Source organism: Xanthomonas sp. A1809, from assembly GCF_017746015.1.
Taxonomy (GTDB): domain Bacteria; phylum Pseudomonadota; class Gammaproteobacteria; order Xanthomonadales; family Xanthomonadaceae; genus Xanthomonas; species Xanthomonas euvesicatoria.
Genome location: NZ_JAGHWZ010000004.1, coordinates 340,152 through 453,289 on the forward strand (window position 1 = coordinate 340,152; position 113,138 = coordinate 453,289).

The window sequence follows — 113,138 nt, forward strand, 5'->3', positions numbered from 1 at the left end:
CGGTGAAACAGACGGGCGCTCGGAATCCACCGCGGCGCACTACCTAACCGTAAGCCAAACGGCATCCAGTCCCGCTAACGCCGCCTATACGCATCAGCGCACAGACTGCAGGTCACGTACTCAGAAAGGAAACGCCTCCGATGAGCAAGCTGACTGTGATCACCGAACGCGCCCTGGAGCGTGCCCTGGAACTGGCCGGCACTGCGGGCGACCAGCTGCGTCATGCCGCGTCCAATGCGGGCGACCAGGCACGCCACGCCGGCAGCAGCCTGCGTCATTTCGGACCGAGCGCAAGCGAATGGCTCAAGACCGGCGCCGCACTCGGCGCAGTGCGCACCGGCGGCAAGGCCGCCAGCAAACTGGTCAAGCGCAACCCGGCCGTGACGGTTGCCGCCGCGGTCGCAGGCCTGGGCCTGATCGGCTATGCGGTGTACCGCAAGCGTCAGCGTGACCAGCAGGTGCTCGGCGGCAATGTGCATCGTCTGGATCGCGAACATGCCAGCAATGCCAACGCACGCCGTGCGGCCTACCAGCGCCGCGGTGCAGTGACCCCGAGCGACGGCATCGAATAAGCCATCGCGCGAAGTCATGCAAAAACGCCACGGCACCAAGCCGTGGCGTTTTTCGTTTGTGGCATGCATGTCTGCGTGCAGCGCAATGCACCGATGTCAGCGATTGAGGGGCCCACGCTGCGTGCCGTCTGCGTCATATGATGGGACGACCATCGAACCCATCGAATAACGGTCGGCCATGCGTGGCTCAGGCGAAGCGGGAGACAAGAACAGGATCTGCCCGCTCACACGCTCCGGTCGTTGCGCCCGCTGGCGATGCGAACGTCCTGTCAGCGGCTACACGCGTTAACGCAATGCCACGCGTACCGCGCCCGCCACAGATGCCACACCTCAGCGCGGGCTCCGGCGCGGGCGCGCGCTGGCCGTGTCTTCAGCGCGCCACTGCCCAGGTGCAAGCGCGTCCAGCCGCCAATCGCCGATCGCCACGCGCACCAGGCGCAAGGTCGGCAAGCCCACCGCCGCGGTCATGCGCCGCACCTGACGGTTGCGGCCTTCGGTGATCTGCAGCTCCAGCCAGGCATCGGGCACGGTCTTGCGCACGCGCACCGGAGGATCGCGCGGCCACAGCTGCGGTGCCTGGTCGAGCATGCGCACCTGTGCCGGCCGGGTGGGTCCATCGTTGAGCACCACCCCGTCGCGCAACGCCTGGAGTTGTTCGGGCTGCGGCGCGCCCTCCACCTGGACCCAGTACGTCTTGGGCTGTTTGTGGCGCGGGTCGGTCAGCCGATGCGCCAATGCACCGTCATCGGTCAGCAACAGCAAGCCTTCGCTGTCGTGGTCCAGACGGCCTGCGGCATACACATCGGGCGGCAAGCCGAACTCGGCCAGCGTGCGCTTGGGCGGCTGCGAGCGGTCGCTGAATTGCGAGAGCACACCGTAGGGTTTGTTCAACAACACCAACATTGCCAATCCTGTTGCGCGACGCGCTGCACATGCCCTGATGACGTCAAACATCTGCATGCCGACACGCGCAACGCGCCGGCATGCAGCCGGGCGTCAGCGCTTGACGAACTTCAAGGTCATGCGGTCGCTCTCGCCGATGGCCTGGTACTTGGCATCGTCGGCCTTGTCATGGCTGTTGCTGGGCGGCAGCGTCCACACACCGCCCGGGTAGTCCTTGGTGTCGCGCGGGTTGGCGTTGACCTCGCTCTTGCCAACCAGGGTGAAACCGGCGGCTTCGGCCATTGCAATCACCTGTGCCTGGCCAACGTAGCCGCTCTTGTCGTCGGCCGGCACATCGGCCTTGGCGCGATGTTCGACCACGCCAAGCACGCCGCCGGGCTTGAGCACCTTGTAGAAGCCGGCGAACATCGCCTCGGCAGTGCCGGCCATGCGCCAGTTGTGCACGTTGCGAAAGGTCAGCACCAGGTCGGCGGAGTTGTCCACGCCAAAGGACGGCGACTTGGGCACATACGACACGAGCGAGGGCTTGCCATACACCTCCGGCTTGGCATGGAACTTCTTCTCCAGCTCGTCGCGCGCACGCTGCGCATATTCGCGGCTGCGGCCTTCCGGTGCCGACGCCGGGTCGACCACCGCGGCCACGTACTTGCCCTTCTCGCGCAGGTACGGCGCCAGGATTTCCGAATACCAGCCGCCGCCGGGAGTAATTTCGATGACGGTCTGGGTCGGCTTGATGCCGAAGAACGCCAACGTCTGACCGGGATGGCGATACTGATCGCGCTGCACGTACACGCGGTCGCGCCAGTTGCCGTTGATGGCTGCCTGCAATGCGGCGTCGGGCGCGGGCAAGCTCGCGCTATCGGCAGGCTTCACCGCCATCGCCAGCGGCGCGCTCATCGCCACCACCACACCCATCACACATGCACAGGCCAGCTTGTTGCCGATCATCGCAGCACCCTCATCCGGGAAAAAGTAGCGCGAGCCTAGCATGCGCTCCAGGGCCTGCCATGTGCCCGTCGTGCATTCGCACAAGGCCTGTTGCCGCGTCCCCCGTCGCCGACATGTTCAGATCCTGTGAGCTGCTGAGGACGATCGGCGGAACGCTGAATCCACGCAGATGTCACACGCAACATCGGTGTGCGTGACTATCCTGTTGCCAGTTCGAATCAGGAGCATCCACGATGACCCAACCCCGCGCACTCGGCCGCTCCGGCCTGCAGGTTCAACCGATCGTCTTCGGCGGCAATGTGTTCGGCTGGAGCGCGGACGAGGCGACCTCGTTCGCCTTGCTCGATGCATTCGTGGATGCCGGCTTCAATCTCATCGATACGGCCGATGCTTACTCCGGCTGGGTACCGGGCAATCGCGGCGGCGAATCGGAAACCATCATCGGGCGCTGGCTTGCGCGCAGCGGCAAGCGCGACAAGGTGCTGATCGCCACCAAGGTCGCCAAGTGGAGCGAGCATCCCGGCCTGTCGCCGGACAACATCGCAGCAGCAGTGGAAGATTCGCTGACGCGTCTGCAGACCGATGTGATCGATCTGTACCAGGCGCACGAAGACGACGAATCGATTCCGCTGGAAGCCACGCTGGCGGCATTCGGCCGACTGATCGAGCAAGGCAAGGTGCGTGCGATCGGCGCGTCCAACTACAGCGCTGCGCGCCTGCGCGATGCGCTGGATATTTCCGAGCAGTACAAGCTGCCGCGCTACGAAAGCCTGCAGCCGGAATACAACCTGTACGACCGCGCCGGTTACGAAGCCGAACTGGAGCCCCTCGTGCGCGAACGCGAGCTGGGCGTGATCAGCTATTACTCGCTGGCCAGCGGCTTTCTCACCGGCAAATATCGCAGCGCCGACGACGCTGGCAAGAGCAGCGCACGCGGTGCATCGGTGGTCAAGCAGTACGTCAACCCGCGTGGACTGCGCATCCTGCAGGCGCTGGACGATCTGGCCGTGACGCACAACGCCACGCCTGCGCAGATTGCGCTGGCCTGGCTGATCGCACGCCCCGGCCTGACCGCGCCGATCGTCAGCGCCACCAGCGTGACCCAGTTGCACGATGTGCTGGCAGCCGCACGCGTGGCGCTCAGTGCCGATCAGATCGCGCAACTGGACAGCGCCAGCGCGCCGGAGTCATCGGCACCGCGCTAGTGCATCAGGGGGCATGTCGCGTTGTGTGCCGACCATGCACCCTGCTGCGCCTGTGACAGCACTCTCCCGCGCAGCCGCACAGCGGCTGTGCTCACCCGACCGCCCACGCGCGGACTGCCTACGAGCCATTCCCCATGACGTCCATCATCAACCGCCGCATCGTGCTGGCATCGCGCCCGCACGGAGAACCCAGCGCCGACAATTTCCGCATCGAAGAGGTCGCCGTCGCACCGACCGGCCACGACCAGATTCTGGTCCGCAATCGCTTCCTGTCGCTGGACCCGTATATGCGTGGCCGCATGGACGAAGGTCCCTCTTACGCCGCGCCAGTGGCCATCGATGCCGTGATGGAAGGCGGCACCGTCGGCGAAGTCATTGCGTCCAATCACGCCGACTATCAGCCTGGCGATCTGCTGGTGCTGCCCGGCGGCTGGCAGACGCATAGCCTGTTGACCCCCACAACACCCCTGCGCAAGCTGCCCAAGGACGACAGCCTGCCACTGAGCACCGCGCTCGGCGTCTATGGCATGCCCGGCTTTACCGCGTATGCGGGCCTGCATGAAATCGGCAAGCCACAGCCCGGCGAAACGCTGGTGGTCGCTGCCGCCAGCGGCCCGGTCGGCGCCACGGTGGCGCAGCTGGCACGCCTGCAGGGCCTGCGCGTGGTCGCCATTGCCGGTGGCGAAGAAAAAGTACGTTACCTGCGTGACACGCTGCAGGTGGAGGTGGCGCTGGACCACCGCGCCGACGACTTTGCAGAGCAGTTGCGCGCCGCAACGCCGGACGGCATCGACATCTATTTCGAAAACGTTGGCGGCAAGGTGTTCGATGCGGTGCTGCCGCAGCTCAACGACTTTGCACGCATCCCGGTCTGCGGCGTGATCGCGACCTACAACAGCCGCGGGCAAGCCCACCCCGGCCCGGATCGCCTGCCCGACTTCATGGGCCAGGTGCTGCGCAAACGCCTGACGGTGCGCGGCTTCATCCAGCACGATTTCATCCGCCTGATGCCTGCCTTCCTGCGCGAAATGGGTCAGTGGCTGCGCGAAGACAAAATTCAGTACCGCGAGCACGTGTTGCACGGCCTGGACAGCGCCCCGCAGGGCCTGATCGACGTGTTGCGCGGCAAGAACTTCGGCAAGGCCGTGGTCGCTCTGGACTAACGGCATTCGTCGTGCCTCTCTACACCCTTCGCGCTTGCGATTTTCCATTCCCAAGCAACCCAATGCGCGGCGGCGCCAGCGCCAATCATTCGTGATCCCACACACGACTTCGGCGAACCAGCAACGTTCGCCGAGCACCTTGCCACACTGGGTGCGGGGTTCATGATCGGAGAGCGACATGGGACTATGCATTTCAAAGCCGGCGATGTCTGGGTCGAGCGTGGCAGCGTCACCTGAGCATCCCGAAAGCTCTGCCTCAGAGCAGGTCACCGCCCCCGCGCCTTTACCCGAGCCATCGGTGCCGCCTAGCCTGCAGGGCTTGGCGAGACTCGGCGCTGCCCGTGCGAGGCGGAGGCGCTCCGGGAAACCGACCCTGCAGCCGCACGAAGTCCAGCAGGCCGCCTACCAACTCGGAATGCGCCTCAGCGGCAGGCCCATTGAAGACGTTCGCGACCGTCAACGCCTGGCCGACGCTACGGCAACGGTGCACGAGACACGGCTGGCCTTGCATCATGGACGAGGCAATATGGAGAGCGATTTTCGGCTCAGCAATGGGCGCAGCTCCACCTGTAGTTACCTGTCTTACAGTTTCCTGTCTTACTGGCCCGGGAAACATGACATCAATTTGATGGCAGGTTGCGCGCTGGCTGTCAGCGCAGGCAATTGTGACCAAAACGCAGCGATCAACACGCGCCGGCATGCGGCCCGCATGGAGGGTGGCGGGCAGATAACCAACGTCTGTGACCAAGCGTGCGCCCACATGTACGCGCTGTACCAGCCTCCAGGCTCGGCAGAGGCCCAAGACTCGGCCGTCGTTCTCGACTCGTGGTCCGATGGTCCGGCGGTTCTACTCAGGGATTCGCGCTGGGCCGGAACATACCACCGCACATCCACCTATCCGATTGAGCGCTTCGACAAGCCGGGTGCAATCGATGCGCTGGCCAGGACCCGCGCATTGCAAGCCGAAATCGAGGATCCGCAAACCGAGTTCCATGCACATCTGCGCGGCGTGGAGAGCGTCGTTCGCACCCCGCCCGTACCTCGCAAGATCTATGCCTCAACTCCGGTCATCGCCCCCGACCTGGTCCAAAGTACGCGCCAGAGGCTGCAAGAGTTATCGCCGCGGACGCGTAAGGCGCTGGCCGCCGATGCGGCGCGGCAAGCCTACGGACTGGATGACGCACAGCCCATCTCGCCGCGCACGACGACAGCGATCCTGAAAGATGCAGCGCGCCTGGATGCCTTGGGTCGCCCGCCCTTGAGTTGGGCGCCAACTTCTCACACACGGCTGAAGCGTTTTGTCACCAATGCCCGAACCAATGCAAGGCAGGCTTTCTGGTATCGACGCGGGTGGCGCCCGCCTGTCACGGTGGCGAGATGAACGCCCCTTCGATCAGGCCAACAGCTGCCTGATCGTTTAGCGGTACCCCGTCATCGGCCTGATGGGCTGGTGGCGGCCTGCCGAACACCTTTGCTGCGCAATACGTTGTTGGTAGACGGTGGAATTCAGCTGCGCGGCACCAGCAGCCTGCGCGCAAGACCGTGTCGTGATGCGCGGCCCGTGCAGAAACCTCGGGTTGAAGATGATCCGGTAATGCTGCCGGGTGAGATGCGCCTTTGAACGGACGCGCAAGCGTCAGCTGCTAGCCACGTGCAAGACACATAACCGCGAGGTGCGGCCCGATCGCCGCTAGTTCAACGGCCCGATCGCCATCGCCTGGCGGTCGATGCGGTGCTTTTCGGCAAGCGCCTGCATGCCTTGCAGGGTCGAGGCGATCAGGCTCGCGTAACGCAATCGCCACAGGGTGGCGCGGTCGTTGTCGTCGCGCGTGCTGCCCAGGCCGTCGAGCACCTGCGGCAGACGGCGGTCGGCAAGCGCCGACGCGGCCAGGTAGGGCTTTGCGGGAGCGATGACATCCACCGGCTCGCGCCAGTCGTTGGCCACCTGCCGGGCGATGCCGGCCAGATGCGAAAGCTGGTGCATGCCGATCAGCGTCTCGTGCAGCATCTCGCGGCATGCCCATTGCCACAGCGCCACCTTTTCCGACGGGTCCTGGGCAATCTCGGTAAGCGCCAGGTCTACCTTTTCGATGCGTGGGTCGAGCATTGCGTGGCTCCGATGCTGCTGTGCAACATAATTCACACCATCAGCCGTGAGAATCAAGTGAGCGCGTCGTTTGAATGCCGTCAGTGCGCCGATGCTCGACCGGGTTCACGCTTCGCTGCAACCGCCTGTCGACGCGCACCGGCGGCACCCTGACTTCCTTCCCATGGCGGCGCCCTGCACCGTGCGCAATGCTGAAGGCCCGATTCCCAAGGCCACCGCATGCGCAGCACCGTGTTCTTCGCACCGTTGTGGCTGCTGGTGGCCTGCGCCGCACAGGCCCAGACCGCAACGCCGCGGCTGTCCTCGCAGCAATGCACGGTCAGCACCTCCTACGACGTGCTCGCAGATAACGGCGGTATCTGGCTGCGCCGCAAACAGGGCCTGCCGCGCGAGATCTTTTTCCACGGTGGCGAGCTCAACGTGGACCGCCAACCACAGCCGGTCAGCGCCGCCGACGCGCAACGCCTGCGCGAGCTGGAGCAAGGCACGCGCGCGTTGATGCCGGCGGTGGCGTCGCTTGCCCAGTCGGTGGTCGACATCACGTTCGATGCGCTCAATGGCGTGGTGCACGTGCTGTCCGGCAGCGCGCGCCAGCGGCGCAAGGTGGAGCAATTGCGCACGGCAGCACGGGCGCAGGTCGATGGCAGCCTCGGGCGTGGACGGTGGGAGCAAGCGTTGTTCGACGAACGCTTTGAAGCCAACGTCGAACATGCCGCCGAGGAGCTGGCCGGCAGCCTCACCCGCAGCATGATGTGGAGGGTGATGAGCGGACGCGCTGCGGAGTTGGAGCGCCGCGGCGAGCAATTGGATGCGCAGATGCAGCAGCAGATGCAGGGCCGCAGCGACGCGCTCCAAGCGCAGGCCCGCACCCTGTGCGTGCGGGCGCAAGCGCTCTACGCCGTGCAGCAAGCGCTGGAGTACCGCTTCAACGGCGAGCGCTTGCAGATGCTGGAACTCAACGCGCACCCGCAGCCGGCGGATGTCGTGGCCTCCACTGGCGTGGCGGCTACGGCGAGGCGCTAAGCAGCGTGTCGCCTTGCGCGCGTCTGCTCGATGCGCTTGCCGTGCGTCACGGTGCGTACGCCGCGCGGCGCATGCCATGACAGGCGACGCCGAAGTGCCCGCTGGCGCGTCATCGCCGGGCAATGCGTGCGCTAACCTGCAATCTTCTCAAGCCACAACGCACAACGGCCCGACGCATGCGCCGGGCCGTCGTTGAAACCGTGACACGCACTGCGCATCGCGGCCTGGCCTGCATTACGCCAGGGTCAGGGTGACGTCGATATTGCCGCGGGTCGCATTGGAGTACGGGCAGACCTGATGGGCCTTGTCGACCAGCGTCTGCAGTTCGGCCTTGTCCATGCCCGGCACGGCGATACGCAGTTCCACGACGATGCCGAAGCCGCCCGGGATCTGGCCGATGCCCACGCTGCTGTCGATGCTCACTTCGCCCGGCAGCTTGAGCTTGTCCTGTGCGGCGACGGCCTTCATCGCACCGATGAAACAGGCAGCGTAACCGGCTGCGAACAGCTGCTCCGGATTGGTACCGTCGCCGCCGGCGCCGCCGAGCTCGCGCGGGGTGGACAACTTGGCGTCCAGCGCCTTGTCCGAGGACACGGCACGGCCTTCGCGGCCGCCGGTGGCAGTGGCGTGGGCGGTGTAGAGGACTTTTTCAGGTGAGGCCATGGTGGTTCTCCAGGGTGAGCGCGAGGGGCGCATGAGGGTTCAATAGGTTCAATAGGTTCAATAGGTTCAATAGGTTCAATAGTTGACGATTGAATCGTGTACGACGCGTTGCAAAACAGTGCACATGCCGGAAGCTCACCCGGCGCCAAGGCTGGAGCGTAGCTTCTCCAGTTCCTGCTTGAGTTGACGCAGTTCGTCCAACGAACAGGCCGACGCACAAAACACCTGCTCCGGTACCGCGCCCGCCTTGCTGCGCAACGCACGGCCGGTCTCGGTCAACGCGATGATGACCTGGCGCTCGTCGTTGGCCGCACGCGTGCGGGTCACCAACCCGGCCGCCTGCAGGCGCTTGAGCAACGGCGTCAGCGTGGCCGAATCCAGGTACAGGCGCTCGCCGATCTCCGACACGCTACGTTCGTCGGTCTCCCACAGCACCAGCATGACCAGGTACTGCGGGTAGGTCAGGTCCAGCGCCTTCAGCAAGCCGCGGTAGAGCTTGTGCATCGCCAGGTTGGCCGAATACAACGCAAAGCACAGCTGGTTGTCGAGCTGCAGCAGCGCATCGGTGCGGGCAGTGGTGGCCGTGGCAGTGTCCATGGGGCGCAATTTACATAGTGTACGATCTAATTGCAAGCGATTTTTTGGGATGTTCTCTGCGGCTTGGCTCCGTAGGGGACCATCGGCCATTGCGCAGAACTTCGGACGCTGGCTGGGAGCTGGGGCCTTCGCAGTAGCGCTGCAGGATCAGGCGCTGTGGCAGGGATGCCACAGCCGCGCGTGACATGGCGGCGGCACGTATCACGATCGCCGGATGCGCACGGCATCACCTGGGGCGCCTCATAGGCTCCACGAAGGAATTGAAGGACGTACCAGCAACAACCCGACTATCGTCGTCAACCGCAGTTGAGCGGTCACGCTGCCGGCAGTGCAGTGCCACCACCGCACATGCACGGCAGTGGCAATCGCACAGGTCATCGCCTATCCGATGACCGACTCACGCGCGATGCGCCGTTGCCAGATACTCCGCGCTCTGCATTTCGATCAGGCGCGAAGCGGTGCGCTCGAATGCACCGGCCAGGCGCTGGCCGCTGTATAGGGCCGGCGGTGCGTCTTGCGCGGTGCAGACCAGATTGACATGGCGGTCGTACAGCTCGTCGATCAGGTTGACGAAGCGGCGCGCGGCGTCTTCGTTCATGCGGTCGAAGTGCGGAATACCGCCCAGCAACACGGTGGTGAACTCGCGCGCAATCTCGATGTAGTCGCTGGGTCCGCGCGGGCCTTCGCACAGCGCAGCAAAATCGAACCAGGCGATGCTCTTGCCGCGTGCGCGCACCGGAATCTTGCGCGCCTCGATTTCGATATTGCCGGCACGCGCCTCGGCGTTGCCGCTCAACTCGGCCCACCGCTGCGCAAGCCAATCGTCGGCCTGCGCATCCAACGGCGCGCGATACACCGGCGAACGCGTCAGCGCGCGCATGCGGTAATCCTCGGTGCCTTCGGCGTAGAGCTCCACGCAGAACTTCTGCAGCAACCCGATCGCCGGCATGAAACTGTCGCGCTGCAAGCCGTTGGCATAGAGGTTTTCCGGCGCGGTGTTGGACGTGGTCACCAGCGTCACGCCTTCGGCGAACAGGCGTTCGAGCAAACGTGCCAGCAGCATCGCATCGCCGATATCGGTAACGAAGAATTCGTCCAGCACCAGCACGCGCAGGTTCTCGCGCCACTGCTGGGCGATGCGTGCCAGCGGATCGCTTTGCCCGGCGTGCTCGCGCAACTGCTCGTGCACGCCGCGCATGAAGCGGTGGAAGTGGGTGCGGTATTTCTGCTTGATCGGCAGGCCGTCGTAGAACAGATCGACCAGAAAGGTCTTGCCGCGCCCGACACCGCCCCAGAAGTACAAGCCGCGTACCGGCTCGGGCTTTTTCCAGAACGCCGACAGCCGGTCCAGCCAACCATCTTGCGCGCTGTCCACCAGCGCCTCGTGGATGCGGTCCAGCTCGGCCAAGGCCGCCTGCTGCGCAGGGTCGGCGCGCCAGTCGCCGCGTTGTACGCCTGCGGCGTAGCGCTGCGACGGGGTCATCTCACTCATTGCATTCTCCGCGGGCCGCCGGCTGTTGCGCGGACCGCTCAACAGCGCATCGCCTGGCGATACGCGTGGGCCGTGCCGCGGTCAGGCTGCGGCCGGCAACCAGCGCCGGACACCATGCTGGATCGCACCGCGCAGGTCGATCAATTTGCGGTGGAAGAAATGGCTGGTGTCGGGCATGCGCACCAGCTCGGGTTGCTGCTCCAGCGTTTCCAACCAGTCGTAGACCGCCTGCGGGTCGACGATCTCGTCGGCATCGCCCTGGATCACCAACCATTGCGCCGGCGGCTGGATGTCGCTGAAATCCCAGCGCCCGGCCGGCGGCGCGATCGAGATCAGCACCTGCGGTTCGAGCGAGCCGGCGGCGCGCAACGAGACATACGCGCCGAAGCTGAAACCGCCCAACCACAACGTGTGGCCTGGCCGCTGCGCACGCACCCACTCGGCAACCGCACGCAGGTCGTCCTGCTCGCCATCGCCATGGTCGAACGCGCCGGCCGAATTGCCGACGCTGCGGAAATTGAAGCGCACCACGGTGATGCCCAGCTCGCGCAGCGCGCGCGCGGCCATGGTGACGACCTTGTTGTGCATGCTGCCGCCCTCGGTGGAGAGCGGATGACAGAAGATGGCGGTGACCGCGTGTGCGGCAACATCCGGCTCGGGCAGATCGACCGCGACATCCAGCGGGCCGACCGGCCCGTCCAAGGTCAACGCAGCCGATTCGGTGGGGAATGAGGGATTGGACATGCCTGCATAATAGCCGCCCCGCCGGCCGCGTTCATCGCCCTGCCTGCACACTTCGTTGCGTTGCCCATGCATTTTCTGCTGTTTGCCGTTGTCTGCAGTGTCCTGGTGTCGGTGCTGTTGAAGCTTGCGCCACGCCACCGGATCGACGTGTTTCAGGCCATTACCTGGAACTACGCCACCGCTGCACTCCTGGCCTGGCTGATCCTGCATCCGGCGCTGGACACGCTACGCGTCACGACTACTCCCTGGTTGGCGTTGCTGCTGTTGGCCGTGGCGCTGCCTTCCATCTTCCTGGTGCTGGCGCGGTCGGTCGCGGTGGCCGGCGTCGTGCGCACCGATGTCGCGCAACGCTTGTCGCTGGTGCTCTCGTTGGCCGCCGCCTTCACCGTGTTCGGCGAACCGGTCAATGGCTGGAAACTGGCAGGGCTTGCGCTGGGCATGGCGGCCATCGTGTGCATCGTGCGACGCCCCCGTCAGCACCTAGCGACCGATCCGCTGCCGAGCACAACCGGCCTGCCCTGGCTGATTGGCGTCTGGATGGGCTTTGCGCTCATCGACCTGCTGCTCAAGCACATCGCGCAGGCCGGGACACCATCGCTGACCTCGTTGACCTTGTGCTTTGCGCTGGCCTTCTTGCTGATGCTTGGCGTGCAGAGCGTGCGTTGGGCACGTGGCGCACGCCTGAGCACCCGCAGCATGCTTGCCGGCGTGCTGTTGGGTGCGCTCAATTTCGGCAACATCCTGTGTTACGTACGTGCCCACCAGCTGCTGCCGCACAGCCCGGCGACCGTGTTTGCCAGCATGAATCTGGGTGTGGTCGTGCTGGGGGCACTGGTGGGCACATTGGGATTTGCCGAACGCCTGGGCCTGCGCGGCTGGTTGGGGCTGGCACTGGCCGCACCGGCCATCGCGGCGATCGCCTGGGGAATACGTCTGGGTTGACGCCCGCTTTCGGCCTGCGCGACGTCGGTTCGCCATCCGTCTTCCGCGCCGGTTGGCGGTCGCTAGCATGAGCGTGCATTCCCGCGGGAGTTTGTGATGCGCCTGACTTCGTTCTTTCGCAGCACTCATCCGGTTGCCCCGGAGCCGTTCAATCCGGCAGCCACCGATACGGCAGCGACAGCAGGTGCGACGCCGTCGCCGCACCTGCTGTCTCACGCGCCCAAGGCCGGCACCGCGCAGGGCGCGGCCAAATCGCGGCAAGGCATGCTGGCTTCGGCACGCAAGTCGCTGGCCATGCTACGCAAACAGCTGCCGTCGATGTGCATGGGAGCGCCAGCCACGAAAACGGCGCAGAGCCAGCCTGCGCTGGCCACATCGGCACCGAACGCTGCCAGGCAAGGCACGCACCCGCGCCCACCGGCACTGCAGGCTGGCGTCGATGCGCGATGGAAGGCGCCCGAGGCGATGCCTCAGCCGCGCAATCGTGCGCCGATATACACAGCAGCGCCACCGCAGCAACCGCCGTCGCCGCCACGCGCGACAGAACGCTTTCAGCAACGTCAACGCGCTCCCGAGCAACAGCGGCAGCAGCAGGTTCCAAACGTGGCCAGGCGCGAACCGCTACGGTCGCCGCAGCAGCCGACGTTCCCCGTGCGGCCGGCACCGGCTGCTTCCCCGAAAGCGGCGACACCGGCTCCGCCCTCGCCGTCCAGGCGGCTACGCCCGGTGCGCAACATGAATCTGGAATTGGCCGCGCTCAACGAGCAGTGCCATCACATCGGCCGGCGCCTCTACAAAGAGCGCCGGGCGCCTAGCCCGCAGGAAAGGTCGGTGTTCGAGATGCGTGCGGCCCTGATCGCCGAGCGCGACGCCGTGCGCGATCGGCAGCTCGATGGGATGTTGGCGGCGCTGGCGCCATTGGAGAAGATCGCTGCGCCGAGGACCACCAGCAGTCGGCTGGCCATGGTCCAATATGACGTGATGCAGTCCAATCGCCGTGCGTTGCTTGCGGTCCGCGAAAATATCGACATGACCAAGATGGCACGGTATTACACGCGCGCGCAGCGGCGCCTGCAATCCTTGAAGGAGAGCGATGCTCCGCCCGACAAGATCCGACGCCTGGAACGCATGATGCAGGGCTATACCAACGTGCTGGCACTGGAAGACATGGTCAAGCGCACCGACGACCAGTTGCATCGGATGGGTGCGCCACGCTTGATGGACAGCATCCCCACCACGCCGCAGGAGCGTGCGCTGTCCGAGCAGAACGAACGCGACGACCATCAGGAGGCGATCAACAACGGCTATTGAGCGCGTCGTCGTTGCGCGCAAGGCGTCCGCGGACCGCCAGCATCCACGCACGCCCTGGCGTCAGCCACGACACGGCGTGCCGTTGACCAAAACTGCGATCTCGCCAGTGCGATGAGACTGGCGATGGCCGCGGCTCGCCTGTCGGGCGGCAGCAGTGCTGCCTTCAACGCGCCCAGTGCGGGAATGGGTCATCCAGCAGTTGCCATTGCGCCGGCCCCTGCCGTAGTTCCTGGTCGCTGAGCAGGCACGCGTCCAGCGCGGCGCGTGTACGCGGTGCATCCATGTCCACGCCGATCACCGCCAGTTCCTGGCGGCGGTCGCCCCAGAGCGGATGCCACAACCGCTGCATCGCGGCGTATTCGTTGGCATCGCCCACCTCGTGCGGTTGCGGCAGTGGCGCGGTCCAGCACTGCGTCTGTTGCCGCTGCCAGCCGATATCGGTGTATGGCAGTGGCGTGACGCTGGTCTGCAGCGGCTGGCCGACCGACTGCGCATCCACACGGTGGCGCGCAGCGAACCAGAACCCGGCCGCGCTGGTCTGGGTGGCACCGCCCACGCTGGACAGTTCGCCCACCCAATCCATGCGACTGGCCAGCCAGAAGAAGCCCTTGCTGCGGATCACCTGCGGCAAGCCGCTGTGCACCATGCGCGCGAAGCGCTGCGGATGGAATGGCCGGCGTGCGCGGTACACGAAGCTGCTGATGCCGTATTCCTCGGTCTCGGGCGTGTGCTGGCCGCGCAGTTCCTGCATCCAGCCCGGCGCCAGCTGCGCACGGGTGAAATCGAAACGCCCGGTGTCCAGCAGCTGCTGCAGCGGCACTTCGCCGTGCGCGGCATCCACAATTGCCGCGTCGCGGTTGAGCGCGCGCAACACGGCGCGAAGGCGTTGCAGCTGCTGCGCGTCGATGCGGTCGCACTTGCTGATCACCAGCACATCGGCGAACTCCACCTGTTCGCCCAGCAACTGCACCAGCCCGCGCGTGTCGTCCGGGCCGGCTTGCTGGCCCAGGTCGGCCAGCGTGGCAGCCGAGCCGAAGTCTTCCAGGAAATGGCTGCCGTCCACCACCGTCACCATGGTGTCCAGCCGGGCGATGTCCGACAGGCTGAAACCATCGGCATCGCGCACTGCGAAGGTGGCTGCCACCGGCATCGGCTCGGCAATACCGGTCGATTCGATCAGCAGATAGTCGTAGCGGCCCTGCTCGGCCAGCCGCCGCATTTCCTGCAGCAGATCGTCGCGCAGCGTGCAGCAGATGCAGCCATTACTGAATTCCACCAGCGTCTCTTCGGTGCGCCGCAACGCCGCGCCGCCCTCGCGAACCAGCTGCGCGTCGATGTTGACCTCGCTCATGTCGTTGACGATGACCGCCACCCGCAAGCCGTCGCGGTTGTGCAGGATGCGGTTGAGCAAGGTGGTCTTGCCCGCACCCAGAAAGCCGGACAACACGGTGACGGGAAGGCGCGCATCGCGCTGGGGGGACAGAGACATCCTGAGAACCTGGCGGGAAAGAAGTGTTACTATATAACACTTACTGGACCGGATGCTTCTGATGCGCGCCACCGCCTCCCTGCTGGACAGCTCGGCCATCGCCTTGTCCGGGTTATGCCTGTTGCATTGCCTCGCCCTGCCGCTGCTGGCCGCCACGCTCCCGCTACTGGGCGCCTGGAGCCGGGCCGAGTGGATACATGTGATGTTCGCCACGGCGGCGGTGCCGCTGAGCGGCTACGCGCTATGGAGCACGCATCGCCGGCACGCCCTGCCGGCGCCGGTCTGGGTGCTGGCGCTGTGCGGACTGGCCGGGCTGGTGATTGGAGCGAGCGGTCTGGTCGGCGATGCGCTGGAAACACCGGTCACGGTCGCCGGCAGCCTGCTGCTGGCCAGCACGCATCTGCTCAATCTGCGGCTGCGTCGCCGCACACACTGCTAGACCTAGCGGTCAAATCTAACTAGGTGCACAACGTCTGCATCAGGAAGACTCAAGAATCAGATTCGGCTCGAGTGAATTCTTGGCTAATCCTCAATTGCCCAAGAGCTTCTTCTTCTCGGCGTCGTACTCGCCAAGCGTAATTGCACCAGCATCAAGTAGTGCTTTGAGTTTTGCGAGATTCTCATACTTGGCCGCGCTGTCTGAAGCTGACGCTACGGGCTCAGGTGCACCACACTGAAAGTAGATGGTTCCCGTTGCTCCGCGAGCGGCCTGCCTTAGATGGCCGCTGTTGTTAATCGTGCCTGGAATAGCTTCCGAGCCATCTCTTTGAAGCAAAAAGGCCTCTTTCCCGTTTTTGGCCTGACAGAACTTACCAGCCTGCTGCATAAGCTTTGCAACGATCTTGTCTGAACTTCCAAAGATCGTGATGTTCTGCTCGACGAGCATGTACTTGCCTTCTCCGATCAGAGTTGGCTCCTTTGCAAGAGCAGTGACGCTGACAGAAAGCAGCGCCGCTACACACAGAAACTTCATTATTCCTCCGATCAGATGATGATGAAAACTAGTAAACATGACCCACCAGATCGCGCTACAACGAAAAACCCAGCAACACCGGGTCGTGATCGGAGCTGCGCCACGGCCCGGGCAGGTTGCGCTTGGCGTAGCCGGCGTCGTCCATGACATCGGCATTGATATGCCATTCGGCCGCGCCACGCAGCTGCTTGGCCATCGCCGGGCTGAGCAACGCATGGTCCAGGCGCCCGCTCAGGCCGTCGTAAACGTAGCTGTAGGGCTGCTTCACACCGGCCACTGCAAACGCGTCCTGCCAGCCGCTGGCGCGCAGGCTGCGCATCGGCATTTCCATCGCATAGGCATTGAAGTCGCCCAGCAGCACGGCGAGCTTGGTCTGCGCGCCAGTGGGGTCGGTCTGCAGCCACTGGTGCAACCGCTTGGCCGATTCGGTCCGGGTGGCATTCCAGCAGGCCTGGCCGTCCTGCTGATCGGCGTCGGCACCGCTGGCGTTGCCGCAGCCTTTGGACTTGAAGTGATTGGCGACCACCACGAAGGTGGCTCCGCGCGCACTGCGAAACGCCTGCGCCAGCGGCACGCGACTGTGGTTCTCGAACGGCCCGCCGGTCAGCGTGGCCGGCTTGCCGACCGGGGTGACCTGCGAGCTGCGATAGAGGATGCCGACCCGGATCGCATCGTCGCCCGGGCCGCTGCCGGTATCGACGAACTGCCAATCCTTGTCCTTGCCGGCAGCGTTGAGCGCGGCCACCAGTTGCGATACCGCCGCATCGGCGCCGTTGCCGTCGTTTTCCACTTCCATCAACGCAGCCACGTCGGCGTCCAATGGCACGATGGTGGCGACCAGCTTGGCCAGCTGCGCCTGGAACTGTTCGTGCGTGCGTGCGCCACGCTTGGTCGGGAAGCCACCGCCACGGCCATTGCCGTTGAAGAAATTCTCCAGGTTGAACGAGGCAATACGCAGATCGCCGCCCACCTGCGGCGCAACGGCTGTGGGCATCGCCGGCAAGGTCAGTGGGCTCAGCACCTGGATGCGATAGTTGCCGTCGTAGCGTTGATCGACGATGCCATCGACCGATTTGAGCAGGCTGCCGCTGCGCAACACCGGATCGGCCGGCAGATACGACACCGTCTTGGGGCTGCGGCCGTTGCGCGCATCGTCCAGCAACACGCGACGACGTGCGTTATCGGCCTGCACCTGCGCGAACGCCGGCGTGCCGGCAGCGGCGACCTCGCTCGGCTGCCACAGGCGTCCGCCGAACGCGGCGACCAGCTCGCCGTACGTATCCAGGCGGTCGCTGCCATTGAGCGTGAGCGAGGCGATGCGCACGTGCTCGCCTTCCAGCGCTTCCCAGTTGGCCGGCGGGCCGCTGAGCATGCGCACCGGCACCGGCTGGCCACTGGCAAGCCGCTCGATGCTGCTGGCGTCCACGGTGGTCAGGCTCGCCTCGCCACCTGCCGAAACCTCGCGCACGGTGCCGACGATGCGCACGCGGTCGCCCACCGCCAGCTCGGCATTGCCGGCCCCGGTGACGAACAGGCCATGCGAGCGCCGCGGTTCGAACCCGGGCTGCTGCACGAACAGGCCGGCCAGCCCCGCGCGCGTATCGGCGGTGACGATTGCTTCCACCTCCACCACGCGACCGTCGTACGGGCTGCGGCTGTCTTCGCCCTGCACGTCGGCAATCGAGAGCCGCTGCGCGGCACCATCGGCGGCGCTGCACAGCAACGGGGCCAACAGACCAACCAAACCGAGCACAACCAGCGGGCGAGGCGACATCGAACGACTCCAGTGAGTGGATCAAACGCAAACGCCGCCCGGAAAGGCGGCGCGTGATAACGAAAAAGCGCGGAAACAGGCTAGCAAACGATGGTCAATGACCGCCAGGCACATACGCTGCGCAACCGTGATGCGGCTAACGCGTGCACTGATGCAGTGCTGCAGCGCCTAGGTCACCTCTGCACGCGAGGCGTTCGATCGGGCGCGCAACACAGCCAATGCGCGGTACCAGGCGGGAATCGCAGACCCATCCTCCTCCGCCGACTTGCCGAGCCCTTACTTGAGGTTGCCCAGCATCCAATCGACAGTGGCGCGCACCTGCTCTTCGGTCAGCGCCGGGTTGCCGCCCTTGGGAGGCATGATGCCGCCATCCGGACCGGTGTAGCCCTCGATCGCGTGCTTGTACAAGGTGTCCTTGCCCTGTGCGATGCGTGCATCCCAATGCGAATGGTCCAGCGTGGGCGCCTTGCCGACACCGGTGGTGTGGCAGGCGGTGCACAGGTTGTTGAAGATGGTCTTGCCGTCGGTCGTACCGCCGTAAGCAGACTGCGAGGCGGCCTTGGCCAGCGCCGCGGCCTGGGCTGCGGCCTGCGCGGACGCGCCCGTGGCGCCGGCATACACCGCACCGGCAGGCGCAATGCGTTGCTGCACACGTTTTGCGGCGGTGGGCGAGACTTCGTCGGGGATAGCGCGTTGCAAATACGCTGCCAGGGCGATCAGGCCAAGGGTGATCACCACGAGTAAACCGATCACCATCGAGAATTTTTTCAGGAACTCGAGGTCGTAATTCCGCACGCGCTCACCCCTGGCTGTTGGTCGAAGACCTCTGCTAGCGCCGGAGTATAGAGCACACTTTGCGCCAGTCTGACCAGCCTGTATGACAGTTTTCGCAGCGATGGGCGCTGCGCGCCCGGTGGGCGGATGCTTCTGTCCGCGGGCACGCTCGCCTCGGCTGGCCAATTGCCGCAGCGCCGCATGCCGCGCATTGGTCTCCGTTGTGGGAATTGCGTATCATTCCCAACAACCACGGTGGCGCGGTTCTCGCCTCGCCGGTCCCGTCCTTGAGGAGTCGCCGCGATGAAGTCCTTCCTGCTGTCCTGCCTGGCCTTGGCCAGCATCAGTCTGTCTGCCCAGGCCCACGAAATCTGGATCGAGCGCGACGGCAGCGGCCCGGTGCGCATCTTCTTCGGCGAACCGGCGCAGGACGCGCTGGACCACGGCGAAGACGAGATCAAGCGCGTGGTCAAGCCGAACGTGTTCGGCACTGCCGGCAAGGCCGGCCCGCTGCAGCGCGGGACCGAGTTCCTGACCGCGCCGCTGGCCGGCAGCGGCGATGCGTGGTTGAGCGACGACAGCGTGTTCGAGCCGTGGAAGGGGGAAGCCGGCGGCTTCGAGACGGTGAGCTATTACGCACGCGCCGGCCGTGCCACACCGGCTGCAAAGCTCGATTTCGAGCTGGTCCCCACCGCTGCCAATCGCAATACGCTGACCGTGCTTTATCGCAACAAGCCGCTGCCCAAGGTGGAAGTGACGGTGATCGACCCGCAAAAGTGGCAGAAGACGCTGACCTCCGATGCCAAGGGCCAGGTGACGCTGCCCACACTGCGCGCCGGCCGTCACATCCTGGTGGCCACCCACAAGGAACCGGTGAAGCGCGAGATCGCTGGCAAGCAGGTGTCGATGGTGCATCACATCAGCACGCTGACGTTCCTGGCCGAGTAGCGTGGTCGGCACATCTCCCGCGCACTCATGGAACGGGCGCTGCCGCTGCGCGGCCGCGACGCCGGGCTTGCGCGTCCGATGCCACACGCGGGAACCACTTGCGGTTGCCGGCCCACCCGGCTGGGCAACGGTGTGCTGCGGTATGGCGGTTGCCTCACGTCCATCGCGCGCGGTGGCGTGATGTCCAGCGCCTCGCCCCTGCCGCTTGCCTGGTTCAGGCGCCCCTGGCTGGGCGTGCTTGCGCGCACGCTGGCAGCCATCTTCGGTGGCTACGCGCTGGCTAGCGCCACCAATCTGTTGCTGGCGCTGGTGCTGCCGATGCCGCGCAGTGAAGCGGTATTGACCAGCATGCTGATCGGAATCGTGGTATGCGCGTGTGCGCCGTTGTGGGCCTTCGCCACCGCCAGCGTGTGGCGTGCCTGGGCCGGCATCGCGGTGCCGGCGGCGTTGATGTTTGCGTTGGCCACGTGGCTGCAACGGAGCGCGGCATGAAGCAGGGCTTTCGCCAATCGATGGCGTGGCTGCACACCTGGACCGGGCTGCTGGTCGGCTGGGTCTTGCTGCTGATCTTCATGGGCGGCACGGCCAGTTATTACCGCGACGAAATCAGCCGCTGGATGCGCCCGGAACTGCCCACCACCACCGTGAGCACCGCCACCGCGCTGCGCAGTGCCGAGCAGTATCTGCAGACACACGCAGCCGATGCAGTGAGCTGGAACATCACCTTGCCGGATCCGCGCACTCCGGTGGTGAGCATGTACTGGCAGAATCCCGCGCCCGCCGACGGTAAACCGGCAGAGCGCCGGCAGATGTACGGCACCGCCATCATCGACCCGGCCACCGGCAAGGACATCGCCGCACGCGACACGCTGGGCGGCGAGTTCTTCTACCGGCTGCATTTCGACCTGCATTACGTGCCGGTGATGTGGGCGCGCTACATCGTGGGGTTCTGCGCGATGTTCATGTTGGTGGCGATCATCAGCGGGGTGATCACGCACAAGAAAATCTTCAAGGATTTCTTCACCTTCCGCCCCGGCAAGGGGCTACGGTCGTGGCTGGATTTCCACAACCTCAGCGCGGTGACCGCGCTGCCGTACCACGCGATGATTACCTACACCGGCATCGTGACCTTGATGTTCATGTACCTGCCGTGGGGCATCAAGGCGCGCTATGCCGGCGATGAGATGCGCTTCTACGACGAGGCGGCCAACCGGGTGGCCGATACGCGCAAGGCCGCCGGTGTACCGGCGCACATGCTGCCGCTGGAGCAGTTCGTGGCACGTGCGCGCAGCGACTGGCGTGGTGGCCAGGTGAGCAATGTGGCGGTGTCACTGCCCAACGATGCGCACGCTGCCGTCGGGGTGAGCCAGTTGGCCGACAACCTTTCCACCGACGTGCCCTCCATCCTGTTCGATGCAGTGAGCGGCGAGCGCCTGCAACGCAGCGGGCCGCCGGGCGGTGCCAGCCAAACGCGCGGGGTGATGGTGGGCCTGCATCTGGCCCATTTCGCCGGGCCATGGCTGCGCGCGCTGTTTTTCGGCTCCGGCTTGCTGGGCTGCCTGATGGTGGCCAGCGGCGTGGTGATGTGGGCAGTGAAAGAACGCCCCAAGCATCTGAAAGCCGGGCGAATCGGTTTCGGACTGCGCCTGGTGGATGCACTCAATATCGGCACCGTGGCCGGTTTGCCGATCGCCTTTGCCAGCTTCTTCTGGGCCAACCGCGTGTTGCCGGTCGGCCTGGATGCGCGTGCAGCGATGGAGGCCAATGTGTTTTTTGCTGCGTGGGCCACGGCATTGCTGGCCGCATTCGTGTGGCCGCGGCGTGCGATGTGGAGCTGGCAGCTCTATCTGGGCGCGGCGTTGTTCGCGCTGGTGCCGGTGCTCAACGCGATCACCACCGATGCGCATCTGGGCGTGACGCTGCCGGCCGGGCAATGGGCACTGGCCGGTGTGGATCTGGTGTGCCTGTTCCTGGGCCTTAGCCTAGGCATTGCCGCCTTTCGCCTGCAGCGTTGGAAAGCGCCGCAGCCGGCTTCGGCACGACGCGCGCGCGCTGCGGCTGCCGCAACGCCCGTGCCGCACACCGCGCCGATCCAGGAAAGCGCATGAGCGTGTTGCTGTTGCTGGCGCTGAATTTTTCCGGCTTTGCTGCGCTATGCCTGGCGATGGACAAGCATCAACTGGAACTTCGCGGCCGCCTGCTGGGCACTGCACGGTCGCGCCAACTGCGTGTGCTGGGTTGGTTGCTGCTGTGTGTCACCTTCGCGTTGGCGGTGCATGCGCAGGGCTGGGGCATCGGCGCAGTGCTGTGGCTGGGCACGTTGACCGCCAGTGCAGCGGTGTTGTCGCTGTGGCTGCTGCCGTACCGGCGCGGCGCGATCGTACCGGCCGCAGTGGCTGCGCCGGTGCTGGCGGGTGTGATGCAGGTGCTGATTGGTTGAAGGTGGTTCGCGGCTGATCAGAGGTCTACTGCGTGCGTTTGCATGCCGACCCGGCGGCAACGAGCAGCATGAAGCACACGCGTGACCGGCCGACGGAATCGCCGAGCTAAACTGTCAGCGGGTCGCCCCAACTGCGGCCATCGCGCGGCAGGCGGCCATCGTCAAGCACCTGCAGCACGCGCTCGGGCTGCAGCATGTCCAGAAACAGCACCATGTTGACGCCTTCCGGCCGCGCCATGCTGGGGAAGATCGCGCCGGGAATCTCTGCTTCGCGCAACAGGTCGCCGAGCACCCAGCTCACCGGTTCGATCTTGTTGACCAGCGCCTTGCGCCAGTCGTCGGCCCAGTCGGCCCACACCGCATCCCAGCTGGCATCGAGCAAACGCAGATCGGCCAGCGCCGGAAGATCGGCGGCGTAGCTGACCAGCGTCAACGGTGGCAGGAACGGGGCAGCCTGGGCATATTCGGCCGCGGCGGTTTCCAGTTGCAGCGACAGATAGAGCGCCGGCTGGCCGAAGCGATTGAAGCGCCCACCCGAGCGCGCCGCACCGGCACCGCTCAGCGGTTCGGCGGCCCAGCGCGGGGTAAAGGCGCGATAGAGCGTGCAGTGCGCCGGGGCGCTCAGCTTCAACCGGCGGCCCCTGCGGCGACCGTGCGCAGATAGGTCAGCGCATCGTCGGTGCGCCCCTGCTTGACCACTTCCAGCAAGGTGGCGAACTCGAACGCGGGGATCGGCGTGTTCTTGAGGTGGAACACCACCTGGCGCTCGTCCGGTTGCACCTGCGCCATCGCCACCAGCAGCCGCGACAGATTGCGCAGCAGGTCCTGCACGCGCGGGCTTTCAGGGTGCACGCGCAGGCTGTTGCGATGCACGCCGGCCAGGTCGGCCAGTTCCTGTTGCGAAAGATCCAGCAGACCGGCCATGGCCGACGGCGACAGGATGGTTCGGTCCGGCACGCGCAGGCGTTCGGTCAAGGCCAGGGGATTGAGAACGGCGACCATCGCACGGCTCCGGCAAGGTAGGTGCACAGTATATGCACAGTCAGCTGCATCTGGGAGGCACATCCATGCGCTCGGTCAGTGCACTGTCAGCTGCGCGCTTGCGCTGCCCCCACCGCGCGCAGACAGAAGCCGCAGATCGCTTCGACCAGTTGCTCGCCCTGTTGCGGGTCACCACGGCTGGGGGCGATCGGTCCCACCAGGGCCTCGGTAAACGCGCCAACGATGCAGGCAGCCGCGGCATCCAGCGACTGCTGCGGAAACTCCCCGGCCGCCACGCCTTCGGCAAGCAGCTGGCGAAACACCTCACCGAACAGGCGGCGGCCGCGGATGCGCTCGGCGTCGACCTCGCTCTCCACCGGCTCGGCGATGAAGGCGTACGCCAATGCCGGGCCGGCCAGCGCCCGCCGTACGAAGGTGGCGATCGCGCTACGCAGGCGCTCGGCTGCGCTGGCCTGGGTGGCCGCAATGGCACGCAGGATGACCATCTCGCGCTGTACCGCTTCGTTTAGAACTTCTACGAAAAGTTCAGCTTTCGACGGAAAATGTCGATAAATCTGCCCGGTTGATACGCCCGCCGCCGCGGCCACCGCGGTGACCGGTGCATTGCGGTAACCGCCTTCGGCGATCAGAACGCGGGCGGCGTGCAGGATCCGTTCGCGATTGCCGGCCAGGCGTTCTTCCATCAGGGCGGAGCGTCGATAAGCCATGGTGTGATTCTTGGTTCAATAGTTGAATTTTAGTTCACTTTTTTGTTGCGGACCGCTAGTCTGGCCGCATCCGCCGCGCGGCCCGCCCGCTCCCACCCGGCACATCCCGATCCCTGTGGAGTTGTTGCATGCATGTGCCGTCCTTGAACTTCGAGCTTGGCGAAGAGATCGACCTGCTGCGCGAAAGCGTGGCCGCCTTCGCCAGCCACCATATCGCTCCGCTGGCCGCGGCAGCCGACCACGATAACGTGTTCCCCGCCCAGCTATGGCGCCTGCTCGGCGAACAAGGGCTGCTCGGTCTGACCGTAGAAGACGCGTACGGCGGCAGCGGCATGGGCTATCTGGCGCACGTGGTGGCGATGGAAGAAATCTCCCGCGCTGGCGGTGCGATCGGGCTGTCGTATGGCGCGCATTCCAATCTGTGCCTGAACCAGCTGCGCAAGAACGCCAGCCACGAGCAGAAGCAACGCTACCTGCCCAAGCTGTGCAGTGGCGAGCATGTGGGCGCGCTGGCGATGAGCGAAGCCGGCTCCGGTTCGGACGTGGTGTCGATGAAGCTGCGCGCCGATGCGCGCGGCGACCGCTTTGTGCTCAACGGCAGCAAGATGTGGATCACCAACGGCCCGGATGCCGACGTGCTGGTGGTGTACGCCAAGACCGACCCGGACGCCGGCGCGCGCGGCATCACCGCCTTTATCGTGGAGAAGGGCATGCCGGGCTTTTCCACGGCGCAGAAGCTCGACAAGCTGGGCATGCGCGGCTCTAACACCTGCGAGCTGGTGTTCACCGATTGCGAAGTACCGGCGGAAAACGTGCTGGGCACGCTCAACGGCGGCGTGCGTGTGCTGATGTCCGGGCTGGATTACGAACGCGTGGTGCTGGCCGGCGGGCCGCTCGGGCTGATGGCCGCAGCAATGGACGTGGTGCTGCCGTACGTGCACGAGCGCAAGCAGTTCGGCGAGCCGATCGGCACCTTCCAGTTGATGCAGGCCAAGCTGGCCGACATGTATGTGGGACTCAATGCCTGCCGCGCGTATGTGTATGCAGTGGCGCGCGCCTGCGATGCCGGGCGTACCACCCGCCAGGACGCAGCCGGCGCCATCCTGTATGCCGCCGAGAAGGCAACCTGGCTGACCGGCCAGGCCATCCAGGTGCTGGGTGGCAATGGCTACATCAACGAGTACCCCACCGGACGCCTGTGGCGCGATGCCAAGTTGTACGAGATTGGCGCGGGCACCTCGGAAATCCGGCGCATGCTGATCGGCCGCGAGTTGTTCGAACGCACCGCCTGACGGAGCCACCATGAGCGTGATCGATAGCCAGCTGCAGGTCAGCGGCGAGAGTTTCCAACACAACGCCGCCGCGATGCGCGCGGTGATCGACGACCTGCGCCACACCCTCGCCCGGACCGCGCGTGGCGGCAGCGACGCCGCACGCGCCAAGCACACCGCACGCGGCAAGCTGCTGGCGCGCGAGCGCATCGATGCCTTGCTGGATCCGGGCAGCCCATTGCTGGAGATCGCCCCCCTGGCCGCCCATGGCATGTACGACGACCAGGTCCCGTGCGCGGGCGTGGTGGCCGGCATTGGCCGCGTGTCCGGCGTGGAATGCGTGATCGTGGCCAACGACGCCACCGTCAAGGGCGGCACCTATTACCCGATGACGGTGAAAAAGCACTTGCGTGCGCAGGAGATCGCGCAGCAAAACCGGTTGCCGTGCATCTATCTGGTCGATTCCGGCGGCGCATTCCTGCCGTTGCAGGACGAAGTGTTTCCGGACCGCGACCACTTCGGGCGCATCTTCTACAACCAGGCCAACCTGTCGGCCAACGGCATCCCGCAGATTGCCTGCGTAATGGGCTCGTGCACCGCTGGCGGCGCCTATGTGCCGGCAATGAGCGATGAAACGGTGATCGTGCGCGAGCAAGGCACCATCTTCCTGGGTGGCCCGCCGCTGGTGAAGGCCGCCACCGGCGAAGAAGTCAGTGCCGAAGACCTGGGCGGCGCCGATGTGCATACGCGCATCTCCGGCGTGGCCGATCACTTTGCCGACAACGATCTGCAGGCGCTGGCGCGCGTGCGCGCCATCATCGCGCAGCTCAACTGGCGCAAACCTGCCGCATCGCTGGCGCTGCAGGCACCGTTGCCGCCACGCTATGCCGCCGACGAACTATATGGCGTGATTCCTGCAGATACGCGCAAGCCGTTCGATGTGCGCGAAGTGATCGCGCGCATCGTCGACGATTCGCGCCTGGATGAATTCAAACCGCGCTATGGCAGCACGCTGGTGACAGGGTTTGCGCATCTGCATGGCTACCCGGTCGGCATCATTGCCAACAACGGCATCCTGTTTTCCGAGTCCGCGCTCAAGGGCGCGCACTTCATCGAGCTGTGCACGCAGCGCGGCATTCCGCTGGTCTTCCTGCAGAACATCACCGGCTTCATGGTCGGGCGCAAATACGAACATGGCGGCATCGCCAAGGACGGCGCCAAGCTGGTGATGGCGGTGGCCTGCGCCAAGGTGCCCAAGTTCACCGTGGTGATCGGCGGCTCGTTCGGTGCGGGCAACTATGGCATGTGTGGGCGCGCGTATTCGCCGAACTTCCTGTGGATGTGGCCGAATGCGCGCATCGGCGTGATGGGTGGCGAGCAGGCGGCCAGCGTGCTGGCCACGGTGCGTCGCGACGGTATCGAGGCCAAGGGCGGTGCATGGTCGGGCGAAGACGAGGATGCGTTCAAGGCGCCGATCCGCGCCCAGTTCGAGCAGCAAGGCCATCCGTATTACGCCAGTGCTCGGCTCTGGGACGATGGCATCATCGATCCGGCCGATACGCGCCGCGTGCTGGGCCTGGGATTGTCGGCGGCCTTGAACGCGCCGATCGAACCCACGCGCTTTGGCGTGTTTCGCATGTGAGTGAGGGGGAGCATGGCAGCCGCGGTTCTGCGTGCTGCGGCACCCGATGCTGGTGTGCAGGCTGGGAGTGAGGTTGTGTGTATGCGTGCCGGCAATCGTCGACGTTTGCGCAGGTGGCTTGCAGCAACACGCGCCGTGTGACAACAAACCTGCTTGCGCTCGATGTCGGTGTGCAACAGGCAAGCCGTTTATCTTCGTAAGACGACCCGCCGCTACGGCGACGTGCAGAGACTGATCCGATGACCCAGCGCGACCCTATCGCCGCAGCAACGCAAGCGCCCTTCGACAAGATCCTGATCGCCAATCGCGGCGAGATCGCCTGCCGGGTCATCGCCACCTGCCGCACCCTGGGCATTGCGACGGTGGCGGTGTATTCGGATGCAGACCGCAATGCACGACATGTGCGCATGGCGGACGAAGCGGTGCACATCGGCGCCGCGCCCGCGCAGCAGAGCTATCTGCGGGGCGAAGCGATCCTGCAAGCGGCACGCGCCACCGGTGCGCAGGCGATCCATCCCGGTTATGGGTTCCTGTCGGAAAACGCGGCATTTGCCGAGGCTTGCGCACACGCTGGCATCGTCTTCATCGGCCCACCGGCAGCGGCGATCCGCGCGATGGGCGACAAGAGTGCGGCCAAGGCACTGATGCAACGGGCCGGCGTGCCGCTGACACCGGGCTACCACGGCGACGAGCAGGCACCGGCATTCCTGCGTGCGCAAGCCGACGCCATCGGCTACCCGGTGTTGATCAAGGCCAGTGCCGGCGGTGGCGGCAAGGGCATGCGTCGGGTGGATGCCAGCGCGGCGTTCGAAGACGCGTTGACGAGCTGCCAGCGTGAAGCGCAGTCGGCATTCGGCAATGCGCACGTGCTGGTGGAGAAATATGTCCAGCGGCCGCGGCATATCGAAATCCAGGTGTTCGGCGATACGCATGGCGAGGTGGTGTACCTGTTCGAACGCGACTGCTCGGTGCAGCGCCGCCACCAGAAGGTACTGGAGGAAGCGCCCGCACCAGGCATGAGCGAGGCCAGGCGCGCGGCGATGGGCAAGGCGGCGGTAGATGCGGCACAGGCGGTGGGCTACGTCGGTGCCGGCACGGTGGAATTCATCGCCGGCCCGGACGGCGACTTCTATTTCATGGAAATGAATACCCGTCTGCAGGTGGAGCACCCGGTGACCGAATTGATCACCGGCACCGACCTGGTCGAGTGGCAATTGCGGGTTGCCGCTGGCGCACGCTTGCCGCGCAGGCAGCACGAGCTGCGCATCCACGGGCATGCGCTGGAAGCGCGCCTGTACGCCGAAGATGCCGAGCGCGGTTTCCTGCCGTCCACCGGCACGCTGCGTCAGTTGCAGATGCCTGCTGCCAGCGCGCATGTGCGCGTCGATGCAGGCGTGGAGCAAGGCGACACCATCAGCCCGTACTACGACCCGATGATCGCCAAGCTGATCGTCTGGGATACCGATCGCACGACTGCATTGGCCCGCATGCGCGCGGCATTGGCGCAATTCCACGCAGTAGGGGTCACCACCAACAGTGCATTTCTGTCGCGCCTGATCGCGACCGATTCGTTCGCATCGGCGAATCTGGACACCGCCTTGATCGAGCGCGAACACGCCGTGCTGTTTCCAGAGGCGCGCAGCCCCGACAACGCCTGGTGGTGCTTGGCAGCGGTGTTGATTGCCGATGCATTGCCGCCAGTGGCCGTTGATCCAGCCGATCCGCATTCGCCGTGGCAGCACGCGGACGGCTGGCGCATCGGTGCGCATGCAGCGCAGCACATCGTCCTGGAAGCAAACGGCGAGCGCCGCCAACTTGCTGTGCGCCCGGATGCCGATGGCTGGCAAGTCACCGACGCAGGCCAGACGCATGCCGTGCGCTACCACCGGCACGAGACGGACGTGCGCGTGGAGATGGACGGCCGGCAATGGCGTGCACAGGTGTTGCGCGACGGCGCCACGCTGACCCTGATCGGGGCCACGCAGCGGGCCGCCTTCCGTCACCACGATGCACTGGCAGAAGCCGACCAGCCCACCCAGGACACCGGCGGACTGACCGCACCGATGCCCGGCCGCATCGTGTCCCTGCCCGCAGCAGTGGGCCAGCCGGTCGCCCGTGGGCAGGCACTGGTGGTGCTGGAAGCGATGAAAATGGAGCACACCCTGCACGCGCCCAGCGATGGCACCGTGCAGGCGTACCTGGTGGCCGAAGGCGATCTGGTGAACGACGGTGCGGCGCTGGTGGAATTTGTGTCCGCGTCTGCGTAGCGGCGCATGGCAGGGTGACCAACGGCACGTTCGCCTGCACGCACGCTGCCGCTAGCGTGGCAAATCGGCCGGCCCGGCCGCCTTGCCACCGGAGTTCCCATGCAACGCCTGCTTCTTGTTTCCAGCATGCTGCTCGCGCTGTCTGCGTGCAGCGACAAACCTGCGCCCGCTCCCGAGAAAGCGGCAGCACCTGCACCGGCGGCAGCAGCGCCCGCAGCGCCGCCTGCGTTAATCACCCGCGATGCGCTGTTCGGCAATCCCGAGCGGGCCAATGTCAGCATCAGTCCGGACGGCAAGTACCTCAGCTGGGTGGCGCCGCTGGAGGGTGTGCTCAATGTCTGGGTGGCGCCGGTGGATGCGCCCGACCAGGCGCGTGCGATCACCAAGGACACCGCACGCGGCATTCGCAATTACTTCTGGACCTATCAACCCAATACCTTGCTGTATCTGCGCGACAACGGCGGCGATGAAGATTTCCACCTTTTTTCGGTCAATTTGGCTGACGGCAGCAGCAAGGATCTCACTCCGTTCAAGAAGACCAATGCCGAGGTGTATCGGGTCAGCGCACAACATCCCGAATCGATCATGGTCGGCATGAACGACCGCGATGCCAAGTGGCACGACCTGTACCGCGTGGACCTTGCCTCCGGCAAGCGCACGCTGGTGCAGAAGAACACCGACAGCCTGGATGCGTACCTGCTCGATGGCGACTACCAGCTGCGCTACGCCACGCGCGCGACAGACGATGCCGGCAGGGAGTTGCTGGTGCCCGATGGCAACCGCTGGAAGAGCGTGGACCGCATCCCGTTCGAGGACGTCACCAATACCGCGCCGGAGGGCCTGACCGAGGATGGCAAGACGCTGTACATGCAGGATTCGCGCAACCGCGATACTGCAGCGCTGTATGCCATCGACACGGCCAGCAACACACGCACGCTGCTGTTCGAAAACCCGCGCGCCGACGTCGGCGCCACCTTGAACGACCCCAAGACCGGGGCGGTGCAGGCGGTGTCCACCGACTACCTGCGCGAAGAATGGAAGCCGCTGGACAACGGCATTGCCGCGGATCTGCAGAAACTCAAATCCCTTGGCGGCGGCGATGCCAGCGTGGCCGCGCGCACGCTCGACGACCGCATCTGGATCGTGGGCTATTCCGCGGCAGAAACCCCGCTCACGTACTACCGCTACGATCGCGCCGATGGCGGCAAGCTGACCAAGCTGTTCTCCGCACGGCCCGCACTGGAGGGCAAGCCGCTGGTGCCGATGTGGCCACAGGAGCTGACCGCACGCGACGGCCTCAAGCTGATCAGCTACCTCACCCTGCCGGCCGAAGCCGATGCCAACCACGACGGCAAGGCCGACAAGCCGGTGCCGTTGGTGCTGTTCGTGCACGGCGGCCCGTGGGCGCGCGACAGCTACGGCTACGGGCCGTACGAACAATGGTTGGCCAACCGCGGCTATGCGGTGTTGTCGGTGAACTTCCGTGGCTCCACCGGGTTCGGCAAGGCATTCACCAACGCCGGCAATGGCGAGTGGGCCGGCAAGATGCACGAGGACCTGCTCGACGCGGTGCAATGGGCGGTCAAGCAAGGCGTCACCAAACCGGACGAGGTCGCCATCATGGGCGGCAGCTACGGCGGCTATGCCACGCTGGTCGGCATGACGTTTACCCCGGACGCCTTCAAATGCGGCGTGGATATCGTGGGCCCGGCCAATCTCAACACCTTGCTCGGCACCGTGCCGCCCTACTGGGCCAGCTTCTACAAGCAGCTGACCCGGCGCATGGGCGACCCCGCCACCGAAGCCGGCAAGCAGTGGCTGACCGACCGTTCTCCGCTGACCCATGTCGACAAGATCAGCAAGCCGCTGTTGATCGGCCAGGGCGCCAACGACCCGCGCGTCAAGCAGGCCGAAAGCGACCAGATCGTCAACGCAATGAAGGCCAAGAACATTCCGGTCACCTACGTGCTGTTCCCCGACGAAGGCCACGGCTTCCGCCGCCCGGAAAACAGCAAGGCCTTCAACGCCGTGACCGAAAGCTTCCTGAGCCAGTGCCTGGGCGGCCGCGTGCAACCGATCGGTGCAGATCTGGAAGGCTCCAGCATCACCGTCCCGGAAGGCGCCGACAAGATCAACGGCCTGAGCGAGGCCTTGAAGACGCATACGCAGGCGATTCGGAAGTAAAGACCTGCGCCAGCCGCGCACTGTCTGCAAGGCAGTACTCGCTGTTCCGGCGAGTACTGCCGCCCATGATGCGTAAGCACTGAGCAGCTAGCGGTTGCCGCCCCACCGGCCGAAGCCGGTGTCCGAGTCAGCGCAAAAGCAACTCGATGACTCGCTGCTTTTGCTGCTGGCAGCGCAGTAGTTCCATCCGCGCAGGCAGCCGCCTTGCCCTGGCCATGTGTCGCGAGAGCTGGAAGACCCTATCAGGGCTGCTCAAGATCCTTGGATAAGTCCCGATCGCGACTGGACAGCCAAATGGCCCCGTTAGGATCCAGCTCGGTGTTCGTCATCTCTTCGGCACGCCAACCGAATCCGCAGATGGCCAGTGGGCCGTCCTGCAGGCCATCCAGGCCCAGTGCCTGTTCGATGTCGACCTCATTGATGGCCGACGTCACGAACGCCCCTAGCCCCAGGTCGGTGGCACTCAAATAAAGCGTCTGCGCAATATGTCCGACATCGAGAATCATCGCGCGATAGGCCTTGGCGTGGTTCCGATACTTCCAGAAGCTGCGCAAGAACCGTGGCACCAGAATCAACAGCACCGGCGCTTGCGCAAACCAGTGCTGACCGGAGAGCGCTCGACGTGCGAAATCCGACAGCGGCTCAGGCGGCGGCGCCATGGGCTGCAGCGCATGCTCGATCGGACGGTAGTGATACAGCCCGCTTGGCATGCCCTGGACGCGCTGAATCAGCAGATAGGTCTCAGTGGGATGCAAGCTTCCTCCCGAAGGGACCGGCTTTTTCAAAAACGCGGTGTCGTGACCCACCGCAACACGCGCGCTCGCCATGACGCTACGTTGGAGCATGTGGCCCAATAACTCACGCGATAGCGCGCGTTGCTTATCGAAATTGCGGCAGGTCACACGGCGTGACAACAGGTCATCGAAGGCACCGGTGGCCGCACGCGGCAGCGTGATACGTGCGGCAACACCTCCTATCCCACGCTCCACGACTTCGGCAGGCGGCGCGCCCAGGCGATCGACCATTCCCTCTGCGGTTGTCAGGCCTTGCTCTTCCATTGTCGCGACGCTGTCTTCGCCTTTCCAGCGTGCAAAACGATGCCAAAGCGCGGCCAACGGCCACCAACGCTGCTGCTGCACCTGCTCATCATGCTGCCGATGGGTTGCGTGCGCGGCTTGGTCGCTGATCGCCAGACCTTGATCGAGCAACCGCTCCATCCAGGGCAGCAGCGGTTGCACCGGATCGACCGGCTGCCAGCGCGTAGGACTGAGTTGACTTAGCCAATCACGCTCGTGCGCAGCCACTTCCACTTCGGCATCGAGGTGAGGCGCAAGCGCAAGCCAGCGGGTACGGCGACGCAGCCCAACGCCGCCGGCAAGCAGTTGAGCAAAATCGAACGTCGCATCGTCGCGAAGCTCGAAGAACAGCGTGGCACAGCGACGAATCTGCATGGAGACATCTCAAGGACACATGAGCATGGTCGATATTGTCTCAGCTATCCCATCACATCATGCGCCAGCCCCCTCACCTGTGGACAAGACAATGACCGATCCAGCCGACCAGGCACACCTTCCGTTTGATGCATCCATCGCCGACAGGCTGCTGGAGCTGCTCTCCAACGACGACGAGTTTCGCGATTGCTTCCAAGACAACCCGGCACAGGCGCTTGCTCAGCTCGGTGTTGCCGGCGCCAATGCCAACGACGGCGTGCCCAGTGCCGGAGAGCCTTATTACTGCATGACCACCAACCAACTTGCTTCCAAGGAAGACATTGCGTTGGCGCGTGCCGAGTTACAGAGCTATCTGACCGAAAAGACCAATCACACCGTGATTTTCGCTTTCGAATCCGAAAGTATTCGCTCCACCCTGCTGCGCAGGTAAGCAGGCAGACGCGATGCAGGCCAGGCACGCACGAACGCCTGCGCCTGCTCGCGGGCTTCCTGCGTACGCCCCAATGCGTACAGCGACTCGGCGGTCCATAACCGTGCTAACCGCGTGTGCAACACATTGAGCGGCTGTAACGTCTGCGAGGCATTTGCCTCGATGTAGGCGCGCCCACGCTGAAGGGAAAGCCAGCGGGCTTGTTGCAATGCCTCCGCGTGCCGTCCGCTGTCATGCAACAAGGTGTACAAGGTCACACGCGTCTGCAACAGATCGTCGGGACCGGGAGGCAGGCGAGCGATGGCGGCCACCCGATCGCCCGACAGCGCCAGATGCTGGGCTTCGACGATCGCGCGTAATTCGGCAAGCACAGGTGTTTCGTGTGCGAGCGCAGGCTTGATCGCCGAAAGCGCGCGTGCAGTGAACTGATCGTCGCCATTGCGCTGAGCCTGGCTGACCAGGGCCAGCATCATGGCAGCGTCGTCCTGAAGGTTTGGCTCGGCCGGGCCCTTGGCTTTTATTGCGCCCACCAGCGCTTCAAACGTCGAACTCATCCCGGGACCGACGGATGCTGTTTCACCGGTGATGGCTGCGGTGGTAGCCCCAATCACCAGAAACTGCCGATAGCTGAAATCGTCGGTGTGCTTGCTACGCTCCAGGGCCTGTGCCATTGCCGCATTTGCGTCCGCCCAATTGGCCTGATCCAGCGCGATGCTGGTGCGGTCGATCAGTGGTACCACATCGTCGTTGGCGTAGCCGTTTTCTACAATCCGGTCGAGGGTTCGCTGCGCCTCGGCATAACGGCCAAGCACTGCCAAGGCATCGGCTTGGCGTCGCAGCGGCCCTGCCCGATCGCCCTCATTCGAGTTTTCGAAGCGCTGCAACGCAGCCTCGACCTTCCCCTGTGCCATCAGGATGCGGCCGATGCGATCGGATGCAATAGAACGCAGCGGGTCCTGTACGACATCGGCAGCCTGCGCATATGGCAGCGCATCCGCAAAGCGGTTTGCCACAAACAAATGCCATGAAGTGTTGGCGGCACCGGCGAAATTGTCCGGGTACAAGGACGCCAACGTTCGCCACAGTGGGAGCGCGGTGTCCACCGCCCGCAGCTCGGCGATCCAGGCGTCTAGATAGAGCTGATCACGTGCCGGCAAGCGCTGACGGAACCGAACCGCGTTGTCCAGATATGGAAGCGCGCCGTTGCGGTCGGACACCGCAACCTTGATGCGCGCCGCCCCCAGGTAAGCCAACGCAAACGTCGGGTCGATTCCGACCGCGCGATCAAACAGTTCCAGGCCCTCACGCCACCGACCTTTAGCAGTCGCTTCCACGCCCAGTGCATAGGCACGCAACGCGTCCAGACTCGATGTTGTGACGGCCGGCAATGGCACTGAATTCTTGTCGATCGACGCGACCATCTCGCCGAGCCCCTGGCGGAGCTTACGTGTGACGTGATCCACCGAAGACAGCGCAGACGGTAAGCCGTCGCCTTGGACAAACTCCGAATACACGGTCGTTTGCGTGCGCGGATCCACCAGCTCTACGCTGAAACGCAGTTTCCCTCCAACTTCAGCGACGGTCGGAAGAAGAACTGCGCTGGCACCATCACGCAACGCCACCTCCGATGCCACACTGCGGTCCAGAACAGTCGTGTTGGGATCGCGCTTCATTCGCATGACCGTGTCGCGCACCTTCATGTCACTCAGGACATTGACGTACCGCGACTGCTCGAGGCTGATGCGTAGCGCCTGTTCCAGCGCTCCATCCAGCAAGGCATTGCCAGTGAGATTGCGCACATCGCCGACCACGACCCAATCGCGGCTGGCAAAGGCAATCGCAGGCTGCGGCCGAATGAAGAACCACACTGCGATTCCCACCGCCAGCACCACCCCCACCTCAGCCACCAACGCGGCCGGCCTGCGCCACAGCGGCACATCGCGCCAGGCTTTTGCCGAGTTCTTCGGCATGCGCAGGGGAGTCAGGCCGACTTCGCCGACTTCGTAGATCTCCATCGCGGTGGGCATGCCTTTGAAGCGCCAGCGCCCGTGCGATTTCCACAATAACCGGTCGGCCCGGTTGCCGAGTTCGCGTGCGGCGCGATGGGTCAACGACTCGGCTACCGCCGAGAGCAAGATCTGCCCCGGCCGTGCCATCGACATCAGGCGTGCGGCGGTGGGCTTGGCCAGCCCTTCGACTTCCAGCGGCTTGGCGCCGATGCTGATCGCTTCGTCGCTATTGCGCCAGGTCAGCACTTCGCCCACATGCAGGCCCTGGCGTGCGCAGAGCGTGAGCGCATGCGCATCTCCCATCGTCTTGAGCCCGCGCGCGTAATCCAGCGCGAAACCCAGGCCATCGATGGGGCGGTCGAACAGCAGCAGCAGCCCGTCGGAACGATCGATCAGGCGGCCGCGCCAGTGCTGCTGCAGCTTGACCACCAGGCGGTCGTGCTCGCGGAACAAGGCGGCCGCGGCGTTGTCGCCGATACGTTCGACCAGCGCGGTCGAATCGCAGAGATCGGTCAACAGCAAGGTGCGCAGCCGCGGCGCCTGGATCGCTTCCGACGACGCGTCCTTGCGTGCGTGGGTGCGGCTGCTCATCGCTCAGCGGTGACCGGTGGCAGGCGGTTGATCCAGGGCCAGCGTCTCCTGCATGCACAGCACATTGCCGCCCTGCCGCTTGGCCTCGTACAAGGCGCTGTCGGCGAGCGTGTACCAGTCGTTCCAGGCCGCGTCCGCGTCGATCATGCACGAGCCTACGCTGACCGAGCAGCCTTGTTCGCCCTGGCCGTTGCACAGCCGCGCTTCCACCGCGCGCACGATGCATTCGCCGATGTGGTGCACCAGCTCGCTGGTGCCTTGCGCGACGAGCACGCAGAATTCATCGCCGCCGAGACGGCAGGCCAGGTCGCCTTCGGCGATCACCGAACGCAGGGCATGCGCCACGTTCTGCAGCACGCGGTCGCCTGCCAGGTGACCGAACTCGTCGTTGATGCGCTTGAAACGGTCGCAGTCGATCAGGATCAGGCCCACACCCGGCACGTGGCCGGCCCGCCGGCATTCCTGCAGGTGCAACGCCAGCCCGCGCCGGTTGTGCAGGCCGGTGAGCTCGTCGGTCCGGCTCAGTTCTTCGGTGTGGTTGAGCTGGTGCGAGGTGACGTAGAGGTTGTCCAGCGCCGCTTCCAGATCGTGGTTGCGGCGGCGCAGCTGGCGGATCAGCAATTGTTCGTTGTTGACCACCCGCACGATGGAGCGGCGCAGGAAGTGCGCCACCATCGAGGGGTCCTGGTCGACCAGACGCTGGAAATCCTCGTGTGCCAGCTCGATCAGACGGCTGTCGGTGGAGGCGCTGGCGCCGGCGCTGCGCGCGTGATCGCCGATCAGCAGGCCGAGCTCGCCGAAGAATTCTCCCGGGCCCAGATGCTTGAGCATCAGGTCCTCTCCGAAATCCAGGTCGATCTGGCCGCTGACAACGATGTACATCTGCGTGCCCACCGCACCGCGCTCGAACAGCGACTGGCCCGCGGACACCTCGCGCGAACGGCCGAAACGGGCGAAAAACGCCAGTTCCTCGGCAGTCATCAGCGCATGCAGCCCATCGGGGACCGTTTTGGCAACGTTCCCTGTCGGCTCGAGTGCGCCTGCGGTGTTGTGGCACGTCATCGGTTTTCCCTTAGGCCAGCCTGCACCATTAGCCCATGGACAAATCCTACAGGACCCCCTTGTTCAGCACCAGATCACACTGTTTCTCACCAAGAAAGAGACGAATTGACGGGTATCGGACGTAAAAAAAGGGCTCGGTTCTCCGAGCCCTTCCCCCTCCCAGGGTGGCGCAATGTAGCGCCGGTTGAATCTGCCTTGGTCGGCTATTGCTGTAACAACAGCTGCATCAACTCAGCGCCAAGCGCCGCTGCACCGCACTGCACTGCATTGCCTCATGTACAGCCGCTGCCGTCGCGGTGCCGCCAGCCGTCAGGCCGCCTTGTCGCTATGGAATTGCGCTTCTTCGGTGGAGCCACGCAAGGCGGTGGTGGACGATTGCCCCTGCTGGATCGCCTGCGTCACTGCATCGAAATAGCCGGTGCCTACTTCGCGCTGGTGCTTGACTGCGGTAAATCCCCTCTCCGCCGCTTCGAACTCGGCCTGCTGCAATTCGACGAACGCACTCATCTGCCGGCGCGCATAGCCGTGCGCCAGATGGAACATGCCGTAGTTCAAGGCGTGGAAGCCAGCCAGGGTGATGAACTGGAACTTGTAGCCATAGCTCGCCAGTTCGGTCTGGAATTTGGCGATGGTGGCATCGTCCAGATTCTTCTTCCAATTGAAACTCGGCGAGCAGTTGTAGGCCAGCAATTTGCCGGGGAACCTGGCATGGATGGCCTGCGCAAACGCACGCGCAAATTCCAGGTCCGGCTTGCCGGTTTCGCACCAGATCAGGTCGGCGTACGGGGCATAGGCCAAGCCGCGGCTGATCGCCTGGTCCAGGCCATTGCGGGTCTTGAAGAAGCCTTCGACCGTGCGCTGCCCGGTGGTGAACGGTTGGTCGTTGGCATCCACGTCGCTGGTGATCAGGTCGGCGGCTTCGGCGTCGGTGCGTGCAATCAGCACCGTCGGCACGCCCAGCACATCGGCGGCCAGGCGCGCGGCATTCAATTTTTCGATCGCCTCACGCGTGGGCACCAGCACCTTGCCGCCCATGTGGCCGCACTTCTTGACCGAGGCCAGTTGGTCTTCGAAATGCACGCCAGCCGCGCCGGCTTCGATCATCGCCTTCATCAGTTCGAAGGCGTTGAGCACGCCACCGAAACCGGCTTCGGCGTCGGCCACGATCGGCTGCAGGAAGTCGATGGCATCGTTGCCTTCGGCATGGTGCAACTGGTCGGCGCGCAGCAAGGTGTTGTTGATGCGCTTGACCACCGCCGGCACCGAATCGGCCGGGTACAGCGATTGGTCCGGATACATCTGCCCGGCCAGATTGGCGTCGGCGGCAACCTGCCAGCCGCTCAGGTAAATCGCCTTCAAGCCGGCCTTGACCTGCTGCATGGCCTGGTTGCCGGTCAATGCGCCCAGCGCATTGACGAACGGCGTGGCATGCAATGAGGTCCACAATTTTTCCGCGCCCAACCGCGCCAGCGAGTGCTCGACATGCACGGTGCCGCGCAGGCGCACCACATCGGCGGCGCTGTAATTGCGGGTGATGCCGCTCCAGCGCGGGTTGTTGGACCAGTCCTGCTGCAGTTGTTCGGCGCTTTGCAGTGTAGTGCTCATCTTGCGTTCTCCTGAGAGGTACGACGGATGGAACGAGGAAGAATGGTGGGCATGCGGCATGGCAAGGCCGTCGTTGCGCGCGTGTGCGCAACGGGCGTTGGAATGCGTTGAAGTGGAGCCTGCGCGACGCCGGTGGCAGGCGTCGCCGCAGGGTGAAATCAATCGATCAGGCGGTACGCCGGTACGGTAAGGAAGTCCGCCAGTTCGTCGGCGCGGCTCAACTCTTCGAGTAAGGCGATCGCTTCATCGATCCGTGCAGCGCCGGGCAGCGCGGTGGCGGTTCCCAGCCGTGCAGGCAGTGCGCGCAAGGTGGCCTGCAGCAAGTGTTGATCGATGGCGGTGCCATCATCCAGGTGCTGGCCGTGATGCAACCACTGCCACAGCTGCGCGCGGCTGATTTCGGCCGTGGCGGCGTCTTCCATCAGGTGGTGGATCGGCACGCAGCCATTGCCGTCCAGCCAGGCCGCCAGATAGCGCACGCACACTTCGACATTGCCTTCGAACCCGGCGCGGGTGACATTGCCCGGCGAGGGCGCGATCAACATGTCGCGCGTCACCTGCACGTCATTGCGCACTACATGCTGCTGATGCGCGGTGGGCATGTGTTCGTCGAACAGTTTCATCGCCACCGGAATCAGCGCCGGATGCGCCACCCAGGTGCCATCGTGACCGGCGGTCACTTCGCGCAACTTGTCGGCACGCACGCGAGCCATGGCCTGTTCGTTGGCGGCTTCATCGTGATTGATCGGAATCTGCGCGGCCATGCCGCCCATCGCATGCGCACCGCGGCGGTGGCAGGTCTTGATCAGCAGCTCCGAATAGGCCTTCAAAAATGGCTGGGTCATGGTGACCTGGCCGCGTTCGGGCAGCACGCGGTCGCGGTGCGCCCGAAAGGTTTTCAGGTAGGAAAAGATATAGTCCCAACGCCCGCAGTTCAGGCCCACGATGCGCTCGCGCAGCGCGTGGAGAATTTCGTCCATCTCGAACACCGCCGGCAGCGTTTCGATCAGCACGGTGACCTTGATCTGCCCATGCGGCAGGCCCAGCATCGCTTCGATATGCGCCAGCGCGGTGTCCCACAGTGCGGCTTCTTCCATGCTCTGCAGCTTGGGCAGGTACAGGTACGGGCCGCGGTCCTTGGCCAGCAACGCACGGCCATTGTGGAAGGCAAACAGCGCCGCATCGAACAGGCCGCCGGCCAACGGCTGGCCGTCGATCAACACGTGCTTTTCGTCCAGGTGCCAGCCGCGCGGGCGCACGATCAGCACTGCACGTTCGGCCTCCGGGCGCAGGGCGTAGTGCTTGCCGTTGGGCGCATCGAAGCTGAGGTCACCGCGCACCGCCGCAGCCAGGGTGCGCTGGCCGGCCAGCAGGTTGCGCCAGGTCGGCGCGGTGGAATCTTCGAAGTCGGCCATGAACACCTTGGCGCCGGAGTTCAGCGCGTTGATGACCATCTTCGGGTCGGTCGGGCCGGTGATTTCGACACGGCGGTCCTGCAGTGCCGCCGGCAGGGGAGCCACGCGCCAATCGCCGGCGCGGATGGCCTGGGTATCGGTACGGAAGTCCGGCAGCTGACCGGCATCGAAAGCGGCCTGGCGCTGGCGCCGCTGGGCCAGACGCTGCTGGCGGCCGGGCTCGATCGCCCGGTGCAGCGAAACCAGCAGGGCCAGCGCAGCGGCCGGCAGCAGCTCCGCCTGGCCGGCGATCTGGGTGGTCAGCGCAATGCCGGGCGTGGCGTGGTCGGTGGGACGGGGAGCAAACGCGGTGGCAGCCATGTGGGGGTCCTTGTGCATCCGGAACTGCACCGTGCGCCCGATACAACTATTTGACAAAGCAGTTTTATCAATGCTGTAAATAAGCTCGACTTATATTAGACCAGCGCAACGCACGCTCATGGCGCCAACCCCGCGATTTTCCTACAAATCTGATCGCCTCAAACCGTTACGCGCATTCTGCCAGACGGTGCGGCTGGGCTCTGTCTCACGGGCCGCTGAGGCGCTCTATGTCAGCCAGCCGGCCGTGACCCTGCAGTTGCAGGCACTGGAGCGTGATCTGGGCGTGCCGTTGTTCGAACGCTCCGGGCGACGCATGGCACCCAGCCGCGAAGGTCAGTTGCTGTACGACATGGCGCAACCGCTGGTGGAAAGCCTGGATGGGCTGGAAGCGAGCTTTCGCGAAAAGGTGCGCGGGCTGGATGCCGGCGAGCTCAATATCGCCGCCAACAGTTCCACCATCCTGTACCTGCTGCCGCGCATCGTGGCCAACTTCCGGGCGCGCCACCCGGACGTGCGGCTGACCCTGCACAACGCCATCAGCGCCGATGGCACCGACCTGCTGCGCGAAGATGAAGTGGATCTGGCGGTTGGCTCGATGCTGGATGTGCCGGCCGACCTCAACTACGCGCCGGTCTACCGTTTCGAGCAATTGCTGATCACCCCGCCCGATCATCCATTGGCCGGCAAGGCCGAGGTCTCGCTGCAGGATCTGTCGCCATATCCATTGATCCTGCCGCCGCGCCGGCAGGTGACCTACCGCCTGGTCGATCTGGTCTTTCAGCAGGCGCGCGTGCCCTACACCGTGGCACTGGAGGTGGGCGGCTGGGAGGTGATCAAGCAATACGTGGCGATGGGCATGGGTATTTCCATCGTCACTGCGATCTGCCTCACCGACGCCGACCGCGACAAGCTGGCCACGCGCTCGCTGAAGGATTTTTTCCCGACCCGCAGCTACGGCGTGGTGGTGCGCAAGGGCAAGTATCTGTCGCCGCAAGCACGCGCGTTTATCGAGCTGATTCAGCCGGATCTGTTCACGCCGCGTGGCTATGACGAGAGCGGCGATTCGGAGCGTTGAGTCGTTCGCCATAGCCCGACGTCATCGTCTGGCATTGCGGCCATGCGAGCACGCGTCGCGCCATCCATCACGCGCATCCGCCGGAAGACGCTGGATCAAGCGCGCCAAACGTGTGTGCCGTGCAGTAATGCGAGCGAACGCGACAAGATGCCGTGACCTGCATCGGACCATCTACCCCTCACGTCAGGACGCATTGCCTGCGCGCGTTGATCACCAACCTGATCGCAGCGCGTCGCCACGCATACACTAAGCGCCGGCATGCCGCGCATCGCCGTGTCGTCGATTGGGGGAACTTGCCGATGCCCTGCAGGACGCGCGGCTGAGCCGACTCAACCACTGGGATGCTCACGCGATGAATCCGACCACGTTGTTGCTGGTGCAGTTGGCAGTGATCCTGGGCGCTGCGCGCCTGTGCGGTGCGTTGCTGCAACGCATTGGGCAGCCGCCGGTCATCGGCGAAATGGCGGCCGGGTTGTTGCTCGGTCCGATCGCATTCGGTGCCTGGCTGCCCGACCTGCACATGGCGTTGTTCGCCGCCAGAAGCCTGCCGCCGCTGTCCGGCCTGGCCACGATGGGCGTGGTGCTTTTCATGTTCGTGGTCGGTGTCGAATTGCGTGCGCCGGAAGGCACCAAGGCGCAAGTGCGCGCCTCGATCCTGGTGGGCGTGTCCGGCATCGTGTTGCCGCTGCTGCTCGGACTGGCTGCCGCGCCGTGGCTGTTCCCGCGCTTCGCACCGCAAGGCGTCAGCTTCTGGCCATTCGCGCTGTTCATTGCCGCGGCGATGTCGGTAACGGCATTTCCGGTGCTGGCGCGCATCCTCAAGGACCGCAACATGACGCGGACGCCCGCCGGCCGCCTGGCGCTGGGCGCGGCCGTGATCGACGACGCCACGGTATGGATCTTCCTGGCGATCGTGCTGACCTTGACCGGCAACAACGCGCATGGCGGCGTGGCGTTCACGGCCATCGGTGCGTTGGTCTTGATCGCCGCCGTGTTCGGTGTGCTCAAGCCTGCCTATGCGCGCGTGCTGCGCGCACGCGCGCATGACGGCCGGTATGCACCGAGCGCGCTGGTATGGGTCTTGATCGGTCTGCTGGCGTGCGCCGCGCTGGCGGAGTGGATCGGGCTGCATGCGATCTTCGGTGCATTCCTGTTCGGCATTTGCCTGCCGCGCGATGACCGCCTGCTGGAACATCTGGCCGGGCGTATCGAGCCGCTGGCCATCACCCTGCTGATGCCGGTGCTGTTTGCGGTTGCCGGTCAAGCCACCAGCCCTGGCGCATTCGCCGGCGCCGGCCTGAGCGGACTTGTGCTGGTGATCGGGGTGGCGGTGGGCGGCAAGTTGCTCGGCTGCACGCTGGGTGCGCGCCTGAGCGGCCATCACTGGCGCGACAGTCTTACCGTGGGCTCGCTGATGAACGCACGCGGGCTGATGGAGTTGGTGGTGATCAAGATCGGCCTGGATAGCGGCGTGATCGGGCCGGATCTGTTTACGCTGTTGTTCGGCATGACGCTGGTGACCACGGTCATGGCCTCGCCGATGGTGGCCTGGTTCCAGCGCAAACGGCACGCAGCAGCCGATGCGCTGGCCGCAAGCAATTCACCTCACGGATGAGGGCGCGATGGTGCTGCGGTGCCGCGTCAGGCCCGATACCGTGCATGCAACTGGGCTGCCGTGCAGTGCATGCCATTGAATCATGGCGCGCTCCACGTTGCGGCACTGCACACGCCCGCATCCGCTCTCACGCAGAGTGCCGTCATGTCCGACCCAGCTGAGCCATGTTATGCCGAAAGCGCGGCACCGCCTGCGTTACGCGCGCAGCTGCAGTGCAGTTGGCAATTTCGCCAGGGCGGTCCCGCGCCGCAACCGGTGCTGGTGTTGCCCGATGGCAGCGTCGATCTGATCTGGAACGGCAGCGAAGTATTCGTCGCCGGGCCGGATCGCATTGCCAATCCCGCATCGGTGGCGGCAGGCACGACGTTGACTGGTGTCCGTCTGGCAGCGGGCGTGGCAGCCGGTCTGCTGCAGCTGCCGTTACACGCCATTGCCGACCAACGCGTTGCGCTGGAAACGCTGTGGGGCGAGCGGGGCCGCACATGGCAGCATCGCCTGGAAGACGGCGCCGACCCGTTACAGACCTTGCAGGCACTGTGCCAACAGCACGCCGCAGCGCGCGATCCGCAGATGGCTTGGCTGTTCGAACAACTGACCGTCGGCGCGCCGACCCGGCTAAGCGCGTTGACCGACGCGTTGGGAATCAGCGAGCGCTCGCTGCGCCGCCGCTGTCAGGACGCGTTCGGCTATGGCAGCAAGACGCTGGAGCGCGTCTTGCGCCTGCAGCGCTTCCTTCGGATCGTGCGAAGGCACCGCAACTTGACCGAGGCCGCGCTGCATGCAGGCTACGGCGATGCGCCGCATCTGGTGCGCGATGCACGTCAACTCACAGGGCTGAGTCCGCGCGCACTGGTGCAGCAGTATGCACGCTGAGTTGGCCGTTTTCGCCAAGCCACCGGCGTGCGCCATCTGCATGCTGTGCACTCGCTCAGGAGCACGCCATGATCGACACCACGCAGCACCGCATCGATTATCTGGAATTTGCCGTCGACTCGATCGCCGTCGCCAAAGCTTTTTATGGGCAGGCCTTCGGCTGGACATTTCAGGACTACGGCCCTGACTACTGCGAATTCCGCGACGGCCGCCTGAGCGGCGGTTTCTTCCACGGCACGCCGCAACCGGGTGGCGCGCTGGTGGTGCTCGCCTCCGATGATCTGGCGCGCAGCCAGGCGCGTATCGAAGCGGCAGGTGGACGCATCACCCAACCGGTGTTCGCGTTCCCGGGCGGGCGCCGTTTTCACTTTGCCGACCCGCACGGCTATCCCTTGGCAGTGTGGTCGAAAGACTAAGCGCAGCTGCCAAAACGGCTGCGCGCGCCGCCAGGCGGCGCGGCCGGTGCGCGAAATCGGGGCACGTCCCACTCGTCCGCTGCGTCTGTGCGTGCGCCGGCTGCGCTCACCTGACGAATACTCGCTACGCCTTGTTAGCAAATGAACGGGCTGCCCGCGCTTATTTGCGCGCGTACAGCCCCAGGAACATCGCCACCGCCGATTCGGCCACCTGCGTCTGTTGCTGCGGCGACAGCGGCGGCTGGCCCATGGTGATCTGCGGCCAGAACGCAAAGCCCTTCACCAGCGCCTGCAACTGCTGCGCGGCGAATTCAGGCTCTACGCCTGCCAGCCGGCCATCGGCCAGTGCGGCACGCAGCCAGGCGGTGGTGCCCTCTTCCTTGCTGCCCAGCTGCGACAACAATTCGCGCGCACGCGCCGGCGAGTGGATGCCTTCGGCGATGGCCACGCGCGACAGATCGATGAACGCCGGGTCGTCCAACAGCCGCAGTTTCTGTTGCAGCAGGGCGATCAACTGCAGGTGCAGCGGTTGGTCGGGCCGATAGGCCAGGTTCACCGCCTCGGCGCTGCGTTGCCACAGTCCGCGCAAGATCTCGCCAAACAAGGCGTCCTTGCTGGGGAAGTGGTTGTAGACCGTGCGTTTGGAAACGCCGGCGGTGGCGGCCACGCGGTCCATGCTGGTCGCTTCGAAGCCGTGCTGCCGGAATTGGGCAATGGCGGCCTCGACGATGGCGTTGCGCTTGCGGTCGGTCAGGCGCTGGGGCGTGGCCGGAGAGGAAGATGCGGTCGACATCGGGCGATTTTACACCGGGTAGTTTACTTTCACTAAAATAAAACTACACTGTGTAGTGTAATCAGTGCTGGTGCGCTGTGCGGTTGTCACCCCGCCGCCGTTGGTCTGTAGGAAGCTGCCTGTACGCCCGTCCATGCCGATCCTGACGCCAGGTCCACCCAGTGCTTGCTGCATCGCCGTTGCCTGATCGCTCGTCCTTCTGCTCTCCCACGTCTTGCCCGGACTTCCTATGGCTTCCCCACGCCCTTCCCCGTATGTCGATTCGCCGCAGTTTCGCGCTGGCCGCTTCCGTAATGCGATGCCGTTGCCGACCACCGTCATGACCCTGCGCGAGCAGCTCGGCCTGATGTGGGCCATGGTATTCGGCAAGCCCCGCACCACGGTGCCCTCCGCGCCCTTGCCGGTGCAGCCGCTGACACGCGCGCAACTGCTGGCCGCACCGGATCGCAGCCTGTACCGGCTGGGCCATTCCACCCTGCTGATGAAGCTGGCGGGCGGGCTGTGGCTGACCGACCCGGTGTTTTCCAAACGCGCCTCGCCGGTGCCGTTCGCCGGACCCAAGCGCTTCCACGCCCCGCCGATTGCGCTGGACGCGCTGCCGCCGCTGGCTGGGGTGATCCTGTCGCATGACCACTACGACCATCTCGACCGCGCCACCATCGCTGCGCTGGCCGACCGTGTCGGCGTGTTTGTGGCCCCGTTGGGCGTGGGCGACCTGCTGGTGCGCTGGGGCGTGGACCCGGCCAAGGTGCGGCAGCTGGATTGGTGGGAGTCGATCAGCATTGCCGGCCTGCAGCTCACCGCCACCCCGTCGCAACATTTTTCCGGCCGCGGGCTGTTCGACAATGGACGCACGCTGTGGTGTTCCTGGGTGATCCAGTCAGGTGACCTGCGTTTGTTCTTCAGCGGCGACGGCGGCTATGGCCCGCACTTCAAGACCATCGGCGAGCAGCTCGGGCCGTTCGATGTCGCATTGATCGAAAACGGCGCCTACGACCACATGTGGCCGCACGTGCATATGCAGCCGGAGCAGACCTTGCAGGCGTTCATCGACGTCGGCGGCCGTAGCCTGCTGCCGATCCACAACGGCACCTTCGATCTGGCCATGCACGCGTGGCAGGAGCCGCTGGACCGGATCGTGGCGCTGGCCGACTCTGCTGGTGTCGCACTGATCACCCCGTGCATAGGCGAGCGCGTGGACTTGAATGCCCCCGGCAACCGCGTGCGTTGGTGGCGGCAGGACGCTGCGGCCACTGCGTCGGATGGAGTGGTGGCTACGCCGTAAATGGCCGGCTGCGCGGCCGGCGTGGGTGTCGGGTGTGGCTACGCCATGGTGCGTGTGATGCTTGTCGACGCCCTGGTGACCGCGTGCACAGCGCGACGCAAAGATCGGCAAGGTCGGTCTCTTCGACATCGCGAGTGCCACTGCCACGTGTCTCGATCTGCGCGTCTCGCACTGCAGCGGCAGGCATGCGGATACGACCGGCATGACGTGGCACGTACCCGGGCACGGTGCGTTAAAAACTGAATGCTGATCCTGAAAGTGGCAATACCGTCATGTAGCGCGTACATGCGCACAAACAAAAAACGGGATGGCACGTGGCCATCCCGTCTTGATTGCTCAGCACTGGCCAGGCATGCATGCCTTCGCATGCAAACATCGCCTACGCAGCACACGCTTACTCGGTCAATCCACGGTTTTCCAGCAGCGCCTTGACGCTGGGGTCCTTGCCGCGGAAATCGCGATACAGCGTGGCCAGATCGACGGTGTTGCCGCGCGAGAGGATCTTGGCGCGGAAGGTGTCGCCGTTCTTGCGGGTCAGGCCGCCGTTTTCCTTGAACCATTCGAACGCATCGTCGTCGAGCACTTCCGACCAGAAGTACGCGTAGTACCCGGCCGAATAACCGCCGCCCCAGATGTGGTCGAAGTAGCTGCTGCGATAACGCGGCGGCACTTCGGCCAGATCCACCTTGAAGCGCTTCAGGGCGTCGGCTTCGAACTTGCTCACGTCCTGCAGCGGCGCGTCGGCCGGCTGGGTGTGCCAGGCCAGATCCAGCAGCGCTGCCGACAGGTATTCGGTGGTGGCGTAGCCGCTGTTGAAGGTCTTGGCCTTCTTGATCTTTTCCACCAGCTCGGCCGGCATCGGCGCGCCGGTCTGGTAGTGCTTGGCGTAGTGGGCGAAGACCTTCGGATCGGAGGCCCAGTGCTCGTTGAACTGCGAGGGGAATTCCACGAAGTCGCGCGAGGTGCTGGTGCCGGCAATCGAGGGGTACTTCACCTTGGAGAACATGCCGTGCAGCGCATGGCCGAACTCATGGAACAAGGTGGTGACGTCGTCAAAGCTCAGCAACGCCGGCTGGCCGGCGGCCGGCTTGGTGAAGTTGCACACGTTGTAGACCACCGGCTTGGCACCGGTAAGGCCATCCTGCTCGACGAACACGTCCATCCACGCGCCACCGGACTTGCTGTCGCGCTTGAAGTAGTCGGTGTAGAACAGCGCCATGGAAGTGCCGTCGGCATCGAACACCTCATACACCTTCATATCCGCGTGATAGGTCGGGATGTCGGTGCGTTGCTTGAAGGTGATGCCGTACAGCTGCGTGGCGGCGTAGAAGACGCCGTTCTGCAGCACGTTGTCCAGCTCGAAATACGGCTTGATCTGCGCCTCGTCCAGGTCGTACTTGGCCTTGCGCACCTGCTCGGCGTAGAAGTCCCAATCGGACGCGGCGAGCTTGAAATCGCCGGTCTTTGCATCAGCACTCTGCGTGTCGATCACCTTCTGCATCTCGGCCACTTCGCGGCGCGCCTTGGCGGTGGCGGCCGGCACGGTGTCGGTCAGCAGCTTGAGCGCAGCATCCGGCGTCTTGGCCATCTGGTCGCCCAGGCTGTAGGCGGCGTAGTTGTCGAAGCCGAGCAACTTGGCCTTTTGCGCGCGCAGCTGCGCCAGGCGCTGGATGGTCTGGCGGGTGTCGTTGGCATCGCCCTTTTCTGCGCGCGTTTCAGAGGCCTTCAACACCTCGGCACGCAGCTGGCGATCCTTCAGCGAGGCCAGCACCGGCTGCTGGGTGGTGTTCTGCAGGGTGAGCAGATACTTGCCATCGAGCTTGCGGGCCTTGGCGGCATCGGCCGCGGCGGCGATATCGCCTTCGCTCAGGCCATCGAGCTTGGCCTTGTCGTCCACCACTACCGCGCCGGCGGCCGAGGCGGCGACCAGGCGGGTATGGAACTGCGTGGAGAGGGTGGTTTCTTCCACGTTGAGCTTGCGCAGGCTGTCCTTGTCGGCATCGGACAGCTGCGCGCCGGCGCGTACCAGCTCTTCGTAGTCGCGCTCGACCAGACGCTTCTGCTCCGGGTCCAGATTCAGCGTGTCGCGCTGGTCGTAAATGGTTTTGACGCGTGCGAAGAGTTTGGGGTCCAGATTGATCTCGTCCTGATGCGCGGCCAGCTTGGGCGCGATCTCTTCCTGGATTTTCTGGCGTGCGTCGCTGGTATCGGCCTGCACTAGCCCGAAGAAGATGCGCGACACGCGCGTAAGCGTTTCGCCACCACGCTCCATCGCTTCGATGGTGTTGTCGAAGGTGGGCGCTTGGGGGTTATCGGCGATCTTGCGGATGTCGGCCAGATGCTGGCGCATGCCTTCTTCGAACGCCGGCAGGTAATCGGCGTCCTTGATCTTGTCGAACGGCGGCGCCTGGAACGGCAGCGTGCTGGCAGTCAGCAAGGGGTTGGATGCAGCATCCGCGGCCGGGGCCGGGGCGGTTTTCTCGGTCACGGTGGTGGACTCCTGGCCGGACGACTCTTTTCCAGAACAAGCAGCCAGTGCCAAGGTGATGGCAGCGGCCAGAACGACGGTACGCGACATGGCGTGTGATTCCTGAGTGGGTAGTGCAGCCGGCCACGCTAGCGGGTTTCGCGCCCGCTGGCATGTGCCGTTGGATTGGGTCGACGGACGCGGTTGGGGATGGCGGCGCTACAGCGTCTCGTCCTTGAAAATCGCCACATGCGGGGTGCCGTCGGCACCGATCCAGCCGCGGTACATGCCCTCGGTATTGAAGGGAAACGCCAGGTTGCCCTGTGCATCCAGCGCGATGGCGCCGCCGTCGCCGCCGGCCTTTGGGATCTGCTGGTCGATCACGGTCTCGGCCGCCTGCTGCAGCGATTGTCCGGCGTATTTCATGCGCGCGCAGATGTCGTAGGCCGCCACGGCGCGGATGTAGAACTCGCCCCAGCCGGTGCCCGACACCGCGCATTGGCTGTTGGCATAGGTGCCGGCGCCGATGATCGGCGCATCGCCCACGCGGCCATAGCGCTTGTTGGTCATGCCGCCGGTGGAGGTGCCAGCGGCCAGATGGCCGTCGCGGTCCAGCGCCAGCGCACCGACCGTGCCGAAATGCTTGGCGGTTTCCAGGTCCAGCTGCGCCTGCGCCTGGCGGTCGCCGGCCTCGGCCTTGAGCGCCTTCTGCAGCTGCTGCCAGCGCTTGTCGGTGCGGAAATAGCTGGGGTCGACCAGGGCGATGCCTTGCTCGCGCGCGAATTGCTCGGCGCCGTTGCCGACCAGCATGACGTGCCTGGAGTGGTCCATCACGCGGCGTGCCAGCTGGATCGGGTTCTTGACCGTGTGCACGCCGGCAATCGCGCCGGCCTTGCCGCTGGCGCCGTCCATGATGGCCGCGTCCAGTTCGTTCCTGCCGTCGTGGGTAAACACCGCACCACGCCCCGCATTGAACTGCGGTGCGTCCTCCAGCACGATGATGGTGGCGGCCACTGCATCCACCGCACTGCCACCGCGGTTCAACACCGCGTGCCCGGCGCGCAGTGCGCGTTGCATCGCCTCGCGCGCCTGCGCCTGCTCGTCCTTGGAAAGGCTGGATTTCTCCACGCCCGCACCACCATGGATCACCAGCATCGGCGTGGCCGACAGCGCCGGGCCGGCGATGAGCAGCAGAGAAAGCGACAGACACAACGCGCGTGCGTACCTAGCGATCATGAAGTGCCTCGATGGAATGCATATTCGACGACAGGCGCACCGGTTCACCAACCAACGCCGACGATCCTTCAACCGCGCGCCACGCCACTCACAACGTATCGCGATGCTTGCCGCGCCACGGCCGGTACCAGGTGCGGATGGCGGCGATATCGGCGGCCATGTCGTTACCGGTCCAGAACGGCTCGCCGATGCCAACGGTCTTGCTGGGGTAGTCGAAATACACCGGCAGGATCGGCACCTTGGCATCGGAGGCGATCTTCCAGAAGCCGGCCTTCCACTGTTCCACCCGCTTGCGCGTGCCTTCGGGGGTGATCACGTACCACATCTGCTCGGAGTTACGGATCAGCCGCACCGCCTGGCCGATGGTGCCCTGTGGCGAGCTGCGGTCCAGCGGAATGCCGCCGAGCTTGCGCAGCAGCGGGCCCAGCGGCCACCAGAACAGCTGCGCCTTGCCCAGCACGCGCACTTCGAAGCCCAGCGCGAACTTGGCCGCAAAGCCCAAAAAGCCGTCCCAGTTGGACGAATGCGGGGCCACGATCATGACCAGCTTGGGCTCGTCGGGCAGCCGCCCGAGCAGGCGCCAGCCGGTCACGCGCAAGGCGGTACGGCCCAGCCAGCGGATGAAGCGGCCATGGGCACGCGGCATCCGGGGCGGAGATGGCTGCAGCAGGATGTTGGCCTGTGTTACCGGTGGCAACGACGGGTCGGGTTGACTCACGCTTACTCCCAGTGGGACGCAGAGCGTCCACGCTTGATTTGGCTGCGTTCCCGCTTGGCATCCAGCCGCCGCAGCTTGGCACCATGACTCGGTTTGGTGGCGACCCGGCGCTTGGGCACCGACAGGCACGCACTGATGATTTCGACCAGCCGCTCGCGCGCATCGTCGCGGTTGCGGTCTTGGGTGCGGAAGCGCTGCGCGTCGATCACCAGCACGCCGTCGGCCGTCATGCGGCGGTCGCGCCGCGACAGCAGCCGCGCCCGCAGCGGCTCGGGCAGCGACGGCGACCCAGCCACGTCGAAACGCAGCTCCACCGCGGTGGAGACCTTGTTGACGTTCTGCCCGCCGGCGCCGCTGGCACGCACGAAGCGTTCGACGAGTTCGCTCGGCGGAATCGTCAGGCTGGGGGTGATCTGGATCGGGTCGCTGGCCATGTGCGCCGATTGTATCGGCAGCGGCGTGGACGCGCGCGCGAACGCCGGCTCCCGTATGCTGCGGCCGGTCCCCCGTTTGCAGGATGCTCCGATGACACCTACCCATTCGCTCACTGCCACGCGCCACCTTGCGTGCCGGCTGCTGCTGTCGGCCCTGCTGGCCGTGGCTGCCCCGGCGGCATTGGCGCAGGCGCCCAGCGATGCCGACATCAACCGCCTGCTGGCCGCCTCGCGCGCGCAGACCATGCTGGATACGATGCTGCCGCAGATCGAAGCACTGCAGCAGCAGCAATTCGCCCAGCTCACCGCACAGCGCCAGCTCGACCCCGACCAACAGGCACAGCTGCAGCGCATCCAGGAACGCACCCGCCAGACCGTGCGCAAGGCGCTGTCGTGGTCGGAACTGCGCCCGATGTATGTGGATATCTACAAGCGCTCGTTCTCGCGCGAGGACGTGCTGGCCATGGCCGAGTTCTACGAGAGCTCGGCCGGCCAGAGCCTGCTCGACAAGACCCCGGCCCTGACCCAGAACCTGATGGGCGCCATCCAGCAAAGGATGCTGCCGCTGTTTGCCGACCTGCAGAAGGACCTGGAGAAGATCGTCAACGAACCTGCGCCGGCCAAGAAGCCCTGAGAGGCGGGGAATGGGAAATGGGGAATCGTCAGAGCTTGCTTTGCTGGGGCTTTGAGTTAGCGGAGAGTGGCATGCGCGTTGACCAGGCGGGCTGAGCGCGCGCCCTCATCCGCCTCTGTGGCGCCCCTCCCCCGTAGGACGATCAGGGCGCTCCCGCGCGACAGCGGTGGCGCCACCTACAACTGCGCCACGTCCCAACCAAACAACACACACGCCTTGGTGAACTCCGCATCCAGCGGCGCGGTGATGCTGATGCGCCGGCCATCGCCCGGATGCGGAAATTCCAGGCGTTCGGCGTGCAGCAACATGCGGTGGATGCCGAGCATGCGGAAACTGCGGTTGTGGCGGCCGTCGCCGTGGCTGGTGTCGCCGATCATGTGATGGGACAGGTGCTTCATATGCCGGCGAATCTGCCGGAAGCGGCCGGTCTGCGGCTGACAGCGCAGCAGTGCGTAGCGCGAGGTGGTGAACCCGGTGGAAGGGATCTCCAGCTCGCCGGTGGCCAGACGCTGGAAATGCGTCACGGCCGGCTTCTTGACCGGCTTGCCCGGCCCGCCGTCCAGGTCATGGTCGACGATGAAGCGCTCCTCGGCCGGCCAGCCGCGACAGACGGTGAGATAATCTTTCTCCACCTCGCCCGCCATCAAGGCCTTGCCCAGCGCACTGGCGCTGTCGCGATCGAAGGCCAGCAGCAGGCAGCCGCTGGTGGCGCGGTCGAGCCGGTGCACCAGAAAGATCGGCTTGCCCAGCTGCTCGCGCAGACGGTCGGCCAGGAAGTCGTCCTCCCCACGCGCCAGCTTGCTGTCATGGACCATCAGGCCGGCGGGTTTGTCGACGACGGCCAGGACATCGTCCTGGTAGAGAATCTGCAGATGCTTGGGGGATATGCTCACCGGCGGATTATCCGCATCGCCGACACCGCATGCCACTGCATCGCTGCTGCCGAGCGGCGAACACCGCAACTGTTCTGTCACCAGGCCACGCGCACGGCAATGGCTGCGGCCTGGACCGCTCGCACGGTGCAATTGCTGCGCGCTCCACACGCAACTGATGCCTGCCCGCTGCATGGGTGGCTGCTTCACGCCTCACTTGCCCGAACCACGCCAGCGTCAGGGCAGCAGACGGATGCGCGTATCGCGGCGTGTTGCGCCATCGTGCAACGCCAACAGATGGACCACCACCGGCGCGCTCAGTAGGGTGTGCCGTCCTTGTGCCGGTACGCGCGCCGCCCGTCCGCCACGGGGACCAGCATCAGGTCATCGTCCGGATAGGTCACGCAATCGCCGGCACTGCGGTCGCCCACTTCCAGGTACGTCACCACCGTCTGGCTGCGATTGATCAGGCAATGCGCATCGCCCTCACCGGCGCGGAAGCCAACGCACATGCCCGGCTGCAGCAACTGCTCGCCGGCGTTGGTGATCAGGCTGGGCGCGCCGCTGACGATGTAGACGAATTCGTCCTGCTGCGAATGCCCGTGCCGCAGCGCCGAACGTGCACCCGGCGCCAGCGTGGTCAGGTTGACGCCGAAGTTGCGCAGCCCGAACACCTCGCCCAGTGCGCGCTTCTGGCGGCCGCCCATCTGCGCGGCGAACACCGGCGGATAGCTGGATTCTTGCGTGCGCGGTGGCGCATCCAGCGCCGCAATCGCCGCTACGGATGTGCTTGCGTCCAAGGTATCGGTTGCGTCGGGCATGGTCGTCCCCTATCGCCGCAACCAGGCGACCAGCAGCGCGGCCGAACCGGCGCCGCCGCTGATCCAGCTCCACACCGGCACCGTGCCCAGGTACCAACCATCCGGATGCAGTCCATAGAGCACGGCCGCGACCACCAGTAACCCGCTGCCGGTGATGGCGGTCACCACGCGGGTCTGCAGCTTGCGCAGGCTCAGGTCCAGGGCGAGCAGTTCGGGCGAGCGGATGGCGATCTGATGGCGGCCTTCCACCTGCTGCTTCAGCCAGCTGTGCACCAGGCGCGGCATGTCCGGCGCATGGGTCATGATCTCCGGCAACCGCTTGCCCAGTTCGCGCAGCACGCGGCGCGGGCTGTAACGCTCGCGCAGGATGCGTTCGAGCACCGGTCGCGCCACCGCCCAGATATCCAGCTTGGGGTCCAGCTGCCGGCCCACGCCTTCGATATTGAGCAGCGTTTTTTGCAGCAAGATCAGCTGCGGCTGCAGGGTCAACTCATAGCGCTGCGCCACGCGGAACAATTTGATCAGCACCTGCGCCAGCGAAATCTCCGACAACGGCCGGGTGAAATACGGCTCGCATACCGAGCGCGCGGCCGCTTCCAGTTCGTCGATGCGCACGTTGCTGGGCATCCAGCCGGCCTCCACGTGCAACTCGGCCATGCGGCGGTAATCCTTGTGGAAGATCGCCATGAAGTTCTCGGCCAGGTAGTACTGATCTTCCTGCGAGAGCTGGCCCATGATGCCGAAATCCAGCGCAATGAAGCGCGGATTGAGCCGGCGTTCCGGGTCCGAATCGACCCAGATGTTGCCGGCGTGCGCATCGGCATGGAAGAAGTTGTCGCGAAATACCTGGGTGTAGAACACGCGTACGCCCTTGGCCGCGAGCGCCTTGCGATCGATGCCCGCCGCATCGAGCTTGGCGATGTCGTCGGATGGAATGCCGTACACGCGCTCCAGCGTGAGCGCGCGCTCGGCGGTGTGCGACCAGATCACTTCCGGCACGTACAGATCGTCCGAGCCTTCCCAGAACCGGCGCAATACGCTGGCGTTGGCGCCTTCGCGCTGCAGGTCCAGTTCGGCGGCCAGCGTGCCTTCGATCTCGGCCACCACTTCACGCGGACGGATCTTGTCGGCACGCGGGTGGGTGCGCTCGACCAAAGTGGCCAGCGAGTGCAGCAACGCGATATCGGCATCGATCTGGCGTTCGATGTCCGGACGCAGCACCTTGACCACCACTTCGCGGCGCACGCCGTTGGCATCGGGCGGCAACGTGGCCGCATGCACCTGCGCGATCGACGCCGAGGCCAGCGGCACGGTATCGAAGCTGGCAAACGCCACGCTGACCGGCAGGCCGAGTGCGGCTTCGACGATCAGGCGCGCGGCCTGGCCATCGAACGGCTTGACCCGGTCCTGCAGCAAGGTGAGTTCTTCGGCCACGTCGGCCGGAATCAGATCGCGCCGGGTGGACAGAATCTGCCCGAACTTGACGAAGATCGGCCCCAGCTCCTGTAGCGCCAGGCGCAGCCGCGCACCGCGCGATTGCGCGGCGATTTCGGCGCTGGCACGCGGCACGAAGGGCTTGGCCAAACGCAACCAGCGCTCGGCCGGGGTGCCTTCCAGCAAGGCATCCAGGCGATAGCGCAGGATCACCCGGCCGATGCGGCTTGCCCGCAGGATCGCCTTCATGCCGTGCCTCCGCTCGCACGCAGGCGGCGCACGCGCGCGGCCAGCCGTTCGACGTCATCGCGTAGCTCGTCCACGTCGTCATGGAAAGCCTCGAGCTCGGCGCGTGGCACCACATCGCGCGATTCTTCGGTGACGAATTCGGCCGCGCTCTGCGCCAGATTCACCGCACTGCGACGTGCCTGCTGCAGCGCTGCGCGCACCGCGCCGGCGATCTGCACGCCCAGGATGTCGCCGAACACCGTAACGAACGGCAACTGCCAATCCGGGTCGAAGCGGCCGGCCAGTTGCTGCAGCTGGCGCGCCAGTTCGGCGTCGCCGGAAACCTTGAGCCGACCGGCCGGCGCGCCGGTGCGACGTGCGTTGGCCAGCAGCGGCAGTTGCCCGAGCAAGCCGGCCAGGCTGCTGCGCACCGCCAGGTCAGGTTCCTGTGCCTGATCGACCGGGCCGACCAGCAACCGGCGCTCGTGCACGCGGATCTGCAGGGCCAGCGCGGGCGCCTCCAGGGTCAGCGCGATGCGCTGGCCTTCCAGCGGCAGCAGGGCGTCGCGGGTATCCGGGTCCAGCGCCAGCGCACGGTTGAGCGCTGCCTGCAGGGCCTGGCCGGCGAGCGGCTTGAGGGAATTGAAGAGTGATCCGGGCATGCCCGCATTCTACCGCCCCTGCATGTCGCAGCTGCCCGACGGCGGTGTGGCACGTGCGCCGGCTGTCGGTACGGCGGTCGTGCGGTCGTTGCGACGGCAGGTTGCCGGGCACCGCGGCGCATGGTCAGGCGCATCGGGCACGCCGGCGTTGTTCGCCATGGTTGGCTGCAGCACGACTTCCTTCAGCGCATACGCCACAGGCATCCTGTCCACTTCCAATGGCAGGAGCAGGCAATGCGCATGATTCGGGTCGGCCTCATCTTCGGTGGCAAATCGGCCGAGCACGAGGTCTCGTTGCAATCGGCGCGCAATATCCTGGATGCACTAGACCCGCAACGCTTCGAGCCGGTGCTGATCGGTATCGACAAGCAAGGCCAGTGGCACGTCAACGACCCCGACAGCTTCCTGCTGCATGCCGACGACCCGGCGCGCATTGCGCTGCATCGTAGCGGGCGCGGCGTAGCGCTGCTGCCGGGCGCGCAACAGCAGCAGGTGCGGCCGATCCAGCCGGAGCAGGCGCTGGCGCAGATCGATGTGGTGTTCCCTATCGTGCACGGCACCCTGGGCGAGGACGGCTCGCTGCAGGGGCTGCTGCGCATGGCCAACCTGCCCTTCGTGGGCTCCGGCGTACTGGGCTCGGCGGTCGCGATGGACAAGGACATGGCCAAGCGCGTGTTGCGCGATGCCGGGCTGGCGGTGGCGCCGTTCGTCTGCTTCAACCGCCACACCGCCGCGATGGCCGATGTAGAGGCGTTGATCGCGCAGTTTGGCTTGCCGCTGTTCGTCAAACCGGCCAACCAGGGCTCGTCGGTCGGCGTCAGCCAGGTGCGCAGCGCCGATCAGTTCGCCGCTGCACTCGCCTTGGCCTTGGCCTACGACCACAAGGTGTTGGTGGAAGCGGCCATTGCCGGGCGCGAAATCGAATGTGCCGTGTTGGGCAATGCCACACCCCAGGCCAGCGTCTGCGGCGAGGTGGTAGTGCACGACGCGTTCTATTCGTACCAGACCAAATACATCAGCGAACACGGCGCGGAGATCGTGATCCCGGCCGACATCGATGCGCGGACCCAGCAGCGCATCCAGCAAATCGCGGTGCAGGCTTACCAGGCGCTGGACTGTGCAGGCCTGGCACGGGTGGATGTCTTCCTGTGCGCCGATGGACGCATCGTGATCAACGAGGTCAACACGCTGCCGGGCTTCACCCGCATCAGCATGTATCCGAAATTATGGCAGGCAAGCGGGCTGGACTATCGCAGCCTGATCACGCGGTTGATCGAGCTTGCACTAGAACGGCATGCCGGCGACCAATTACTGCGCAGTGCGGTCCAATTGCCTTGATAGCGCTGCCGCCGTTACATCGCATACAAGCGCGCGACCACGACCACGACGCCGCGCTTGTAACCACCATTGCACATTCAAAATGCGCGCATCTCCGGCCACAACGCACAGGGCCCGCATCCTTGCGGAAGCGGGCCCTGTGAGCGCCAACCGGCAGCGCCGCTGCCGTGACGTATCGCAGCTAAGCGTTATACCTTGCCGCGACGGAACATCGAGATCACTGCCAGGATCAGGAACACCACGAACAGGATCCAGGCGATGTTGGTCGCCGCACCGGCGATACCGCTAAAGCCCAGCACAGCAGCGATGATGGCGATGACGAAAAAGATGATGGCGTAATGCAGCATGGCAAGGTATCCAGAAGTTGTCGTGCCGAATCGGCGCAGACGTATCTTGTGGATATGCCGGTCTTTATCCGGTGATGGCGATGTCGTTGGAAGATGAGGATCGCAGCCGTTGCAGGCCTTCTTCGATGCTGATGCGCGGTACATAGCCGAAGTCGCGACGTGCCGGCTCCATGCTGTACCAATGCGGCGTACACAGCTGTTCCACCAGAAAACGCGTCAACGGCACCTCGCCTGGCAGACGCAACAGTGGCCATAGCGTTTCGCACACGGCGCCGATGCGGTAGGCGGTGTTGAATGACAGCGAGCGCGTGACTGCCGGCGCGTCCACCGCAGCCAGCAAACGATTGAGCAACTCGCGCATCGGCAGCGGTTCGCCATTGGAAATGAAGTACGCCTTGCCTGCGCAGGCAGCGCCCACGGCAAGGTGCTCGAACGCATCGAAATGCGCCTGCGCGGCGTTGTCGATGTACGTGCTGTCGACCAGATTGCTGCCATCGCCGACCATGCGCAGCCGCCCGGCACGCGCACGCGCGGCCAGGCGCGGCAACAAGTGATTGTCGCCCGGACCCCAGATCAGGCGCGGTCGCAGCGCCACTGTCGCCAACTGGGCATCGTTGGCGGCCAGCACTGCACGCTCGGCAATGGCCTTGGTTGCCGCGTAGGCGGCGCGCAGATTCTCGCCATACGGCACTTCGTCGGCACCGAGTCCTTCCACCGGGTTGGTGGCGCGATGGGTGACGCTGGGCGTGGAGGTATAGATCAACCGCGGCACGCCATTGGCGCGACAGGCCTCGATCACGTTCTGCGTGCCCACCACATTGGCCTGGTGATAGCTGTCGTAACTGCCCCATGCGCCGGCCTTGGCGGCATTGTGGAACACCGCATCGATACCGGCGAAGGCATGCCGCACCGCCTGCGGGTCGGCCAGGTCGCCGCGGATCTGGCCCACGCCCAGGCGTTGCAGCACCGGGTAATCGCCGCGCTGGAAGCTCACCACCTCGTGCCCACGCGCGCGCAGGCCGCGGCACAACGCCTGGCCAAGAAAGCCGCCACCACCGGTCACCAATACCTTCATCGCACCACACCTCGCCTCTGAGGGACGACACCATAGCCGGCCACACCCGACTTGGCGATCTTGCGTCGACGCGCGGCCGTGCAGGCTGCCGTCGAGGGCCGCAGCGACCAACAGACACTGCGCCTAATCCCTGGCGGGCGGGTGGGTGCGGTGATCGGAATCGACCGCTTGCGCGCTGCAATTTACGAGTGCGCCATCCATACCCGCCTGACTACTAGGCGCTGCCTGTTGTCATCCGTTCTTATGCAGCTGCTGCGCTGCCCACACCGCCAGCGTTTCGCGGCCGATCTTGGCGTTGTGGCGGATGTCGACCGGAAAACCGGAGTGGCGCAGGAAACGCGCGATACCTGCGGTGTGCGGGTGGGCAGCGCCCAGCGCGCGCAGGTCGCTTTCCACCTGTGCGAACGCAGGAGCAGACACCCCCGGCTGCAACTCCACGCACAGCACCGGTTGCTGCTGTCCGGGCGCACCCACGCCCACCAGCGCGGTGCGCCGCACCTGCGGATGCACGTTGAACACCGGCTCCACCTGTTCGGTGTACAGCGGGCCGCTGGCGGTTTCCACGCGCTGGGTCTTGCGCCCACAGAACCACAAGCGTCCTTCGGCGTCGAAATATCCGACATCGCCCATGCGGTGCACGACGCGCTCGCTGCCATCGCTGCGGCGTTCGCGAATTTTGGCGATGCGCGTGGCCGCATCGCGGTTGAAATAGGTGTCGGTGGCGGTGGGGCCGGCAACGGTGATCTCGCCGACCTCACCGGTCGCCAGCACGCGCACGCCACTCCAATCGGCAATGGCCGCATCGTCAATCGCAATAATGCGCACCTCATTCGGCGCGACCACCTGGCCCACACAGGTGCCGGCACCAGCCTCGGTGGCGGCGCGCGTGGCATCCAGGGTGCGCCCTTCGATCGCGGCCACCGGCAGGCATTCGGTGGCGCCGTACGGGGTCCAGAACTGCGCATCGTCCGGCAGCAGCGCGCGGATCTTCGCCACCACATCCGGCGGCACCGGTGCACCGGCCGACGTGGCCAGGCGCACGTTGGGAAGCGGCTGCCCATAATCGGCCAGCACGCGCATCAGGGCCGGCGAACCGAACAACTGGGTGATACCGAAGCGCGCGATCGCATCATGCAACTTGCGCGGGTCGGCACTGCCCGGGCGGGTCGGATCCATGTCCGGAATCACCGAGGTCAGCCCCAGCGCCGGATCGAACAAGGCGAACGGCGGAAACGTCGGCAGATCCACCCCGCCCGGCTGCATGCCGAACGCATTGCGCAGCAATTCGATCTGCCCAACAAAGTGCCGGTGGCGATACACCACGCCCTTAGGCACGCCGGTCGAGCCGCTGGTGAACAGGATCGCCGCCACATCGTCCGGCCCGGTGTGGGCCAGCTGGCTCCCGGCGCCGGCACCATCGCGCTCCACGCGCGCCAGCGTCACCCCGCCCCAGCCATAACGTCCGCCGACGGTAACGATCTGTTTGGCAGAGCGCGCCCAGCGCAGCAAACGGCGCGCCAGCTGCGCCAGCGGAATGCCGATAAATGCCTGCGGCTGCGCTTCGTCCAGGCACTGCTTGAGCGCACGCTTGTCGATCCCCGGATCCACCAGCACCGGCACCGCGCCAGCCTTGAACAAGGCGAACATCAGCAGGAAGAATTCCGGCGACGGCCGCACCATCACCACCGCACGCGCGCCGCGCCCGATGCCGTGGCGTGCCAGCCCGGCGGCGATCGCATCGCTGCGCGCATCCAGCTCGGCATAGCTCAAGGTCAGATCGTAGGCGGCAAACCCGTTGGCGCCGCGAGTGCCCGGGCAACGGATGGCGATCTGGTCGGGGCGCTCGCGCGCCAGTTGCGGAAGGGTGGCCGCGATATTGCAGAGGGTCGTCATCTGCGCATTATCACCCATGCGCCAATGACGCCGGCCGCTGCAGGCTGCCTGAAGGCGACGCGCGGCGCGGGCGCAAGCGCGGCTCATCATCGCCTGACGCCATGACGCATCGATGCGCGGCAGTACCCGACCCAATCGCCGCAACGCGTTCGCAGCGCATGCCTGGGTGCGCGACACGCGTGGAGCGCCGCCCACCCAGGCATGGCGGCGCGCATCTGAATCGCTAACCGGTCACCGCGGCACGCTACTTGTATCGCGGCGCGGTTCGGTCAAAATGCCGCGCTTCCCACGCGATTTCGCCGCGCCAGGCCCGGCACTCCATGGCACACCCCTGCCTTACCTGCGGCGCCTGCTGCGCCTATTTCCGCGTCAGTTTCCATTGGAGCGAAGCCGATCCTGCATTGGGCGGCAGGGTGCCGATCGAGCTGACCGACGCCCTACGCACGCATGAGCGGGTGATGCGCGGCACCTCGCAGTCGCAGCCGCGCTGCATCGCGCTGGACGCGGACATCGGGCGCTACAGCCGCTGCAGCATCCACGACCGCCGCCCCTCGTCCTGCGCGGCCGTGCCGGCCTCGCTGGAATTCGGGCAGCGCAGTGCGCAATGCGATAAATCGCGTTTGGCGCACGGCCTGCACGCACTGACCGATGCCGATTGGGTTGGCGTGGACGACGCACAACGCAACCCGCTGCCGCCGGTGTAATGCCGTAGCGCAGCACCTGGTGTCGTGCTCGCAATCGCGTCGGCAGGCATCTGGCCGAGATGACCGATGCGCTGCATCGGATTTGGATGCAGTCATTCCAGTCATTGCGTGCAGTGAGCTGACGCGTAGCCGCACGCTGCTGCCGGCGCAATGCGCTAGAGCGGATTGCGCTCCAGAAACGCGCGAATCGCCGGCACCAACACCTCATGCTTGTCTTCCAGCACATAGTGATTGGCATCGTCGAATGCTGTCACTTCGGCCTGCGGCAGTGCCTTGCGAAAGCCGGCCAGGAAGTGCTTGTCGAAGCAAATGTCGCGCAGGCCCCAGGCAATGAAGACCGGACGATCGGCGAACGCAGGCAGCGCCTGCGCCGAGCGCTCCAGCAGCGACCACCCCTTGTCGGCCGGCGATAGCGGAATATCCTGCATGAAGCGGATGGTGGAGATGCGATTGCGCCAGTTGTTGTACGGCGCCACATACGCACGGCGTACATCCGACGGCATCGGCCGCGACACGCCCAACCATGAAGCGCCGGACGAGAACGCATTGAACGTGCGGATGAACCACTCGCCCAGCCGCCAGTGCCGGCCCATCGCAATCTGCCACGGCATCGGCTTTTCCGCCGGCAGCGGGAACGCTGCGGTGTTGGTGATGACCAGCCGCTTGACCTGGGCGTGATGCGACAACGCCCAGCCGAACCCGATCATGCCGCCCCAATCGTGCACTGCCAGCGTCACCGGCCCGGTGATGCCCAGATGTCGCAACAACGTATCCAGATCGTCCACGCGCGATTGCAGCGTGTAGTCATAACGCGGCTGCGCGTCGGGCGCATCGTCCGGCTTGTCGGACAGCCCCATGCCGATGTGATCGGGCACGATGCAGCGGTAGCGATCGGACAGGCCGCTCACCAGATGCCGCCACAAATAACTCCACGACGGATTGCCGTGCAGCATGACAACCACCTCGCCATCGCGCGGGCCTTCGTCCAGATACGACATCGCAACGCCGGGGCGCACTTCAAGGCGCTTGGGGGTAAAGGGGTAGCCGGGGTAATTCATGCAAAGACGCGTCCGATTCAGTTCGAGTAATTTCGCGCGGTGCAGGTGCTGCCCTGTACCGCACACAAGTGCAGATTACGTTGATTGTCACGATGCGTCCGGGCCAAGGCACGCCGCCCGTAGCGGAGATTCGCATAGATCCCAAGCGTCACTCGGCTTGCCTCGCATGCCCCCGATACGGCGGCAGTTGATGCTCGTCGCTGGACAGCAGCTGTAGAAATGCCGGATGTAGGAACAGTTTTTCTTTGCCTAAACGCTGCTCTTTCAAGACACCGATATCTACCAGTTCCTTGAGGTGACGTGCAGCGGTTTGCCTGGTCACGCCCAGCACCTCTACAACATTTTGGATGCGGCAATACGGCTGGTTGAAGATCACATCGACAAGCTCGCGGCTGCAGGCCTTCGGTGCGAGGCTGCGGACGTGATCTTGCGCCTGTGCCTCCAAGCCGCGAATCGCCTGGATTTTGGCTGTTGTCCATGCAGCAGTCTCAGCGACGGCAGCGAGCATGTAATGAATCCACTCGGCCCAGTGCCCATGCCGCGTCACGTCCAGCAGCAAGCGGTAGTAGTCGCTGCGATGTCGAATGATGTAGCGCGACAGATACAGCACCGGTACATCGAGTAATCCTTGTTCGATCAGCATCAGCAGATTCAACACCCGCCCTGTGCGACCGTTACCATCGGTAAATGGGTGGATCGCTTCGAATTGATAATGCGCAACCGCCATCCGGATCAATGGATCGACATCGGTGTGTTCGTGGATGAAGCGCTCCCAGTTCGCGAGTTTGTCGCGTAGCAGCGTTTCACCCACTGGCGGGGTATAAGTGATCTGCTGGATCTGATCGTTAGCCAGCGCAGTACCAGGCACGCGACGAACCTGCATCTGCACCGCTTTGATACGACTGCACACGACAATCGCGGTTTCGGTACACAGCGGCCGCTGTCTGAGCGATTGAAAGCCTTCGTACAGCGCACTGCGGTAACGCAGGGCTTCTTTGGTCGCGGGATTTTGGGCGCGCTCTTGGTCGTCTGCGTAGCGAAATAAATCGTCAGTGGTCGTGACGATGTTTTCGATCTCCGAGCTGGCCTGCGCTTCCAGGACCGGAATTGTATTGATCAACACGGCCGGGTTGGGTAACAACGCGGTGGCCTGTTTCAGTTCGGCCAGGGCGGTGCGTGCGACGATGCAAGCCTTGAGCAGGCTGCGGGTTTCTATATCTCCCGCCGGCGGTAGCGGCGGGAGAGCAATGTGGGGTTGACCCGGGTCGAAAGCGGGTGGTTCATCCATGGCACCTGCTCATGTTGCGAGAACGAACATGATGCAAGAACGCGTTCTAAAAATCCATTTTTTTTAACGCGTCTTTCCGTGCATCACCAAACCACTTCCGCCATCGAGCAATTCAAGCCCGAGCCAATGCCCAGCAGCGCGATGCGGTCGCCCTTCTTCAGGCGGCCCAGCTCCTTGAGCTTGCTCAGCACGATCGGCACCGAGGCCGGGCCGATGTTGCCGTGCTCGCCGAAGATGGTCATGACCTTGGCCGGGTCGATGCCGAACGACTTCACGAAGGCGGCGGTGTGCGGGCGGCTGACCTGGTGGATGACGAACTGGTCCAGCTCCTCCACCGCCCAGCCCAGCACCTGCCTGGCGGCCATGAAGGTCTTCTGGGCCAGCTTGATCCCTTCGATCAGCAACAAGCGGGTGTCGGTGACCATGCGGTCCAGGTTGCCCCGGCACAGCTTGTTCCACTCGGTGGCCGAACGGGTCACGCCGCCCTTGTAGCGCGGCGCGTCGGGCACCAGCTCGGTGCGCGCCATCACCATGGCTGCTGCACCGCAGCCCAGGGTCAGCGCGGCAAGTTCGTTGCGGAACTCCTCCTCGGTGACATCCGGCGAGGTCATGCGCTCAAGGGTCTTTTCGTACACCAGGTTGGCAGTCTCGCCATCCACCACCAACGCGTAGTCGATCTCGCCGCGCTCAAGCATGCGTGCGGCGATGTCCATGCCATTGATGAAGGCCAGGCAGGCGTTGGCCACGTCGAAGGTGACGCAGTGGTCGCCCACGCCCAGGTTGCCGGACACGATGGACGCCGTGGACGGCTCCAGGTAATCGCGGCTCACCGAGGTGTTGACCAGCAAGCCGATCTTCTCGATGCCGATACCGGCATCGATCAGCGCCTTGCGCGCGGCCTGGGTGGCGGCGTCCGATGCCTGGACATCCTGGTCCCACAAGCGCCGTGCATGGATACCGGCAACGTCGCCCAACACGTCGGTCTTGATTCCGAGGCGGTCGTAGGTCGGTTGCAGGCGTTCGTTGATTTCCTTGGAAGTCAGCGTGTGCGGCGCATCAACATGCGCCAGTCCCGCGATGGAGACATTCTGGAAGAGCATCGAAGTAGCGCCATGGCGTCAGGCGAGGGGGCGCTAGTCTAGCCGCTGGCTGGTTTTACCGCATCTTTACAATTGAATCGCCTGCGCCCCAGCCCAACGGTTCAGCGCGGGGGGCAGCGGAAGGCGTTGAAACGCTGGCTGCCGTCGGCCGGCTGGCCTTGCGCCTGCACCGCATTGGCGTTGGCGCCGGGGGCCTCGTTGCGCGCCAGCGTTTCCAGCTCTTCCTGCACGCGCAGCGGGTTGCGGTTGTAGAAGCCGACCTTGCTCTTGACCGTCACCACCACTTCGCCCTGCTGCTGACACCCCGCTGGCACAGGGCCTGCGGGCAGCACCCGCACACTTTTGCCGCTTTGTTCGATCGGCACCCAGGTGCACGCCGCAGTGGTGGTGGCAACCAGAACAGACAGCATCAGCACGCGCATAAGTCATCACACCTGTGGGGAAAGCCGGATTGTGCCGCAGTTGCCTGCTGGCGATCCGGCGCGCGGTGGCACCCGCCATCCACCCATTCAGCGCACCGAACCGCCTTGCCTTGAGCGTGCATACCCGTTTAGCCGCGGTGTCCGCCGTCCTGCAGCGCGTCCGGGTGTCCGGACGCGGACACTCTTACGCGGCTGAAATCCCTTTAAAAACAATGGCCTTTTGTTGGCACACCGTTTGCTCCCCTGTATCTCGCAACCGCCGACAGCCGCTGAAACTGACTTTTCGCTGAACAAAATAAAAAGCCACGCGAAAGTTCTTGTGCGCACCAAAACGGTGTACTACCTTACTACCACACCACTGATTAACAACACCAAGAGACCTCGCCATGAAGACCCAGACCCTGCGCATCGCCCTCTCCACCGCCCTGTTCGCTGGCGCCACCCTGGCCGGGTTTGCCCAGGCCGCGAGCCTGACCACCCTGGACACCGTCCAGGTTCGCCCGGCCGCCGACCAGATCGCCCAGCAGACACTGGAGCGCAACAGCGCCATTCGCACCCTGACCGCCGTGCAAGTGCGTCCCTCGGCCGAGCAAGTGGCCGCACTGGCCGCCGAACAGGCCGGCCCGCGCATCGTCACCTTGGCGGCGGTGCAGGTGCACCCTTCGGCTGAACAGCGTGCCGACCTGGTGGTGCGCAGCGCCGCCTCCAGCGCGCAGAGCGCCTCCAGCCAGGCAGCTGGCGCCATCGGTGCACTGATGGGCCAGGTCATCGTGAACCTGCCGACGCCGCAGCTGCAGCCCTCGCCGGCCGAACTGGAAGCGCTGGTCAACGCCGCCATCAGCCTTTAAGCACGCGCGCAGCTACACTTGCGCGCATGCCAGCACCTGTCCTCGACGTCATCCTGTTTCAGCCTGAAATTCCGCCCAATACGGGCAATGTGATTCGCTTGTGCGCCAATACCGGCGCGCGCCTGCACCTGATCGAGCCGCTCGGCTTCGACCTCAGCGACAAGCAGCTCAAGCGCGCCGGCCTGGACTACCACGAATACGCGCCGTTGCAGGTGCACACCGACCTGCCCAGCGCCCTGGCCGCGATCGCGCCCAAGCGCGTCTTCGCGCTGAGCACCCGCAGTACGGTGCGCTACGACACACCGCAGTTCGCCGATGGCGATGCGTTTTTATTTGGTCCGGAAACCCGCGGCCTGCCGGCCGAGGTGCTGGAGTCAATTCCGCCGCAGCACCGGCTCCGTTTGCCGATGCGCCCGGACAACCGCAGCCTCAATCTGTCCAACACCGTTGCGGTGATGGTGTTCGAAGCCTGGCGGCAATGGAATTTCGCTGGCGGCCAGTAACCAGGCGATAGCCGGGACTGTACGCAACGGCATGCGCCTGCGTGCCTGCTGGCAAGACCGCATCGACGGACGCGCGATGAGATGGTGGCTACCGCACCTGATCTCTCACCAGGACGCGGCATCTGTGGTGGTAGCTATCGTTGGACAGCGACAGACACTGCATCGATCCGGACCAACGAGGCGATGATGTGCGCCGCGTCATCTGCGCGACTGCCAGGCCTGCCGGCCGACAGGACACGCCCCTGGTCAGAGCGCACTTGCTCGTCCCTACCAACGCAGTGCGATCGATAGCGCGCAAGTCGCGACGGACAGCGATCGGTCGCTCCGCTTGCGCGCGCCCTGCGCACCGGTCACAGCACTGTCTCGGCCTGCATGGAAGCCGCTGCCTGCAACATGCCGCGACAGCCGGCCCATAACGCCACTGCCAGCAGCGCGATCGCACCCAAGGTCAGAAACGCGATGCGGTAGCCGAAGGCATGCGCCAACCAGCCACCAAACGCCGGACTCAGTGCCGCACCGACGCCCTGCACGGTCATCACCGCGCCCTGGCCGACATTCACGCGCCCGGTGCCTTGCAACAACCGCGCGACCAGTGCCGGCACCACCACGCTTTGCAAGCCGGCGCCGAGCCCATCGAGGATCTGCACCGGAAACACGCCCCAGCCGTGAATCACCGATGCCGCCACCAAGGCGCGCAACGGCAGGGCCATGAACGCCACCAGCAGCACCCACCAGTGCCCATGCACGCGTATCCAGCGCATCGCCAGCAACGCGACCACCACCATCGTGGCCTGTGCCACCACGATGGTGGTGGCCGTCAATGCACTCGGGTCGCCGGCGTGCGCCGCCACGATCGCCATGCCGTACAGCGGCAGCATCGCCGCATTGCCCAGATGGAACAGCCCCAGCGTCACCGCCAGCAGCGCCAGCGGGCGGCAGGTCAGCAGCACACGCCAACCGCTCAACGCATCCCCACCGTTGTTGCTTGCCAGACCGCGTGCTGCGCGGTGGTCGATGGCCGCAGCCGGAATCGCCAGCACCGCCACCAGCGCCAGGGCGCCGAAAAAGGCGGTCAGCAGGAACACGGCGGCGAAGCCATAGCGCCATCCCAACCAGCCGGCCAGCACCGCGGCCAGCACGTTGCCCGCATGGTTGGCCACCTGATTGCGCGCCAGCTGATGGTCGAAACCGTGCGCGTGCACCAGCCCCAACGTAATGCCCGTCAATGCCGGGCCAATGCCGGCCGCTGCCAACGCCGAGGCGATCTGGGCGGCGACCACGCCCGAAGAGGTGGGCTGCAGCCAGATCAAGGCGGTGGCAAGCAGGATCGCCAGGCAACCGACCACCACCACGGCGCGTTTGCGCCGGGTGGCATCGACCAGCGCGCCGGCCGGTGTGGTGGCGAGCATGCCGGCAATGCCGCCCACGCTCATCACCGTGCCGATCGCCGCCACCGACCAGCCTTTGGATTGCAAAAACACGCTGAGGAACGGCCCCAGCCCGTCCTGCACATCGGCCACGCTGAAATGCAGTGCTTCCAGCGCGCGTGTCCCACGGGGCCTGGCCTTGGTCATCGGCATGGCACCGCTCCGCTGCGAGCGCGCACGAAGGCGCACGTGGCAGGCCACGGGGCGGGCATCTCAGTGGCGCGCGGTGGCCGCATGTCAGGCTCCTAGTGTTTGGGCTTGGGCTTGGGTTTATGCGCAGGGCCGTGCGGTGGATGCTCGATCTGCTTCAGCGTCGCCGCCTTGCCACCCAAGGCATGGGCATGGATCAGCACGCCGTGCGGCGTGGCCTTGGTCTCGCCTTCGGCCACCAGTGGCTTGCCGACCACTAGCTGCTTGGCGAAGTCGCCACCGGCATGCGGCGGAAACCGCACCGTGACCGCATCGTCCAGCAGCACGCCATGCACCTGCCCATGCGGACCGTGCAGCAACCGGGTGATGGTGCCGCTGTGCTGGGCCACTTCCGGCTTGGGCGGTTTGCCGGGCGGTTTGGGTTTGGGCTTGGCATGCGGCCCATGCGGGCCTTCATCGAGGATGCGCTTGCCGCCTTCCGGATCGATTGCCAGCGCCACCAGCATCTCCACGTCGCGCGGCTTGAGGCCACGTACGGTGAGCGCGCTACCAGGCTTGAGCGCCTTCAGCAGCGCCTCGGACAGATGCGGCGGGGTGTGCACTTCGGTGCCATCGGTGAGCAGCAGGCCGTCGATATCGGCCTTGGGGTTGAGCAGGAAACGCGCCAGGGTGCCGCGGGTGGCGGGGAGGAAATCAGGGTCGACCCAATGCATGGTGTTACTCCGAAAAAGGACCGGCATTGCCGGTCAAGCCGCTGGCCACGCGGCTGCGTGACCAGCGGAGGAAACCAACGAACAAAACAGGAGCGGTACGACTCAACGGCCGGCCGGCGGAACCGGCGCGCCCGGCGGCGGTGGCGGCAGCGGGCCGTCCGGACGCGGCGCGGTGAACAGCGCACGCAGCGAGGAGCGATCACGCCCCAGCTGGGTCGCCTCGATCGCACGGCCGTCCGGGGTGGCCACACCGAAGCCGCTAGCGCTCAGCGGCTCGCCCACGCGCAGCAGATCGGCAAACTGCAGCGCCAGATGCGGTGGCATCCGCACCACCGTGCCATCGCTGACCAGCGCACCATTGACCTCGCCGGCAGGCCCATAGACCAGGCGCTGGATCGTGCCATCGGACTGCAACGGGGTCAGCTGGCCGGGGGTCGGCGGCGGCGGCGGGGCGGCGCCGAAGGTGGGCGGACGGTCGACCACCTCGCGGCCGCTACGGCCGGAGCGGATCGAACTGACCTGCAGCACCGGCAGATTGCCCAGACGGAAGCCCTTGACGACGACATTGTCGCCGGCCCGTACGGCTGCCTTCACCTCGCTGGACAGATGCGGTGGAAACCCGACCTGGGTGCCGTCGCGCAGCCACAGTCCGTCGACCTCGCCATTGGGGTTGAGCAGGAAGCGCTCGACGGTACCGCTCACGCTCACCGGTGTGGCGGCGACCGGGGTCGGCGGGGCTGGCGGACCGCCGATCGGGCCGTTGGGCGCCGGCGGCGGCGGCGGGGCGGCCACCTGTGCGGCGGCGGCGCCGATGGTGCAGGCCAGGGCAATTGCAAGAACAGTCTGACGCATCATGGGGATGTCTCCTGCGCGGCGGGAAGGGGCCGCGTACCAGAGACAAAGCAGCAATCGTGCCAACCAATAACTGATTGTTTTGAAAGAGCTTTATTTGCTCTGCAGCCGGACGGTGACGTCTGCATTTCATCCACCCTGTCCGGTTTGGGGACACCTGTCCCGCAGCATGTGATCGATGTGCGCACAAGTGTCACAGGCCGTATTCCTCCAGCTTGCGATAGAGCAGCTGCCGGTGGATCCCCAGCCGGCGCGCGGCCTCGGCGCGATTGCCCTGGCTGTGTTCCAGCGCCGACCGGATCATCTGCGTTTCCAGCCGCGCCACGGCCTCGGGCAGGGTCCCGGTCACCACCGATGGCTCCTGCGGCGGCAATTCGCCCGCCTCGCCCAGCGCTTCATCCAGATCCGCCGCATCGATGCTGGCGCCACGCACCAAGACCTGGCTGCGCTGCATGACATTGCGCAATTCGCGCACGTTGCCAGGCCAGCGGTGCGCGAGCAGGCGCTCCTGCGCGGCCGGCGACAGGCTCTGCGCACGCGCTGAATCGGCGCTCAGGAAGTGCTGCGCCAGCAGCAGGATGTCCTGGCCACGCTCGCGCAATGGCGGCAGTTCGATCGGCACCACATTGAGGCGGTAACGCAGGTCGCTCCGAAAGCGTCCGTCGGCCACGCAGGCCGCCAGGTCGCGATGGGTGGCGGCCAGCACCCGCACATCCACCTTCTGCGGGCCGCTGCCACCCAGTGGCGTCACCTCGCCTTCCTGCAGGAAACGCAGCAGCTTGGCCTGCATCGGCAATGGCATGTCGCCGATTTCGTCCAGAAACAACGTGCCGCCATCGGCTTCGCGAATCAGCCCGCGTCGGTCGCTGCTGGCGCCGGAAAACGCCCCCTTGCGATGGCCGAACAGCTCACTCTCCATCAAGTCCAGCGGAATGGCCGCGCAGTTGACTGCGACAAATGGCGCATTGGCGCGCGGGCTGGCGCGATGCAGCGCGCGTGCGGCCAATTCCTTGCCGGTGCCGGTTTCCCCGGTGATCAGCACCGGCAGATCGGACGCCGCTGCCAGCCCGATGCGCTTGTGCACGGTGCGCATCGCCGGGCTGTGGCCGACCAGTGCATCCTCATCTTCGACCGGCGCAGGCGAGCTGTCTGTCGCTGCAGCCTGCGCATCGGCGCGACTGAGCAGCGCGCGCTCCACCACCTCCACGATATCGGCACGGCCGACCGGCTTGACCAGATGATCGAAGGCGCCCAGCGTCATCGCCTCGATCGTGTTGCCGCTGGACACATGGGCGGTCAGCATCACGAGCGGCACCTGACGCGCCTGCGCATCGTCCAGGCGCGCACGCAGCACCGCGATGCCATCCATGCCCGGCATGCGGAAATCCACGAACGCCATGTCGATGCCGCCTTCGCTCAGCCGCGCCAGCCCGTCCGGCCCGTTCTCGGCGGCGACCACCGTATGCCCGAGCGAGCGCAAGGTGGCCTGCAAGGTGGTGCGAAACGCCGCGTCGTCGTCGATGATCAGGATGCGCGCCATGGCAACTCCAGGATGAAATGGGTCAGCCCGTCGGCATGTGCGTAGCGCGCGTGCCCGCCATGCGCACGCGCGATCTCGCGCACCAGCGCCAGCCCCAGGCCATTGCCGTCGGCGCGGCCACTGACGAACGGCTCGAACAGGTGCGCAGCGATCGGTTCTGCGATCGGCGCGCCACGGTTGCAGACCTGCAGCTGCAACATGCCCTCCACTGCTGCCGCCTGCAGCGTGACCTCGCTGCCTGGATCGGCGTGCTGCGCAGCATTGCGCAGCAGGTTGTGCACGGCGCGCCCCAGTTGCTGCGGATCCAGGGTCCAGCGCAACGGCGCGGCCGGCAGCAGCAGGCGGGGCGGCGGCGTGCCCGGCGGTAATGGGCTGTGTTCCAGTAGCGTCGCCAACCAGTCCTGCACCACCACCGTCTCCAGGTGCAGGCGAATCGGCTGCACCATGCCGAGCAGGCTCTCGACCACACCATCCAGGCGACGAATCTGCCCCAGCATCAACTCGCCATGCGCCGCGTCGTCGGGCGTCGCATCGCCGCGCGCGATTTCGTTTTCCAGCGCCAACCGCATCGTGGCGATCGGGTTGCGGATTTCATGCGCCACGGTGGCCGTCATGCGCCCGAGTGCGGCAAGCCGTTCGTGCCGCGACAGCTCGTCGGCCAGCCGGCGCGTCTGCGCCAGCGCCTGCGCGTTGCGCTGCGCATAGTCGTTGACCGCCGCGCCCAGGCGGTCCAGTTCCGGCGCACCGGTCGGCGGAATGTGCGGCGTCTGGGTGTCGGCGGCCAGCGCCTGCTGGATCCGCTGCAGGCGCTGGCTCCAGCGCCGTACCAGCACGCCCAGCGCAATGGCCGATATCGCCACCATCGCGAAGATCAGCAGCATGCCAACGACCAATGGCCGCCATGCGTCGGCCTTGCTGGCCGGCACCCGCGTCATTGTCCATGCCGCGCTGCCGGATGCCAACGGACAAGCGCTGATCAGCAGCACCTCGCGGCGACCGTCGCGACGGTATTGCGCCGCCTGCCTTGTCGTCACGCTCTGCTGCGCCGTGTTGACGATGTTGGCCCACTCCGCGGCGGGAATATCGGTCTTGTGATCGCTGCCGTCGTAGGTCGGGTAGGCATAGGCAACAAAGCCCTTGTGCAGGTCCCAGACACCGCCTTCGACGCCTGGCGCATCGGCCAGCACCAACTGCACCACCACCGCTGCCAGGCCTGCGCCATCGTCGCCGCGACGCGCCGCCTCGCTTGCCCCGGCATAGCGTTGCACGATGCGCGCGCATTGCCCGCCCAATTGCTGGCGCGCCTCTTCCAGCCGCACACCCTCGGTCTGCCGATACAGGCCGTACAACATCGTGGCCACGCCCACACAGGCGGCCACGATCACCATCCAGATCAGCAACAGTTGCCGGAGCAGCGAACGGGGCATGGACGAAGCGGCCTGAAGAGGACAGCCAGTGTGCGTGAGTGCAACTGAATTAACGCAGGTTGGTCTTCACCAACTCGATGACCTCATCGCCACGCCCGCTCATCACTGCCTTGAGCAGATACAGGCCCATACCCTTGGCCTGTTCGAGTTTGATCGCCGGCGGCACCGCCAGCTCCTGCGTGGCGATGCGCACATCCACCAGCGCCGGACCCGAATGCGCGAAGGCTTGGCGCAATGCACGCTCCAGTTGCGACGACTCATCGACACGGATGCCGAGGATGCCCATCGCGTTGCTCATCGCCGCGAAATCCGGATTGCGCAGCTCGGTACCGGTATCCAGGTAACCGGCAGCCTTCATCTCCATCGCCACAAATCCCAGCGAAGCGTTGTTGAACACCACCACCTTCACCGGCAGGTTCAATTGCGCCAGCGAGATGAAATCGCCCATCAGCATCGCAAAGCCACCATCGCCCGATAGCGAAATGACTTGCCGACCGGGAAATGCCGCTTGCGCACCAAGCGCCTGCGGCATTGCGTTGGCCATCGAACCGTGATTGAACGACCCCAGCAAGCGACGCTTGCCGTTCATGCGCAGGTAGCGGGCGGCCCACACCGTGGGCGTGCCGACATCGCAGGTGAACACTGCATCCTGATCGGCAATCTGGCTGATCAGCCGGGTCACGAACTGCGGGTGCAGCGGCTGCCCAGGATCTGCCGGCACCGCCAGATCGTCCAGCCCTTCGCGCGCCTTGCGGTAGTGCGCAAGCGACTTTTCCAGAAAGCCACGTTCTTCGCGGCGCTGCAGCTGTGGCAGCAATGCTGCAATGGTTTCACCCACATCGGCGGCAATGCCCAGCTGCAACGGCGTGCGCCGACCGAGCGCGCTCGGGTCGCGATCCACCTGCACGATGGTCGCGTCCTTCGGGTAGAACTGCCGGTACGGAAAATCCGTGCCCAGCATGAGCAAGGTGTCGCAATTGAGCATGGCGTGATAACCGGAACTGAAACCGATCAGGCCGGTCATGCCGACATCGAACGGGTTGTCCCACTCCACGTATTCCTTGCCGCGCAGCGCATGCACCACCGGCGCACCCAACGTGTCGGCCAACGCCACGACTGCGTCATGCGCGCCGGCACAGCCACTGCCGCACAACAGCGTCACTGCCTTGCTCTGCTGCAGCAGCTCGGCCAATTGCCGCACGTCCTCGGCGGCGGGCAGCACCCGCGGCTGACGCAGCGCCGGCCACGCACTGGAGACATGCTTGTCCACCTCCAGCAGCGCGATATCGCCGGGAATCACCACCACCGCCACGCCTTGCTGCAGGATGGCCGTGCGCATCGCCCGATGCAGCACTTCCGGCAATTGCGCCGGGTTGGTCACCAACTCCACGAAGTGACTGCACTCGCGAAACAGCTCCTGCGGGTGGGTCTCCTGAAAATAGCTCAGCCCGATCTCGGACGACGGAATATGCGCGGCAATCGCCAGTACCGGCTGGCGGCTGCGATGGCAATCGAACAGCCCGTTGATCAGGTGCAGATTGCCCGGCCCGCAACTGCCCGCACACACCGCCAGCTGGCCGGTCACCGCCGCCTCGGCACCTGCGGCGAACGCGGCCACTTCTTCGTGCCGCACATGCATCCACTCGATGGTCTGCATCTCGCGCAAGGCATCGGTCAAGCCGTTGAGGCTGTCGCCGGTCACGCCCCAGATCCGCTCGACCCCGGCGCTCTGCAGCGTCTCGGCCAGAAAACGCGCCAACGTTTTTTTCTTCGCCACGATGCAGCTCCGCAGGTGTGTTCAACAGGCGTGCAATGCTCCCAGCGGCGGTGTCAGTGCAATGTGCTGGTGGAGCGAGCGCGCGTAAAACGTTGGAAACCCGGCGATCTGCCGCGTTTGTGTACACATGCCTCACGTCGGCGCCATGTAAGCGCTAGAGCATCACGTTTTGCACGTGCTGTACGCGCATCTGCACGCTACACAAGAAAGCGCAGCTGAATCTGGCGCGATGATTCATCAACGGGTCAGTCCAAAATTCATGTCGCGTTCCATCGAATAACGGAGAATTTACATCTCGGCAGCGAACGGCATCCGCCTCAGCGCCGGTCCAATCAAATAAGTACAGGTATCCCGATCATGAAGACTTCTTTGCTGGCCCTCGGCCTTCTCGCAGCTCTGCCGTTTGCGGCTTCGGCTGCTGAAAACCTCTCCTACAACTTCGTCGAAGGCGACTACGTGCGCACGCCGACCGAAGGTCGCGATGCGGACGGCTGGGGCGTGAAGGCCTCTTACGCCATCGCTCCGAACTTCCACGTGTTCGGCGATTACAGCAAGCAGAATGCTGACGACAACAACAACGTGTTCGAAAACACCGACTCGGACTTCCAGCAGTGGGGCGTCGGCGTGGGCTTCAACCACGAAATCGCCACGAGCACCGACTTCGTTGCGCGCGTTGCCTACCGCAAGCTGGACCTGGACACCCCGAACATCAACTTCGACGGCTACAGCGTTGAAGCCGGTCTGCGTAACGCCTTCGGCGAGCACTTCGAAGTCTATGCCCTGGCTGGCTACGAAGATTTCTCCAAGAAGCGTGGCATCGACATCGGCGACAACTTCTACGGCCGCCTTGGCGCCCAGGTGAAGTTGAACCAGAACTGGGGCATCAACGGCGACATCCGTATGGATGGCGACGGCAACAAGGAATGGTCGGTCGGCCCGCGCTTCAGCTGGTAAGCCGCACGTTTGACTGCAGCGCGCTCTCTCTCCCGCGTTGCACTGGAAGCCCGGTCCTCCGACCGGGCTTCTTTCTTTTGGGCGATCGGTTGGCGGTTTGGACATGCACGTCACGATGCGCGTCACTTCGCACAGGGAACCTCGCCAACGATGCATCTGCGTCACGAGGGTGGGCCGCGCTCGCGTTGGGTGCCCCAACGACCTGGCGCCCGATCCGCCAAAGCGGTGCTTGCGCCGCGCGGCAAGCGGCCAAACAAAAAAAACGCCCGGTACTGCCGGGCGTTGTGTTGTGCATTTTCGCATCGGATGCCGAGGCGCTACCGGTCTTGGCGCGGCGAACAAGACGGAGCGAGCAATCATCCGGTGGCGTGGACAGCGCGCGGAACCGTCATGCAAGGGTGGCGCACGAGGATTCTAAGCACCGGCCACGCACGACTGGCAGTAAGCGCAGCGGTTTGTCGGCTGTTCTCAGGTAAACAAGGTCTGCGGGTACTCTGGCTTGCGCTCGCGTGCCAGCAGTTCCTTCAGGCCTGCTTCCGGAGTGATTTCACCGTGCAGTACCGCGCGCACGGCATTGGAGATCGGCAGTTCGATGCCGTGGTGTTCGGCCTGACGCATGACCTCATCGGCCGTCTGCACCGATTCGACCACCTGGCCGATCTCGCGGATCGCATCGTCCAAGCTCTGCCCGCGCCCCAGGGCCAGACCCAGGCGCCGGTTGCGCGACAGATCGCCGGTGCAGGTAAGCACCAGATCGCCCAACCCGGCCAGGCCCATCAGGGTCTCCGGACGTGCGCCGATCACCGCCGCCAGACGCAGCATTTCGTTCAAGCCACGCGTGATCAGACCGGCCCGTGCATTGAGACCAAGCTGCATGCCGTCGGCCACGCCGGTGGCCACCGCCAGCACGTTCTTCATCGCCCCGCCCAGCTCGGCGCCCACCATGTCGTCGCCGGTGTAGGCGCGGAAAGTGGGGCCGTGCATCGCATCGGCCACCACTTGTGCGAACGCCGCATCGTCGCCGTGCACGGTGATGGCGGTCGGCAGGCCGAGCGTGACTTCCTTGGCGAAGGAGGGCCCGGTCACCACGGCCAGCGGAACGCTGGGGCCGAGGATGTCGCGTGCCACTTCATGCAGGAACCGCCCGGAACCGGGTTCGAAGCCCTTGGTCGCCCAGGCAACGCCGGCACCGGCCGGACGCAGCGGTGCGATCAGCCGGATGGTCTCGGTGAACGCATGCGAGGGCACCACCACCAGGATCCAGGTGGCGTCAGCCACCGCCGCCTGCAGGTCGGTGGTGGCACGCAGACTGTCGGGCAGCGCAATGCCCGGCAGATAGCGCGCGTTCTCGTGGGTGCGGTCGATGGTATCCACCATCGCCGCATCGCGCCCCCAGAGCACGGTCGGATGACCATGCCTGGCGAGCAGCGCGGCCAGGGCCGTGCCCCAGGAGCCGGCGCCGAGAACGGCGATCTTGTGGGTCCAATCGCTCATCGGCGCAATCAACGCTTAGGCGTTGCCAGCCGGCTCGGAATCGGCCAGCGAAGTGCCTTCGTTCTGACGCTGACGCAGGGTTTCTGCGTACAGGGCTTCGAAATTGATCGGCTGCAGGTAGAACGGCGGGAAGCCGCCGGCCTGGATCAGGTCGCTGACCAGGGTGCGCACGTACGGGAACAGGATGTTGGGGCACTGGGTGCCGAGCAGCACGTCGATCGCCTGCGGGTCCAGGCCGACCAGGCCGAACACACCGGCCTGCTGCACTTCGGCCACATAGGCCGTCTTGCCACCGGCGGTGCAGGTCAGGGTCACGGCCAACACCACTTCGAAGGCGTTGTCGTTGAGGCGCTGCACCTTCTGGTTGAGGTTCAGCTGCAGCTCGGGCTGGTTGGCGTCATTGAAGACGGCCGGTGCGTTCGGAGATTCGAAGGACACGTCCTTGACGTAAATCTTTTCGATGGTGAAGGCGGGACCAGCAGCGGCGTCGGCCGGCGCAGCGGCGCCGTTGAGGATTTCGTCGGACATTCCTAACTCCAGAAACGGTTCGGTGGATGCAGCGTTGAGTGATGCGAACGTGAAAGCGCAAGTCTCTCACGCCAGCAATGGGGGCGTGCCGGTTGCCGCACAAGGCGGATCAGCGGCCCTTGATCAGTGGCAGCTCGGCCATCTGCCAGGCGGCGACGCCGCCTTCGAGCCAGTACACCTGTTCGAAACCAGCTTTCTTCAGCGTCTTGGCTGCACCGGCGGAGGTGGTGCCGCTGCGGCACACCACCACCACCGGCGAGGCCTTGGCGTTGGCCAATAGCTTGCCGGCCGGGTCGAACTTGGCCAGCGCCACGTTTCGGCTGCCGGCGATGTGGCCTTTTTCGAAGTCGGCAGTGGGCGACAGGTCGATCACCAGCGCATTTTCGCTGTTGATCAGACGGGTCAGCTCGGCCGGCTTGAGCGCGCGATAGCCGCGGAACAGGCGCGCGACCTCGGTGACGATCAGGGCGATGGTCAGGCCCACCAGGGCCAGCGACAACATGGGGTTGCGGCCGACAAAGGCCTGCAGCTCTTCGAAATTCACGGGGTCAGGGTCAGTCGAGCGGGCGGGAATTGTCGCACAGCTGGCGCACGCAACGCCCGGCGCGCAGGGGCCAGGCTACTGGCCCTTCCACAGGTCGGGCAGGCCGCTGGCCAGCCACCAGCGCTTCTGCTCGGGATTCCAGCGCCAGATCTCGATGCTGCGCACCAGCCGTTCGGCCTGGGTATTGCGGTTGATCACCCGCAACTCGACCTCGCGCCGCAGGTCGCCATTGGGGTCTTGGCCCACGCGCACCTCGCGGTAGCCGGAAATCTGCACCTGCTCGTAGCGCGAACGTTCCAGGTCGCTGAGCGGATGCGCCTGGGCATAGGCCGGCTCGACGAAGCCCTGCGCGGCATCGAAATCGTTCCAGCGCACGGCGGCCGTGTAGGCGGCCTGGATGGTTTCCAGCGCCCGCGCCTGGGCACGGCTGCCGGCATTGGCCACCCCGCTCAGCAGTGCCAGCCCAAGCAGCACGATCGTTGTAATGACTGCACGCATGCGTATTCCCCCGGATCCAGCCGGCATCCTACCGTTTTGGAAACGCCACGAAGCGCCCGCTCAACGTGGCCGCGGCGGCACCGGAGCCCAGTGCGATCTGCGCGCGCATGCCGATGCGCGCCTTGCCACGCTGCCGGAACGTCGCCAGAAAGGCCTCCCAGCTTCCCAACTCGGACGGCTCGGCATTGGCGACCAGGTCTTCGTACACAGGCGCGACATAGCGCAGCTGGCTGTCTGCAACGTAGACATCGGCGTGGTGCCCGGCCAATTGCAGCTGCAGGGTCAGCCACCCCCAGCTGGCCAGCGTCATCAGCGAGGCCAGGCTGCCGCCGAACGCATTGGCCTTGTCGTTGACGTTGGCCTGCAGCGGCGCCCGCAGGCGCAACGCACCATCGTGCAGACCGTCCACGGCAATGCCCATCGACAGGACCGGCGGCATGGCGATGAACTGCTGCTGCAGCGACTGCAGGGCGGATGCGAGCGTGCACGAAGGAGTCATCGGCAAAGACTGAAAGACGGCGAAGGGCGGCATCATGCCGCAATGTTCTGCGAGCGTCTTGTGCACCTGCATGACATGCGGTACCGCATGGTGAATGCAGTCATCGCCACGTGCGATGTGTGGGCCGGCATCGCGCTGGCCGCATGCAACAACCTTTTCGATGCCTTGGCCCAGCCCGGATCACGCGCTCAGTCAGCACGCGGTATCCGCCACGATGCCTGCCGGTGGCGTTGCAGATAGCGCGCCATGCATCAAACCGCCCGCCAACGACCGCGCAACCGCCCGGCACGACCGACGCCTGCGCGCGACGGATTGTTTGCCGCGCTAAGGCGCAAAGACCACCTTGCGATAGCCCTGCGCCACCCGCAACAGCGCGGTGGCCTTGGCTTTCCAATGCGTGCTGCGCTGCTTCTGTGCGTGCGTCAGCGGCGCATCGATGGTGCTGGTAAACACGATGTTTTCCGCAGCTGCATGGAAGAATTTGTCCTGGATGCACGCAGCCGGCGAGAGCTGATAGGTGGACAACTGGTGCGCCACCGGCGACTCGTTCCAGCCGAACAAAAAGATATCGGCCATAGTGTGCCAGCGCGCCTTCGCAGCCAGCAGCAATCGCGCCGCATCCCTGCTGATGATCAGCGCGCCGGCGCATACCGGCCAGCAATGCTGATACGTCGATGGCCGCACCAGGCGCAGTTGGCGCCCGGCGACATCCGCCACCTTGGCATCGAGTTTGATGCGGTTGTAGGACGGCTCCAGCCGCACGATGCTGCGGCCACCCGGTAGCCAATCGGTGCTGCCCAGCAACGCCGGCAGCGCATCGGACAGATGCATGTCGTCTTCGAAAATCGCCGTGTAGGCGTCGTCGGAAGCGGCCGCAATGCGCCACGCTGCCTGGTGACTGAGAAAGCAGCCGATGTTGGACGCCGTCCACTTGCGCGGGCCGGCGCTGAAGGCATCGCCCGACCCTTCCAACGGGCGCTCGCGTACGAAGTCGGCGATCTGCTCGTCCGTCAACGTGGCGCCATCGATGGCAGCAATGCGCTCGAACGGCAGGCCCAGCGCGTCGAAGCGCGCCGACATGGCCTGCAACCGGTCGCCGCTGCGCTGCATGTTGATAAGGTAGGACTTGATCACTTCGCCGCTCCAGCACGGTTGTCGGCCAGGATCGTGACCGGATTCCCGGCGGTTGCAATAGGTTCCGGATCGAGTCGAAGGGCGCCAGTCAGGCAGCCGAATCATCGCTCCGGCTGCCGGCATTGCGCCATCGATTCGTACTGGCATCCCCGGATGCGGCGACAGTGGGCCGCAGGTGGCCCACGCTCTCGCATAATCGCCTCATGACCGGCCTTGCCCATCCCGATGCTGCCTGGACCCTGATCTCGCTGCGCCCCAGCGGTGAACATGCGCCGTTGCGGCGGGCAGTTGCGCGGCATGGCGGACGGGTACTTGCGCTGTCGCCATGGCGCCTGCAGACCCATGACACCGCACAGGCGCGAGACGCGCTGCGGCAGGCGCTGGCAGTGCCGATTGCGATTTTCACCAGCCCGGCCGCGGTGCAGGCAGCGCATCGTCTGGCGCCGCTGCAGCGCCCGGCGCAGGCGCACTGGGTCAGCGTGGGCGACGGCACTGCGCGCGCATTGCACGCCTGCGGCATCGACAGCGTGGTGCGGCCGGCGCGCATGGACAGCGAAGGCCTGCTTGCGCTGCCGCTGCTGCAGGCACCGCTACAGGCCGTCGGGCTGATCACTGCCCCCGGCGGGCGCGGCATGCTGGCGCCCACGTTGCAGCAGCGCGGTGCACGCATCGTGCGTGCCGATGTCTATCGACGCGTCCCGCTGCGCTTGCGCGCCTCGTCCATCCAGGCGTTGTCGCTTGCACTGCCGCGCAGCGTGCTGGCGCTCAGTAGCGCCGAAGCGCTGACGCTGGTTCTGCAACAGCTGCCTGCCGAATTGGTCGCTGCGTGGCAACAGCGTCCGGTAGTGGCATCCAGCGATCGCATGCTCGACGCCGCACGTGCAGCCGGTTTCGTGCATGGCATGCGCGCAGCAGGCCCGTTGCCGCAGCAGCTCGCCGCTGCTGCTGAGGCGGCAATCATGACACCACCACGACCTTGCTGAACTGCGAACTCAAGCACAGCTTGCCGCCGTCCGGCGCTGCACGCCATGCTGTGTGCGATGACTGCGGCGCCTGCGCCGGTCGTGACTGCCCGAGGATGTCCGAATGACCGAAATGCCCGCTCCTGCGCGACGCTTTCCCTTGGCATGGCTGCTGCTTGTCGTCGCCGTGGCGGCCGTTGGCGTGGCGCTGTTCCTGGGCTGGCGCGCGTGGCAGAACTATCAGGCAACGCAGCTGCAGGCCGCGCAGGCGCAGCAGCAACGCTGGGACGGCACCCAGCAGATGCTGGAGACGCTGCGCCGCGATCAGCGCCTGGCCAACGAACGTCTGCAGGACGCGGCGGCCACCAACCGCGTCCTGCGCGACGAGATGCTGGGCTTGAGTCAGCGCAGCGCGTTGCTCGAAGACACCGTGCAAAAGCTGGCCGACCCCAACCGTCATGGCGCACAGGCGCTGCGCCTGGATGAAGTGGAGCTGCTGCTGCGGCTCGGCCAGCAGCGCCTGAGTATCGCCGGCGATGCCGATGGCGCGCGGCGCGCCTATGCGCTGGCCAACGGCGCACTCAACGGCATCGACGACCCCGGTTACCTCAATCTGCGTCAGGCATTGGTACAGGAACGCGATGCGCTGGAGCGTCTGGGGGCTGGCCCGCAGGCGGAGGCGGGCAAGAATCTGGATACCTTGGCCGCCGAGTTGCAGCGCCTGCCGGAACAGACCGCACAGGCCAGCGCCGCGGCGCAACCGTGGTGGCAAAAGGCGCTGGCGCCGCTGGTGGACATCCGCCCCAGCCGCGGCGACGCCTTGCTGACCGGCGGCGACCGGCGTGCTGCGCGCGATGCAGTGCAGATCGAAATCAGCCTGGCCCGCGCGGCCGCGGAACGTGGCGATGCCGCCGGTTTTGCGCAATCGCTGCGCCGCGTGGAGACCTGGACCACCCGGCTCTGGCCGGATTCGCCGCAACGTCGTCAGCTGCGTGCACGCTTGCGCAGCCTGCAACAAGCGCCACTGCGTCCGCGCCTGCCGGAACTGGGCACCACCCTGCTGCAACTGCAGGCCATGCGTGAAGGGAGATCCACCCAATGAAAGTGTTGCGTACCGTCTTGATCCTGCTGATTGCCGTGGCGCTGGGCGTGCTTGGCGCACAGTGGCTGTCGCATCAGAACAGTTACGACCTGGGCAACGTCGTTGTCAGTGTGGGGGGCAACGACTATCACGCCGCGATGCCGCAGGCGGTGCTGATCCTGCTGATCGCATTGCTGGTGCTGTGGCTGCTCTGGACGTTGATCAGCCTGCCGTTCCGCGTGTGGGGCAAGTACCGCCGCAACAAGGGCCGTGCGCGTTTGATCGAAGGCCTGCGCGCTGCCGATCATGGCCAATGGCAGCGCGCCGAGCGGCTGCTGGTCAGTGCCAGCGAAGACGATGAGGTCAGCGGCATTGCCCTGGCCAGCGCGGTGCGCGTGGCCGATGCGCGCGGCGACGAGGCGGCGGCCACGGTACTGGCAAAGCAACTGGCCGAGCGCGACCCGACAGGCTATGCGCTGTTGCAGGGCGAGCGGCACCTGGCGCGCCAGCGCCCGGTCGATGCGATCAATGCACTGGATAGCGCCAACGCGCAGCCGTTGCCGGCACGCGGCCTGCTGTTGCGCACCCACGCCCTGGCGCAGATCGGTCGCGCCGACGAAGCCTATGGCCAGCTCGGTGCCCTGCGTCAGCAGGCGGTCTTGGCGCCCGATGCCTACAGCACGCTGGAAGCGACGCTGGCCGAGCAGACCCTGTTGCAGGCCAGCGACGCCAATGCACTGGCCGAGCGCTGGGAAGCATTGCCCAAGACATTACGCACCACTCCGGCAGTGGTTGGCGCCTACGCGCAACGTGCGGCCGTGCTGCATTGGGACGATGCCGCCGTGCACAGCCTGGAGCAGGCGCTGGACGCGCAATGGGACGAATCGCTGGTACGCCTGTACGGCGTGCTGCCGCTGGAAAAATACGATTCGCGCCGCGCCAGCGCGCAGCGCTGGCTGACCCAATATCCCGACAGCCCAGGGCTGTTGCTGACACTGGCGCGGCTCGCGCGTCATCAACAGCAGTGGTCGCAGGCCGAGGAATTCCTGCATCGCGCCATCGCAAGCGGCGCCGGCAGCGAGGCCTGGGAAGAGCTGGGACACGGGTTTGCCGCCTCCGGCGACCTGCTGTCGGCACAGCATTGCTACGCCAATGCCTTGCGCGCCGCACGCGGCGAACCGGTACGCGACGTCATGCCACAGCAGTCGTTGCGCGGGCCGATCGTCACCACGCACGACCCGGCGCCAGTCGATCCGCACGCAGCGGACGATCGCATTCTGTAGTCGGGACAGCGGCGGTATGCGATGTGCTTACCGCCGCATTGCACTCCCGCGAACGGGGCCAATGCGCGCCAAGCGGCCATCTACTTCATCGAAGAAGCTGACGTCGCATTGTTAGCCATACAGCGATGGAATTAAGGATGGCGGACCCGCAACGGCAGAATTCAACTGCCGCTTCTGCAAATCCCCAATCCCGAATGCGCAATCCCGTACCGCACCACGGCATCAGCGCTCGACGATCGCCACCACGCCCATGCCGCCGGCGGTGCAGATCGAAATCAATGCACGGCCGCCGCCGCGCTCTTCCAGCTGTTTGGCGGCCGTGGCCACCACGCGTGCGCCAGTGGCGGCGAACGGATGGCCGGTGGCCAGCGACGAGCCCAGCGGATTGATCTTGTCCGGGTCGATGCGTCCCAGCGGCGCATCCAGCCCGAGGCGATTGCGGCAGTAATCCTCGCTCTCCCAGGCACGCAACGTGCACAGCACCTGCGCGGCGAAGGCCTCGTGGATTTCGTAGATGTCGAAATCCTGCAGGGTCAGGCCCTGACGCGCCAGCATCTGCGGCACCGCGATGGTGGGCGCCATCAGCAGGCCTTCGCCATGCACGAAGTCGACTGCCGCCACCTGTGCATCGCGCAGGTAGGCCATCGGCGTGTGGCCATGCGCCAGCGCCCAGGCTTCGCTGGAGAGCAGCACCGCGGCGGCGCCATCGGTGAGCGGGGTGGAATTGGCCGCGGTCAACGTGCCGCGGCCAGAGGTCTTGTCGAAGGCCGGGCGCAGCGTGGCGAGTTTTTCCAGCGAGGTGTCCGCGCGCAGGATGTTGTCCCGCGAGACGCCGCGGAACGGCGCGATCAGCGAGTCGAAGAAACCGCGCTCATAGGCAGCGGCCAGCTTATGGTGCGAAGCCACCGCCCATTCGTCCTGCGAATCGCGCGAGATGTTCCATTCCTTGGCCATGTCCTCGCAGTGGTCGCCCATGCTCTTGCCGGTGCGCGGCTCGGCCACGCCGGGGAACTCGGGCTTGAGCTCGGCCAGCTTGAAGCCGCGCAGCAGCGCCTTGAGCTTGTCGCCGGTGGCCTTGGCACGGTTGGCGGCCAGCAGCCGTGCGCGCAACTTCTTGCCGTACACGATCGGCACTTCGGAGGTGGTGTCAGAGCCGCCGCCGATGCCCGAGTCGATCTGCCCCAGCGCGATCTTGTTGGCGATGGTGATCACCGAATCCAGGCTGGTACCGCAGGCGCGCTGCAGGGTGATGCCCGGCGTCAGCGGCGACAGACCCGACGACAGCGCCGCCTCGCGCGCCAGGTTCCAGTCCGCGGAATGCTTGATCACCGCGCCCATCGCCACTTCGCCCAATTGCTGCCCATGCAACCCGAAGCGCTCGACCAACGCGCCCAGCGTGCGCACCGACATGCCCAGGTTGCCCACATCCGCGTACGCGGTGTTCTGACGACAGAACGGGATACGAACGCCGCCCAAAATGGCGACGGGACGGGCTGCGGGCATCGGTTGACCTGGCATGGAGGACTCGGGGACATGGCCTGCACAGGGCCGGCAGGCATAATGGCCGCAGTGTAGCTTCGACCCCGTGATGGGCCAACCGCGAATCATGAGCAAGACCGAACACGGCGTAACCGCCATGGGTGTGCTGGCGCTGGAATTGACCGGCGGAAGCGCCCCCGAGCGCGGCGCCTTGGCGCCGGCGCAGGCCGGCATGCTGGCCGAACGCATCGGCCGCGACCTGGCGCAATGGATCCCGGAAGTCCGCGATCTGGAATTGAGCGTGGCGTTGGCGCATTTCGATCCGTCCGAAGTGTTGCGGCCCGGCTGGCCGCTGCATCGGCGCCTGGAAGAGCTGCAGGCGCGTGCACCCGGGCGCGACCAGGGCCCGCGGGTGCTGGCCTTCGGTGCCGACGCGCAAGGCGAGATCCCGCTGCCGTTCCAGGCCGATGCGCAACTGGCCGGCGGTGGGTTGCGCGTGTTGCCGTTCCTGCTGTCGGGCGACCCGCACACGGTTGCCGGCGTGGCCGACGCCATGGAGGAAGTGCTGCTGGCCCAGGGAATGGCGCAAGCCGATACCGCGTTGCTGGCGCAGGAAAGCTTCGGCGCCCGCATCGAGCATGCGCGGTATCTCACCGCCAACGATCTGGCGGCGATGATGTCGATGCAGTACGACAATCAGGGCCTGGCGCCGCTGTGGCCGCTGATCGAAGCCGCACTGCTGGCGCCGCACACCGAAGAGTGGCTGGAGCAGCCCCCCGAGCCGGTGTTGCGCTACATCGATGGCGAAGTGCGTATCGCCTTGTTCGATCCCGCAGGCTGGTGCGATTACTACGCGCACGACCGCGAAGATTGCGAACGCCTGCGCGGCGTCTATGAGCACTATCTGGCACGCCAGCGGCAGATGGCCGCCGTGCTGGAAGCGCATGGGCTGCCCGTGCTGTACGTGCATATCGAGCCGGGCCAGGATCCGCGGCAGGCGCTGGCGGCGTGAGCCAGACGCCGGCGGCCTTGCCCCCTGCGCTGCAGGGCGTGCTGGAGACCGGCGTGTATGTTGCGGACCTGGAGCGCGCATGCGCCTTCTACGCGCGCGTGCTGGGGTTGCAACCGATGCACCGCGATACGCGCATGGCCGCCTACGCCATCGCGCCTGGGCAGGTCTTGTTGCTGTTCCTGCAAGGCAGCACCTCGGCGACGGTCATGCTGCCAGGCGGCACGATTCCGCCGCATGACGGCAACGGGCGCCAGCATTTCGCACTGGCGGTCGCAAGCGATGCCCTGCCCGGCTGGGAAAATCACCTGCATGCCTGCGGGGTCGCCATCGAAGGCCGTACGCAATGGCCGGGCGGCGGGCAAAGCATTTACTTCCGCGATCCCGATGCGCATCTGCTGGAATTGGCGACACCGGGGTTGTGGGCGAATTATTGAGTGATCGCTGCGCGGTGAGCCGCATTTGCAGTGATCGATCAACACCTGAGGTTGTCGCGCGATTGGCGGGCTGGATGCCACCGGTTCGATCTCCTCGAACAGCGTGCACTGCCCCAAGCGAACTGTTCGCGTGCCCGATTGGCTCTGGCCCGAGCGGCCTTTGGCAAGCACCGCGTCTGCCTACGCACAATGACCGCTGGCAAGCGCATCACCGGGTGATCGCCAGGGGCAGTGGAAGACGGCGTTTGCGGCGTTCGTTCGACAATCGCTGCGCTGGATGCGCACGGCTCGCGCTTACGGCATCGGCAAGCTGCCGCATCCAGGCGCATGCACCCATGTGTGCGCCATATTGTGATCGGAGCGAAGGTTGGACGCTGCACTCGCGCCTACGCAAACGCCGCGGCGCTATCGCCGCGGCGTTGGTGTGTGAGCTGCAGCGCTGCCTGCATGTCCACCGGCGGGTCGGCCGACATCGCCCGCAACGTCGTCGTATTCAACCGTTGCCGTGCATCGACAACGGTCGCGGAGCGCTTACTTGGTCGCCGCCTGCGCGTTGTCGGTGGTGATCACGCCGCAAGCCAGGCGGCCGCCCGCGTTGCCGGTGGGCTGGGTTTTGTAGTCGTCTGCGTCGGCATGCACGATCACCGCGTGGCCGGCGATATCGAACTGGTCGGCCTTGCCGAGGTTGACGTTGCTGGAGACCGGGCCGTCGATGCTGGCGTTACCCTGCGCGTCGGCGGTGATGTTGGGCATGTCGCCACCATGGTGCGGCTCGGTGCTGACGTTGCCGTGATCGGACTGGGACGGGTTGAAGTGACCGCCGGCGCTGCTGCCGTCCGGTGCGCTGCAATCGCCCTTTTCGTGGATGTGGAAGCCGTGCTCGGTATTGGGCTTGAGGCCGCTGAGCTGGCCGGTGACGCGCAGCGCACCGTCGACGGTCTTGAACGTCACCGTGCCTTTGACGTCATTGCCCTTGGTCGGCTTGAGCTCGGCGGTTGCGGTGGTGGTGGCCGCCGCCTCGGTGACCATGGAGGCGGCGTGTTCGCCACCGTGCGCCGCTTCGGCCGGCGTGCTGGCCTGCGGTGCGGGTGCCGGCTCGGCCGGCGCTGGTTCCTCGCGCTTGCACGCGGTCAGCACCAGGGCGGTGGCCAGAAACAAGGTGGTCGGAACAATGCGCATGGAGTACTCCTGAAGAAAGGCCGCAACTGCAGCCGTTGACGCCCCGACTCAGGGCTGCGAAGGGGGCGTGCCCCATTGGGTGACGCGAATGACGCCGCAGGCCAGGCGCGCACCGGCATTGCCGCTGGGCTGGCTGCGATAGTCGTCGGGGTCGGCATGCACGATCAGCGACTTGCCGACCACGTCGGTCGGGGCGCCATCGCCCAGACTGATGCCGGACAGAATCATGTCCAGATGCACCACGCCTTCGGCGTCTGCACGCAGATTGTCCATGTCGCCCAGATGATGCGCGCCGCCACCGGCACGCCCGTGCGGCGCGCCACCCGGGTTGAAATGCGCGCCTGCGCTGCTGGCATCGGCCGCGCTGCAATCGCCGCGTTCGTGCACATGGAATCCGGACACACCGCCCGGACGCAGGCCGCCGATGGTGCCGGTGAGGCGGATGCCCTGCAGCGCCGGCACCAGCACCACCCGGCCGCTGACCAGGCTGCCCGAGGCCGAAGCCAGCGCGGCCTCGGCTTGCTGCACCGGGCGCGCAGGCACGATCCGCGCCGCTGGCGGCGGAGGCGCCTTGGGCGGCGGTGGCGTGCTGCTGCAGGCGGCCAGCGCCAGCGCGGTGAGGGCAACGATCGTGGGCGACCGGTAACGCATCGAGCAGTTCTCCTGATCAGGCTGGAAACCTATGCGGGCGCATGTTCACGTGTCATGAAATGGGCCTGCTGGCGGCACGGGAGTGTACGGGGTCGGTATGCCCGGTCGGCTTGTCGGATGGTGTGCGAGGCGCCAGGCACGCTGCGTGACTGCCCGGACGACGGCGTCGGCACGGCAGGGTTGCGGTGGCGTCATCGACAGCGCCGGATGCGGCGGCGTACCACTGATCAATGCTTACCGCGGGCACTGTCGGGCAGCCTCGGCTCGATCAAGGCATCGCTGGATAGGTGCGCGGGCACTCGCGCTTTCATCGGCACAGGCACCCTCGCCCCAACCCCGTCCCCATCGGCGAGGGGCGTTGGCCCCAGATCAGCGGCGTTTGCGTCCCGGGCCGAGTTTGCGGGTGACCGTGTTGCGGCCCAGTCCCAGGCGGGCAGCAGCTTCGGCGCGACGGCCCTGGGTGAGTTGCAGGGCCGCTTCGAGCAAGGTCCTGTCCAGGCGCTCGCGCGCTTCGGCGTGCAGGCCCTGGGCACCTTCGCTCAGGCGTTGCGCGGCCCAGCTGGAAAGCATGTCGTCCCACTGCCCGTCGCTGCGGCCGCTGCGGTGACGCCGGCCGCCGCGCGCCAATGCGGCGTCCACGTCGACCACGTCGATGATGTCCGAGGTCGCCAGCGCCGCCAGGCGCCAGCACACGTTTTCCAGTTCGCGCACGTTGCCGGGCCAGTCGTACTGGCGCAGGTCTTCCAACGCGGCCGACGAGAGCCGCTTGGGCAGCATGTCGAGTTTGCGCCCGGCCATGGCCAGGAAATTTTCGGCCAGTTGCGCGATGTCGCCGCGCCGTTCGCGCAGTGGCGGCAACTGCAGGCGCACCACATCCAGGCGGTGCAGCAGATCGGCGCGGAAGCGGCCTTGTTCGACCAGCGCTTCCAGGTCCTGGTGGGTGGCGGCAATCACGCGTACATCGACGCGGATCAATTCGCGCCCACCGACGCGGAAGAATTCGTTCTCTGCCAACACGCGCAGCAGGCGGGTCTGCAGCGGCAACGGCATGTCGCCGATTTCGTCCAGAAACAGCGTGCCGCCATCGGCCTGTTCGAAGCGGCCGATATGCCGTTTGGTCGCCCCGGTAAAGGCGCCGGTTTCGTGGCCGAACAATTCGCTTTCCAGCAGTTCGGCCGGGATGGCGGCGGTGTTGAGCGCGACGAAGGGTTTGCGCGCGCGCGGCGATTCGTTGTGCAGCGCGCGCGCGACCAGCTCCTTGCCGGTACCGGTCTCGCCATTGATCAGCACCGACAGCGGCGCCTGCGCCAGGCGCCCGATCGCGCGGAACAAGGCCTGCATCGCGGGCGTGTCGCCGATCAGCGAAGCCGAGCCCTCGGCCAGCCGCGTGGCGACGATTTCTTCGACGCCGGCATCGGCGTCCGGCAGCGCGCGTGCGGCCAGTGCCACCGCGTCGTCCAGGTCGAACGGCTTGGACAGGAACTCGTGCGCGCCGCCGCGGAAGGCGCCGGCGGTGCTGGCAACGTCGGTATAGGCCGACATCACGATCACCGGCAAGTGCGGGTGTTTGGATTTGAGTTTGTCGAGCAGGGTCAGGCCGTCTTCGCCGGGCATGCGCACGTCGGTGAACAGCAAATCCGGCGTGGGCCGCATGGCGAGCGCCTGCAGCGCGGCGGCGGCGCTGTCGAAGCCGTCTACGGCATAGCCGGCATCGCGCAAGGCGGTGGACAGCACGAAACGGACCGACCGGTCGTCGTCGACCACCCAGATATGGGATACGGCGGCGGCCTCAGCCATGCGGTTCCTCCTTGTCGTGATCGCCGGCCAGCTCGGGCAGCAGCAGGGTGAAAACGGTATGGCCCGGACGCGAGCGATAGGTCAGCGTGCCGTGGTGCTCGCGCGAAACCTGCTGGGCCAGCGCCAGGCCCAGACCGCTGCCTTCGGCACGGCCACTGACCAGTGGCAGAAACAGGTGCTCGGCCAGTTCTTCCGGCACGCCGCCGCCGTCGTCGATGATTTCCAGCCGCAGCGACATCGCATGCACGCGGTCGCGGATGCGCTGGCCATGCTCCACGCGGGTGCGCAGCGTCACGCGTGTGGCGCCGGCCTGGAAGGCGTTGCGCACCAGGTTCCACACCGCCTGGGTCAGGCGGTCGCCATCGCCCAGAATGTCGGGAATGCTGGGGTCGTAGTCGCGCTGCACCTGCACCGACCAGCCGCCTTCAGCTTCGGCCAGGCGTAGCACGCGTTCGAGCACGACATGGATGTTGAGGCGGTCGTGCGGGCGCGCCGGGGTGGGCGAGAGCAGCCGTTCGAGCAGGGTGTTGAGGCGCTCGATCTCGGTGCCGATCAGCTCGATCAGCTCGCGCTCGTCTTCGTCGCGCCCGGCCGCGCGGCGCGCCAGCAGCTGCGCGGCGCCCTTGAGCCCGGCCAGCGGGTTACGCAGCTCGTGCGCCAACCCTTTCAGCGCAGCGCTCAAGGCATTGGGCAGGGCGTGGGTGGGATCGAGCGCGGGAAATTCGTCGACCGGGTGGGTTTCCAGCAGCCAGCCGCCATCGTCCAGCCGCGACAGCCAGCCTTCGGCAAAACGCGGCGCATCGTTGGGCAGGCCCAGCGCCAGCCGGTGCAGGCGCAAGACGTCACGTTCGTCGTTGAGCAGAAAGCGCGCCAACGCGTCGCCCTGCACTTCCAGCGCGGCCAGGGGCTGTTCGACCAACCGCCGTGCACTGACCCCGAGCCAGCGCGCGAACGCCGGGTTGACGCCCAGCACGCGGCCCTCGCGGTCGGCCCAGGCGACCGGTGTGCCCAGGCTGTCCAGTGATGGCATGGAAGAGGACGTCACCATTGCACCAATTTAGTGCAAAGCGCAGCGCCATGCATCGATGTCGCGCAAAGCGAAGCGCACGGAGACACCATGGAGGCCGGACGGCGGCGGGTCGCACCGATCCAGCGTGCATCCGCGCCGGCAGTCACGGGCGTGGGGCTGGTCATGCAGGCACCTCGGCAGTGGTTCCGCGCCCAATGGGCGGCGGGGGAAAACGGACCCGGCTGGGCGGTCCCGGCCGGGTCAGGGCGCCACCCGCGGCAGCGCGGCCGCGGGTGTGCATGCTCAGGACTCGTACGCAGCTTCACCGTGGGAGGTGATGTCCAGGCCCTCGCGCTCGGCTTCTTCGCTGACGCGCAGGCCGAACACCAGCTTGGCCACCAGGAACCCGACCACCGACACCACGCCGATCCAGCCCACGGTGATGCCTACGCCCAGGGCCTGGATACCGACTTGGTGCACGATGTCGTAATCGCCACCCTTCTGGCCGCCAAGCGAGGCCGCCGAGAACACGCCGGTGAGGATGGCACCGATGATGCCGCCCAGGCCATGCACGCCGAACACGTCCAGGCTGTCGTCGGCGCCCAGCAGGCGCTTCAGGCCGGTGACGCCCCAGACGCACAGCACGCCGGCGGCAAGACCAATGACGATCGCGCCGAACGGACCCACGGTGCCGCAAGCCGGAGTGATGCCGACCAGGCCGGCCACCATGCCCGAGGCCACGCCCAGGGCGGACGACTTGCCCTTGATGATCTTCTCGGTCAGCGACCAGCCCAGGATGGCGGCGGCGGTAGCCAGCAAGGTGTTGAGGAAGGCCAGCGCCGCACCGGCATTGGCTTCCAGGTTGGAACCGGCATTGAAGCCGAACCACCCCACCCACAGCAGCGAGGCGCCGACGAAGGTCAGGGTCACGTTGTGCGGCTTAATCGCCTCACGCCCCAGCCCGGCACGCTTGCCGACGAAGTAGGCGCCGACCAGGCCGGCAACACCGGCATTGATATGCACGACCGTGCCACCGGCGAAATCCAGCGCGCCCAGTCCGAACAGGTACCCGCCGGTGGCCCAGACCATGTGCGCTAGCGGCAGGTAGCCGAAGGTGAACCAGATCACCGAGAACAGCAGCACCGCAGCGAACTTGGCGCGTTCGGCGAAGGCGCCGACGATCAGCGCACCGGTGATGCCGGCAAAGGTCGCCTGGAACGCGACGAACACGTATTCCGGCAGGCTCACGCCCTTGGTGAAGGTCGCCGCCAGGGTTTCGATGGTGACGCCCTTGAGTAGCGCCTTGTCCAGATTGCCGATCCACGCGCCTTCGCCGGAGAACGCCAGGCTATAGCCGTACAGCACCCACAGGACGGTCAGCAGCGAGAACACCACCGCCACCTGGATCAGCACCGACAGCACGTTCTTGGCGCGCACCATGCCGCCGTAGAACAGCGCCAGGCCCGGCACCACCATCAGCAGCACCAGCAAGGTGGAGGTCAGCATCCAGGCGACATCGCCCTTTTCCACCACCGGTGCGGCTTCGGCGGCGGCGGCCGGCGGGGCGGCCGGCTGCGCCGACGGCAGCGGTTCGGTGGTGACCGGCTCGGTCGGCAACGGGGTGACCTGCGCACCGGACTGCGCCTGCGCGCTGCCCATGCCGCCCACCATCAGCGCGCTGAACAGCATCAGCATGCACACGCTGTAGAACCGGGCTTTCCACCCGGCAAAAAGAGCTGTCTTCATACGAACTCCGGGGCTGGTGGGGTCAGAGCGCATCGGCGCCGATCTCGCCGGTGCGGATGCGCACCACCTGCTCGATCGCGGTCACGAAGATCTTGCCGTCGCCGATCTTGCCGGTGCCGGCGGCGTTCTGGATCGCTTCGACCACCGCGTCCAGACGGTCGTCGGTGACCACCGTTTCGATCTTGATCTTGGGCAGGAAGTCGACGACGTACTCGGCGCCGCGGTACAGCTCGGTGTGGCCTTTCTGGCGCCCGAAGCCCTTGACCTCGGTCACGGTGATGCCCGACACGCCTGCTGCAGACAAGGCCTCGCGGACCTCGTCGAGCTTGAACGGCCGGATGATGGCGGTGATCAATTTCATGCGCATACCCCGAATGGAGGAAAGAACCGGCCGGCATTGCGCCGCCCGGCGGTGTCAGTCACCTGGATGCCACCCCGGCATCCGATCGTTCGCGATTGCGCGGACCCCAGCAGATGCCATGCATCCGCCTCGTGGGAGAGGTCAGGCCCGCGCGCCGCGAACGATGTGCTCTCTCGTTACCCCTGCGATCCACGGCCGGAGCCCTGGATCGATCGAACATGTGCGGCGATGGCGGAGGTGGGAGGGGGGCCTCCGCCATCACCGCGGTGGAACTCAGTTGCCGTAGTACAGCTGGTACTCCAACGGGTGGGTCGCAGCACGGAACTTGGTGACTTCCTGCATCTTCAGCGCGATATAGCCGTCGATGAAGTCGTCGCTCATCACGCCGCCGGCCTTGAGGAACTCGCGGTCCTTGTCCAGCGCTTCCAGGGCCTGGTCCAGGCTGGAGCACACCTGCGGGATCAGCTTCTCTTCTTCCGGCGGCAGGTCGTACAGGTCCTTGTCGCTCGGGGCGCCCGGGTCGATCTGGTTCTTGATGCCGTCCAGCCCGGCCATCATCAGCGCGGTGAAGGTCAGGTAGCCGGACTGCAACGGATCGGGGAAGCGCATTTCGATGCGGCGCGCCTTCGGGTTGGTGACCCACGGAATGCGGCACGAGGCCGAACGGTTACGCGCCGAATAGGCCAGCATCACCGGCGCCTCGAAGCCCGGAACCAGGCGCTTGTAGCTGTTGGTGCCAGAGTTGGCGAAGGCGTTGATCGCGCGGGCATGCTTGAAGATGCCGCCGATGTACCACAGCGCCAGCTGCGACAGGCCGCCGTAGCCGTCGCCGGTGAACAGGTTGACGCCGCCCTTGGCCAGCGACTGGTGCACGTGCATGCCCGAGCCGTTGTCGCCCACGATGGGCTTGGGCATGAAGGTGGCGGTCTTGCCGTTGCGGTAGGCGACGTTCTTGATGATGTACTTCATCGTCAGCAGTTCGTCGGCCTTCTGCACCAGCGAGCTGAACTTGGTGCCGATCTCGCACTGGCCGGCGGTGGCCACTTCGTGGTGGTGCACCTCGGTTTCGATGCCGACCTGTTCCAGCGTCTTGATCATTTCGGCGCGCAGGTCGTGCAGGCTGTCGGTCGGCGGAACCGGGAAGTAGCCGCCCTTCACGCCCGGGCGGTAACCGCTGTTGCCGCCGTCGTACTTTTCGCCGGTGTTCCAGGCCGCCTCTTCCGAACCCACCTGGAAGAAGGTGTGGCCCATGTCGTTGGCAAAGCGCACCGAATCGAAGATGAAGAATTCCGGCTCCGGGCCGAAGAACGCCTGGTCTGCGGTGCCGGAGGACTTCAGGTAGGCCTCGGCGCGCTTGGCGATGCCGCGCGGGTCGCGCTCATAGCTCTGCATGGTGGCCGGGTCGAGGATGTCGCAGGTCAGCACGATGGTCGGATCGGCGAAGAACGGATCCAGATACGCGGTGCCCGCGTCCGGCAGCAACACCATGTCCGACTCGTTGATGCCCTTCCAGCCCGCGATCGAACTGCCGTCGAACATCTTACCTTCTTCAAACAGCGCCGGCTCGATGATATTGACCGGAAAGGTGATGTGCTGCTGTACACCACGCATATCGACGAAGCGCAGGTCGACGAACTCGACCTTGTTGTCCTTGATCAGCTTTTCAACATTTTCCACGGACATCGGAAGAAACCTCAGGCAGGAGTTAAGTGGCTCGTGGGCGGTAGTACAGCAGGGATCGTGCCAAGCCTGTGCGCTTCACAAGCCCTTGATTTTGCTTACATCGCTCGCAACTGTACCACCGGCATCGCACCATGAAAGTGCAAAGCGCAAATTAGAACGCACCGATATGGTGCATGCCGCAATGCACTATCCTGGCGCCTCCCTCACCCCTGCCCAGTCCGATGTCCGATCTGATTTCCGCCCTGTTGTTGGGCATTCTCGAAGGCCTCACCGAATTCCTGCCGATCTCCAGCACCGGCCACCTGTTGATCGCCGAACAATGGCTCGGACGCCGTTCTGACTTCTTCAATATCGTCATCCAGGCCGGCGCGATCCTGGCCATCTGCCTGGCGCTGCGGCAGCGCCTGTGGAGCCTGGCCACCGGCCTGGGCGAGCGCGCCAACCGCGACTACGTGCTCAAGGTCGGCGTGGCCTTCCTGGTCACCGCGGTGGTCGGGCTGATCGTGCGCAAGGCCGGCTGGCAATTGCCCGAAACGCTCCAACCGGTCGCCTGGGCGTTGCTGATCGGCGGGGTATGGATGCTGGTGGCCGAACACTTCGCCGGCAAGCTGCCCGAGCGCGATGTGGTGACCTGGAAGGTAGCCATCGCCGTAGGCCTGGCGCAGGTCGTGGCCGGTGTTTTTCCCGGTACGTCGCGCTCGGCCTCGACGATCTTCATCGCGATGCTGCTGGGCCTGAGCAAGCGCTCGGCAGCGGCGGATTTCGTGTTCATGGTGGGCATTCCGACCATGTTTGCGGCCAGCGGCTACGCGCTGCTGGAGATGTACAAGGAAGGCGGTTTCGGCACCGAAAACTGGACCGACGTGGCGGTGGCCTTCGTGGCGGCGACCATCACCGGCTTTGTGGTGGTGAAGTGGCTGCTGGGCTATATCAAGAAGCACCGTTTCACGGTGTTTGCGGTGTATCGCATGCTGCTGGGCGCCGCCCTGCTGCTGTGGCTGCCGGCGGCGGCGGGCTGACATTCCACCGCCCCGGCCTGCACGTCGTGATGGCTGCGACGTGCAGGCCGGGCGCACACAAACGCGCTGGGCACTGCCGCGTCCGCGCGCTGCCAGCCGATTGCGGGCAACCGCCGCCCCGCCGGATATCGGACGCAGTCGCTTGGTTGGCGGCTCTGATGCGTCCACGTCGTGACGCCGGTCATTGCCCCGGGCGCACGCTGGCGGTATCACTGACGCATCGACCACCGGGAGCTGCGCATGCGTGCCGTGTTCTTCGCCCCTGCATTGCTGGCGGCGGGCGTGACGTCCTGCGGGTCGGGTGCATCGCCGGACCCACCCGGCTCCGGCCACGCTGCTGCGCGGGCACCGGTCACCGCTCCCCCCGACACGGACAATGTCCCGTTGCGCGCTGCCCTGCGTGCGCAGCACTGGCACTTGCAGCAGGCCAGCGATGCGCATGGCACGGCCTTGCGCAGTCTGTTCGTCGACGGCGTGTCGCCAGTGCAACTGGACTTCGACGATCAGCGCATCCAGGTCAGCCAGACCTGCAACGCGCTGGGCGCCAACTACAGCGTGGCCCAGGCGCACGTGCAGATTGGCCGGGTGGTCTCGAGCAAGCGGATGTGCGCCGATGCACGCCGGATGGCGCAGGAACGCGCGGCCAGCGACCTGTTGTCCGGGCGCTTTGCAGTGGTCATGGACAACGCGGCAGCCGTGCCTGGCCTGACCCTGACCCGCAGCGACGGCACCGTGCTGATCTTCGGCGGTACGCCCACCGCGGACACCCGGTATGGTGGGCCGGGGCAGACGCTGTTGATCGAGGTGGCCGCAGAGACCGTGCCCTGCGTTTTGGACCCTGCGCGCCGCTGCCTGGAAGTGCGCGAGCACGAGCCGGGCGCGGCCGCCGCGACAGAGGCCGCCACGTCGTGGCAGCCCTACGATGGCACGATCGAGGGTTTCGACCATGAAGAGGGCATCCGCACGCTGCTGCGCGTGACCCGCTACCCGGCCGTCAGCGCGCCTGACGCCAAACCGGTCTACGTGCTCGACCAGATGATCGAAGCCGGCGGCTAGCGCAGCCGCAGTAGGGGTCCGGCAACGGCATGGCACGCTGCGCCGCCGCCCCGCATCACAACTGGATGAGCACCTTGCCCACGTGTTGCGCCTTGGCGAAATAGTCCAAGGCCTGGGGCGCCTCATCGAACCGGAACGTCTTGCTGTGCAGGGTCTTGATGCGGTGCTGCTCGATCGCCCGCAGCAGGTCCACGAACATCGCCCGGCTGCCGTTGGCGATCCCGCGAATGGTCACGTTCTTGCGGATCAACGCCACGTAATCGGGAATGGGCGAAGACGCCCCGGGGGTGACGCCGATCACCACGATGGTCGCGTTCGCCGCCGCCGCCTTGATCGACTGCCCCAAGGTGTCCTGCCCGCCGGTCTCGATGATCACGTCCGCGCCACCGCCGGACAGCTGCACGACTGCCTCGGCCCAGTCGGGGTGGGTGCGGTAGTTGACGGTGATGTCGGCGCCCAGGCGGCGTGCGAGCTCGAGCTTGTCGTCGCTGGACGAGGTGATGGCGACGCGGGCCCCGTGCAGCTTGGCCAGCTGGAGCGCGGCCATCGAGACGCCACCGGTTCCCAGACACAGCACCAGGTCGCCGGCCTTGATCCTGGCCACGTCCACCAGGGCGTTCCAGGCGGTCACCGCGGCCGATGCCAGCGCCGCGACATCCTCGTCCTCCAGCGACGCAGGCACCTTGATCAGGGCACTGGCAGGCAGCGACACCTTTTCGGCCAGCCAGCCGTCGTGGGTCACGCCCAGGTCGTGGGCGAACATCTCGGCATCGAACCTGCCCTCCAGCCAGGTGGGAAAGTGCCCGCTGACGACACGGTCGCCTGGCGCGACCTGGCTGACACCAGCACCGACGGAGGTCACGATGCCCACGCCCTCGGCAACCGGAACGCGCGTGGGCGCAAGCTTGCCACCGTAGGTGCCTTTCAGGATCTGCAGGTCGCGGTTGATCAGGCCGACCAGCCGCGGAGCGACGATGACCTCACCTGGCCCTGCGACCGGCTCAGGCATCTGGACCGCGACCAGGCTGTCAAGGCCGGTTTGATTGCCAATCTGGAATGCTTTCAAGGGGATTACCTGTGCTGCGACGCCGGCCGGACGTGGCTGGCGTCAGGGGATGGGCGATCGACGCCATCGGCGCGATCACTCAGCGCAGCGACGGGTTCAGCGTGTAGGTGCCGTGCAACGCCGCTTCGGCCAGCACATGCCCCTGCATCGCCGACAGCACATCGGCGGCGGTAAAGCTGTCGGGCAGGCTGAGTTTGGCCACGTCCAGCGCGAACACGCGGAAGAAATACCGGTGCACGCGCAGGTCGTTGAACGGCGGGTACGGGCCGTCGTAGCCACGGTAGTGGCCGGCCATGTCGGCATTGCCGGCGAACCACTGGGTGTAGGAATTCAGGCCCTGCCGGGCACCGGCCGGGCCGGCTGGCTGCTGCTTGCCCTTGACCACGAAGCCGTCGCTGCAGCTGCCCGCCGCAATCTCATGCACATCGGCGGGGATATCGGCCATGGCCCAATGCACGAAATCGGTGCGTGGCTGCTCGACGGGAATCTGCAGGTCGTCACGGCCGACGGTGTCGGGCACGGTCGGCACGTCCGGGTCCAGGCACAGCAGCGCAAACGACTGTGTACCGGCCGGCACCTCGCTCCAGGCCAGGTGCGGATTGCGGTTGGGCGCAAAGCCCTCCGGCGTGCCGGCGGCAAATTCCACCGCGATGGGCTTGCCGTTTTCGATGCTGTTGCTGGTCAGACGCATGGCGGGTCTCCGAGGGAAGCGATACGGATCAGGGTGCCTGGGTCCGCGCCACAGCGGAAGACGTCGCGATGGAACCTTCTGATGCGCTCGGCCGGGTTTACCGCCGCGTACGTACCGCGCCTGCACACGATGCGACGAAGCGACTGCGGCCACGCCCAACTGCCGTAGGCGCGACCGCGTTGATGGCGCCTCAGTCCTGCGGGTAGCCGAAGCGCACCGCGATCAGGGTGAGCAGATCGAACTGCGCGCCGAGCACGCCGCGGTAATCGCGCCAGCGGCCGGAGGCCAACCGTGCCGGGCCACGCGGTTCGACCAGCGGGAAGCTCAGCCCGAACGCCTGCTCCAGGGCCGTCGAAATACCCTGCGGGTCGTTTTCGATCCCGTCCAGCCGGATGATGCGGTGGGGGTACAGGTCGCGCTCGTGCAGCGTGGCCAGCTGTTCCAGCGCGATCAGCAACCAGTCGGTGGCCTGCTGCGGCGATTGCAGTGCCAGCGGCGCCGACGCCCCGGCCGAGAGCCAGTCCAGCAACATGTCGCGCGGGTCGCGCAACGCGATCGCCAGCCGGCCCTCGGGCAGATGCGGGCGCAGCGCGGTCAGCAAGGTGTTGTCCCACCACAGCAACCAGTCGATGACATTGCCATCGTCGATGCCGCGGCGCGGCAGTTGCGCCTTCCAGCCTTCCACCAGCGCCGTCGGTGCCAATTCGCCAGAGGCCAACTGTTCGAGGGTGCGGTAGCTCTGCAGCGCATCCGATGGCGGCGTGGTGCCATAGCGGTCGCCACGCACCAGTGGGGTGGCCGCGCCCATCACCGCGACCAGGCGTTCGACATGCGAGCCGGGCGTGCCCCACACGAACAGCGGGCGTGCGGTGACCGTGTCGGGAATGCTGCCCAGCGCAGGCCACTGCGTCGGCTGCTTGGCTGCCTGCGGCGGCAGCGGCAACCGATGCTGGGCCTGTTCGCGGTGGAACTGCATCCAGGTACCCACGGCGGCATCGGGCTGGCCGGCGCGGTCCTGCACATTGCCCAACCATGGCCGCAGCACGGTCTGCTGCGGTGCAGGCAGCGACTCGATCAACGATTCGACGCAGGCGATCGCCGCCGGCGGGTCGCGTTGCAGCAAGGCTTCGACGATGCGCTGCTCGCCGCTGATGCGGCCCGGCTCCACCGCCACGATCTGGCGCGCCACCATTTCCGCCTCGTCGGCCTGGCCCTGCATGTCGTGCACGCGCATCAGCGCTTCCAGCGCCGGCAGGTGTTCGGGCATGGCCAGCAGCCAGCGCTCGATCACCGCCTGCGCCTGCGGCCCACCGACCGGCTCCACGGCCAGGCGCGCCAGCCACAGGTCGTGCGCCGTGGCCGAGGTGGCCAGTGCCGCATCCAGGGTGTCGCGCGCATCGTCCACCGCGCCCAGCCGCTCCCAGGCGGTGAGCAGCGCGTGCAACGTGCGGCGGTCGGCCGGCCAGTGCGCCAGTGCCAGGCGCAGGTGCGCGGCGGCCTGATCGGGACGACCGGCCTGCAGCTCCATCTCGCCGGCCAGCCGGCGCATGGCCGGCAGATCGCCGCCGGGCTGCTCGAGCACGCCCTGCATCGCCGCCAGTGCATCGTCCAGGCGGCCCTGGCGTTGGGCCAGTTGCGCAATGAAGGCGCGCAGCGCAGTGCCCGGCGGATTGAGCTCGATCACGCGCTCGAAGGCGCGCTCGGCGAACGCAAAATGCTCCTTCTGCAGATACGCAAAACCCAGCGAAAACAGCACGCGGGCATCGTCGGGCAGCTGCTCGGCAGCGCGGGTCAACAGCGCCAGCGCGCGGTCGCTGTGGCCGCGGCGCATTTCCACCACGCCATCGACCGCCAGCAATTGCGGGTGTTCCGGCGCCAGGCGCGCAGCGGTGCGGCTCAGCCGCTCGGCCTCGTCCAGATCGCCGCGTGCCACCGCCAGATGCGCCTGTATCACGTAGGCGTTGAACTGGTTGGGATCCAGCGCGGTACTGCGCGACAGCGCGGCATCGGCGGCGGACAGATCGCGCGTGGCCAGCAATGCGCCGGCGCGCAGCAGGTGCAGGTCGGCATCTTCGGGCGTCAGCGTCAGCGCGGTATCGATGCTGTCCAGTGCCAGCACCGGCTGCCCTTGCTGCTGCAGCGCAAGCGCCAGCCAGCGGTGGGCGCCGGCATGATCGGGCGCGTTGGTGACCCACTCGCGGGCCAGCGCCACCGCATCGTCGGCCGCATTGCGGCGCAGGGCTTGAAGGATGGCGTCTTGCATGGCGGTGGCGGGTCCCGGACAAACCGCTATTGTAACGATGCGCGCTGCGGCGGCTTGCATGGGCGACGCACGCTGCTGCCTGGCGCTGTGCCCGCGCCGTGTGCAGGATGGGCGTTATCGGCGGTGCGAACTCGCATCGATCGTTCGCGCCGGCCAGAGGTTCAAACGCTTGCCGACGTCCGACGCAGCACGCTCGCGCCGTAGGCCACGCAGAGCGCCCCAAACACCAACTGGCCCAGATGCCAGAGCGCAGCTTGGACGCCGACGGAAACCGATCCTGCGCGTGAGCGGAACAGGATCTGCCCGGTCTGCGGCCGGGTGTACAGGCTGATCGCGCTGAAGTAGACCATCACGCAACCGACGACCACTGGCAAAACGGCGATCACTGCATCCAAGGACGGATGTCGTGTCGGCGTCATTCGCGCGCTGACGCCAGCCGCTCGGCCACCCAGCGTTCGGCAAAGCCGTCGCCGCGGGCGTTTTCCAGAAAGCCGCAATGCCCGCCCCAGCGCGCGATTTCCAGCTTTGCATGCGCCGGCAACTGCCAGGCGGCGAAATCGGCGAACGGAATCACCGGGTCGTCTTCGGCCATCAGGATGTCGACCGGCACCTGCAGGTTGGCCAGGCGTTGGCCGGCAATCGAATAGCTGTCGAAATACGCTTCCAGCGAGCCGTGTCCGGTGTGTTTCACCGCCAGCCAGGCCATCAGCCCGCGCATGTCCAGCGCCAGGGTGGCGTCGTCGTACCCGTGCTGCTCGGGGAACAGCTTGCGCTTGCGCAGCAGCGATTCACGCCATTTACGGCGGAAGTACCAGTCGTAGAACTGCGGGCCCTTCTCCAGCTGGGTCATGGTGGCGGCCGGGTCCAGCAACGGGCACACCGCCGCCACGCGCGCCAGCGGCAGGCCGGCGGCGGGCGCACGCAGCGCCAGCCGCAGCGCGAAGTTTCCGCCCAGCGAATACCCTGCAGCCAGCAACTGCGGCGCAGGAAAACGCCGCCACAGATCGCCTGCGGCATTGACCACTTCTTCGATGCGGTCGGAGTGGAACAGGTCCACATTGAGATGGTGGGTACCGCCGTGGTCGCGGAAGTTCAGCCGGAACACCTGGTAGCCCAGACCGAGCAGGCGCGCGGCGGTCAGGCGCATGTAGTTGGAATCGGCGCTGCCCTCCCAGCCATGCAGCAACAGCACGGTGCCGCGCGGTGGCGCATCGCCGGGCGGGATGCTCATCCAACCCTGCAGGCGCACACCGTCGCCGCCATCGAGGATATGTTCGCTGGTGACCGCACCGCTGGCGGCCAGCAACTGGCGGCTGCGGATGCGCCGCAAGGCGCTGCTGCCCAGCACCGATTGCACGTGCGGATTGCGCAGCCAGCGCGGCGGCAAGTAATCGGAGGCGTTCATGCGCGCATCGCACCGGCGTTGCGGCTGGCCGCAGGGGAGAGGCGCGTGCGCATCGTCGGCTAGGATTCCATCGCTGCGACGATCCGTTGGCGCGAGGTCTCGGCCATGCGACGGCGGCCTTCGATGTCCAGCGCGCGAATCGGCTCGAGAAAATGCACTTCGGCCAGCCGCGACGGTTCGCCCAGAAGGCGCACGATATTGGCGAAGAAACTCTCGCGCTCACCGAAGGCCACCACCGCCTGCGCGTTGCCGCGCAGCCCATACCGCAGCGCCACCGGCTGTACCGGCACCCCGGCTTCCACCGCCGCCTGGAAGATGCGCGCATGGAACGGGCCCACTTCGGTACCGCCACGGGTACGGCCTTCCGGGAACACCCCCACCGGCTTGCCGCTTTGCAGGCGCAGCAGCATTTCCTGCAGCACCCCGCCCAGCGATTCGGTATTGCCGCGCTGGTGGAAGATGGTCTGGCCCTTGGTTGCCAGCCAGCCCACCAGCGGCCAGCCGGCGATTTCGCGCTTGGCCACAAACCCCATCACGCGCTGGCTGTGCAGGATGGAGATATCCACCCAGCTGACGTGGTTGGCCACGAACAGGGTCGCGCCCGGTAGCGGCGTCCCGAAGCGGCGCAGGCGGAAGCCGAACACGCGCATCAAGGTGCCCTGCCACCAGCGGATCATCCGCTCCTCCAGGGTGTCGTCGTGCCCGATCCGGATCCGCGCCAGCGCCGGCACCACCACGCACAGCATGGTGACCGGCAGGCCGAGACACAGATGCAGCAACAACAGTGGCACCCGGTAGAGGTACCGGAACCAACGCAACGCGCCGCCAGCGTCGCGCGTGGCGTCCAGGGATGACTCGCTCATTCGACGAACGGAACCGGTAACGGGGGAAGGAGGCGCAACCATTGTGACAGCAGCGTGGCCGCCGCGCAGTGCCGGCAGCGGATGACGCTGTTCCATGCATGCCGCTGCCGGGCGAGCTCAGCCATTGCTGCGCGCGACCACCGCCAGGGTCAATCGCGACACACAGACGCGTTTGCCGGCCGGGTTTTCGATGGTGATGTCCCAGACATGCGTGCTACGCCCCACATGTACCGCCCGTGCAGTGCCGGTCACCAGCCCCTGGGTGGCGGCGCGCAGGTGATTGGCATTGATCTCCAGCCCCACGCAGATCTGGGTCGACATATCCACGCACAGGTTGCCGGCGCTGCTGCCCAGCGTTTCGGCCAGCACCACCGAGGCGCCACCGTGCAGCAGGCCATAGGGCTGCCTGGTGCGCGCATCCACCGGCATGGTGGCGCGCAGCCAATCGTCACCGGCTTCGGTAAAGACGATGCCCAGATGCTCGATCAAGGTATCGCGGCTGGCGGCATTGAGGGCAGCAAGATCGACGGGTTCGCGGAAGGTCATGGGCTGGGAATGGGGAGCGGGAAGCGGGAAGCGGGAAGCGGGAAGCGGGAAGCGGGAAGCGGGAAGCGGGAAGCGCTAGAGCATCCCGGCGCCTGGGACGCGATGCAACTGGGCAGTGCTGCCGTCACCTGACCGCATTCGTCGGTGGCACCAATGCACTACGCGACCTTCGCCCGTGACAACTGCAGCCGCTTCGGCGATTTCCGGCGTCCAGGGGCCGATCCGCAGCCAACTGCGTGCATCCAACCACAACGCGCTGCGCCGCGGGCACCGGCTGCTGCGACCCGCGCGGCACGCCAGCCGATCAGAGAATCGGTACCAGCCCGGCGCCGAAGGCGGTCAGCATGCGCACCAGCAGCCACTTCGGGCCGACATTGACCTCCGGAAAATCGCCCACCGCCACATAGCACTGGCGGAACTGAGGGTCCTGCCGCTTGAGCGGGAACGGGCAATCCGGGCCGGGCTGGAACTCGTAGTTGGTGGCGTAGCGCCATGGCCAGAAGTCCAGCACCGGCAAGGCTTCGGAGACCTTGCCCACGCTGTAGTTCAACCCGCTCAGCACCGGCGGCTTTTCGCGCGGCGCCACCGTCCAGGCATTTTCCGGGGCGATGTCGCGTTCGATGCTGGCAGCCAACGCCTGCGCAAAGCGCGCATCGTCGATCACCACGGCCGCTTCGGTGTTGTAGTTCTCGCTGCGCGGGTCGAAGTTGTGCGTACCGATCACGCCGATGCGGCGATCCACCACCAACGACTTGGCGTGCAAGCCCATGCGCGCACCGGCGCGGGTCACCGGCAGCGGCTTGTTGACCGCGCGCGTGCCCAGGAACGAGGGCCGCGTTTCGGTACGCAACACGCGCCGATCGACCTCGCTCCCGCCCGGCGCACGGCCGCCGCCACTGCCGCGCAGCACGCTGCCGGCGCTCGCGCTGGCGTTGCCTTCCGGGCCGCTGCTGCCGCGCATCGCATTGCCCGCTGCGCTGCCGCCGATCAGGCGATTGTTGCGGCTGTCCTGATTGACCTCGGAAGCGGGGTTGAGCGGGTCCGGCACCAGGTTGGCGTAATCCACCGGGGCGTCGAGCGGAAACGGCTTGAACTCGTACACGTTGAAGCCCAGCTCGCGCATGTTGCGGCGTTTGAACTTGTACGAGAGCGCATACACGATGGGGTTGTCGGTGGCGGCCAGGCTATTGGTCGACACCACGATGCGCGGCGGCTGCGGGTGTTTGCGCAACGTGCGGAAGATCGCCTGCGCCTGGTCGGACAACACCAGGTACGGGGTCTGCAGCAGCACTTCCTGCTGCGCGCCGGCAATCAGGCCATCCAGTTCCGGCGCCGTGGACACCGCCTTGGCCGCATGTTCCCGGCGGTGCTTTTGCGGCAGATCGGCCACGTACAGCACACGTTGCACCGGCATGGCCGGAGTCACGAAAGCGTCGCGCACGAATTGCGGGTCGCGCGCTTCGCGGTCCACCCGCGCCACCCGGTCGGGCCGGCGGAACTCGGCCGGCGGCATCGTCGGCACGCCCTGCTCCAGCAACAGGCGCCCGACATCGTTCAGACGTTCGGCCGGGACGCTGCGCCGGGCGCGCCAGAACGCATCGAAATTGGCGGCCATGGCGCGCACTTCCGGCCCGGCCAGAATCACGTCGCGGTCGCGGAAGTTGTACTCGCTGTCCCAGTCGTAATAGTCGTCCTGGTAATTGCGCCCACCGACCACGCCCAGCACGTCGTCCACCACCAGCAGCTTGTTGTGCATGCGCTGGTTGAAGCGGCGGAAGCAACACAGCACGCTGCCGGCATAGTCGAAGTAATTGAGTTTGACCTTGCCGAAGGTGGGGTTGTAGATGCGCAGCTGCAGGTTTTCATGGCTGCTGGCCAGCGCACCGAGAATCTGCAGATCGGCGATCGCCGACAACTGATCGATCAGGATGCGCACCTTGACCCCGCGTTGGGCGGCGTCCACCAGTGCGTCCAGCACCATGCGCGCGCTGTCGTCCTTGTCGAAGATGTAGGTCTGCAGATCGATGCTGCGGGTGGCGCTGCGGATCAGGTTGAGCCGGGCCACCAGCGATTCTTCGCCGTGGTCGACGATGGTGGCGTAATGCCGCGGTGCCGCCGGTGTGGAGGCGGTCATCGCCTCCCCGCCCAGCGCGCGCAATGGCGAGGGTTGCGCACAGCGATCGGCCTGGCTGCAATTGACTACAGTGCTGCGTGCCGCGGCAGCGACACCGGCGGCACGGTTGCGTTCGGTTTGTGACAGGCTGGCGCATCCGGTGCCGAGCAACAACGTTGCCAGCACGCACACCCTCAACAGGCACTTCACGGGCGCCGCGCCTCCTGCAGGCGCCCACGCAGAATGAACGTCACCCTGTCGCCCAGGGCCATCTGCCACGCATTCATTCCGTAACGTCCACGCAGGACCGTCCCTCGACTGATCACGTCGCAATCATAGCCCGGCCGCGTGCATTCGGCCGGCACCACATGCAGCGTTTCCAGATGGGTGATTCCGCGGATGGTCAGGTTGCCGACGATGTCGCCCCCCTGCTTCACCACTTCGTCGACATACGGTAGCGACTCGAATTCGACGACCGGGTACTGCGCAACGTCGAAAAAATCTTCCCCGCGCATCCAGCTGGTGTAGCGGTCCTTGCCGGGGATCTCCACCTGAGTGGCGTCCAGCCGGAAGCGCACCTGCTGACGCCCGTCGGCCAAGGTCACCACGTCACCGCGAAAACGCGGGAAAAACCCCTCGATCTTCATTCCGAAGCGCGTCTTGATCTCGAACCCGAAGCGCGATTGCGCCGGGTCGATGGACTGCACCTTCTGCTGCGCCATGCAGGGGAACACGACCCAGAGCGCGAGCCAGGCGTACCAGCGCAGCGACGATGACACGGATCAGGGCCACCAGAAGGCGGTCAGGCGGGCGATGCCCGGCTCGATGGTGGCGTCCAGCGGCAAGGCCAGCAACGCGATCGAGGCGGTGGGCATGCCGCGGTAATCGCCGGTCTGGCCGCTGTGCATCAGCGCTGCCAGCCGTTCCAGGCCAGGGTTGTGGCCCACCAGCAGCAGGCGCTCGGCCTCGCGATGTTCGTCCACCAGGCTGGCCAGGGTGCCGGGCGTGGCCTCATAGATGCGTTCGTCCAGCCGTTGTTCGATGTAGCCGGTGAGCTCGAGCACCGCCTCCAGGGTTTCGCGGGCGCGGCGGGCCGGGGAGCACAGCACCCGGTCGGGCACCAGCCGCTGCTCGCGCAGCCAACGCCCGGCCGCTTCGGCCTCGGCGATGCCGTGCGGCGACAGCGGGCGATCGAAATCGGCCTGGCCGGTATCGGCCGGTTCGGCGTGGGCATGTCGCAACAAGATCAATTCGCGCATAGGAACTTTCCGGTTCTAGGACTTCTTGAGCCACTTGAACAGCGGCTCCCAGTCCTGTTGATGGTCGCGCACCTGCGCCGAGCGGTAGTCAAACAAGCTGCGTCCCAGCCCAGCCATCACCACATAGGCCTGGGTGTCGCGCAGTTGGGTCACCAGCGGATACGGCCAGTTGCCGATCATGTCGGCGGCCTGTTGCGAGGTCTGGGTCCAGGGACGGGCACGATTGAGCACCAGGCCCACCGGCAGTTTGCGCTGATGCACGCGCGGCACCTTGGCCAGCGTGTTGAGAAAGCCGACCACCGCTTCGATATCCAGCGCCGAGGACAACACCGGTACCACGATGGCATCGACGTGGTCGAGAAATCCGCTCAGCTCGTCGGCCATGGCACCGGCCGGCGCATCGACGATCAGGGTATCGGTGCCGTCCGGCACGGCGCTCTGCCAGCTGCGGCGCTTGGTGGCGTCGATCGGCAAGACCGCACTTTCCAGGCTGGCGCGGCGCTCTGCCCAGCGGGTGGACGAGCCTTGCGGATCGGCATCTGCCAGCACGGTGCGCTGGCCTTGCAACGCCGCATGTGCGGCTAGATTGGTGGCGATCGTGGTCTTGCCGACGCCGCCTTTGGAGGCGGCCACCAGGACTGTCTTCATGCACGCCTCGCTTCCGGGAGCAAGCCGGCAGCGTACACCGCGGCAAGGTGAGGAAGTAGTCGAAACGCGTTAAACGCACTGCTGCGGGACAGGCAACGACAGCGCAGACCTTCAGCCGATGCGCGCAAGGCCTTGCGCCGCAGCTGTGCGTGGCAACGATGGAAGCCTGGCACGGCGCAAGATCGTCCACGCGTATCGCTCAGCCGCGGCGTCGCAATGCAGCATGGCGCCGATGTTGCAGGTGTTGGCGTACCACAGCCCGAACAAGCGCAAGCGTGTGCCTGCGGCGCCAGCGCGCTCTGGCTGCTGCGAGCGTTACGGTTTCACGCCACCAGCCGCGCCAGCAGCCAGGCCCACGCAGGCAGCGTCAGCAACGACAGCAGGATGCTGTAGCCGACCATCGCTGCAGCCAGGCGCGGGGCCAGCCGGTGCGAAATGGCCAGCGCGGCGGCGGTGATCATGGTGGGCATGGCCGATTCGAGCACGTTGGTCTGCAGCATCTGCCCATGCAGGCCCAGCCCCCAGGACAACGGCAAGGCCAGGACCGGCATCAGCAGCAGCTTGAACACCAGGCCCACCGCCAAGGGCTTGAGTTCGTCGGCAGGCAGGCGCAGCTGCAGCGAAAAGCCCACCGACAGCATCACCAGCGGCAACATCGCATCGGCCAGGTTCTTCAGGCCCGAGCCAATCCAGGCCGGCGGTTGCTCGGGCATCAGGGTCAAGGCGAACAGCAGCGCCCACAACGGCGGGAACTGCAGCACGCGCATCGCGATCAGCCGTGCGGTCGGCGGGGTGTCGCCGCTGTGCCGGGCCAGCACATACAGCCCGAACGTGGACAGCAACACGAAGGTGCCGAACTGGTCGTAGACCACTGCATACGGCAGCGCGTGATCGCCGATCAGCGCGCGCACCATCGGAAAGCCGATGAAGCTTGAATTGGTAAACACCACACACATCAGCAGCGCGGCGTATTCGGCGCGGCCCAAGCGCAACAGGCGGCTGCAACCCCACAGCAACGGCACGATGATGGCGGTCAGCAGCCATGGCGTGGCAATCACCCCACCGAGCGAAGCATCCAGATGCAGGCGCGGGACATAGGTCAGCACCGACGCCGGCAGGCAGATGTACAGCACGATGCGGTTGAGCACATCGGCGCTGTTGTCCGGCAACACCCGCAGGCGGGCGAACAGCAGGCCCAGCCCCAACATGGCCAGAATCAAGGCAAATGCATCTACCGCCATGCGCGATCGTGTCCGTTGGAAAGCGATGCACAGGATCGCATAGCGCGCGGTGCGCGCATCGGTGGATGCGTTGGCCTGGCTGGGGTGCAAGGTGCACGCCACCCGAGCTCCGGTCACCGCGGAGCTGCCACGACCGCATCGTTTCCCTATGCGGAAGCCAGCGTATCGAACACGCGGCGCCCTCGCCGCTCCGGACAATGCGTTGGTCAAACACGTCCTTGCACCGTGTTCCGCGATGGTGGGCGGACCAGGCCGTGGAGCAAGCTTGCAGCGCCGAGTGCGCGACACGCCGTGAACCCGTCCGTGGAGGCTCGATGGCGGGATCCATGCCGCCAACGGTCCCGCGATCGGCAAGCACAGCGCATCAGACAGTTCGTTGGTGACTCGATTGAAGGAGCGAGGACGCCGCGCCAGCCAGGCGACCTGCTGCTGTCTTAGCTCTGCGCATCGACCATCTCAACTGGTCCTTGCGCCCGCCGTCGCGGGACCTTACGCGGCACGGCTGCCGCGCAAGCGCTTACAAAAACGTACTTGCAGCGTGTCCTGCGATGGTGGGCGGACAAGGACCCCGCAGCCACGCCACAGACCAACGCGTTGCTCTCCCGCATCGACTTCGCAACGTCGGCACGCCAAAGTTTTGAGTCGTGACTGCGATCAGGCGCAGACCTGCTCAGCCTTTCACCGAACTCGCGGAATCAACGTTAGACGTCTTCGTTTCAAGTAGGCGGCAGGCCGACGCGCCAGATGGCGCCTGGCGTATCGGCAAATGGCGGCAACCGGTCGATTCACTGCACAAGCCGCGCTGCAGGAACTCCCGCAGCGCGGCGAAGCGCTTACGGAAACGCTGGCGGGTTGGCCTGCCAGGCCGCAAAGACCTCGGCCAGGCTGGCGCGCTCTGCCTCGCGCCATTCCGGCAACAGGCTGGCGTAGTTGGCGGTACTGCTCCAACGGTCCGGCCAGGTGCGCACGGCTGCGGCATACCACTCGACCGCCTCCTGCTTGCGTCCGGCGCGCCAGAGCGCCAGTGCAGCCGTGGTCGGCAGCCATTCCGGCGTGGCCGGACGGCCATTGGCCAGGTTGGCCCATTGCTGCAGCGCCTTGTCGGGCTGGTCGGCACGCAGCAGGTCCCATCCATAGTTCCAGGTGATGGCCCGGTACTGCTGGCTGCCGTTGGAGACCAGCGCCAGCGCGCCCTGATACAACTCATCGCCCAACTGGGTGCGCCCACCGGCGTAGGCCAGCGCCGCCAACTGCGCGCGCGGGTCGGCCGCGCGGGCGTCACGTTGCACCATCGCCGCCAGCCGGTCGACCACTGCATCGCCCTGGCCCTGTACGGCCACCACGGCCTTGGTGGTACCGCGGTCTTCGTCGAAATAGAACTCCTTGGGCTTGGGCAAGCTCTGCGCCTGCGCCAACGACCACACCCCTCCGAGCAGGGCCAGAGCGGCCCACGCGTATTTCCTTTTCACTGTGTTTTCCCCTGACAGCAAACGACCCCTTCCCGTCCCCATCCTACCCGCAGCGCGTCGGCTGCGCATCCGCACAGGGACGGGCGCGGAAAAGCTGACTGTTACACTTTGCACCGCCGTTTTGGAATCCGTCGGGTGCGTCAGATAGTTTCAGATGACATGCACCGGGGCCCAGCCACCCTTTCCGGGCACGCCATGACCAGTACCGCTGCGCTTTCTTCTCCCGACTCTGCCAACACGCCGGAGCTCGGCCGGGTGGATGCGGACTACACGCTGGACCACAAGTACACGCGCACCGATGGGCGCATCTACCTGTCCGGTGTGCAGGCGCTGGTGCGGCTGCCGCTGCTGCAGCGCCTGCGCGATGACGCTGCCGGGCTGGAGACCGCCGGCTTCATCAGCGGCTACCGCGGCAGCCCGCTGGGCGGGCTGGACCTGGAACTGTGGCGGGCGCGCAAACACCTGGACGCGGCCAAGGTCACCTTCACTCCAGGTCTGAACGAGGACCTTGCCGCCACCATGGTGTGGGGCACCCAGCAAACCAACCTGTTCCCCGGCGCGAACGTGCAGGGCGTCTACGGCATGTGGTACGGCAAAGGGCCGGGCGTGGACCGCAGCGGCGACGTCTTCAAGCACGGCAATGCCGCCGGCACCTCGCCGTTTGGCGGCGTGCTGGCGCTGGCCGCCGACGACCATGCCTGCCGCAGCTCGACCCTGCCGCACGGGTCCGAAGACGAATTCGTCAGCGCGATGATGCCCATCCTCAATCCGGCCGGAGTACAGGACATCCTGGACATGGGCCTGCTTGGCTGGGCGATGAGCCGCTACACCGGGCGCTGGATCGGCTTCAAGACGATTGCCGAAACGGTGGAATCGTCCGCCTCGGTGGACGTGGACCCGTTCGCGCGCACCATCGTGCTGCCGGAGGATTTCGCACTGCCGCCGGGCGGCTTGAGCATCCGCTGGCCGGACCCGCCGGTGGACCAGGAGATGCGCCTGCACCGGTATGCGATCGCCGCCGCGCAAGCCTTTGCGCGCGCAAACCACATCGACAAGGTGGTGCTGGATTCACCAAATGCGCGACTGGGTATCGTCACCACCGGCAAGAGCTACCTGGACGTGCTGCAGGCGCTGGAATACCTGGGCCTGGACGCGCAGGCCTGCGCGCAGATCGGCATCCGCGTTTACAAGGTCGGCATGACCTGGCCGCTGGAGCCGGCAGGGATCAGCGCGTTTGCGCAGGGGCTTGAAGACATCGTGGTGGTGGAAGAGAAAAAGGCCTTCATCGAGCGCCAGATGAAGGAACTGTTCTACAACTGGCCGGCCAGCGCCGGCGCGCGGCCGAGCATTGTCGGCAAGTACGATGAGCAGGGCGCGTGGATCCTGCCGTCCACCGGCGAACTGACGCCGGCCACCATCGCGGCGGTGATCGGCAGGCGCATCCTGCGCCTGCTGCAATCGAGCACGATCAATACCGATTCGATCCAGCAGCGGCTGCGCTGGATGGACGCCAAGGAAGCGGAAATGGCTTTGCCGCGCGCGCAATTCCCGCGCGTGCCGCATTACTGCTCCGGCTGCCCTCACAACACCTCCACCGCCGTGCCGGAAGGCTCGCGCGCGCTGGGCGGTATCGGTTGCCACTACATGGTGACCTGGATGAACCGAGCCACCGACACCTTCACCCACATGGGCGGCGAAGGTGTCACGTGGTCCGGGCAGGCGCCGTTTACCGACACCCCGCACGTGTTCCAGAACCTGGGCGATGGCACGTATTTCCATAGCGGCTCGCTGGCGATCCGGCAGTCGGTCGCCACCGGCGTCAACATCACCTACAAGATTCTCTACAACGATGCGGTGGCGATGACCGGCGGGCAGCCGGTGGACGGCACGCTCACCGTGCCGGACATCGCCCACCAGCTGCGCGCCGAAGGCATCCATGAGATTGCGGTGGTCAGCGACGACATCGGCAAGTGGACGCGGCGGCGCGAGCTGTTTCCGCCTGAGGTCGCGTTTCACGATCGTGGCGAACTGGATGCCGTGCAGCAGCATCTGCGCACCGTCAAGGGCGTGTCGATCCTGATCTTCGACCAGACCTGCGCCACCGAGAAACGCCGCCGTCGCAAGCGCGGCAAGCTGGTCGATCCGCCAAAGCGGGTGATGATCAATTCGCTGGTGTGCGAAGGCTGCGGCGATTGCGGCGAGAAAAGCTTTTGCGTGTCGGTGTTGCCGAAGGAAACCGAATTCGGGCGCAAGCGCCAGATCGACCAGTCCAACTGCAACAAGGATTATTCGTGCGTCGCGGGCTTTTGCCCGAGCTTTGTCACCGTGCATGGCGGTGCCCCGCGCAAGGGCAAGCGGCGCGACGCCAGCACGCTGCTGGACACGCTTCCCTCACCGCCCAAGCGCACCGCGCTGGAACGGCCCTGGAACATCCTGATCACCGGCGTCGGCGGCACCGGCGTGGTGACCATCGGCGCGCTGCTCGGCATGGCCGGGCACCTGGAAGGCAAGGGCGCCACGGTGCTGGACCAGACCGGCCTGGCGCAGAAAGGCGGCGCGGTGACCACGCATATCCGCATCGCACGCCAGCCCGCCGACATCCACGCCGTGCGCATCGCTGCCGGCGAAGCAGACCTGGTGCTGGGCTGCGACATGGTGGTGGTCAACGATTATTGGGCGCTCTCCAAAGTGCGCGATGGCCGCACCCAGGTGGTGCTCAACACCTACGAAGCAATGCCGGGCACGTTCACCACGCAACCGGACCTGCAGTTTCCCGCTGCCGAGATCATCGCCGGTGTGCGCACTGCGCTCGGTGGCCAGGAGCCGTTGTTGCTGGATGCCACGCAGCTGGCAACGGCGTTGCTGGGCGACGCCATCGCCAGCAATCTGTTCGTGCTTGGCTACGCGTGGCAGCACGGGTTGGTGCCGCTATCGCATGCGGCGCTGATGCGCGCGATCGAACTCAATGGTGCAGCCGTTGCGATGAATCAGCAGGCGTTCGCCTGGGGGCGCCTGGCGGCGATCGATCTGCCGGCGGTGCAACGCGCTGCGGGTCTGGCCGGTGCCGACGCGCCTGCACATC

General features: G+C 65.9%; 105 protein-coding genes and 2 other RNA genes (1 of these 107 only partly in view). 37 read left to right on the top strand and 70 right to left on the bottom strand.

Annotation, left to right across the window (positions count from 1 at the left end):
• Positions 1 to 140 precede the first annotated feature (140 nt).
• Complete coding sequence (locus tag J7396_RS05390; RefSeq protein WP_008572324.1) at positions 141 to 572, top strand: hypothetical protein; 432 nt, start codon at positions 141 to 143, stop codon at positions 570 to 572.
• Positions 573 to 902: 330 nt separating this feature from the next.
• On the opposite strand, the gene J7396_RS05395 is transcribed toward J7396_RS05390, so the two are convergent.
• Positions 903 to 1,475 carry a pseudouridine synthase gene (locus tag J7396_RS05395; RefSeq protein ID WP_071117235.1) on the bottom strand — a complete coding sequence of 191 codons (573 nt, stop codon included), beginning with the start codon at positions 1,473 to 1,475 and terminating at the stop codon, positions 903 to 905.
• A gap of 93 nt (positions 1,476 to 1,568) precedes the next feature.
• Positions 1,569 to 2,423 (bottom strand): class I SAM-dependent methyltransferase, encoded by an 855-nt coding sequence (locus tag J7396_RS05400; RefSeq protein ID WP_008572322.1) that lies wholly within the window; start codon positions 2,421 to 2,423, stop codon positions 1,569 to 1,571.
• A gap of 233 nt (positions 2,424 to 2,656) precedes the next feature.
• On the opposite strand from J7396_RS05400, the gene J7396_RS05405 reads away from it, so the two are divergent.
• The 3 genes from J7396_RS05405 (at position 2,657) to xopE (ending at position 6,172) form a co-directional block, all read left to right on the top strand.
• Positions 2,657 to 3,628: an aldo/keto reductase gene (locus J7396_RS05405; RefSeq protein ID WP_011346000.1), complete on the top strand. Its 972-nt coding sequence runs from the start codon at positions 2,657 to 2,659 to the stop codon at positions 3,626 to 3,628.
• A gap of 134 nt (positions 3,629 to 3,762) precedes the next feature.
• Complete coding sequence (locus J7396_RS05410) at positions 3,763 to 4,791, top strand: NADP-dependent oxidoreductase (RefSeq protein ID WP_122273426.1); 1,029 nt, start codon at positions 3,763 to 3,765, stop codon at positions 4,789 to 4,791.
• A 178-nt stretch (positions 4,792 to 4,969) separates the two neighbouring features.
• Positions 4,970 to 6,172 carry a XopE/AvrPphe family type III secretion system effector gene (gene xopE / locus J7396_RS05415; protein WP_209261114.1) on the top strand — a complete coding sequence of 401 codons (1,203 nt, stop codon included), beginning with the start codon at positions 4,970 to 4,972 and terminating at the stop codon, positions 6,170 to 6,172.
• A 309-nt stretch (positions 6,173 to 6,481) separates the two neighbouring features.
• Here the strand turns inward: xopE and J7396_RS05420 are convergent, their stop codons facing one another.
• Positions 6,482 to 6,898 carry a hypothetical protein gene (locus tag J7396_RS05420; RefSeq protein WP_014089047.1) on the bottom strand — a complete coding sequence of 139 codons (417 nt, stop codon included), beginning with the start codon at positions 6,896 to 6,898 and terminating at the stop codon, positions 6,482 to 6,484.
• 219 nt (positions 6,899 to 7,117) lie between these two features.
• Between J7396_RS05420 and J7396_RS05425 the strand changes: the two genes are divergently transcribed.
• Entirely contained in the window at positions 7,118 to 7,921 is an 804-nt protein-coding gene (locus J7396_RS05425) for a DUF2884 family protein (RefSeq protein WP_209261115.1), read from the top strand.
• Positions 7,922 to 8,155: 234 nt separating this feature from the next.
• Here the strand turns inward: J7396_RS05425 and J7396_RS05430 are convergent, their stop codons facing one another.
• The 4 genes from J7396_RS05430 to J7396_RS05445 form a co-directional block, all read right to left on the bottom strand.
• Positions 8,156 to 8,584: an organic hydroperoxide resistance protein gene (locus J7396_RS05430; RefSeq protein WP_003488682.1), complete on the bottom strand. Its 429-nt coding sequence runs from the start codon at positions 8,582 to 8,584 to the stop codon at positions 8,156 to 8,158.
• 135 nt (positions 8,585 to 8,719) lie between these two features.
• Positions 8,720 to 9,181: a MarR family transcriptional regulator gene (locus J7396_RS05435; protein WP_005912321.1), complete on the bottom strand. Its 462-nt coding sequence runs from the start codon at positions 9,179 to 9,181 to the stop codon at positions 8,720 to 8,722.
• A gap of 397 nt (positions 9,182 to 9,578) precedes the next feature.
• A complete protein-coding gene (gene zapE / locus J7396_RS05440; RefSeq protein WP_011345994.1) occupies positions 9,579 to 10,673 on the bottom strand; it encodes a cell division protein ZapE in 1,095 nt (364 codons plus the stop codon).
• 81 nt (positions 10,674 to 10,754) lie between these two features.
• Positions 10,755 to 11,417, bottom strand: a complete 663-nt coding sequence (locus J7396_RS05445; RefSeq protein ID WP_014089045.1) for an alpha/beta hydrolase — start codon at positions 11,415 to 11,417, stop codon at positions 10,755 to 10,757.
• A gap of 66 nt (positions 11,418 to 11,483) precedes the next feature.
• Here J7396_RS05445 and J7396_RS05450 point away from each other — a divergent pair, with 66 nt between their 5' ends.
• Positions 11,484 to 12,359 (top strand): EamA family transporter, encoded by an 876-nt coding sequence (locus tag J7396_RS05450; protein WP_209261116.1) that lies wholly within the window; start codon positions 11,484 to 11,486, stop codon positions 12,357 to 12,359.
• A 96-nt stretch (positions 12,360 to 12,455) separates the two neighbouring features.
• Complete coding sequence (xopR, locus tag J7396_RS22720; protein ID WP_280515012.1) at positions 12,456 to 13,670, top strand: type III secretion system effector protein XopR; 1,215 nt, start codon at positions 12,456 to 12,458, stop codon at positions 13,668 to 13,670.
• Between the two features lie 163 nt (positions 13,671 to 13,833).
• Here xopR and J7396_RS05460 read toward each other — a convergent pair whose 3' ends face one another.
• Positions 13,834 to 15,159, bottom strand: coding sequence for a GTP-binding protein (locus tag J7396_RS05460; protein ID WP_209261117.1), 1,326 nt, complete (start codon positions 15,157 to 15,159; stop codon positions 13,834 to 13,836).
• A 52-nt stretch (positions 15,160 to 15,211) separates the two neighbouring features.
• On the opposite strand from J7396_RS05460, the gene J7396_RS05465 reads away from it, so the two are divergent.
• On the top strand, positions 15,212 to 15,598 hold the full coding sequence (locus J7396_RS05465) for a MerC family mercury resistance protein (protein WP_008572283.1): 387 nt from the start codon (positions 15,212 to 15,214) through the stop codon (positions 15,596 to 15,598).
• Between the two features lie 90 nt (positions 15,599 to 15,688).
• On the opposite strand, the gene J7396_RS05470 is transcribed toward J7396_RS05465, so the two are convergent.
• The 3 genes from J7396_RS05470 to J7396_RS05480 form a co-directional block, all read right to left on the bottom strand.
• Entirely contained in the window at positions 15,689 to 16,132 is a 444-nt protein-coding gene (locus tag J7396_RS05470) for an SHOCT domain-containing protein (protein ID WP_209261192.1), read from the bottom strand.
• Positions 16,133 to 16,187: 55 nt separating this feature from the next.
• Entirely contained in the window at positions 16,188 to 17,906 is a 1,719-nt protein-coding gene (locus tag J7396_RS05475; protein ID WP_029818304.1) for an ExeM/NucH family extracellular endonuclease, read from the bottom strand.
• A 276-nt stretch (positions 17,907 to 18,182) separates the two neighbouring features.
• The gene (locus tag J7396_RS05480) at positions 18,183 to 18,701 is read right to left on the bottom strand and encodes a c-type cytochrome (RefSeq protein ID WP_008572280.1); all 519 of its coding nucleotides are present in this window, start codon (positions 18,699 to 18,701) and stop codon (positions 18,183 to 18,185) included.
• 282 nt (positions 18,702 to 18,983) lie between these two features.
• On the opposite strand from J7396_RS05480, the gene J7396_RS05485 reads away from it, so the two are divergent.
• From J7396_RS05485 to J7396_RS05500, 4 genes are all read left to right on the top strand, one after another.
• Entirely contained in the window at positions 18,984 to 19,628 is a 645-nt protein-coding gene (locus J7396_RS05485) for a DUF4198 domain-containing protein (protein ID WP_008572279.1), read from the top strand.
• A 180-nt stretch (positions 19,629 to 19,808) separates the two neighbouring features.
• Positions 19,809 to 20,120 carry a DUF3649 domain-containing protein gene (locus J7396_RS05490; protein ID WP_008572273.1) on the top strand — a complete coding sequence of 104 codons (312 nt, stop codon included), beginning with the start codon at positions 19,809 to 19,811 and terminating at the stop codon, positions 20,118 to 20,120.
• Positions 20,117 to 21,736, top strand: a complete 1,620-nt coding sequence (locus tag J7396_RS05495) for a PepSY-associated TM helix domain-containing protein (protein WP_209261118.1) — start codon at positions 20,117 to 20,119, stop codon at positions 21,734 to 21,736. Before J7396_RS05490 ends, J7396_RS05495 begins: the two co-directional genes overlap by 4 nt.
• Complete coding sequence (locus J7396_RS05500; protein ID WP_008572270.1) at positions 21,733 to 22,068, top strand: DUF3325 domain-containing protein; 336 nt, start codon at positions 21,733 to 21,735, stop codon at positions 22,066 to 22,068. Before J7396_RS05495 ends, J7396_RS05500 begins: the two co-directional genes overlap by 4 nt.
• A 106-nt stretch (positions 22,069 to 22,174) precedes the next feature.
• On the opposite strand, the gene J7396_RS05505 is transcribed toward J7396_RS05500, so the two are convergent.
• The 3 genes from J7396_RS05505 to J7396_RS05515 all read right to left on the bottom strand — a co-directional run bounded on the left by J7396_RS05505 (position 22,175) and on the right by J7396_RS05515 (position 23,777).
• On the bottom strand, positions 22,175 to 22,699 hold the full coding sequence (locus tag J7396_RS05505; protein ID WP_209261119.1) for an RES family NAD+ phosphorylase: 525 nt from the start codon (positions 22,697 to 22,699) through the stop codon (positions 22,175 to 22,177).
• Entirely contained in the window at positions 22,696 to 23,070 is a 375-nt protein-coding gene (locus J7396_RS05510; protein WP_008572267.1) for a hypothetical protein, read from the bottom strand. The genes J7396_RS05505 and J7396_RS05510 overlap by 4 nt, the downstream gene beginning before the upstream one ends.
• Positions 23,071 to 23,156: 86 nt before the next feature.
• Positions 23,157 to 23,777 carry a TetR/AcrR family transcriptional regulator gene (locus tag J7396_RS05515; protein WP_011345985.1) on the bottom strand — a complete coding sequence of 207 codons (621 nt, stop codon included), beginning with the start codon at positions 23,775 to 23,777 and terminating at the stop codon, positions 23,157 to 23,159.
• A 128-nt stretch (positions 23,778 to 23,905) separates the two neighbouring features.
• Between J7396_RS05515 and J7396_RS05520 the strand changes: the two genes are divergently transcribed.
• From J7396_RS05520 to J7396_RS05535, 4 genes are all read left to right on the top strand, one after another.
• Positions 23,906 to 25,069 (top strand): isovaleryl-CoA dehydrogenase, encoded by a 1,164-nt coding sequence (locus J7396_RS05520; RefSeq protein WP_033837229.1) that lies wholly within the window; start codon positions 23,906 to 23,908, stop codon positions 25,067 to 25,069.
• Positions 25,070 to 25,079: 10 nt separating this feature from the next.
• Entirely contained in the window at positions 25,080 to 26,690 is a 1,611-nt protein-coding gene (locus J7396_RS05525; protein WP_008572262.1) for a carboxyl transferase domain-containing protein, read from the top strand.
• A 239-nt stretch (positions 26,691 to 26,929) separates the two neighbouring features.
• Positions 26,930 to 28,957: an acetyl/propionyl/methylcrotonyl-CoA carboxylase subunit alpha gene (locus J7396_RS05530; RefSeq protein WP_209261120.1), complete on the top strand. Its 2,028-nt coding sequence runs from the start codon at positions 26,930 to 26,932 to the stop codon at positions 28,955 to 28,957.
• A gap of 99 nt (positions 28,958 to 29,056) precedes the next feature.
• A complete protein-coding gene (locus J7396_RS05535) occupies positions 29,057 to 31,141 on the top strand; it encodes a S9 family peptidase (protein WP_008572258.1) in 2,085 nt (694 codons plus the stop codon).
• A gap of 242 nt (positions 31,142 to 31,383) precedes the next feature.
• On the opposite strand, the gene J7396_RS05540 is transcribed toward J7396_RS05535, so the two are convergent.
• The gene (locus J7396_RS05540; protein ID WP_029818296.1) at positions 31,384 to 32,592 is read right to left on the bottom strand and encodes a putative peptide maturation dehydrogenase; all 1,209 of its coding nucleotides are present in this window, start codon (positions 32,590 to 32,592) and stop codon (positions 31,384 to 31,386) included.
• A gap of 91 nt (positions 32,593 to 32,683) precedes the next feature.
• Between J7396_RS05540 and J7396_RS05545 the strand changes: the two genes are divergently transcribed.
• Entirely contained in the window at positions 32,684 to 33,022 is a 339-nt protein-coding gene (locus tag J7396_RS05545; protein WP_209261186.1) for an NHLP-related RiPP peptide, read from the top strand.
• Here the strand turns inward: J7396_RS05545 and J7396_RS05550 are convergent.
• The 4 genes from J7396_RS05550 to aceB form a co-directional block, all read right to left on the bottom strand.
• A complete protein-coding gene (locus J7396_RS05550; protein WP_127166927.1) occupies positions 32,962 to 35,622 on the bottom strand; it encodes a putative peptide modification system cyclase in 2,661 nt (886 codons plus the stop codon). The two genes, J7396_RS05545 and J7396_RS05550, sit on opposite strands and share 61 nt — an antisense overlap.
• A gap of 3 nt (positions 35,623 to 35,625) precedes the next feature.
• Entirely contained in the window at positions 35,626 to 36,684 is a 1,059-nt protein-coding gene (locus J7396_RS05555) for a GGDEF domain-containing protein (RefSeq protein ID WP_014089029.1), read from the bottom strand.
• Between the two features lie 309 nt (positions 36,685 to 36,993).
• The gene (gene aceA / locus J7396_RS05560; RefSeq protein WP_011345976.1) at positions 36,994 to 38,289 is read right to left on the bottom strand and encodes an isocitrate lyase; all 1,296 of its coding nucleotides are present in this window, start codon (positions 38,287 to 38,289) and stop codon (positions 36,994 to 36,996) included.
• Between the two features lie 158 nt (positions 38,290 to 38,447).
• Positions 38,448 to 40,064 carry a malate synthase A gene (gene aceB / locus J7396_RS05565; RefSeq protein ID WP_008572247.1) on the bottom strand — a complete coding sequence of 539 codons (1,617 nt, stop codon included), beginning with the start codon at positions 40,062 to 40,064 and terminating at the stop codon, positions 38,448 to 38,450.
• A gap of 118 nt (positions 40,065 to 40,182) precedes the next feature.
• On the opposite strand from aceB, the gene J7396_RS05570 reads away from it, so the two are divergent.
• The 5 genes from J7396_RS05570 (at position 40,183) to J7396_RS05590 (ending at position 44,183) form a co-directional block, all read left to right on the top strand.
• Complete coding sequence (locus tag J7396_RS05570) at positions 40,183 to 41,139, top strand: LysR family transcriptional regulator (RefSeq protein ID WP_008572246.1); 957 nt, start codon at positions 40,183 to 40,185, stop codon at positions 41,137 to 41,139.
• A 352-nt stretch (positions 41,140 to 41,491) separates the two neighbouring features.
• Positions 41,492 to 42,754, top strand: a complete 1,263-nt coding sequence (locus tag J7396_RS05575) for a cation:proton antiporter (RefSeq protein ID WP_011345972.1) — start codon at positions 41,492 to 41,494, stop codon at positions 42,752 to 42,754.
• 144 nt (positions 42,755 to 42,898) lie between these two features.
• Positions 42,899 to 43,627: a helix-turn-helix domain-containing protein gene (locus tag J7396_RS05580; protein WP_209261121.1), complete on the top strand. Its 729-nt coding sequence runs from the start codon at positions 42,899 to 42,901 to the stop codon at positions 43,625 to 43,627.
• 68 nt (positions 43,628 to 43,695) lie between these two features.
• Complete coding sequence (locus J7396_RS05585) at positions 43,696 to 44,043, top strand: VOC family protein (protein ID WP_014089024.1); 348 nt, start codon at positions 43,696 to 43,698, stop codon at positions 44,041 to 44,043.
• 63 nt (positions 44,044 to 44,106) lie between these two features.
• A non-coding RNA gene (locus tag J7396_RS05590) (sX9 sRNA) lies at positions 44,107 to 44,183 on the top strand.
• A gap of 20 nt (positions 44,184 to 44,203) precedes the next feature.
• Here the strand turns inward: J7396_RS05590 and J7396_RS05595 are convergent.
• On the bottom strand, positions 44,204 to 44,836 hold the full coding sequence (locus tag J7396_RS05595; RefSeq protein WP_008572236.1) for a TetR/AcrR family transcriptional regulator: 633 nt from the start codon (positions 44,834 to 44,836) through the stop codon (positions 44,204 to 44,206).
• A 9-nt stretch (positions 44,837 to 44,845) separates the two neighbouring features.
• Positions 44,846 to 45,067 carry a hypothetical protein gene (locus J7396_RS05600; protein ID WP_209261187.1) on the bottom strand — a complete coding sequence of 74 codons (222 nt, stop codon included), beginning with the start codon at positions 45,065 to 45,067 and terminating at the stop codon, positions 44,846 to 44,848.
• Between J7396_RS05600 and J7396_RS05605 the strand changes: the two genes are divergently transcribed.
• A complete protein-coding gene (locus tag J7396_RS05605; protein WP_209261122.1) occupies positions 45,066 to 46,121 on the top strand; it encodes an MBL fold metallo-hydrolase in 1,056 nt (351 codons plus the stop codon). The genes J7396_RS05600 and J7396_RS05605 overlap by 2 nt on opposite strands.
• Positions 46,122 to 46,515: 394 nt before the next feature.
• On the opposite strand, the gene dcp is transcribed toward J7396_RS05605, so the two are convergent.
• The 4 genes from dcp to arfB form a co-directional block, all read right to left on the bottom strand.
• Positions 46,516 to 48,699, bottom strand: a complete 2,184-nt coding sequence (gene dcp / locus J7396_RS05610) for a peptidyl-dipeptidase Dcp (RefSeq protein WP_122272091.1) — start codon at positions 48,697 to 48,699, stop codon at positions 46,516 to 46,518.
• Between the two features lie 108 nt (positions 48,700 to 48,807).
• Complete coding sequence (locus J7396_RS05615; protein ID WP_011345966.1) at positions 48,808 to 49,824, bottom strand: isoaspartyl peptidase/L-asparaginase; 1,017 nt, start codon at positions 49,822 to 49,824, stop codon at positions 48,808 to 48,810.
• An 88-nt stretch (positions 49,825 to 49,912) separates the two neighbouring features.
• On the bottom strand, positions 49,913 to 50,542 hold the full coding sequence (locus J7396_RS05620) for a lysophosphatidylcholine acyltransferase (RefSeq protein WP_031420683.1): 630 nt from the start codon (positions 50,540 to 50,542) through the stop codon (positions 49,913 to 49,915).
• A gap of 2 nt (positions 50,543 to 50,544) precedes the next feature.
• On the bottom strand, positions 50,545 to 50,976 hold the full coding sequence (gene arfB, locus J7396_RS05625) for an alternative ribosome rescue aminoacyl-tRNA hydrolase ArfB (RefSeq protein ID WP_005912264.1): 432 nt from the start codon (positions 50,974 to 50,976) through the stop codon (positions 50,545 to 50,547).
• Positions 50,977 to 51,031: 55 nt separating this feature from the next.
• On the opposite strand from arfB, the gene J7396_RS05630 reads away from it, so the two are divergent.
• Positions 51,032 to 51,610, top strand: coding sequence for a DUF2059 domain-containing protein (locus tag J7396_RS05630; RefSeq protein WP_057681362.1), 579 nt, complete (start codon positions 51,032 to 51,034; stop codon positions 51,608 to 51,610).
• Between the two features lie 176 nt (positions 51,611 to 51,786).
• Here J7396_RS05630 and J7396_RS05635 read toward each other — a convergent pair whose 3' ends face one another.
• The 4 genes from J7396_RS05635 to J7396_RS05650 all read right to left on the bottom strand — a co-directional run bounded on the left by J7396_RS05635 (position 51,787) and on the right by J7396_RS05650 (position 55,627).
• Positions 51,787 to 52,539: a pseudouridine synthase gene (locus J7396_RS05635; RefSeq protein WP_122273476.1), complete on the bottom strand. Its 753-nt coding sequence runs from the start codon at positions 52,537 to 52,539 to the stop codon at positions 51,787 to 51,789.
• 260 nt (positions 52,540 to 52,799) lie between these two features.
• Positions 52,800 to 53,303, bottom strand: coding sequence for a cupin domain-containing protein (locus J7396_RS05640; RefSeq protein WP_209261123.1), 504 nt, complete (start codon positions 53,301 to 53,303; stop codon positions 52,800 to 52,802).
• Between the two features lie 9 nt (positions 53,304 to 53,312).
• A complete protein-coding gene (ubiB, locus tag J7396_RS05645; RefSeq protein WP_209261124.1) occupies positions 53,313 to 54,986 on the bottom strand; it encodes a ubiquinone biosynthesis regulatory protein kinase UbiB in 1,674 nt (557 codons plus the stop codon).
• Positions 54,983 to 55,627, bottom strand: coding sequence for an SCP2 sterol-binding domain-containing protein (locus J7396_RS05650; protein WP_014089017.1), 645 nt, complete (start codon positions 55,625 to 55,627; stop codon positions 54,983 to 54,985). Before J7396_RS05650 ends, ubiB begins: the two co-directional genes overlap by 4 nt.
• A 234-nt stretch (positions 55,628 to 55,861) precedes the next feature.
• Between J7396_RS05650 and ddlA the strand changes: the two genes are divergently transcribed.
• A complete protein-coding gene (gene ddlA / locus J7396_RS05655; protein WP_109290521.1) occupies positions 55,862 to 56,965 on the top strand; it encodes a D-alanine--D-alanine ligase in 1,104 nt (367 codons plus the stop codon).
• 188 nt (positions 56,966 to 57,153) lie between these two features.
• On the opposite strand, the gene J7396_RS05660 is transcribed toward ddlA, so the two are convergent.
• The 3 genes from J7396_RS05660 to oleC form a co-directional block, all read right to left on the bottom strand.
• Positions 57,154 to 57,312 (bottom strand): DUF1328 domain-containing protein, encoded by a 159-nt coding sequence (locus J7396_RS05660; RefSeq protein WP_003468167.1) that lies wholly within the window; start codon positions 57,310 to 57,312, stop codon positions 57,154 to 57,156.
• A gap of 64 nt (positions 57,313 to 57,376) precedes the next feature.
• Positions 57,377 to 58,387 carry a 2-alkyl-3-oxoalkanoate reductase gene (oleD, locus tag J7396_RS05665; protein ID WP_008572201.1) on the bottom strand — a complete coding sequence of 337 codons (1,011 nt, stop codon included), beginning with the start codon at positions 58,385 to 58,387 and terminating at the stop codon, positions 57,377 to 57,379.
• Between the two features lie 231 nt (positions 58,388 to 58,618).
• On the bottom strand, positions 58,619 to 60,280 hold the full coding sequence (gene oleC / locus J7396_RS05670) for an olefin beta-lactone synthetase (protein WP_209261125.1): 1,662 nt from the start codon (positions 60,278 to 60,280) through the stop codon (positions 58,619 to 58,621).
• Positions 60,281 to 60,600: 320 nt separating this feature from the next.
• Here oleC and J7396_RS05675 point away from each other — a divergent pair, with 320 nt between their 5' ends.
• Positions 60,601 to 60,984, top strand: coding sequence for a YkgJ family cysteine cluster protein (locus J7396_RS05675; protein ID WP_008572198.1), 384 nt, complete (start codon positions 60,601 to 60,603; stop codon positions 60,982 to 60,984).
• A 155-nt stretch (positions 60,985 to 61,139) separates the two neighbouring features.
• Here the strand turns inward: J7396_RS05675 and J7396_RS05680 are convergent, their stop codons facing one another.
• The 4 genes from J7396_RS05680 to J7396_RS05695 all read right to left on the bottom strand — a co-directional run bounded on the left by J7396_RS05680 (position 61,140) and on the right by J7396_RS05695 (position 64,852).
• Positions 61,140 to 62,042: an alpha/beta fold hydrolase gene (locus J7396_RS05680; protein WP_014089013.1), complete on the bottom strand. Its 903-nt coding sequence runs from the start codon at positions 62,040 to 62,042 to the stop codon at positions 61,140 to 61,142.
• 148 nt (positions 62,043 to 62,190) lie between these two features.
• Positions 62,191 to 63,330, bottom strand: a complete 1,140-nt coding sequence (locus J7396_RS05685; RefSeq protein ID WP_209261126.1) for a Fic family protein — start codon at positions 63,328 to 63,330, stop codon at positions 62,191 to 62,193.
• A gap of 83 nt (positions 63,331 to 63,413) precedes the next feature.
• Positions 63,414 to 64,430, bottom strand: coding sequence for a 3-oxoacyl-ACP synthase III (locus J7396_RS05690; protein WP_008572193.1), 1,017 nt, complete (start codon positions 64,428 to 64,430; stop codon positions 63,414 to 63,416).
• 101 nt (positions 64,431 to 64,531) lie between these two features.
• The gene (locus J7396_RS05695) at positions 64,532 to 64,852 is read right to left on the bottom strand and encodes a DUF4156 domain-containing protein (protein WP_008572192.1); all 321 of its coding nucleotides are present in this window, start codon (positions 64,850 to 64,852) and stop codon (positions 64,532 to 64,534) included.
• Positions 64,853 to 65,238: 386 nt separating this feature from the next.
• Between J7396_RS05695 and J7396_RS05700 the strand changes: the two genes are divergently transcribed.
• Together J7396_RS05700 and J7396_RS05705 are read left to right on the top strand one after the other, a co-directional pair.
• Complete coding sequence (locus J7396_RS05700; protein ID WP_029818268.1) at positions 65,239 to 65,700, top strand: hypothetical protein; 462 nt, start codon at positions 65,239 to 65,241, stop codon at positions 65,698 to 65,700.
• A gap of 26 nt (positions 65,701 to 65,726) precedes the next feature.
• The gene (locus tag J7396_RS05705; protein ID WP_008572190.1) at positions 65,727 to 66,203 is read left to right on the top strand and encodes a tRNA (cytidine(34)-2'-O)-methyltransferase; all 477 of its coding nucleotides are present in this window, start codon (positions 65,727 to 65,729) and stop codon (positions 66,201 to 66,203) included.
• A gap of 350 nt (positions 66,204 to 66,553) precedes the next feature.
• Here the strand turns inward: J7396_RS05705 and J7396_RS05710 are convergent, their stop codons facing one another.
• The 6 genes from J7396_RS05710 to poxB form a co-directional block, all read right to left on the bottom strand.
• Positions 66,554 to 67,783 (bottom strand): MFS transporter, encoded by a 1,230-nt coding sequence (locus J7396_RS05710; protein ID WP_008572189.1) that lies wholly within the window; start codon positions 67,781 to 67,783, stop codon positions 66,554 to 66,556.
• Positions 67,784 to 67,875: 92 nt separating this feature from the next.
• Complete coding sequence (locus J7396_RS05715) at positions 67,876 to 68,493, bottom strand: hypothetical protein (RefSeq protein ID WP_003488352.1); 618 nt, start codon at positions 68,491 to 68,493, stop codon at positions 67,876 to 67,878.
• A gap of 102 nt (positions 68,494 to 68,595) precedes the next feature.
• Positions 68,596 to 69,348, bottom strand: a complete 753-nt coding sequence (locus J7396_RS05720; protein ID WP_014089009.1) for a hypothetical protein — start codon at positions 69,346 to 69,348, stop codon at positions 68,596 to 68,598.
• Between the two features lie 190 nt (positions 69,349 to 69,538).
• Positions 69,539 to 70,885 (bottom strand): sigma-54 dependent transcriptional regulator, encoded by a 1,347-nt coding sequence (locus J7396_RS05725; protein WP_209261127.1) that lies wholly within the window; start codon positions 70,883 to 70,885, stop codon positions 69,539 to 69,541.
• Entirely contained in the window at positions 70,870 to 72,312 is a 1,443-nt protein-coding gene (locus J7396_RS05730) for a HAMP domain-containing sensor histidine kinase (RefSeq protein ID WP_209261128.1), read from the bottom strand. Before J7396_RS05730 ends, J7396_RS05725 begins: the two co-directional genes overlap by 16 nt.
• 49 nt (positions 72,313 to 72,361) lie before the next feature.
• Positions 72,362 to 74,071, bottom strand: coding sequence for a ubiquinone-dependent pyruvate dehydrogenase (gene poxB / locus J7396_RS05735; protein WP_206212854.1), 1,710 nt, complete (start codon positions 74,069 to 74,071; stop codon positions 72,362 to 72,364).
• 375 nt (positions 74,072 to 74,446) lie between these two features.
• Between poxB and J7396_RS05740 the strand changes: the two genes are divergently transcribed.
• Positions 74,447 to 75,043 carry a diffusible signal factor-reguated Ax21 faimly virulence factor gene (locus J7396_RS05740; protein WP_003488520.1) on the top strand — a complete coding sequence of 199 codons (597 nt, stop codon included), beginning with the start codon at positions 74,447 to 74,449 and terminating at the stop codon, positions 75,041 to 75,043.
• A 333-nt stretch (positions 75,044 to 75,376) separates the two neighbouring features.
• Here the strand turns inward: J7396_RS05740 and J7396_RS05745 are convergent.
• The 7 genes from J7396_RS05745 to J7396_RS05775 all read right to left on the bottom strand — a co-directional run bounded on the left by J7396_RS05745 (position 75,377) and on the right by J7396_RS05775 (position 79,740).
• A non-coding RNA gene (locus tag J7396_RS05745) (sX9 sRNA) lies at positions 75,377 to 75,450 on the bottom strand.
• A 61-nt stretch (positions 75,451 to 75,511) separates the two neighbouring features.
• Positions 75,512 to 76,537, bottom strand: coding sequence for an NAD(P)H-dependent glycerol-3-phosphate dehydrogenase (locus J7396_RS05750; RefSeq protein WP_008572015.1), 1,026 nt, complete (start codon positions 76,535 to 76,537; stop codon positions 75,512 to 75,514).
• Positions 76,538 to 76,552: 15 nt separating this feature from the next.
• Positions 76,553 to 77,065, bottom strand: a complete 513-nt coding sequence (gene secB, locus J7396_RS05755) for a protein-export chaperone SecB (RefSeq protein WP_003488515.1) — start codon at positions 77,063 to 77,065, stop codon at positions 76,553 to 76,555.
• A 109-nt stretch (positions 77,066 to 77,174) separates the two neighbouring features.
• Complete coding sequence (locus J7396_RS05760; protein ID WP_005912207.1) at positions 77,175 to 77,609, bottom strand: rhodanese-like domain-containing protein; 435 nt, start codon at positions 77,607 to 77,609, stop codon at positions 77,175 to 77,177.
• Between the two features lie 75 nt (positions 77,610 to 77,684).
• Positions 77,685 to 78,107 carry a hypothetical protein gene (locus tag J7396_RS05765; protein ID WP_011345931.1) on the bottom strand — a complete coding sequence of 141 codons (423 nt, stop codon included), beginning with the start codon at positions 78,105 to 78,107 and terminating at the stop codon, positions 77,685 to 77,687.
• A 28-nt stretch (positions 78,108 to 78,135) separates the two neighbouring features.
• A complete protein-coding gene (locus tag J7396_RS05770) occupies positions 78,136 to 78,606 on the bottom strand; it encodes a YiiD C-terminal domain-containing protein (protein WP_017156408.1) in 471 nt (156 codons plus the stop codon).
• Positions 78,607 to 78,930: 324 nt separating this feature from the next.
• Positions 78,931 to 79,740, bottom strand: a complete 810-nt coding sequence (locus J7396_RS05775; RefSeq protein ID WP_209261129.1) for a glycosyltransferase family 25 protein — start codon at positions 79,738 to 79,740, stop codon at positions 78,931 to 78,933.
• 203 nt (positions 79,741 to 79,943) lie between these two features.
• Between J7396_RS05775 and J7396_RS05780 the strand changes: the two genes are divergently transcribed.
• The 3 genes from J7396_RS05780 (at position 79,944) to J7396_RS05790 (ending at position 83,066) form a co-directional block, all read left to right on the top strand.
• Positions 79,944 to 80,723 (top strand): uroporphyrinogen-III synthase, encoded by a 780-nt coding sequence (locus tag J7396_RS05780; RefSeq protein ID WP_209261130.1) that lies wholly within the window; start codon positions 79,944 to 79,946, stop codon positions 80,721 to 80,723.
• A gap of 103 nt (positions 80,724 to 80,826) precedes the next feature.
• Complete coding sequence (locus tag J7396_RS05785; RefSeq protein ID WP_008572010.1) at positions 80,827 to 81,804, top strand: uroporphyrinogen-III C-methyltransferase; 978 nt, start codon at positions 80,827 to 80,829, stop codon at positions 81,802 to 81,804.
• A complete protein-coding gene (locus J7396_RS05790) occupies positions 81,801 to 83,066 on the top strand; it encodes a heme biosynthesis HemY N-terminal domain-containing protein (protein WP_209261131.1) in 1,266 nt (421 codons plus the stop codon). Before J7396_RS05785 ends, J7396_RS05790 begins: the two co-directional genes overlap by 4 nt.
• A gap of 222 nt (positions 83,067 to 83,288) precedes the next feature.
• On the opposite strand, the gene J7396_RS05795 is transcribed toward J7396_RS05790, so the two are convergent.
• Positions 83,289 to 84,584: an acetyl-CoA C-acetyltransferase gene (locus J7396_RS05795; RefSeq protein WP_017156403.1), complete on the bottom strand. Its 1,296-nt coding sequence runs from the start codon at positions 84,582 to 84,584 to the stop codon at positions 83,289 to 83,291.
• A gap of 88 nt (positions 84,585 to 84,672) precedes the next feature.
• On the opposite strand from J7396_RS05795, the gene J7396_RS05800 reads away from it, so the two are divergent.
• Positions 84,673 to 85,557, top strand: coding sequence for a hypothetical protein (locus J7396_RS05800; RefSeq protein ID WP_039417480.1), 885 nt, complete (start codon positions 84,673 to 84,675; stop codon positions 85,555 to 85,557).
• The gene (locus J7396_RS05805; RefSeq protein WP_014089000.1) at positions 85,554 to 85,991 is read left to right on the top strand and encodes a VOC family protein; all 438 of its coding nucleotides are present in this window, start codon (positions 85,554 to 85,556) and stop codon (positions 85,989 to 85,991) included. Before J7396_RS05800 ends, J7396_RS05805 begins: the two co-directional genes overlap by 4 nt.
• 531 nt (positions 85,992 to 86,522) lie before the next feature.
• Here J7396_RS05805 and J7396_RS05810 read toward each other — a convergent pair.
• From J7396_RS05810 to glnA, 7 genes are all read right to left on the bottom strand, one after another.
• Complete coding sequence (locus J7396_RS05810; RefSeq protein WP_014088999.1) at positions 86,523 to 87,170, bottom strand: superoxide dismutase family protein; 648 nt, start codon at positions 87,168 to 87,170, stop codon at positions 86,523 to 86,525.
• 48 nt (positions 87,171 to 87,218) lie between these two features.
• A complete protein-coding gene (locus tag J7396_RS05815) occupies positions 87,219 to 87,821 on the bottom strand; it encodes a superoxide dismutase family protein (protein ID WP_011345922.1) in 603 nt (200 codons plus the stop codon).
• Positions 87,822 to 88,190: 369 nt separating this feature from the next.
• The gene (gene ntrC / locus J7396_RS05820) at positions 88,191 to 89,618 is read right to left on the bottom strand and encodes a nitrogen regulation protein NR(I) (RefSeq protein ID WP_008571547.1); all 1,428 of its coding nucleotides are present in this window, start codon (positions 89,616 to 89,618) and stop codon (positions 88,191 to 88,193) included.
• Positions 89,611 to 90,666 (bottom strand): ATP-binding protein, encoded by a 1,056-nt coding sequence (locus J7396_RS05825; protein ID WP_209261132.1) that lies wholly within the window; start codon positions 90,664 to 90,666, stop codon positions 89,611 to 89,613. Before J7396_RS05825 ends, ntrC begins: the two co-directional genes overlap by 8 nt.
• 264 nt (positions 90,667 to 90,930) lie before the next feature.
• A complete protein-coding gene (locus J7396_RS05830; protein ID WP_029818235.1) occupies positions 90,931 to 92,373 on the bottom strand; it encodes an ammonium transporter in 1,443 nt (480 codons plus the stop codon).
• Positions 92,374 to 92,395: 22 nt separating this feature from the next.
• A complete protein-coding gene (locus tag J7396_RS05835; RefSeq protein WP_002808480.1) occupies positions 92,396 to 92,734 on the bottom strand; it encodes a P-II family nitrogen regulator in 339 nt (112 codons plus the stop codon).
• A 273-nt stretch (positions 92,735 to 93,007) separates the two neighbouring features.
• Positions 93,008 to 94,417, bottom strand: a complete 1,410-nt coding sequence (glnA, locus tag J7396_RS05840) for a type I glutamate--ammonia ligase (RefSeq protein ID WP_003488480.1) — start codon at positions 94,415 to 94,417, stop codon at positions 93,008 to 93,010.
• A 221-nt stretch (positions 94,418 to 94,638) separates the two neighbouring features.
• Between glnA and J7396_RS05845 the strand changes: the two genes are divergently transcribed.
• Both J7396_RS05845 and J7396_RS05850 read left to right on the top strand, forming a co-directional pair.
• Positions 94,639 to 95,436 (top strand): undecaprenyl-diphosphate phosphatase, encoded by a 798-nt coding sequence (locus J7396_RS05845; protein ID WP_007968085.1) that lies wholly within the window; start codon positions 94,639 to 94,641, stop codon positions 95,434 to 95,436.
• A gap of 240 nt (positions 95,437 to 95,676) precedes the next feature.
• Complete coding sequence (locus tag J7396_RS05850; protein ID WP_031420643.1) at positions 95,677 to 96,492, top strand: META domain-containing protein; 816 nt, start codon at positions 95,677 to 95,679, stop codon at positions 96,490 to 96,492.
• A 55-nt stretch (positions 96,493 to 96,547) separates the two neighbouring features.
• Here the strand turns inward: J7396_RS05850 and J7396_RS05855 are convergent, their stop codons facing one another.
• The 13 genes from J7396_RS05855 to J7396_RS05915 all read right to left on the bottom strand — a co-directional run bounded on the left by J7396_RS05855 (position 96,548) and on the right by J7396_RS05915 (position 110,056).
• Entirely contained in the window at positions 96,548 to 97,558 is a 1,011-nt protein-coding gene (locus J7396_RS05855; RefSeq protein ID WP_031420641.1) for an NAD(P)-dependent alcohol dehydrogenase, read from the bottom strand.
• Positions 97,559 to 97,637: 79 nt separating this feature from the next.
• Entirely contained in the window at positions 97,638 to 98,249 is a 612-nt protein-coding gene (locus J7396_RS05860; RefSeq protein ID WP_057681300.1) for a YbhB/YbcL family Raf kinase inhibitor-like protein, read from the bottom strand.
• 190 nt (positions 98,250 to 98,439) lie between these two features.
• Complete coding sequence (locus J7396_RS05865) at positions 98,440 to 100,512, bottom strand: tetratricopeptide repeat protein (protein ID WP_209261133.1); 2,073 nt, start codon at positions 100,510 to 100,512, stop codon at positions 98,440 to 98,442.
• Positions 100,513 to 100,673: 161 nt separating this feature from the next.
• Complete coding sequence (locus J7396_RS05870; RefSeq protein ID WP_228737313.1) at positions 100,674 to 100,907, bottom strand: hypothetical protein; 234 nt, start codon at positions 100,905 to 100,907, stop codon at positions 100,674 to 100,676.
• A gap of 20 nt (positions 100,908 to 100,927) precedes the next feature.
• On the bottom strand, positions 100,928 to 101,917 hold the full coding sequence (locus J7396_RS05875) for an alpha/beta fold hydrolase (protein ID WP_029818227.1): 990 nt from the start codon (positions 101,915 to 101,917) through the stop codon (positions 100,928 to 100,930).
• A gap of 59 nt (positions 101,918 to 101,976) precedes the next feature.
• Complete coding sequence (locus J7396_RS05880; protein WP_007968095.1) at positions 101,977 to 102,876, bottom strand: lysophospholipid acyltransferase family protein; 900 nt, start codon at positions 102,874 to 102,876, stop codon at positions 101,977 to 101,979.
• Between the two features lie 21 nt (positions 102,877 to 102,897).
• On the bottom strand, positions 102,898 to 103,326 hold the full coding sequence (locus J7396_RS05885) for a hotdog fold thioesterase (RefSeq protein WP_011345912.1): 429 nt from the start codon (positions 103,324 to 103,326) through the stop codon (positions 102,898 to 102,900).
• A gap of 304 nt (positions 103,327 to 103,630) precedes the next feature.
• Entirely contained in the window at positions 103,631 to 105,649 is a 2,019-nt protein-coding gene (locus J7396_RS05890; protein ID WP_057681298.1) for a phospholipase D family protein, read from the bottom strand.
• Positions 105,646 to 106,218, bottom strand: coding sequence for a YceI family protein (locus J7396_RS05895; RefSeq protein ID WP_008571534.1), 573 nt, complete (start codon positions 106,216 to 106,218; stop codon positions 105,646 to 105,648). The genes J7396_RS05890 and J7396_RS05895 overlap by 4 nt, the downstream gene beginning before the upstream one ends.
• Before the next feature lie 3 nt (positions 106,219 to 106,221).
• Positions 106,222 to 106,698, bottom strand: a complete 477-nt coding sequence (locus J7396_RS05900; RefSeq protein WP_003488452.1) for a histidine phosphatase family protein — start codon at positions 106,696 to 106,698, stop codon at positions 106,222 to 106,224.
• A 15-nt stretch (positions 106,699 to 106,713) separates the two neighbouring features.
• Complete coding sequence (locus J7396_RS05905) at positions 106,714 to 107,346, bottom strand: ParA family protein (RefSeq protein ID WP_109290535.1); 633 nt, start codon at positions 107,344 to 107,346, stop codon at positions 106,714 to 106,716.
• Between the two features lie 323 nt (positions 107,347 to 107,669).
• Positions 107,670 to 108,587, bottom strand: coding sequence for an AEC family transporter (locus J7396_RS05910; RefSeq protein ID WP_209261134.1), 918 nt, complete (start codon positions 108,585 to 108,587; stop codon positions 107,670 to 107,672).
• Between the two features lie 833 nt (positions 108,588 to 109,420).
• Complete coding sequence (locus tag J7396_RS05915; RefSeq protein WP_008571529.1) at positions 109,421 to 110,056, bottom strand: hypothetical protein; 636 nt, start codon at positions 110,054 to 110,056, stop codon at positions 109,421 to 109,423.
• Positions 110,057 to 110,215: 159 nt separating this feature from the next.
• On the opposite strand from J7396_RS05915, the gene J7396_RS05920 reads away from it, so the two are divergent.
• Positions 110,216 to 113,138, top strand: the 5' portion of a protein-coding gene (locus J7396_RS05920; RefSeq protein WP_209261135.1) for an indolepyruvate ferredoxin oxidoreductase family protein. Its footprint extends 821 nt past the window's final position; the window shows 2,923 of its 3,744 coding nt (coding positions 1-2,923); the start codon lies at positions 110,216 to 110,218; its stop codon lies off the right edge, out of view.

Excerpts from the sequence above, each read along its gene's own strand:
- J7396_RS05420 (WP_014089047.1), bottom strand. The coding sequence starts at position 6,898 with ATGCTCGACCCACGCATCGAAAAGGTAGACCTGGCGCTTACCGAGATT.
- J7396_RS05675 (WP_008572198.1), top strand. The coding sequence starts at position 60,601 with ATGGCACACCCCTGCCTTACCTGCGGCGCCTGCTGCGCCTATTTCCGC.
- glnA (WP_003488480.1), bottom strand. The coding sequence starts at position 94,417 with ATGTCCGTGGAAAATGTTGAAAAGCTGATCAAGGACAACAAGGTCGAG.
- J7396_RS05910 (WP_209261134.1), bottom strand. The coding sequence starts at position 108,587 with ATGGCGGTAGATGCATTTGCCTTGATTCTGGCCATGTTGGGGCTGGGC.
- J7396_RS05770 (WP_017156408.1), bottom strand. The coding sequence starts at position 78,606 with ATGACTCCTTCGTGCACGCTCGCATCCGCCCTGCAGTCGCTGCAGCAG.
- J7396_RS05680 (WP_014089013.1), bottom strand. The coding sequence starts at position 62,042 with ATGAATTACCCCGGCTACCCCTTTACCCCCAAGCGCCTTGAAGTGCGC.
- J7396_RS05780 (WP_209261130.1), top strand. The coding sequence starts at position 79,944 with ATGACCGGCCTTGCCCATCCCGATGCTGCCTGGACCCTGATCTCGCTG.
- J7396_RS05495 (WP_209261118.1), top strand. The coding sequence starts at position 20,117 with ATGAAGCAGGGCTTTCGCCAATCGATGGCGTGGCTGCACACCTGGACC.
- J7396_RS05395 (WP_071117235.1), bottom strand. The coding sequence starts at position 1,475 with ATGTTGGTGTTGTTGAACAAACCCTACGGTGTGCTCTCGCAATTCAGC.
- J7396_RS05405 (WP_011346000.1), top strand. The coding sequence starts at position 2,657 with ATGACCCAACCCCGCGCACTCGGCCGCTCCGGCCTGCAGGTTCAACCG.
- J7396_RS05790 (WP_209261131.1), top strand. The coding sequence starts at position 81,801 with ATGAAAGTGTTGCGTACCGTCTTGATCCTGCTGATTGCCGTGGCGCTG.
- J7396_RS05535 (WP_008572258.1), top strand. The coding sequence starts at position 29,057 with ATGCAACGCCTGCTTCTTGTTTCCAGCATGCTGCTCGCGCTGTCTGCG.
- aceB (WP_008572247.1), bottom strand. The coding sequence starts at position 40,064 with ATGGCTGCCACCGCGTTTGCTCCCCGTCCCACCGACCACGCCACGCCC.
- J7396_RS05865 (WP_209261133.1), bottom strand. The coding sequence starts at position 100,512 with ATGCAAGACGCCATCCTTCAAGCCCTGCGCCGCAATGCGGCCGACGAT.
- J7396_RS05540 (WP_029818296.1), bottom strand. The coding sequence starts at position 32,592 with ATGCAGATTCGTCGCTGTGCCACGCTGTTCTTCGAGCTTCGCGACGAT.
- J7396_RS05700 (WP_029818268.1), top strand. The coding sequence starts at position 65,239 with ATGAAGACCCAGACCCTGCGCATCGCCCTCTCCACCGCCCTGTTCGCT.
- J7396_RS05545 (WP_209261186.1), top strand. The coding sequence starts at position 32,684 with ATGACCGATCCAGCCGACCAGGCACACCTTCCGTTTGATGCATCCATC.
- J7396_RS05575 (WP_011345972.1), top strand. The coding sequence starts at position 41,492 with ATGAATCCGACCACGTTGTTGCTGGTGCAGTTGGCAGTGATCCTGGGC.
- J7396_RS05550 (WP_127166927.1), bottom strand. The coding sequence starts at position 35,622 with ATGAGCAGCCGCACCCACGCACGCAAGGACGCGTCGTCGGAAGCGATC.
- J7396_RS05425 (WP_209261115.1), top strand. The coding sequence starts at position 7,118 with ATGCGCAGCACCGTGTTCTTCGCACCGTTGTGGCTGCTGGTGGCCTGC.
- secB (WP_003488515.1), bottom strand. The coding sequence starts at position 77,065 with ATGTCCGACGAAATCCTCAACGGCGCCGCTGCGCCGGCCGACGCCGCT.
- ubiB (WP_209261124.1), bottom strand. The coding sequence starts at position 54,986 with ATGAAGGCGATCCTGCGGGCAAGCCGCATCGGCCGGGTGATCCTGCGC.
- J7396_RS05705 (WP_008572190.1), top strand. The coding sequence starts at position 65,727 with ATGCCAGCACCTGTCCTCGACGTCATCCTGTTTCAGCCTGAAATTCCG.
- J7396_RS05830 (WP_029818235.1), bottom strand. The coding sequence starts at position 92,373 with ATGAAGACAGCTCTTTTTGCCGGGTGGAAAGCCCGGTTCTACAGCGTG.
- J7396_RS05615 (WP_011345966.1), bottom strand. The coding sequence starts at position 49,824 with ATGATCGCTAGGTACGCACGCGCGTTGTGTCTGTCGCTTTCTCTGCTG.
- J7396_RS05435 (WP_005912321.1), bottom strand. The coding sequence starts at position 9,181 with ATGGACACTGCCACGGCCACCACTGCCCGCACCGATGCGCTGCTGCAG.
- J7396_RS05685 (WP_209261126.1), bottom strand. The coding sequence starts at position 63,330 with ATGGATGAACCACCCGCTTTCGACCCGGGTCAACCCCACATTGCTCTC.
- J7396_RS05390 (WP_008572324.1), top strand. The coding sequence starts at position 141 with ATGAGCAAGCTGACTGTGATCACCGAACGCGCCCTGGAGCGTGCCCTG.
- J7396_RS05555 (WP_014089029.1), bottom strand. The coding sequence starts at position 36,684 with ATGACGTGCCACAACACCGCAGGCGCACTCGAGCCGACAGGGAACGTT.
- J7396_RS05595 (WP_008572236.1), bottom strand. The coding sequence starts at position 44,836 with ATGTCGACCGCATCTTCCTCTCCGGCCACGCCCCAGCGCCTGACCGAC.
- J7396_RS05835 (WP_002808480.1), bottom strand. The coding sequence starts at position 92,734 with ATGAAATTGATCACCGCCATCATCCGGCCGTTCAAGCTCGACGAGGTC.
- J7396_RS05880 (WP_007968095.1), bottom strand. The coding sequence starts at position 102,876 with ATGGAACAGCGTCATCCGCTGCCGGCACTGCGCGGCGGCCACGCTGCT.
- J7396_RS05630 (WP_057681362.1), top strand. The coding sequence starts at position 51,032 with ATGCTGCGGCCGGTCCCCCGTTTGCAGGATGCTCCGATGACACCTACC.
- xopE (WP_209261114.1), top strand. The coding sequence starts at position 4,970 with ATGGGACTATGCATTTCAAAGCCGGCGATGTCTGGGTCGAGCGTGGCA.
- J7396_RS05875 (WP_029818227.1), bottom strand. The coding sequence starts at position 101,917 with ATGAACGCCTCCGATTACTTGCCGCCGCGCTGGCTGCGCAATCCGCAC.
- J7396_RS05695 (WP_008572192.1), bottom strand. The coding sequence starts at position 64,852 with ATGCGCGTGCTGATGCTGTCTGTTCTGGTTGCCACCACCACTGCGGCG.
- xopR (WP_280515012.1), top strand. The coding sequence starts at position 12,456 with ATGCGCCTGACTTCGTTCTTTCGCAGCACTCATCCGGTTGCCCCGGAG.
- J7396_RS05765 (WP_011345931.1), bottom strand. The coding sequence starts at position 78,107 with ATGCGTGCAGTCATTACAACGATCGTGCTGCTTGGGCTGGCACTGCTG.
- J7396_RS05475 (WP_029818304.1), bottom strand. The coding sequence starts at position 17,906 with ATGTCGCCTCGCCCGCTGGTTGTGCTCGGTTTGGTTGGTCTGTTGGCC.
- J7396_RS05510 (WP_008572267.1), bottom strand. The coding sequence starts at position 23,070 with ATGGTCGCCGTTCTCAATCCCCTGGCCTTGACCGAACGCCTGCGCGTG.
- J7396_RS05605 (WP_209261122.1), top strand. The coding sequence starts at position 45,066 with ATGGCTTCCCCACGCCCTTCCCCGTATGTCGATTCGCCGCAGTTTCGC.
- J7396_RS05740 (WP_003488520.1), top strand. The coding sequence starts at position 74,447 with ATGAAGACTTCTTTGCTGGCCCTCGGCCTTCTCGCAGCTCTGCCGTTT.
- J7396_RS05525 (WP_008572262.1), top strand. The coding sequence starts at position 25,080 with ATGAGCGTGATCGATAGCCAGCTGCAGGTCAGCGGCGAGAGTTTCCAA.
- J7396_RS05585 (WP_014089024.1), top strand. The coding sequence starts at position 43,696 with ATGATCGACACCACGCAGCACCGCATCGATTATCTGGAATTTGCCGTC.
- J7396_RS05785 (WP_008572010.1), top strand. The coding sequence starts at position 80,827 with ATGACCGAAATGCCCGCTCCTGCGCGACGCTTTCCCTTGGCATGGCTG.
- J7396_RS05750 (WP_008572015.1), bottom strand. The coding sequence starts at position 76,537 with ATGAGCGATTGGACCCACAAGATCGCCGTTCTCGGCGCCGGCTCCTGG.
- oleD (WP_008572201.1), bottom strand. The coding sequence starts at position 58,387 with ATGAAGGTATTGGTGACCGGTGGTGGCGGCTTTCTTGGCCAGGCGTTG.
- ntrC (WP_008571547.1), bottom strand. The coding sequence starts at position 89,618 with ATGGCTGAGGCCGCCGCCGTATCCCATATCTGGGTGGTCGACGACGAC.
- J7396_RS05400 (WP_008572322.1), bottom strand. The coding sequence starts at position 2,423 with ATGATCGGCAACAAGCTGGCCTGTGCATGTGTGATGGGTGTGGTGGTG.
- J7396_RS05710 (WP_008572189.1), bottom strand. The coding sequence starts at position 67,783 with ATGCCGATGACCAAGGCCAGGCCCCGTGGGACACGCGCGCTGGAAGCA.
- J7396_RS05860 (WP_057681300.1), bottom strand. The coding sequence starts at position 98,249 with ATGCGTCTGACCAGCAACAGCATCGAAAACGGCAAGCCCATCGCGGTG.
- J7396_RS05660 (WP_003468167.1), bottom strand. The coding sequence starts at position 57,312 with ATGCTGCATTACGCCATCATCTTTTTCGTCATCGCCATCATCGCTGCT.
- dcp (WP_122272091.1), bottom strand. The coding sequence starts at position 48,699 with ATGTCGCGTACCGTCGTTCTGGCCGCTGCCATCACCTTGGCACTGGCT.
- J7396_RS05570 (WP_008572246.1), top strand. The coding sequence starts at position 40,183 with ATGGCGCCAACCCCGCGATTTTCCTACAAATCTGATCGCCTCAAACCG.
- J7396_RS05640 (WP_209261123.1), bottom strand. The coding sequence starts at position 53,303 with ATGCCCGACGCAACCGATACCTTGGACGCAAGCACATCCGTAGCGGCG.
- J7396_RS05515 (WP_011345985.1), bottom strand. The coding sequence starts at position 23,777 with ATGGCTTATCGACGCTCCGCCCTGATGGAAGAACGCCTGGCCGGCAAT.
- J7396_RS05850 (WP_031420643.1), top strand. The coding sequence starts at position 95,677 with ATGCGTGCCGTGTTCTTCGCCCCTGCATTGCTGGCGGCGGGCGTGACG.
- J7396_RS05650 (WP_014089017.1), bottom strand. The coding sequence starts at position 55,627 with ATGCCCGGATCACTCTTCAATTCCCTCAAGCCGCTCGCCGGCCAGGCC.
- J7396_RS05810 (WP_014088999.1), bottom strand. The coding sequence starts at position 87,170 with ATGCGCATTGTTCCGACCACCTTGTTTCTGGCCACCGCCCTGGTGCTG.
- aceA (WP_011345976.1), bottom strand. The coding sequence starts at position 38,289 with ATGAGCACTACACTGCAAAGCGCCGAACAACTGCAGCAGGACTGGTCC.
- J7396_RS05410 (WP_122273426.1), top strand. The coding sequence starts at position 3,763 with ATGACGTCCATCATCAACCGCCGCATCGTGCTGGCATCGCGCCCGCAC.
- J7396_RS05725 (WP_209261127.1), bottom strand. The coding sequence starts at position 70,885 with ATGGCGCGCATCCTGATCATCGACGACGACGCGGCGTTTCGCACCACC.
- J7396_RS05490 (WP_008572273.1), top strand. The coding sequence starts at position 19,809 with ATGTCCAGCGCCTCGCCCCTGCCGCTTGCCTGGTTCAGGCGCCCCTGG.
- arfB (WP_005912264.1), bottom strand. The coding sequence starts at position 50,976 with ATGGCCAGCGACCCGATCCAGATCACCCCCAGCCTGACGATTCCGCCG.
- J7396_RS05795 (WP_017156403.1), bottom strand. The coding sequence starts at position 84,584 with ATGCCAGGTCAACCGATGCCCGCAGCCCGTCCCGTCGCCATTTTGGGC.
- J7396_RS05530 (WP_209261120.1), top strand. The coding sequence starts at position 26,930 with ATGACCCAGCGCGACCCTATCGCCGCAGCAACGCAAGCGCCCTTCGAC.
- J7396_RS05460 (WP_209261117.1), bottom strand. The coding sequence starts at position 15,159 with ATGTCTCTGTCCCCCCAGCGCGATGCGCGCCTTCCCGTCACCGTGTTG.
- J7396_RS05720 (WP_014089009.1), bottom strand. The coding sequence starts at position 69,348 with ATGATGCGTCAGACTGTTCTTGCAATTGCCCTGGCCTGCACCATCGGC.
- J7396_RS05715 (WP_003488352.1), bottom strand. The coding sequence starts at position 68,493 with ATGCATTGGGTCGACCCTGATTTCCTCCCCGCCACCCGCGGCACCCTG.
- J7396_RS05445 (WP_014089045.1), bottom strand. The coding sequence starts at position 11,417 with ATGTCCAATCCCTCATTCCCCACCGAATCGGCTGCGTTGACCTTGGAC.
- J7396_RS05500 (WP_008572270.1), top strand. The coding sequence starts at position 21,733 with ATGAGCGTGTTGCTGTTGCTGGCGCTGAATTTTTCCGGCTTTGCTGCG.
- oleC (WP_209261125.1), bottom strand. The coding sequence starts at position 60,280 with ATGACGACCCTCTGCAATATCGCGGCCACCCTTCCGCAACTGGCGCGC.
- J7396_RS05430 (WP_003488682.1), bottom strand. The coding sequence starts at position 8,584 with ATGGCCTCACCTGAAAAAGTCCTCTACACCGCCCACGCCACTGCCACC.
- zapE (WP_011345994.1), bottom strand. The coding sequence starts at position 10,673 with ATGAGTGAGATGACCCCGTCGCAGCGCTACGCCGCAGGCGTACAACGC.
- ddlA (WP_109290521.1), top strand. The coding sequence starts at position 55,862 with ATGCGCATGATTCGGGTCGGCCTCATCTTCGGTGGCAAATCGGCCGAG.
- J7396_RS05580 (WP_209261121.1), top strand. The coding sequence starts at position 42,899 with ATGTCCGACCCAGCTGAGCCATGTTATGCCGAAAGCGCGGCACCGCCT.
- J7396_RS05730 (WP_209261128.1), bottom strand. The coding sequence starts at position 72,312 with ATGCCCCGTTCGCTGCTCCGGCAACTGTTGCTGATCTGGATGGTGATC.
- J7396_RS05450 (WP_209261116.1), top strand. The coding sequence starts at position 11,484 with ATGCATTTTCTGCTGTTTGCCGTTGTCTGCAGTGTCCTGGTGTCGGTG.
- J7396_RS05845 (WP_007968085.1), top strand. The coding sequence starts at position 94,639 with ATGTCCGATCTGATTTCCGCCCTGTTGTTGGGCATTCTCGAAGGCCTC.
- J7396_RS05825 (WP_209261132.1), bottom strand. The coding sequence starts at position 90,666 with ATGGTGACGTCCTCTTCCATGCCATCACTGGACAGCCTGGGCACACCG.
- J7396_RS05465 (WP_008572283.1), top strand. The coding sequence starts at position 15,212 with ATGCTTCTGATGCGCGCCACCGCCTCCCTGCTGGACAGCTCGGCCATC.
- J7396_RS05485 (WP_008572279.1), top strand. The coding sequence starts at position 18,984 with ATGAAGTCCTTCCTGCTGTCCTGCCTGGCCTTGGCCAGCATCAGTCTG.
- J7396_RS05470 (WP_209261192.1), bottom strand. The coding sequence starts at position 16,132 with ATGAAGTTTCTGTGTGTAGCGGCGCTGCTTTCTGTCAGCGTCACTGCT.
- J7396_RS05885 (WP_011345912.1), bottom strand. The coding sequence starts at position 103,326 with ATGACCTTCCGCGAACCCGTCGATCTTGCTGCCCTCAATGCCGCCAGC.
- J7396_RS05690 (WP_008572193.1), bottom strand. The coding sequence starts at position 64,430 with ATGCTCTTCCAGAATGTCTCCATCGCGGGACTGGCGCATGTTGATGCG.
- J7396_RS05800 (WP_039417480.1), top strand. The coding sequence starts at position 84,673 with ATGAGCAAGACCGAACACGGCGTAACCGCCATGGGTGTGCTGGCGCTG.
- J7396_RS05905 (WP_109290535.1), bottom strand. The coding sequence starts at position 107,346 with ATGAAGACAGTCCTGGTGGCCGCCTCCAAAGGCGGCGTCGGCAAGACC.
- J7396_RS05815 (WP_011345922.1), bottom strand. The coding sequence starts at position 87,821 with ATGCGTTACCGGTCGCCCACGATCGTTGCCCTCACCGCGCTGGCGCTG.
- J7396_RS05520 (WP_033837229.1), top strand. The coding sequence starts at position 23,906 with ATGCATGTGCCGTCCTTGAACTTCGAGCTTGGCGAAGAGATCGACCTG.
- J7396_RS05900 (WP_003488452.1), bottom strand. The coding sequence starts at position 106,698 with ATGCGCGAATTGATCTTGTTGCGACATGCCCACGCCGAACCGGCCGAT.